The organism is Prolixibacteraceae bacterium (assembly GCA_019720755.1).
GTDB classification, from domain to species: domain Bacteria; phylum Bacteroidota; class Bacteroidia; order Bacteroidales; family Prolixibacteraceae; genus Halosquirtibacter; species Halosquirtibacter laminarini.
In genome coordinates, this window is sequence record CP081303.1 from 3,805,172 (window position 1) to 3,900,000 (window position 94,829).

Here is a 94,829-nt window from a genome sequence, read left to right on the forward strand (position 1 = left end):
TGAAGCGTTGAAAGCACTTGCTATCGACAATACAACTGTTGGTGAGTTTGTAGCAGAGCAAACTGGTATCGTTGGAGAGAAACTAGATCTTTCTTTCTACCAAAGTATCGAAGCGACTTATGTTGCTACATACATCCACGCAGGTAACAAACTTTCTACAATGATTTCTTTCGACGGTGCTGTTGAAGAGCAAGTAGGAAGAGATGTTGCAATGCAAGCAGCTGCAATGTCTCCTATCGCAATCAATAAAGAGGCTGTAGCAGCTGAAACTGTTGAGAACGAATTGCGTATCGCAATGGAGAAATTCCGCCAAGAAGGTAAGCCAGAGAATATGCTAGAGAAGATTGCTCAAGGAGCACTTAATAAGTGGTTCAAAGAGAACACTCTTATCGAGCAAACTTTCGTTAAAGATGGAAAAATGACTGTTTCACAATACCTAGCTCAAGAGGCTAAAGGTGTGAACGTAACAGGAATGGTTCGTAACTCTTTGAACGGATAATTCTCGTCACCTAATATATTAAAGAGGTTGTTTCCCATGGGAGACAACCTCTTTTTTTGTCTTATAATGCAACACTATCAAGTAGTCATTGACGACTCACTTGTTTGTGACACCTCACTGAAAGTATATTTATATTTCATTACTTGCACTAATTGTATCCTTGTTTTATTAATACAAAGGGCTAGTATGTTGGAGTTATAAAACTATTGCTAGACTCTTGACTTGAATTTAAAAAATCGATAAATACTGTTTATCAAAACGTAAATATTAGATCAATATAGATACTAATTCAGAATACATTTGATTCGTTCAAGTTAGAAATTAAAAAAGAGAGAAACTAAAAGCTCCTCCCCCCCTTGTAATTACATATCTATTATTATTTAAGAATCTCTTTTATTGTGTCACAGACATAGATTACCTCCTCCTCTGTCATTGATGGGAAGAGTGGTAGTGTTACAGTTCCATTCCAGATCTTTTCCGTATTAGAAAGGGCTGATTGAACTCCGTATTTTTCTTTGTAATATGTCATAAGGTGAACTGGTTTGTAATGTACAGATGTACCAATCCCTTTTTCAGACAATTTTTCAATAAATTTGTTCCTTCCTATCTTACTTTTTTCGTTTAGCACAATAGTAAATAAGTGCCATGCATGATCTTCGAACGGAACTGTGTTCTTAGAGAGATCCACCATATCCAAACCAGAGAGATGTTTATAGTATAGTTCAACAGCCTTCTGTCTTCCCAAACGAAGATCTTCTGCCCTTTCTAATTGGGCCAGTCCAATAGCAGCAGTAACATCGGGCATATTATATTTGAAGCCGGGAGCAACTACATCATATTCCCAAGAAGGTTTATCAGAAGTAAAACGGTCCCACACATCTCTATTAATTCCATGTAGTCTCATCGTTTTAACTCTCTTGTAGATATCCTCATTATTGGTTGTTAACATCCCTCCTTCACCTGAAGTAATCGTTTTATTGGCATAAAAACTAAAACATGTAACATCTCCAATATTGCCCACAAACTTGTCTCCAATCTTTGCAGGAAAAGCATGAGCTGCATCTTCTATGATTTTTATATTATTTGCTCGACAGATATCAAGTATTCCATCCCCCTTTTCTCGAATAAGATCTGCAGGGTGTCCACCATAATGAACCAATATTAAATGTTTAATATCAGGATTTTCTTCAACAGCTTGCTTTAGAATCTCAGGAGTAATAAGCTTTGTATCATAATCAACATCTAGAAATACAGGGTCTGCACCTAAATATCGGATTACTTCAGCTGAGGCTGTAAAAGTTAAGGAAGGAACAAATACCTTATCTCCCCTTTGTACACCGAGAGCTTCTAACCCTAAGTGTAAAGCAGCAGTACAAGAGTTTACCGCACAAGCATATTTAGATTCAACATACTTAGAAAATAATTTTTCAAACTCGGTAGTTTTAGAAGCGGTAGTTAACCAACCACTTTCGATAACTTCTGTAATGTATTTCAACTCATTACCATCACATACAACCTTACAAAACGGGACTTTCTTAATCATTTAGAAATATGTTTTTATGAAAAGTCAATACATTTTCTTAGTAAAACATTACCATGAATTGCTCTCTCATGTATTTTTATGAATGCACTAATAAATGAATTAATTAGCAAACGAACAATAGATATATTCAAATAGACATAACAATCACAACAGAAGAAAATATCTCATAAAACAGTTCACAGGAAGAAATACATATTTTTCATATAATAACACCATGACAATCTCTTATTAATCGATCATGAAAGTTTTATTATGCAAAAGAAAGAGTCATTCTTTAAAAGATGGAACTGATAGTGTGTAGTTTTATTCAGCACATTAATCTTGAATTATAAACTAGAGTTAATCATTACAATATATCTGTATAAGACATGTTTATAGAACCTTTTAAGTAATGTAAAGTTCTACTACATATAGAATCTTAATACAAATTTGTGGTTCGATAACATGTAGACTTAATGTATGTTATTAAATTTTTTTTTAATTTTAGACACAAGAGATCTTTTTCGCCATTTTCTTCTTAAAATCTTAATAATTCCATTTTTGAATAATACTTCAGCTAATAGCAAATAACTTGTAAGACTTAAAGCTTTGATACGATTGATTAATATCATAACAAGAGGAGCCTCAAATTCTAGAGGGTTATATATCTTTTTTTCTCTGTTATTTTTAATTATACGGCGAATAAGGTTTTCAAAAAGACCAATATCGTTCACATCATAAATAGATCCTTTCTGCCATATATAACGACTCAGTTCAATCTCTTTGGCTGACATAGAGTCGAGAATATTATTTAGCAAGATCAAATGCGACTTTGCAAAACAGTCTTGTTGCATTTTACTTTTAACTTGAGTTACCTGTTGTTTATGAACTCGATAATAAAGCAATACTTCAGGCAAGTTTACCATATTTACATAACGAAAAGCTCTACACCATAAATTATAATCTTCAGAAGCTCTATCCGTTGCATCATAAAAAAGATCGTATTCCTTAAATATACTAAGACGAATCATTACAGTTGGATGAGCTAAACAACACTTAAAAAATAATTTTGCATTAATCTCTTCGGGTTCAATCAAATTAATCCAAAACCTATTAGACTCGCCAAATTTCTTAAGTTGGGTTCCAAGAATATCAATCTGTTTATTTTGCTCCAAATAATGGTACTGTTTCTCCAATCGAGTAGGGAAAGAGATGTCGTCAGCATCCATTCTAGCAATATAACGTCCTCTTGCAATTTCTATTCCTACATTTAAACTTTGAGCAAGACCTAAATTTTTAGAGTTTTCGATAATGCGAACACGTGGATCATTAATTTCACATACGAATTCTTTTATTTCTAGATTTAAAGGATTATCATTTACAATAATAAATTCAAAAGAGGAAAAAGTTTGATTTAATATTGAATCAACAGCCTCTTGAATGTAACAAATCTCTTCATTATAAACAGCCATGAGCACAGATATTTCAATTTGCCCTTCTTTGTCTATTAAAGCATCTGTCGTTAAGCATGTTACACTATTATCTGTCATATTCATATAATTTGTATCTAAAATGGTAAATTCATATGATATATACAATAATAATCTTCATTCAAATCATATATAAAAAACAATTTGATGTATAGATATGGTATATTCATACGGATATCAGGTTAAACCCTGTAGCACAAAACTAATAAATTTATATTATGGGAATACTAAAAAATGAAGGCTCTTAATAAATGGTTCAAGTTGATGGCTGTCTATTTTGTAGAAAGATCAGATCTATAGCATTTGAAGATGACACAGATGCTCAAATGGTACGACGTTAAGATTGAAAAAATCACAAATGCGAAAACAACTCTATTCTAGATCGTGAATTTAAATTTTAAAAGAATAGCTTCATTTGTCAATTGAAATCAAGAAATGATATTGATTTTTGTTGACCTGAATGCAAGAACGAAAATATTAATTAATTTTATAGCCATAAATAATGCATATGTATCAGATATGATATTATTTGAAAGGGAAGGATGTCGATATTAATATTTACACTTCTATCAAATAATATTTGGTCTGGTGGAAGTTCATGATTTATATGGAGGAGATATCTGTATTAATAAACTTATATATATAAATGAGGCAGAATATTGCGGTGATACTAGCTGGTGGTATAGGGAATAGAATGAATTCTGGTTTACCAAAGCAATTAATGAAGCTTGCAGGAAAAACAGTATTAGAGCATACATTAGGAGTATTTGAGAAACATGAATCTATTGACTCAATCTTTATTGTATCCAACAAACAATTTGTTGATAATATTGAGAGCATACTATGTATGGGGGGCTTTAAAAAGGTTAATAAAATTTTAATTGGTGGAAAAGAAAGATCAGACTCTTCTCTTGCAGCGATTAATGCATGTGAAAATGAAGATTCAAACCTTATTTTTCATGATGCAGTAAGACCTTTACTAAATTCACAAATAATAAACGACGTTATTGCTGCCCTCGACAATTATAATGCAGTCGATGTTGTGATACCATGTAGCGATACGATTGTGGAAGTGGACAATGAAAAATTCATATCTAACATTCCTAATCGAAATAAACTAAGAAAAGGGCAAACACCTCAAGGATTCAAGTGCTCTACAATTAGAGAGGCATATGAAATAGGATTAAAAGACCCAAAATTTATTGCCACTGATGATTGTGGTATCGTTAATAAATATCTTCCGAATGAGAAGATCGCAGTGGTTTCCGGATCAATTTCAAACCATAAATTAACATACAAAGAAGATTTGTTTCTTTTGGATAAACTTTTTCAGTTAAAGTCCATTACTGGAATAGATGTATCTGATCTAAAAGATCTTAAAGGTAAAGTTATATGTGTTTTTGGTGGAAGTTATGGAATTGGTGCTGAAATAGTTAAAGAAGCTAAAGAACATGGAGCAATCACTTATCAATTTAGCAGAAAATCTAATGGAGTAAATATAAAGAACTTTGATGCTGTAGAAAGATCACTTGAAGAGGTATTTAATAAGGAGGGAAGAATTGATGCAGTGATTAATTGTGCTGCACTTTTAAGAAGAATTCCTATTAGTGAAATGGCTATAGAAGATATGAAAGAGATTGTAGATGTAAATTTGATAGGAGCATTAAATATCGCAAAATCATCATTCAAATTTTTAAAACAATCCAAAGGAGTACTACTTCTTTTTACTTCAAGCAGTTACACTCTTGGGCGAAAATTATATTCCGTTTATTCATCAACAAAATGTGCGAATGTCAATTTAATGCAAGCTTTAGCTGAAGAGTGGGCTGATCATAAAATAAGAGTTAATTCAATTAATCCAGAGAGAACTGCAACCCCAATGAGGAAACTTAATTTTGGCAATGAGGACCCTGATAGTTTGTTGTCTGCTAATAAAGTAGCAACTATCACATTAGGATGTATTATGTCAAAAATGTCAGGACAAGTCATTGATGTAAAACTAGATAGATAAATGGCATTATTTAAACTCTTTAAAAAAGCATCACGAATCTTATTATCTAAGGTTTATTCTTACATTCCAAAAAAAGAAAATATTTGGTTATTTGGTAGTGGAGGAACTTTTTGTGATAATTCAAAATACCTTTATTTATACATCATTAACAATCACAAATCAATTAATGCTATTTGGATTGCTAAAAATAGAGATGAATTAAAAATTTTAAAAGAAAAAGGTTACAAAGCATATCATAAATATAGTTGTCAAGGGATACTCTCTCAATTAATTGCAGATAAAGTATTCTACAGTAATTATATCAGAGATTTTTGGTGGATATTAATAATTGGCTCAACCAAGGTTAACTTATGGCATGGTATTGGTGTCAAAAGAATTGAATTTAATCTAAAAGATGGACCTATAGCTCATATATTTAATGGTTCATTAAAGAGTAAAATAATGTATTATCCTCACTATGTAAAGCCTGATTATATGTTATCTTCTTCTGAATATATCTCTACTAATGTTTTTAAAGATGCATTTCGTTTAGAAGATAATCAACTATTAAATTATGGATATCCTAGATGTGAATACCTACTTTCACCAGAGAAATTTAACAATAAACTATCAACTAAGATACTGTCGAATAGGGAAATAATTAAAAAGTATAGACATACTTATTTATACGTTCCAACATGGCGATCAACAAATAAAAACTTTTTCTCTGAAATTTTTTATGATCTAGATTTGTTAAATGAAGTATGCAAAAAGAACAATGACTTTTTCTGTATTAAATTGCATTTCAACACACCAGGAATTGAAGAACTAGCACAGAAAGACTTTTCTAATTTATTATTCTTAGATAGGAAAACAGATCTCTATGAATATTTAGATCTTTTTAGTTGTATTATCACAGACTATTCATCTATATATTATGATTTCATAATACAGAAAAATAAAAAGGCGATTCTTTTTCCTTTTGACTATTCAGAGTATTTACAGAATGAACAGTCTCCGATCATCCCTTATTATGAATCTATTTCAGGAAGTGTGGTACATTCATTTAAAGAGCTTACTGTCCTTCTAGAAGATTATGATAAAATAGAATTTGTTAGCCCAGATATAGCAAAGATTTTTTGGGGGGAAGTTGACAAAAAAAGTTGTTCTCGCATTGTTTCTAAGATGGTAAAAAAAGATTGACAATGGTAATTTAAACAACAAAGAGGTTATTTCACTTTTGTTAAATCTAAACAAGTTTATCCATACTGCTTTCTTAAATTGATGACATCAGTTTATGTAAAACCTAATCTAAAATCTATGACAATCTTTTTATTCCTTAGTATATTCTGTCCATAAAAATTGATTAGTGTGGCAATAAACATTCTGGTATCGTATATTATCAGTTGTTGTTTATTATCTAGGTTCTAAATTGTTAATTAAGAACCTAGATATAGTGTAATATTATACATAGAAGTTTGGATTCTCTGTCTTTGATATTTTTTTCTTATTGTGAAAGGTCTTAAATTATATGTATTTTTATCAAAAATAGAGTCCCTATACTTTAATTGAGGATATTAAATTTATGACATTGAGCAAAGAGTCTAAATTAAGAGAAGAGATACTTCAAAAAGTTGAAGAATATTACAATGAAGTCCACAAGAATCGCAATAATTTTGTTCCTGGGAAGACCCAAGTAAGTTTTGCGGGGCGTGTTTATGATGAAAAAGAGATGGTTCATTTGGTTGATTCATCTTTAGACTTTTGGTTGACAGCAGGAAGGTATGCTGATGAGTTCGAAAAACGTTTTGCATTATGGATGAAACAAAAGTACTGTGCACTAGTAAATTCTGGTTCGAGTGCAAACCTTGTAGCTTTTTCTGCTCTTACTTCTCCTAAACTAAAATCAAAGCGCTTGATGCCCGGAGATGAGGTGATTACCGTTGCAGCAGGATTTCCTACTACTGTAAATCCTATTGTTCAATATGGTCTTATTCCTGTCTTTGTTGATATTGATGTAGAAACTTGTAATATTGATACTACTTTGTTAGATCAAGCTTTATCCGATAAGACAAAGGCGGTTATGCTTGCTCACACATTAGGAAACCCTTTTGATTTAGATACTGTTAGTAAGTTCTGTAGAAAGAACAATCTATTCCTTATTGAAGACTGTTGTGATGCCGTCGGATCTACCTATAATGGCAAGATGGTTGGTACTTTTGGTGACTTGGCAACTGTTAGCTTCTATCCTGCGCACCATATTACGATGGGAGAAGGAGGTGCTGTTCTTACCAATAGTGGTATGTTACACCGTAACGTTCTCTCTTTTAGAGATTGGGGAAGAGACTGCTTCTGTGGACCTGGGACGGACAACACCTGTGGTCATCGATTTGATTTTCAGTTTGGAACCCTTCCCCAGGGCTATGATCATAAATATGTGTACAGCCATATTGGTTATAATCTAAAGGTGTCTGATATGCAGGCTTCTATTGGTGTTGCCCAACTTGATAAATTGCCTTCATTTATTGAATCACGCAAACAAAACTTTGAAATATTAAAAGAGGAGTTATCTAAATATACCGATTATCTTATTCTACCTGTAGCAACTCCAAAGTCTGATCCTAGTTGGTTTGGTTTTATGTTCTCAATAAAAGAGAATGATCATTTTAATCGCCTAGATCTAGTAGAGCATTTAGAGGATGATAAAATCCTTACAAGACAACTATTCGCTGGAAATTTAACGCGACAACCTGCTTATAAAGAGGTTAATTATAGAATAGTTGGGGAACTAAAGAATACAGATTACGTCATGCGTAATGGTATATTTATTGGGGTTTATCCTGGTATAGACTCGCAACGTATGAACCATATGAAAGACTCTTTTAAACGTTTCTTTCAAGATAGAGAGTTAATCTAACGATCAATATATATGAAAGCAGTTATTTTAGCTGGTGGGTTCGGTACTCGTCTTAGTGAGTCGACCCATCTCATCCCAAAACCAATGGTGGAGATTGGAGGAAAGCCGATCATTTGGCATATCATGAAATCATACTCTTTTCATGGTATCAATGAGTTTATTGTGTGCTGTGGTTATAAAGGGTATGTCATTAAAGAGTGGTTTGCCAACTATTACTTACACAATTCGGATGTAACTTTTGATTTGGCCAATAATAGCATGAAAGTGCATAACACCGAAGCCGAAGATTGGAAAGTGACTTTGATAGATACGGGGCTTCATGCGATGACTGGTGCACGAATTCGTAAAGTTAAAGAGTATATAGGGAATGAACCTTTCTGCTTAACTTATGGTGATGGAGTTTCAGACGTTAATATTGAAGAGGTAATACGTTTTCACAGACAACATCGTAAAATTCTTACTGTCACTTCCTATAAACCACAGGGCAAGTTTGGGGCATTGGATATAGATGAGGAAGGAAATGTCTGTAACTTCCAAGAGAAACCACAGGGAGATAGTAGCTGGATAAATGCAGGATACTTTGTTTGTGAGCCTGAAGTCTTTGATTATATAGGAGAAGGAGATGATGTGATTTTTGAACGTGCTCCCCTTGAAAATATCGCGAAAGATGGAAAAATGAGTGCATACAAACACGATGGTTTTTGGAAGCCAATGGATATTTTAAGAGATAATATCGAATTAAATGAGTTGTGGGACAAAGGAGTTGCTCCTTGGAAAAAATGGTAATCTATGATAAATTCATTTTGTGAAGATTTCTATAAGGGTAAAACCGTTTTGGTAACTGGCCATACGGGTTTCAAAGGTGCATGGTTATCCATTGTTCTAATAAATCTAGGTGCCAAAGTGGTTGGATATAGCTTAGATCCGGTAGATGAAAAATGTATTTTTAATTTATCCGGACTTAAGTCAAAAATGATCGATATTAGAGGAGATGTCCGAGATATTAATTTGCTAAATACGACTTTCGAAAAATACCAACCAGAGATTGTCTTTCATCTAGCAGCACAAGCCTTGGTTCGAGACTCTTATACTTCTCCTGTCGACACTTTTGATGTTAATGTAATGGGAACTATTCATGTAATGGAAGCAATCCGTTCATCTAATAGTGTGCGAGTTTCTGTGCTTGTTACAACGGACAAGTGTTATGAAAATAGAGAACATTTCTGGGGATATCGAGAAAATGATCCAATGGGAGGTCATGATCCATATTCTGCATCTAAAGGAGCTTGTGAAATTGCCATTCAGTCTTGGCGAAGGTCTTTCTTCGATAATCCCAACCAAAAGTCTATCTCTAGTGTAAGAGCTGGGAATGTTATCGGAGGAGGTGATTGGGCAAAAGATCGAATTATACCAGATTGTGTAAATGCGATAGAGAATGGCAAACCTATTGAGATTCGATCGCCTAAATCTATTCGTCCATGGGAACATGTTTTAGAGCCTTTATCTGGCTACCTTCTTTTAGCGTATAAGATGTGGGGCAATCCTCAAAAATATAGTGGTGCATGGAATTTTGGGCCAAACTTACAGTCTGTAGTTCCTGTTTGGGATATCGCATCAAAGGTTGTCCATTGTTTCGGGAAAGGGGAAGTAGTAGATATTTCAGACAGTCAACAGCCTCATGAAGCAAAATTACTAGCCTTAGATATATCAAAAACGTATTTTCTATTGGGTTGGAAACCATGTCTAGATATTGATCAAACCATACAAATGACCATTGATTGGTATAAAAGGTATCGTCATGAAGACCCATTTAGTCTTTGTACAGAACAGATAAACTATTATTTCAATGAAACTAAATAAAACGAGTATTGATGGTCTTCTCTTGATTGAAAACTTCCAAGCTGAAGACAATAGAGGCGCTTTCGTTAAGACTTTTAATAGGGATGATTTTTCTAACAATTCATTGAATGTGGAATGGAAAGAGTCATACTTTTCTATATCACATAAAGGTACAATAAGAGGAATGCACTTCCAAAATCCACCTCATGATCATGAGAAGCTTGTTTATGTTGCTAAAGGGGCGATCATAGATGTCGTTTTAGACTTAAGATCTGATTCTAACACTTTCAGTCAGTACGAAATATTCGAGTTAAACGACCGGAACCGATACTCTTTATATATACCCAAGGGACTTGCTCATGGTTTTATGTCGTTAGAAGATGGCACTATAACTGTTTATAACGTTTCGACTGTGTATGCTCCAGAATCTGATAATGGTATATTGTATAACTCTTTTGGCTATGATTGGAATGGTATTACGAAACCAATAATATCAGAAAGAGATTTGAAGTTCCAACCTTTCACTAAATTCAAATCCCCATTTCTATGAGAATCCTGATCACTGGAGCAACTGGTTTTGTAGGCTCAAACCTAGCACGTTATTTTAATAGCTTAGATCACCAAGTAACTATAACTATTCGAGAGAACTCCTCATTAAAGAATATTGAGGATATAAAAGAAGACATATCCTACATATACTACGATGGTACGATAAAAAGTCTTAAGGATGGTCTAAATGAGAATAAAGTTGATTATGTTGTTCACCTGGCGTCTCTTTTTATTGCTGAACATAAGGAAACAGATGTAGACAATCTGATACAAAGTAATATACTCTTTGGTACACACTTACTAGAAGCAATGCGACTATGCAATGTAAAAAAGATAATTAATACTGGTACCTCTTGGCAGTATTTTCATAAAGAGTCGTATAACCCTGTTTCTTTATATGCAGCAACCAAACAAAGCTTTAGTAATATTTTAAAATACTATGTCGAGGCAGAATATTTTTCTGCCATTGACCTTATATTATTCGATAGTTATGGAGAAAATGACACTAGAGGAAAACTTATTAACCTACTTAATCAATTCGCAGAAGAGAACAGAGAACTAGATATGTCTGAGGGAGAACAAAGATTATTCTTTGTTCATATCGAAGATATTTGTTCTGCGTATAAACAAGCTCTTATACATTTGGACACTATCAGATGCAATTACTCAGAATATGTCATTCGAGGTAATAAGGATTATTCATTAAAAGAATTAATTCAAATATATGAAGAATGTTCCAATAAAAAAGTTCTAATTAATTGGGGAAAACGATCCTATCGTAGAAGAGAGGTTATGGAACCATACTATGGTGGTACTATTTTGCCTAGTTGGACCTGCAAGATAGATCTTAAGCAAGGTTTAGAACGACTTTACAAAAAGTAAATACAAATCATATTTACTTAACTTGATTATATATAACACTGTATTCTATAATATTATATTTGTAAAGCAAAAATTAATTGCTAATATTTATGTTCATCAATAGAAAATACTCTTTACATTATATATTAATTAGGTATAATGTCTTATAAATTAAATTCACCAACAAAATTAAGTAATATTTATAGTGTAATATTAATAGTGTAATTTTTATGAAAACTCTGACCTTAACAAGCAACTTTTGTAGAGCACCAATATTATACATAACAATTAAAGTATAAATGGTGACTTACAACAATAAAGTGGATTACAATAGTATCGATAAAGAAAGTAATTGTAGTAGCATTGAGGTTTCAGTCTTAATGTCAATATATGATGAAAATTATAATCAAGTTTCAGAAGCAGTTAAATCTATCTTAAATCAAACATTCGACAAAATTGAATTTATTATAGTTCTTGATGACCCTCACAACTATGAAATAAAAAAGTATCTCTCAAGAATAAATGATAGTCGCATTATACTCATTGAAAATAAAGAAAATATTGGACTTGCTCATAGTATGAATATTGCAATTAAGGCATCAAACGGACGTTATATTGCAAGAATGGATGCTGATGATATCTCTTTTCCTACTAGGCTCGCACAACAATTCCAATATATGGAACAGAACAAGGATATCGGTATTCTAGGAACACAGATTAAAAAATTTGGAGACTCATCGCGTTATTGGCTTAATGTAACAGAACCTAAAGCTATTAAAGCCAAACTATTCTTTAAATGTTGTATTGCACACCCAACAGTAATGATACGTAAATCAATTTTGATAGATAGGAATCTACATTATAACACGAGATTTAAGTCGTCTCAAGACTATAATCTGTGGAGTAGAGCTTCTCTTGATGTAAGTATCGCGAACCTTCCAGAAGTACTTCTTTTCTATAGGGTCCATAAGCAACAGATAACTCAAAGAAACAAAAAAGAACAACAAAAGTTTTTTGGTGAATCACAATTAGAATTGGTAAAAAATATTTTAGGATCAATTACCGAAGAAGAAAAAAAGATCAGTGCATTGATATGGAAAGAAGAGAAAATAACAGACAAAAATGATATTGCTTCTTTTGAATCACTTATTCGAAATTTGATCAAGCAGAATAGACACAAAAATATATATAATCTCATTGAATTTGAAGTTCCAATAGCGAACTTATTAGTAAAAAGAATTACTCCATTTAGAATTAAGAATTATTTATTTCTCTTTAGAATAACAATGAAAAATGGTTTTTTCAATTTTATCCATAGAAAAAGCAAAAAAAAATTATTACGTTTCTCTATTAAACGAAAATTCCGAAAAAATAATTTTCAAAATACTATACTATAGAGGATCACTATTATAATAAAACTAGGGAGAAGTCTTTTAATAAAATGTGGAAATGGGAATCATTTGTTAAACAATCACTCTGTATAAAATAGGATTAGACCGACAACTAGTTTTGTCGTAAGAGTTCTCTTGAACACAGATTTTTAAACGAATAAATAGATACAAGACTAGCTCAATATGACCAACTTATTCATAAATAATATCAATCAAGAATAATTATACAACACAATATGCAAGTAGTCGAACAGATTCTACCATTCTGATTTTCAAACAAATATTAATCCAATAATTTCTTATATTTGCAATCAAAAGTTGATTCCTTTTGTTACTCTTTATAATACAAGAAAGTCTTCTTAAAAAAATCAAACTTTAATCGCAAATGAAAATACTACATATAAATTCGCAGCCTAAATGGGGGGGGGGAGAACAGCAGACGTGTGACATCATGGAGGCCATGACTCAGGTAGACACTGAAAACATTTTGTTGTGTACTGAAGGTTCTAAGCTTGAGGAATATTGTAAACAGCGTAACATTCAGAATATCACCTCAACTAAAATAAAAAAGGATAAATTTAAGGTCGCTAAAGAGATTGTGAATATCACAAATCAAGTGGAGCCAGACATTATTCATATTCATGAGAAAAGATTTTTGAATCCTCTTCTTATTGCAAAATATATATACGGGATGACTACGAAGGTGGTTTATTCTCAAAAAACACTGATCTCTAAGAAGAAACCACTTAGTTTTATCAAATACAATAACCCTAATATTAAAGGGTATATGTGTGTGTCTAATGCAGTCAAGAAGACATTGGATCCGTTTCTGTTTGAAAAGAACAAAGAGAAGTCAAAAGTCATTTATGATGGGAAAAAACCACCCAATGACTCCCCTATTAATGCTGTAGACCTAAGAAAGAAATTCAAGATACCTCAAGATAAATACCTTGTTGGTAATATTTCAAATCATAACAGAAGTAAGGATCTACATACATTCATAAAGACAATACACCATACTGTCAATGTATTAAAGAAGACTGATTTACACTTTATACAAATAGGTAGTCCCACTTCTTCCACACCAAAACTTCAAAAATTGATCAAGCAATATGGTATTGAAGACTATATAACAATGGCAGGGTTTATGAATGAGGCATATAACTTGACACCACAGTTCGATTGCTATTTAATGACTTCATGTAGAGAAGGACTTCCACACACAATCATGGAAGTATTCTATCTAGGAATACCTGTGGTTACAACGAATGCTGGTGGAATACCAGAAGTCGTAAAGCAGGACGAGACAGGTCTAATTTGTCAGATTGGGGATTTTAAATCTCTTGCGAATAATATTATTCGTTTAAGACAAGAACCACAATTAAGGGAGACAATAATTCAGAATGGGAAACAATCTTTTAATGATAATTTCCTTCCTTCAGTGATGGCAAATAAACTTCTAAAACTTTACAAGGAAGCAATGATGTAAATAAGATAACCTATCGATATATTTTGTTATAAAACGTATCGGTAGGTTATTTAAGAGTTTGACAATAAAAGAAATTCATCACTACTCCCCCCCTATTCCTATATCGATAAAGTAACAACTAAATCTTGTCCATCAGGAATTTTAAACAATTCTATTCATCTATTGATATAGAGAGTCATCCTGATTTTATCTCGGCTTAACTACATTTACATAAAACCGTAACAAAAGTTTTGTAGTATCTTGATTCTAAAAAATAACATTCAATGATTGATATATTTTCGTATATGCTTAATCTATCGTAATTTTGCCAAAACATTATTCAATAAATCATGGCAAAATTTAAAAGAGTACTACTTAAATTATCTGGAGAATCATTGATGGGAAGTCAGGAATACGGTATCGATTCCCAAAGACTAAATGACTATGCTACACAAATCAAAGAGATCGTAGAGAAAGGCGTTCAAGTAGCCATAGTAATTGGAGGGGGAAATATCTTTAGAGGTCTAAGTGGTTCAACTCAAGGCTTTGATAGAGTGAAAGGAGACCAAATGGGGATGTTAGCAACAGTTATCAATAGTCTTGCTCTTGGTTCTGCCTTAAAAAATCATGGTGTCTCCAATCGTGTATTGACTGCGATCCGCATGGAACCTATAGGAGAGTTCTACTCTAAAGATAAAGCAGTTGAGTCTCTTGAAAAAGGAGAAGTTGTAATTCTATCAGGAGGAACAGGAAACCCTTACTTCACAACAGACACAGGATCAAGTCTTCGTGGTATTGAAGTCGAAGCAGATGTGATGCTGAAGGGGACTCGTGTAGATGGTATTTATACTGCTGATCCTGAAAAAGATCCTACTGCAACGAAATACGAAAAGATCACATTTGACGAAGTATATAGCCAAGGACTGAAAGTAATGGATCTTACTGCAACAGCAATGTGTAAGGAAAATAATCTTCCTGTTATTGTATTTGATATGGACACGATTGGAAACTTAGTAAAAGTTATCGATGGTGAAAATATTGGAACCTATGTATATAATAACTAATCTGATTATATTTGACGAACAAATATATTAATGATTAGGTTATTCATGTAAAAAAATGATATAACCCAAAAACTCCAAAGCGATGAATGAAGAGTTACAAATGATTTTAGATATGGTTCAGGAAAAGATGGACAACTCTATTGAACATCTTAATAATGAACTTAATAGTATCCGCGCAGGAAAAGCATCACCTCGTATGTTAGATGGTCTTATGATCGACTATTATGGTTCACAAACACCACTATCTCAGGTTGCAAATGTGAATACTCCAGATGCTCGTACTATTGCTATTCAGCCATGGGAAAAGACATTAATCCCAGATATCGAAAGAGCAATTATCAACTCTAACTTAGGACTTAATCCTGAAAATAATGGTGAAATAATTCGTCTTAACGTACCACCATTGACTGAAGAACGTCGTAAATCACTTGTAAAGGATGCAAACAACGTTGGAGAGAATGCTAAGATTGCTATTCGTAGTGCTAGAAAAGATGCCAATGATACATTCAAGAAAATGTTAAAAGACAGTGAAATTTCTGAAGATCAAGAAAAGAACCTTCTTAACGATGTTCAGGATTTTACGAACTCCTTTATCAAGAAAATTGATGAGTTATTAAAAGAAAAAGAAGCAGATATTCTTACTGTTTAAATTCTCAACATAACAATCAAGCACCCATTAAAAGATGAGGAGTGAACCTCATCTTTTATTAGGTGTTTTTTTATTGCTTATTAATTAGCAACCACATGGTAGCGAAATCAGTATATTTTTTTCTTAATTCATGGACTCTAGATCTTGCATTGCTTTCGATGTTATGACTCTCAAAGCATACTCTGAACCACCCCTCTTCATTTACTAAAATAAAGGCTTCTGCATCATACTTTTTAACAAGATTGGCCTTGAACTTTATTGCATTCTGTTGATTTTGGAAACTTCCCCAGATAATATAATACTTAAAGTTACCTACAGATTGATCCTCACCAGAAGCAGCAACAACCTTTTCCTCTTTTACTTGAAGTACAGGTTCTTCTACATTCGGTTCTGTTATAGTTGTAGTCTGTACATTCTCCTTTGCTACATGTTTTGTTGTTTTACAAGAAATAGTAAACAACATCAATACGAGCCCTATCCAATAATACTGTTTCATAAAAGCTTTTTATTTTTAGTCTATTAAATATCTGCAAGATATAGCAAACAGTAAATTTATTGAAATTCTTGGATATTTATATGCTATTTTGTTAGCATATTTTACTTTTACTATTTGTACCTTTGATTATGTGAGATAAAATACTACATCTTCAACAAATAGCACCTCTAATTTACTATAGAGATGTAATTTAGCACGATGCCTTTAAAATGTTTAATGGCTATTATTGATAACAATATAAAATATTGAGATGGAAACAAAAGACTGGAAAAATCTCGGGTTCGGCTATTCAAAAACCGACTATAATGTACGCTGCTATTTTAAAGATGGCAAGTGGGGGAAACTTGAGACACACTCATCGGAAGCGATAACTATGCACATGGGAGCAACTTGCCTACACTATGGACAAGAGTGCTTTGAAGGAATGAAAGCATTCCGTGGAAAAGATGGGAAGATTCGTGTGTTTCGCATGAAAGATAATGCCAAACGTATGGCTGAATCAGCGGAAGGTATTAGAATGCAACCCATTCCAGAAGATGTCTTTTGTAATGCAGTAAGAGAAGCAGTAAAATTGAACGAACGTTTCGTTCCACCTTTTGATAGTGGAGCTTCTTTATATATCCGTCCTCTTCTAATTGGAACAGGACCTCAAGTCGGTGTTAAACCTGCTGATGAATATCTATTCATTGTTTTTGTAATGCCTGTAGGCCCTTATTTTAAAGAGGGATTTAAACCTACAGATCTTGCAATCTATCGTGAATATGATAGAGCTGCTCCTCATGGGACAGGTAAGTTTAAAGTAGGTGGAAACTATGCTGCAAGTATGGCTGCTGGAGAGAGAGCACACGAAGAAGGTTTCTCTGCTGTACTTTACTTAGATGCAAAAGAGAAGAAATATATTGATGAATGTGGACCAGCAAACTTCTTTGCAATCCAAGGAAATAAATATATTACTCCTAGATCTACATCTATTCTAGAGTCTATCACCAATAAGAGTCTTCGCCAGATAGCTACAGACCTTGGCATGGAGGTAGAGGTGAGACCAATCTTAGAAGATGAACTATCAAACTTTGATGAAGTGGGTGCATGTGGTACGGCTGCAGTAATCTCTCCTATCAAACGAGTGGTAGATGTTGAAGAGAACAAAGAGTATAACTATGGAGATGAACCAGGCAAAGTAAGTACAAAACTGTACGAGACTTTAAGAGGTATTCAATATGGTACAATGGAAGACAAGCACAATTGGGTTGAAGTAATTGAATAGTTTGAACTTCCTTCTAAATAAAAAGAGCCACTCTAGAAAGTGGCTCTTTTTATTCCTATTAATACTACTTGCAGATATCCTTTAAATCATCGAGTGTAGTAATGTCTACTTTATTTCCAAAGCACTGGAATACTCCTTTAAAAGTAGAAATGTTCTTCAAGGGGCAATATGACTCTAATGCCTTATTGTAGAATATATCCATTCCTCCATGAACCTCTCTAATGGCACCAAGACCCGTCGATGTAGTCTTATCACCTAAAGATACTAACATAGGATTAGAACGTAGATTTACCTTACCATTTATTCTTAACGGCAATTTAAACCCTGTAATAGTTGTAATTTCTTTTGCACCGATCAAGTCAAAATTTCCTTTTATCAAACGCAAACTAGTCATACCTTCGAAATTCTCCAACTTATAACAATACTCTGAAGACAGTCCTCCTTGAATAGAATCGAGTTCGGTAAAACCGGTGACAGTTGTAAGGTTTGGACAGTTTTGAAAATGTAGTCCTTTTCCAATCTGTTGTACTTTATCGAACCCATCAACACTCACAAGGTTCGCACAGTCAGAAACAACAACAGTACTTCTTAAAGTATCCACCTTAGTTAAGGTATTCAGGTGTACAATAGAGGGCATATTGGAGATCTCCACTTTACCTGACATATATCGAATTCCACTTAATCCATCCAATGAATTCAGTTTCTTACAATTGGTTAATTGCACACCTCCTGTAATAGAATCAATCTGACTAATTCCTGTAAATGAATCCATTAAATCACAAGCATTAATCTCAATAGATCCAGAAAGCAATTCTAAAGAAGACAACTGGGAAGTTTCAGTTAATACAGCCAAATGATCCAATTTTAGAGATCCATTCAAATAGACCAACTTATTTAACCCATCTAAACTCGTTAATTTAGGACAAGATTTCAGAACAAGGTTTCCTCCAATACTATCTAATAAAGAGAGTGATTGTAAAGAATTCAGAGCACTCATGTCTTGGATCTCCACCATACCACCAACTTGATCTAGCTTAGATAAGAAGTCTAGAGATTCTTTATCAATAGAAGATATTTTAAGGCTTCCAGTAATCTCACGTACATTGCCTAAACTCGATAAGTTTTCGTGATCGAAAGATATAGTCAAAGATCCCTGTATACGATCATAATTCTTGTCAGCAAACTCTTTTAAGATTTCATCCGATTCAGAGTTGCCAATAGTAATACTCTTTGCATAAGTCCCAGCAGGAACAGGTTTCTCTTCAGTGGTTGTCGTTTTATCATCATCCTTTTTACAAGATGACATAACCAATACAGATAACAGTAATAGCGAACCTAAAGATTTTAGTATTTTTCTCATATTGTATTTATTCGTGTCATTCTAAATATTGTCGATCTACAAAATCGAGCATTACATATCATGTTGTTAAAATACAAAATCCCTGCCACAATAGTAACAGAGATTCTTGTAATTTATATTATTTTGTTGAACATCACTTGGATAACTCAAGCATTCGCAATATCGGAGACTTCGATTGTTCTATAGTCTCCTCCGACAAAATGATCTCTGGTTGTTCAAATTTTAATGCATTATACAATTTAGGAAGCGTATTTAACTTCATAAAAGTACAATCATTACATCCACATGTTGAGTCAATAGAAGGAGCAGGAATCAATATCTTATCAGGACACTCTTTACTCATCTGATGAAGAATGCCACTCTCTGTTGCAATGATAAACTTTGATACTTCACTACTCTTTACATAGTTTAATAAAGCTGTTGTTGATCCAACAAAATCAGCCACAAGAAGCACTGGTTGCTCACATTCGGGGTGTGCAATAAACTTAGCATCTTTATGGTCATCCATCATTTTGATAATTTTCTCCAAAGAGTACTTTTCATGTACCATACAAGCTCCATCCCAAAGAACCATATCTCTACCAGTGACGGAGTTCATATAATTTCCTAGATTTTTATCCGGTGCAAAAATCAATTTTGTATCTTGAGGGAATGAGTCTACTATCTGACGGGCATTTGACGAAGTAACCACAACATCGGTTAACGTCTTAATATCCGCAGTACAGTTTATATAAGAGATCACCTGATGGTCTGGATATTTTGCTTTGAATGCAGCAAAAGCTTCTTTAGGAGCAGACTCCGCAAGAGAACATCCTGCATTTAAATCTGGTATAATCACTTTCTTATTAGGGTTTAAGATTTTAGCCGTCTCTCCCATAAAGTGCACCCCTAAGAATACAATAATATCCGCCTCAGTTTCCTGTGCTTTTCGAGCCAAAGCCAAGCTATCTCCTAAGAAATCTGAAATATCCTGTAGTTCCGGAGAGATATAGAAATGCCCTAGAATAATGGCATTTTTCTCCTTCTTTAATTTTTCTATTTGGTTTACGATGTCCGCTTCATTTGAGATAGGCATATCAATAAATCCTTTCTCATCTAACATCTCTTTAATCTGTATGGGTTCCATACTATTATTGAATGTGTTAATACTCCATTATTGCATATCCAAAGGATAATTATAGCTTCCAAAAATAAGAAACCTTTTTGTAACTATACAGAAATAAACGACAAACCTTTCCGCTATTATATGGAATTAATAGTAAAAAATAGCCAAACCTACATCGGGAATAAATTCCATTACAAGATGCAATTAAAACGTCTATTTCATTTTTTCAAGTCTTTTCTAGAAAAATACGATGAGACACCTATAAAAGTAAATGTAACAATAGGAGATATTGAAAGGGAAGTAAGTCCATTCGAATTAAAAGCAGAATATGTAGAATAAATTACACCTATGATTGAAAATAGGAAAAATGAATCTAAAACTAGCTTCTTTCGTAATATTTTATCAGGCTCAGATGCAAATGCATATATGAGCCCTCCCCATGCAATAATATCTAACATAAGCCCAATCGCAAACTCTTTAGATATCAGATTGAAGTAATCTATAAAAAGTATATTTGTAAAGCACAGAATGGAAAAAGTGATTGGCAAAATAATTTTTTTCATCATATAAAGGTTATTGTCATGAAATATTCAAATGAACCTTGTTTATGTAAAAAAATATTTTTTTAAAAGACTATATAAATGACTCTCTCACACAAGGTTACAAATAAAATTAATATTTTTTCACATATATCTCATATTACAATAGATATTTTGATATTCAAAAAGAAAACATATTGCATTTATTCTAATATAGCGAAACAAAAGAATATTCTTCTAAAGACTAGGATATCGTGCATACGACGCATTGCTTAAGTATTTTATCGGTTAGGTGGACTTAATATTCTGCATTTAACATCTTGATTTTGTAGAAACATGTATTTATAATGCAGAACCTCTACATTCATTTTAGTTAAAGAATCTTGACCATGCCTTCATGTTATATTTCATATTATCTTTACCGAAATCACATGAAAACATTTCCATAATGAATCCGCATTTACATAGTTTCAAACAATTCCTTCTTTCTCACTCTCCTGATGTTGAGAATTTTTGGACAGATATAGCTGAAATATGTGAAATAAAACACTTAAAACAAGGAGAAAGTTTACTCAGAAAAGGACAAAAATGCAACTATTTCTATTTTCGAGAAAGTGGCATTATGAGAGCGTTTGACATTGAAGATAACGGAAATGAAAGAACGCGTGTACTTTTTACGAAACAAAGGCTCTTTACCAACTATGAGAGTTATGAATTCGATGAAATCTCTAATTTAAACATCGTTTCCATCAATGAATCGGTAATCATTTGTATCAGAAAAGATCAGTATGTGAAGTTATTATACAAACATCCAGAATTTTCTATGTTGATGATTAGGTTGCTAATGATGACAATTACACGGATTCTTCAAAGAAGATATAAGTTAGACATCTTAAAACCATACGATAGATATTTGCTTCTCAAGAACTATATTCCTCAAGTTTTCAATGATGTACCACAAAAATATCTTGCTTCATATTTAAATATCACCACTGTTTCATTAAGTCGAATGAATAAAAGATATATTGAAGAGTTGAAAGAAAATAAATAAATAGCTAAAACACGAAATTAACACGTGTTAAGTGTAAAGTCTTCTCCCCTCTATAATTTTGTCCCCCATTATAAAATCAAACCAAAGTTATAATGGGGAACAAAAGAATTATTCTATTTTTCTTACCTATAGCACTATTGCTGTCAATACAATTTGCATGTGCAGAGAAGAATAATGCGAAGCATGTTTTATCTCTTCAAGAATGTATCTCAATCTTGCTCAAGAATAACCTGACATTAAAAGATCGTCATCTAACAAACGAACAAATAAAGCTCGAAGTAGATAGACAAAGATGCTTTAACAGACCACAAGTTCAAGGAGATATAAGTTTTAAAGACAATTACCAAGTTGGTAGTATGATTATCCCAGGTGAAACTACTCCTGTCTCTATTGGTTCGAACATTACGAGCATGGCTACAGTAAATGCAACACAATCGATATACGATAAGAGACAGCACTTACAAATAGAAGAACAGAAGCAGAAAGTAAGATTATCAGAGATAAAGACGTCTATCACGACAGAAGATCTTATTTATCAAACTGGACTTCTCTACTTTGCAATCAACTCTACTTGTGAGATGGAACAGGTTTTAAAGGAGCAATACCAGCTACAATCGAGTATTATGTCAGAAACATCTGCTCGTGTTCATAATGGATTTGCACTATCCACTGATCTTCAACAGATGCAAGTCGAACTGCTTGATGTAAAAAGCAAACAGGCTTCACTTGAAATGGAAAAAATACAATTAATCAACAAACTCAAAAAGAATCTAAACATAGATACAAGTGACACATTGGTTTTGTCTGACAATTATAAGATCGAATCTAAAAAAACACTCCAATATCCTGACTTCTACAAGCTATCAACAGTTCAATTATTACAACAACAGAAGTCTATTGATTCATTAAATATTCGTAAAACTAATGCTTTAAAAAGTCCAACAATATCCCTCTTTGCAAATTATGGTTTTCAGAATATCTCTTTAGAACTAAATGATCTTATCTCAGACAAGTCCTGTTCGGATGTTGGAAGTGTTGGAATAAAACTTTCTATTCCAATATTTACCTCCGGGAAGATAAACAAAGAGATAGCACAACATAAATTGGAATTTCAAAAACATGAAGTAGAAGCCAAGATTGCTGAAGAGAAAACGAATTACTTAAATGCCAAAGCTAAGTTTTATTCAAACAAGAAGAAATTAGCCCTCTCAGAAAAACAAAAGGAACTTTCGGAGGAGGTGCTAAAAGTTGTAGATCAACGATATAAAAATGGGAAAGTTGTCATTACAGACCTTTTGAAAGCACAAGAGGACCTTCTTGAGAATAGAGTTCGATATACACAGAAAAATTATGACCTACAATCCTCTATTTTGGAGCTACTATACTGTCAAGGTCGTATTAAAGAGATTACCCTATAACAAATCAGAAAATGAAGAAAAAGTCACTTATAGCCATCATTATTCTTGTAGTACTAGGTTCTGCCTATTTTGTATATGAAATGTTTCAAGTCGTAGAAACAGATGATGCACAAATTGAATCAAAGATTACTCCCATCACGAGTCGCCTAGACGCATTTGTGGATTCTGTATATATTGAAGACCATCAGATAGTTCATAAAGGGGATACTCTAATACAGTTGGACAGAGTCCCATTCCAATTAAAAATAGATCAAACGAAAGCACAAATAGACGTCCTAACCGAAGAACTTCAGACAGACTCGATAGACCTTAAAAACAGTTATAAAGAGTATCAGATCCAATGCTTAAAACAAGATGAAATAAAAACGGCATATTGGAAAGTCAATAGCAATTACACTCGTGTTGAAAAGATGTTTCAAAGTCATGCCTGTACTTTAGATGACTTCAATACTGCCAAAGCCGAAAACCAGATGTATCAAAGTCGATACGATGCACAAGTTCTTACAACTCAAAAAGCACTTTTAGCACATCAAAAGAGCAAGAACAATATAGAGAGAACCTTAGCAGATCGCAAAGAGAAAATTGCAGAATTAAAACTTACTAAACTGACCCTATCCTATACTACCATCACCGCACCATATGCTGGGAAACTATATAAGACCAATATTAAAAAGGGGCAATTTATCAAAAGAGCTCAACAAATAACAGAACTTACTGATATCGAGAATCTATGGATTATTGCAAACTTCAAAGAGACACAAATTGAACCTCTACATATTGGTACCAATGTCTCTATACATGTAGATGCATTTCCTAAAAATAAACTGAGAGGAAAGATTGTATCCATATCACCAGCAACGGGTGCTAAGTTTGCACTATTCCCTAAAGATAATGCAACAGGGAACTTTATCAAAGTAGTGCAAAGAGTACCTATCAAGATTAAGTTTAATAAAGGAGAAGATATTAACAGACTCGTACCAGGTCTTAATGTTCAAGTGAAAATAATCAAATAGCATGAATCAAAAACAAGTAGGTTCTTTCACTCAACCAATGAGCCTTCACAAAAAATTTCTTGTTCTTATTGTCACTTTTAGTGCATTACTAGAGATTATTGATTCCACAATAGTAAATGTAGCCACCCCAGATATCATGGGAAATCTAGGGACTACATTAGATCAAATCAGTTGGGCAACCAATGCTTATTCGATCTCGAACCTATTAACAGTAATCATTGCTCCATGGTTGGCAAATAAGTTAGGAAGACGAAACTATATCGTGGGGTCCATGCTGATTTTCACCTTATGCTCGTATTTCTGTGGTCAAGCAACCAATGTCTGGGAGTTGGTTTTCTTTCGATTCTTACAGGGTGCAGGAGGAGGTGCCTTTCTTGTCACAGGCCAAACTATTGTTATTGAATCATTTCCCAAGGAAAAATTACAGATGGCCAATGCTCTTTTTACCATGGGGCTAATTCTTGGTCCTGCGCTAGGACCGGTGTTAGGGGGATATCTTGTTGAATCTTTCTCATGGCCTTATATCTTCTATATCAATATTCCTTTAGGAATCATTGCAACCATTGGTCTTTACTCGCTAGTTGAAGATAGTCCATATCGAAATAAGAATGCCAAGATAGATAAAGTGCAGTATACATTCTTAGCACTCTTTGTGATGTCATTCATTACAGTATTAGAGAATGGTGAACGAGAGGATTGGTTCGCTGAGCCCTATATTGTTGTGTTAACAATTATCGCGTGTATTACACTCTTATGTTATATATTTAGCTCGCTAAAATCTAAGCATCCAGTGATCAATTTTCATCTCTTTAAAGATAAAAACTTCGCCATTTTCAATATTGTGAATATATTATCTTCTATAGGGATGTACTCTAGTACATTTTCAGCACCTATTTTCACACAGCAGATATTAGGATATTCGCCACTTCAAAATGCACTTCTTATCTTACCCGCTACAACATTAGGTTTACTTTTAACCCCATGGGTGGGAAAAATACCAAAGAAGATGTCATATTTGATCGCAGCCAATCTTCTGTCCTCAGTTGCAATTATAACTTTTGCATCGTTATTTTTTCATTCAACACCCGATATCTCTGGACATAGGATTACAACAATGTATATTATCAGAAGCCTCGGTTTTACACTTCTATTCTCTCCATTAAGTACTTTAATGTTTATGAATATTAAGCCAGAAAATCTATCAGATGCTTCTAGTACATATAGTACAATCCGAAAATTGAGTCAGACCATGGGAGTTGCATTTACTTCTACCTTTATTGCACAACGCCTTCCCGTAAAAGAACAACAAATCGGAACCATGGTGCAAGCTTCAAGTGTTGGTTATCAACACAGATTGCATGAGCTCATCGATAAATTACAAGGGATGGGCCACTCTCTAACCGAAGCTACAAGTAAAGCACAACAACTTCTACATAGTTCCTATGTAGAGCAATTCACATTCGCTGGCTATAGAGATGCGTATGCAATCACCTTGTTCTCCTTTTTAACATGCATAATAATCGTAACTCTTTATACTGCTTACTTGTTGAAAGAGAAAGGAGAGAAAAAATAGTGTAACATCTAAGATTTAAATTGCTGAATTGCTATGGTGTATCCCAATTCTATCTGTGATTCAGCTTTGTAAAATTCATGAAAAAGACAGCTATTCCATGGGATAGAAATCACCTGTTCTGGTTTTCTCAGTTCAATAGTTTGTTCACTAATTTTCATCAGCATTAGTTCAATAGAAGAGGTCAATATATCGACACTCACAATTTTTAAAGACGGAAGGTGTATTTTAGGGATGATTCTATTCTCAGAGCTCTCCTTAATAACTTCCGCTTTTGCTGTGGGTTTGCCACTTAGATTTACAGCAAAAACTGGAAGGTCTTTATTCTGAACAAACTCTATTGGTAAAGGAGAGAGCAATCCTCCATCTACTAATTTCATTCCATCTTGATGGACAGGAACAAAGAATTCCGGAATAGAAATAGATGCACGAATAGCTTGAAATAAAGAACCATTCCGAAAAGGGGCAATTTCATTACTATTCAGATCTGTTGCAATAGCTGTAAAAGGGATACTTAAATTCCCAACATTTTGATCAGAAATAATCTCCTTCTCCATAATTTCGAAGATACGATCTCCTTTTACCCATCCCTCTTTACCTAATGTAAAATCTACCAACTTTAAATAATCTGTTTTGGTCATAGACCTCATCTTCTTCTCCATCTCATCTAATCCTCCAGCACAATAAGCACCACCGACCAGCGCTCCAATAGAAGTTCCAACAACCTCTTTAATAGAGTAACCCAACTCCTCAAGGGCACGTATCGCACCAATATGTGCCAATCCCTTAGCTCCACCACCACCTAAAACAAGTGCAATCTCTTTCTTCATCGACATCGATTATTTACAAACATAGAGTTATAAATATAGCAACAAGAAATAAAATTTGATTGTTCATCTTAGAAGAGTTGAATAAAAAAACTCTGCCGACAGATTGTTATAGTATTGAATTGGTATTTTATAGTAACGATTGTTACAAATTAAAATAGGCCATCCCTTTCGAGATAGCCTATTTCAAATTTTATTTTTAAAGAATACTATAAAGTAACTCTTAGTTTAATTTTCGTTGGAACAGAACTAGTTTTCTTAGTGTATCGCTCATAAGTTACTTGAACCACAAATCCAGGATCTTTTGTAGCATATTGGATGCGAAGAACACTCCCAATCATATCTAAGAACACATCAGGATCTTGCTCTTTAGCCCAAGGATGAGTTGGTTCCATATCAAAGTTCTTATACTTACCGTTACCAACAAACTCATAATCTGCATCAGTGAAAGTATATTCATAATCTGGTTGAACCGCATCATCCGTAATTTCTTCAAATTTAAACGCAGGAACAGAAATCCACTTAAATTTATATTTCACCCCTTTCTCTGCAATATAAACAAAGTGTTTAAAACGAGCTTCAATATCTTCTAGTGCAACATAAGTACCCTCTTTAAATATCAAACGAACAAGGTAACTAAACGACTTATAGTTTCCGTCGATCTTCTTTCTTACAGTTGTAATTTTATTAAGTTCCTCACCTTCTTCTGCAAAAGTATTTTCACGATTATACAGTTTTATTAAATATGATTTCGCATCAGACTCATTAGAGAAATTTGGATATTTAAAGCCCATTTGGGTATATTCGTCCTTCTCAACATGAGATGCCGTGATAAATTTATCTCCATCATAAAGAACTGGTTTATCTGTATACGTGAAAAAGTGTCCTTTATCATAATATTTGTAAGAAAGGTTTACATAGTCACCTCTCTTAAAAGTCAACATATCATATTTGTTTTTAAGAAAAGTTGAGATACTAGTCGTATTACTAAAATTTGAATACTTCTCTCCGACACTTTTATAATCTTCATTGGTACAAGCATAAGAGTCTTTGAATTCTCCAACATTAAAAGGATTGTAGACATCATAAGTAATCTTAATAAGCTGACCATTTTTCGCATTATATCTTTTATCTAAGACCTTAAGGATAACCTTATTTACAGTTTCATCATTGTCCGTTGCAGAAAATGACTTATGCTTACCAATATTTTTCTCATTTTCAGTAAAGTCATCTCCTTCAAGAAACTTATAATCTGCATCTGATAAAGTCATCTCTTTCACATCTTCTGCAAACTTCGTTTGAGTAGATTGTTTCAGTTGAAGTTCCTTAATTGCCTCAACTTCTTTATCAACCTGGTCGTTGATATCCTCCATTGGATTACACGCAGTAAGAAGAGCTGCTCCAATAAGTAGGCTATATATATATATTTTCATTATTCTTATTTTTTAAATTACGTTATGTTCTTAATGCTTAGAATCGAACTCTGAATCCCATTGACCATGTAGTTCCTAGTCCGTAATAAACTTCAGTATCTTGCCAAGTGTGAGTTGCACCATCTCTTGCATCAGAAACATACTCTGTATTAAGAATATTATTCGCATTACCATAAAGTGTAGCACTCAATTTACCCAACTTAAAGTCCCACTTTATATTCGCGTCTAATAAACCATAATTAGGTAGCTTCCATGAATCTGGGTTGTCTTCTCCTTCAGCAGGTGCAGTACTTCTACTTGACACATAGAATTGTGAATAGTTATTTCCATAGAAACTATAGTCTAGACCAATTTTAAGATCATTCAATATTTCGTAATCTGTACCAACACTAAATGTAGTTTGTGCAGCATCTCCAACATGTACCCCTTCAATATATACGTTGATAGGTTTACCTAGAGGGTTCTGCTCATCATCATACATCTGAACATCAGTAACATTATTTTGCCATTTCCAATCTCCAATAGAAGCTTGAGCTGTCATAGTTAAACGGTCTGTTGGATTATATTTTGCATCCATCTCAAGACCCATATGAAGTGCATCTACACCAAGAAGAGTTGCTGAGTAACGAGTACCATTTTTATACTGTACACTGTTCATTGTTTTATCTGCCCAATATGTATAATATCCATTCACATTCACTTGGAATGTTCTAGTTTTAAATCCATATCCAACCTCAAAACTTGTCACTTTTTCATTCTCTGCACCCTCATTATAGATATTTTCATGATTAGGGTACACAGCATCGAAATCTGGTTGGCGCTGGAAATAACCAACATTTACGAACACATTGTGATTTTCGTTAATGTTATAGTTAGATCCTCCTTTAATACTATATCCGATGAAATTATGCCAATCTGTCTCTTGATTTCCTGGCTTATATCTGAACAGGTCAACACGTTTATACTGTTTTCCTGAAACAGATCCTGAAACAAATGCAGAAACAACGTCATTAGAGTACTCTAACTGAGCAAAAAGCCCTTCCCACCATATTTTACCTTCATTGTAATAATCGATAGTATCTTTTTCCCAAACAGTTCTTGTTCCAGCATTCACATCTTTGCTATCCAAAGCAAAATCACCTCCAAGAAGATCTTCTACCTCATTGTAGTGAATTCCTTTATACCAACGGAAGTCATAACCTCCTGTAAGTTTTAATTGGTCATTAAACTCATGAGTTAAGTTTGACAAGATACCTGCCCACTCATGGTTATTCACATTATTTGCAAAGAATGCTTTAGAACCTTCTGATTTTGCTGCAATGTTTTCATTCATGATCTTATCGTAGTCGATTTGTCCATCAACACGATAGTCTTCATTTTTGTAATCAAAAGCATTTTTATTAGAACCAGCTGTTCTACGTCCACCACCTCTACCAACAGATGCATATAGAGCAGTTGTGATACTAGTAGAAGGATTAACAGTCCAGAAGTGATTTAATATTGCTTGAGGCTTGTGATAGTAGTTTTGAGAAGAGTTATACATCTCACCTCTTTTATAACCCCAATCTGCATTGTAACGAAAATCATTTCTTGCAATAGTCTGATACTCCGAGATCTTCATTCTTTGGTATCTCTGACCATGAGTCTGTGGTGCACCAAAAATAGTGAAAGACAAACTGTGATAATCATTAATACGCTTTGAGATATTGGCAAAGTATGAAAAAGACTCATATGCTGTTGCATTAACCCAACCTCTACCTGTATTGTGAGCTACATTCACTGAGGCAGCCCAACCTTTATCGTTAATACCTGTAGAAAGAGTTATTGCCTCTTTTTGGCGGCCATCATTACCAGTTCCGTAATAAATATTACCACCACGTTTCGAATCAGTACTATTAGTCAAAATATTAATAGTTCCACCTACTGATGGTACGGCTACTTTCGCAGCACCCAAACCACGCTGTACCTGCATCGAACGAGTTACATCGTTTAGACCAGCCCAGTTACTCCAGTAAACTTTACCATTCTCCATACCATTAATAGGTACACCATTAATCAATACCGCGATATTACGTGAATCAAAACCTCTTAAATTAATACGAGAATCACCATATCCACCACCTTGACGTGTTACATACACAGATGGAGTAGAACGAAGAATTTCTGGAAATTCTTTTGAACCAAGTTTCTCTTGAATAATTTCTGGTTTAATGGTTGAGATTGCAACAGGAGTTTCTCGATTTGTTGCAACGGATGCCAATACATTCACTTCGGCAATACCGATTGCGTTATCTTCTAGACCTACTTCTCCTAGATCCAAAACTCCATTTTCTTTTACAGTTACTACTTTTTCTAGATTGGTATAACCAATATAAGAAAACACAAGTGTCTGTTTCCCTGCTGGGGCTTTCAGTTCGAAAGTTCCATCAAATTTCGTAGCAGCTCCTCTTGTTGTTCCTTTTAACAAGACAGTTGATCCGAGTAGCTCTTCTCCTGTTGCCTTATCGACAATTTTTCCTTTTATGATACCATCTGCCATTGCAGCAAAAGAGGTAAGACATAAACTGATTAGGAGATAAAAACAAATAGCAGTTCTTCTCATCATTTAGATTTAAAGGGTTTTAAATATAATATAGCTTTCATAGCTTGATTTCATTCATTTTAAATACCTATCATAGATAAATACAAATCATTCATAGATAAAATAGACCTGTTTATGCCTATTTTAGAACATCTTAATCTGACTGCAAAATAAAGTCTATTTTTGCGAACATGAATTAAATTAACATTAACTATTCATATATCGGCTGTAAAACACACCTGTTGTACATAATCAAATTGTAACTTACTGACCTTTTTAATAATCATAAAAAGAATTTTTTTAGATAAGGAAAAGCAAGTTAAACAAACGTTAAAAAGGTTTGAATGATTAAAATCATAAAAAAATGTGCTGTAAAATAGCTAAAGTGATAAAGAGAAATAGAACACATAGAAGAATCGATCAAAATAACACATACAGCATTCATTATCAGACAATAGCAATCAATTCAATCTAATCACTCTACTACTATAGCATTTTATCTTCTAGATAGAGTTATAGTGTCTCAAAATAACATTTCAGCTTCTAAAATTATAAGGACCTAGTATTTGGTTCATGAAATAGGCTAAAAAAATGCTTCAACTCTCCCTCTTTAAACATTACATTTTATACGCGAACATAAAACAGAAATACAGAAACATAGCGCTAAATACCTATAAAACAACATGCTCATGTTAACAAAAGGTTCATAAATTGGACTATTAAAGTAAATAGAACGTTAATAATCACAGATCTATTAATTTTAACATGGAAATTTACTCATTACGTGATATTTATATGTACTTTTGCGCACTAAATTTGAAATCATGCAAAATATTAGAAATATTGCAATCATCGCTCACGTTGACCACGGTAAAACTACTTTGGTAGATAAGATGATCTTGCAAGCGAATATTCTTCGAAAAAATCAGGAAACAAAAGATCTTATCCTTGACAACAATGATCTTGAGAGAGAGAGAGGAATTACTATTCTATCTAAAAACGTATCTGTTCAATACAATGAAACAAAGATCAACATTATCGATACTCCAGGTCACTCGGATTTCGGTGGTGAAGTAGAACGTGTTCTTAATATGGCAGATGGTGTTCTTCTTTTGGTAGATGCCTTTGAAGGAACAATGCCTCAAACTCGCTTTGTTTTGGAAAAAGCGATTGCATTAGGTCTTAAACCTATTGTGGTTGTGAATAAGGTAGACAAACCAAACTGTCGTCCTGAAGAAGTTCAAGAACAAGTATTCGATCTAATGTTTAGCCTTGGTGCTACTGAAGACCAACTAGAGTTTCCTACCATTTATGGTTCAGCTAAACAAGGTTGGATGAGTGAAGAATGGAATAACCCAACAGAAGATATTACACCTCTTCTAGATGCAATTATTGAACATATTCCTGCTCCAGTAGAGAACCCAGGTACCCCTCAGATGTTAATTACTTCTCTTGATTTCTCTAATTATGTTGGTCGTATCGCTATCGGTCGTATCAATAGAGGAGAATTGAAAGAAGGAATGAATGTATCTCTTGCAAAACGTGATGGTTCTATCTCTAGAACTAAAATTAAAGAGATCTACACTTTCTCTGGTCTTGGAAAAGAAAAGGTAGAGTCTGTGAAAAATGGAGATATCTGTTCTCTTGTTGGTATCAACGGTTTTGACATTGGGGATACTATTTGTGATTTCGAAAACCCTGAGCCATTAAAGCCTATTGCTGTTGACGAACCTACAATGAGCATGTTGTTTACTATTAACAACTCTCCATTCTTCGGAAAAGAGGGTAAATATGTTACAAGTAGACACCTAAGCGATCGTCTTAAAGCAGAGCTTGAGAAGAACCTTGCTCTTAGAGTGGAGCCTACATCTTCAGCGGATGCTTGGAATGTATATGGTCGTGGTGTACTTCACTTATCTGTACTTATCGAAACAATGCGTCGCGAAGGATATGAACTTCAAGTAGGACAGCCTCAAGTTTTAATAAAAGAGATTGATGGCGTGAAAAACGAGCCTATTGAGGAGTTGAGCATTGACCTTCCTGAAGAACTTTCATCCACTGCAGTAGACCTTGTCTCTCGTCGTAAAGGTGAAATGTTAAATATGGAGCGCAAGGACGATAGAATTCATTTAGAATTCCGTATCCCTTCTCGTGGTATCATTGGACTTCGTACAAATATGCTTACTGCTACTCAAGGCGAAGCTGTAATGTCTCACCGTTTTGTTGCTTATGAACCTTATAAAGGTGCAATCCCAACACGTACAAATGGTTCATTGATTGCAATGGAGACTGGTACAACTTTTGCATACGCACTAAACAAACTTCAAGATAGAGGAAACTATTTTGTAGATCCACAAGAGAATATCTATGTTGGACAGGTTGTTGGTGAAAGCAGTAGAGCTGACGATATTGTTTTGAACGTTACAAAAAGTAAAAAACAATCAAACGTACGTTCATCAGGTACGGATGACAAAGTAAAACTTGCTCCACCTATTCGTTTTAGTCTTGAAGAAGCTTTGGAATATATCCAAAAAGACGAATATGTAGAGGTAACTCCTGAATCTATCAGAATCCGTAAAATTCTTTTAGATGAAAACGAAAGAAAAAGAGCATCAAAACAGATAGGATAATGACTGTCTGAGTTTGTCTCAAACAATATTTGCACAGAGGGGAGATCTTATTTTTAGATCTCCCCTCTGTTATTTTATGAACTTTAGATTCCATAATTTAACGATACCATACGAACAAAAAACAATACTCCTCCAAATACTAAAAATCTGTTTATATCCTCTTCATAAACAAACTCCACTAAGGAGCCCCTCAATTATATATAAGCATTTACTATCCAAACACATAACACAAGATTAACTTGCAGGATGATAAATCTATCGTTCCGACTAGCCTCAAATATCTTCTTTTAACAAGATTTATACTCAATGGCTCCTAAAAATATTCTAATAACCATACTCTTATAAGAAAAAATCCATAATAGAACCTGTGCATTTTAGGTTAAACGACCTAGTATAAAATGGCACATAAAAATTATGTATCTTTTTTTTAACTTTAATTAACATGCATAACAATACACTCTACTAAATGGGGACATCCAAGCATAATACTATATAATGCAATAGTACTATGTATTGCATAGTACTATATTAATACTACTTTTGTAATAGGTCAATAAATTAAAACTATTAATTACCATGAAGTTAGACAATACCAAAGCACAGATGCGAAAAGGGATATTGGAATATTGTGTACTTCTACTTTTATCCAAAAGGCCTCTGTATGCCTCTGAATTGATTCAAGAGCTTAAGAATGCCAAGCTGATTATTGTGGAGGGAACCTTATATCCTTTGTTAACAAGATTAAAAAATGCCGGTCTTTTGGACTATCAATGGCAAGAATCTCAACAAGGTCCCCCACGTAAATATTATACTCTTACGGATTCTGGGAATATCTTCTTACAAGGACTAGAAGAGTCGTGGACAGAATTATCCAATACAGTCAATAATATCAAGAAACTATAATCTAAATATATCCTGAAATGAAAAAAACAGTCAATATAAATCTGGCAGGAACCACATTCCATATAGATGAGGATGCATATGCCCTACTTCATGAATATCTAAAGAAATTAAAAGCTTACTATCATGGTAATGAAGAAGGGGTGGATATAATTCAAGATATCGAGTCTAGAATTGCGGAGCTATTTATTGAATTCAGAATTAGAGAGAGTACTCCAATCAACCTAGTAATGACACAACGAGTAATTGATCAACTAGGCGATCCATCTATGTTTGAAGAGAACGAGGAGGAGACGGAGAAAAATCTCAATAAAACGAATAATAATCCTTCAAAAAAACTCTTCAGAGATCCTACGAACAAAATTTTAGGGGGAGTATTTTCAGGGGTGTGTGCCTATGCAAATATTAAACTTACTGCTGTTCGTATCATTGCTATTATTGCATTAATAATTTATTGGCCAATTTCAATTATTTATTTAGTTCTATGGATCATCATTCCGGGAGCTAAAACAAAGACCGATTTTATGCAGATGAGAGGAATCGACCCAACGGTAGAAAATATCGAAAGATTTACACAACAAGAGGACTATTCAAAAAACAGATCTTCTTTCGGCAATGGTTGTTTGACTGCTTTGTTGGTCCTAATATTAGGCATACTACTGCTACCATTACTATTAATTCTACTTATATTCATTATCATTATACCTATTGCTTTTGCAGTGCCTGGTCTAATGCACCAATCATTAGAACCATATATAGATCCAGAAAGAATCATTAATTTCTCGACATGGAGTGTCATTGCATCTTTAGGTCTAGTCATCATTCCTTTACTTATTATACTCATATTCCGTCTAAGACATATTCAATGGAAAAAAGAGGTCAAAAGATTGGTCACACTAATCCTACTAATTATTTGGATTATGTGTGGTGTACAGGTTGTAAATAATGGTGTTATCATATTTAAAGATTTTTCAGGATCTTCAATCCACTTTAATTACAAAGACAATAAAACGTTCAATAGCTTCGATAGATCCATAATTGATAGTAAAGCAGATACACTTTGGATAAAAACAAAACTACCTAAGGGGGCAGAAGAATCGCTATTCCCAACGAAACTGAACATTAAGAAGAGTAATGACTCTTTGTTTCATATTAAATTAAGTACTACTTCTAAGAATAGCACAAGTCTTGATAATAAAAGATCTTACTTCTTTACTTTGAAACAAGATACATTGTATATCTCTCCCAAACTTTTTAAAGCAGATAATGTAAAATTTGACGATATTAAATATACTTTATTTGTTCCTATTGAACATACTATTTTTATCGATGAACCATTAAAAAACATCTTAGATGATGTAAAGAATACATCAAATACATGGGACTATGAAATGGCTAATCATTTTTGGAAACAGTCTATAAAGGGACTAGAGAGAGTTGACGAGAAATAACAAACTCTGTCTCAAGATCAAATAAAAAGCGTTAATGCGAGCAAGAGAGATTATAATATAATAATATTGTTTTATATTTTTACATAAACTTTTTTCTTAAAAGATTAAATGAATCAAATATTTATAATAGCAATATGAAAAATACAATCCTTTCTCTCTTTCTCCTTCTGCTTTCGACAGCAGTTAATGCACAGTCGAAATCAGATGATATCTATGACTCTATTGAAGCAAGTGATGCAGCTACTTATATGGAAATGTCACGACCATTTATTAGTATGTCGTCAACAAATTTAGGAGCACAACAAGCAGAAATAGTCAACCACATAGACGAAGTGCGTTTTATTCACTACGATATCTCAAAAGGAGATTTAAAACCAACCTTTGAGAAATTTGTATGTAAGGCTTTCTCAAAAAGGCCTTTTAAAGACTACGATATTGTAAAAGAGATGAATATTGACAGATCAGATATTTCATTCAATTCATGGGTAATAAATGAAAAATCTAAAATTCATGAGTTCCATATCTTAATTACTCCAGATGAAGAAAAGCAGGGTGCATTTTTGATCTCTTATTATGGGGAGTTTGGCAATCTAGAGCTTGATTATCTGAAAGCGATGGCAATGAAAGATATTGGTCTATAAAAAATGATAACAAATGAATAAACTTAGAAGATCAAAGAATAAGGTTATTGCAGGTGTATGCGGAGGTCTAGCAAAATATATCAATCCAGATATTGATCCCGTTGCAGTAAGAGCAGCAACTGTTGTTTTATCAATTTGTATACCTATAATCCCAATAATCTACCTTGTCCTTGCATTGGTAATTCCAGATGAGAAAGACTATCGTTATTGATAATTTGAAGTTTATATTATAACAAATGCCACAAATATTACGTTTATATTTGTGGCATTTATCGTTATATAAAAAGAGTATTATTATGAAGATTATTTTTGCAACCCATAATCCCAATAAATTAAGGGAAATACAACAGATGGTTGGAGCCTCTTATGTAGTTCTCGGATTAGAAGATATCCAATGTCATGACGAGATCGAAGAGACAGAGACTACACTAGAAGGCAATGCTCTGATTAAATCGAACTATATACATGAAAACTTCCATGTTAACTGCTTCTCTGATGATACAGGATTAGAGGTAGAGGCTCTCGATGGGGCACCTGGAGTATACTCTGCAAGATATGCTGGACCTGATTGTAACGCAGAAGACAATATGGACAAACTTCTAAAAAATCTAGGTAGCATAGAAAACCGTAAGGCACAGTTTAGAACAGTAATCTCACTGATCCTTGAAGATCAAAAATATCTATTTGAGGGGGTCGTTAAAGGCACCATCACTAAAGAAAGATCTGGAAGTGATGGATTTGGTTATGATCCTATTTTTATGCCTGAGGGATACAACAAAACCTTCTCTGAAATGAGTTCTGATGAAAAAAACCTTATTAGTCATAGAGGAGTTGCGGTAAGAAAACTAATTGCATTCCTAAAAAACTATCATTCTAATAAATAGATCATTTGCTCCTATTTTTCAAAAATAATGTCTTTATACCATGATTCATCGATTTAAGATACATCTCATCTTAACCACTCTCTTCACATTCTATATTATCAATAATTCTAATGCTGAAAGATGGACAGTTTATGATAGCTTTAGCTCTCTACAACGAGTGATTTCAAGTAAAGATAAAGTGATAGGGTTATCCTCCACTGGACTTATCATCTACAATATGGAGGAGGAAGAGATACAAACACTTTCTAAAGTAGATGGACTATCCTTTACGTCTCCCTCAACGATGAATATCATGGGAGAAACTTTGGTAATTGGATACGAAAATGGAGGAATTAACCTTATCGAAGACAATGAGGTGTATGTCATCGATGATATACTATACGCAACAAGCCTAAAAAACAAAAAGATTTCAAATATTTATGTCAAAGGTAATGACATATACTTATGTTGTGAGTTTGGGATCATATGGATCAATGGGATAAAAAAAGAGATAAACGAAACCTGGATTGTTGGGGTCAATGGAGTTCAGACTTCTATTGTTGACATGGAGATATACAAAGATCATATATATGCATTAACATCTGAAGGTATCTTTATCTCTGCTCTCGACCCTCTTGTTAATAAGATGAATTACACCAATTGGAAATTTTATCCCGCACCATTAGGAAATAAGCTGACCTCTTTATGTTCGTTCAAAAATCAGATGTTTGTTGGTTGTGATGGAAACAAACCTCTATATCTTTTCAATTCTTTATCTGGTTTTAACGAAACGCCATACCATACCAAAAATTTAAAATCCATTGAATGTGACGATGAGTCTCTTTTAATTGTAAACAAGAACAAACTGACGATATATAAAGGAGATTGGGATAATACTAAAAACCTATCCTCTTTAGAGTTAAATGATTCAGAAGAAAAAATGTCTATAGAAGATGCTGCCATCGATAAAAATGGCAAATTATGGCTTGCCTCTACATCTAGTGGTCTTATTTCAACAGTCGACTTTAAAAGAGGAACATCTATTAAGACCACCGGTCCAACAAATACATTCTTTCATAGAATGAGAACCGTTCAAGGAAAACTGTTGGGGGTTCATGGCTATCTTAATGACGAATGGTTTAATACCTGGACAAGGTTCCAATTTACCACTTGGTATTCGAAAGAGGATCACTGGAGTTATTACAGGAATAAAGATATTGAGAATCTTAAAGATGAAAGATTCTCTGATATTACTGATATTGTGCAAGACCCTAGAGATGAAAATCACCTATTTATTAGCTCATTTGGTTCTGGACTAATGGAGATTAAAAACAACGAATGTGTCGAAATATATACCGATAAAAATAGTCCGCTATTTAATATCGTTCCCCGCAATGTTCGCTATGTACGTATCGGAGGAATGGATATAGATAGAGATGGAACACTCTGGCTAACAAATCTAGCAAACGATTATTTCCTAAGAAGCTTTAAAGATGGACAATGGAAACAATACAATTCTCCTGATGGAGACAAATTCTCACGTGTAAAGCGTCCATATATTATAGGCGACAACATTTGGGTACCCAAAGAAGGAAATCCTGAGATTTTTGTCATGGATAAAAGTGGGACAAACAGAAGAGTTATTCAGGTAAAATCTCATTTTCAAAACAATACAGAAAGTATATTTACAGAAGCTAAGTTTGTTACTGAAATAGCCATGGATAAAGAGGGGCAAGTATGGGTTGGTACAGATAAAGGGGTATTTGTATATCCATATCCTGAGATGGCTCTATCTAAAAACGATTTTTATGCTTACCGACCATCCATTGACCTTGGAGATAATATTTTTCACCCTATGCTAGGGTCCAACCACATTACCTCTATTGCTGTCGATGAAGGCAACCAAAAATGGATAGGAACTTTAGATAATGGGATTTTTCTATTCAACCCGAATGGAAACAAACAACTAAAGCATTTTGACAAAGACAACAGTCCTATCCCATCGAATAAAATAAGACAGATTGTTATTGAACCTAATAGTGGAGAAGTCTTTATTTCTACCAATGAAGGGCTAATATCCCTTACAGGAGATGCAATGAAACCGCAATTAGAAATGTCCAACATTTCTGTATACCCTAGCCCATATAAGCTTTCCTCCTCTGAAATTCTTACTATTGAAGGACTTGTTTTAAATAGTAATATTAGAATACTGAATACAGCAAATAAATTAGTCGCAGTGATTCAGTCTAAAGGGGGAAAGGCAATATGGAATGCCAGAGATACTTATGGTAACAAAGTAACATCTGGAGTCTATCACATTCTTGTATCTAACGCAGACGGTACACTTACAGGATCAAGCAAGGTATTAATCATAAATTAATCTCGATGGAACCTATCCGTACTTCAGCAATCGTATTGGGTTGTAATGACTATACCACAAGTAAAAAAATAGTCAAATTACTGACTCCTAATTTTGGAAAAATTGAGTGTATTGTTACGGGAGTATCGTCAAAAAAAGGTAAGATCAAAAGAGCTTACCTACAACCTTCATTCAACCTAGAATGTATCGTAGAGAAAAAGAATGAATCCAAAGCTCTGTACACTTTGAAAGAGTTTCATATAAAAGAGAACTATTATACAATACCATATGACGTCCTAAAATCTAGCCAAGTGTTCTTTCTATGTGAAGCCATACAGAAGTTAACAGTGGAAGATACCCAACAACAACTCCTATATGAATTTGTCTCTAATGCGTTTCAAATGCTAGATGTCTCAGATAAAGGGGCAGAAAACTTCCATATTATATTTCTTTTTGAACTACTAAAAATACAAGGATATCCATTATCAAATAATGAGATCCCTTTATATAAAACAAAGGATATCGATTATAAAGAGTTAAACATAGAGGATCTTAACTTCAATAAAATAACGACGCTCAATTGGAATAGAAACATAAGAAATCAATGGATAGAGCTTATACTAAGACATATTGAGATCACTCTTAATATTCGCTTTAGAATGAAATCGCTATCAATTCTCAAACAAATTTTTGATTAATCTGTTCTACTCAATAGCAATATATAAAAAAACGATCTATAGATATATAAAATAACAAACTAACATTCAAGCATTTAAATAAATACTATTATATTCTGTTGATAAGAAAATTTCTAGTAAATATAGTTTGGACCGTTTTTTGTTTACTTTTGTTTTGGATTTTATTCTAAATGAGAATATGGCAACAGCAAAGATTCCTCTTTCGCGAAATAATATTTTCGCTTATATAAAACAGATTTCTGAAGAGCACAACGCACTTAATGCAGCTCTTCCATCTTCTGACATCATATGTCCGGACAAGTTAATTGAACTAGTTCAGAAATATATGAAACAAGGAGTGAACAACAACACTCCATTGAATGGAGTATACCCTTTACGTAAGCAAATTACGCAAAGAGTCAACAAAGAGTATCAAGCAAATTACAATGAAGAAACTGAGATAACTATATCTACAGGCACTATTCAGAGTATTGCTACTGCCATTAACACATTTGTTAAAGAAGGAGATGAAGTGATCGTTTTTGAACCATCTATCGAGTCTTTCATCCCTCCCATTGAAATAAATGGTGGAAGGGCTCGTTTCATCAGTCTAAAAGCTCCGAATTTCAAGATTGAATGGGAAGAGGTAAAAAAGATGATCTCCACTAAAACAAGGATGATTATTTTAAACTCTCCTCAAAATCCTACAGGTAGAGTTATGTCTGATGAAGACGTTAAAAACCTCATCAAGATTACCAATGGAACCAATATTATTATCATTGGAAATGAATCCTTCGAGAAGATCGTTTTTGATACTGAAAAACATCATAGTTTTACCCAGTATGAACAACTTAAATCTAGAACATTGGTTGTCTCTGACTTTGGTCCTATATTCCGTATTAATGGTTGGGGTATCTCTTATGTATTAGGTTCTGAAAAACTGATGAAGTCCTATATGAGCACTCAAGCTTATAATGGACATAGCACGAATACTCCGGGACAATTGGCACTAGCAGAGTACTTAGAGGGTTATACTGAAAATGGCGAACTCTCTGAAATGTACCAAGGTAAAAGAAATTATTTCTTAAGACTAATCAAAGATAGTAGCTTTGAATTCGTCCCTTGTAAAGGAACATACTACCAAATACTTGATTATAGTAAAATCTCAAACGAACCAGATACTGAATTTGTAGAGAGACTTATTAAAGAGTATGGTATTGCAACCGTTCCCGTTTCAATCTTTCAACACGAAAAAAATAGAAAGAGTCACCTCATTCGTATTTGCTTTGCAAAACCAAACCATATATTGGATGAAATCGCCGAAAAGCTTAATAAAGTAAAGGCTGCTATTGAAACAACATAATTTTTAATTATACCGAACAATTCCTTTGTACAGCATAAAAAAATCTATATTTTTGCAACGCTTATAGTTGTTATGCCTGCATAGTTCAAGGGATAGAACAATAGTTTCCTAAACTGTAGATCCAGGTTCGAATCCTGGTGTGGGTACAAAATATCATAAAGAGGACATTCATTCATGAATGTCCTCTTTTTTTATTCCGACCCATGACATCTATCATATCCGATGGATACTTCTATCATTGTACTACTTTTTCCTACACTTTTGACATGCTTCAAACCTATCTTCATGCAACTTTTACCAAACAAAAAATTAAGCTGCATATTGATTATATAATTCCACAGGGCTTGTTCATGAAATTTAAGCAGCGAAGACATCGTGTATTTTATCAGTATTGTGCACAAGTTCTTCTCTTAAAATATTTAAGTTGTTGTAACTATTTATTTCCATTAACTTACTGCATATAAATAACATAATAGAGGATATCGATTTTTGCAATCCATGATCTAAAGACTTTAATTTGTCTTCTCCAAAATTAACATCACGAATACGATTCATTATTTCTATTTTCCAATGACCTCTAATAGCTCCAGCAATTTCATCGATTTTCCCATTATAATTTGTGATATAATATCGTGTTTCTGTACTCCTTTTATCTCTCTTTACATTATAACTCTCTCTTGTCACTTTAATCATATTACATATGCCACTATTACACCATCTAGGATCTAACATTTCTGTATTTATTGGGTATATTTCGTACTTCCTAGAGTCTATTCTTCCATGTGACTTGTCTATTTCTGTCATCACATCATCTACTTTTATATGATTGGATGTATGTACTAAGTCATCCTTTAATTTCTGCTGATTGGACTTTATTTGAGTTAAATAGAATCGACTATTTTGGTGAATATTAGACAACAGATTTTCTGAATTATGCATTGCATCTAGTGTTACCTTTGCCTTCTCTGGCAACTCAAGAATATGATCATAAACAATGTTCTTTTCACTCTCTTTTGTTCCATCATAAAAGCCTAATAACTGCTGTATATTTGTGTTATGACCAATAGAATAAACAATACTTAACCCTCTCTTTTTATTGCTTTTAGAATCTATACTTCCTCGAAGTTCCTTCCCATCAATAGATATCCATTCTGTAGAAGAGTATACTTCATCACAAATTGTCAAAAAGGAATCATAATCAAATTCAGATAGGATTCTTGTTAACTGAACTCGACTTATACAACTGTCGATATCTTTATGCAAACAGATACATAGTTTCTCGTAATGACGAACCATATTGCGATGAATTTTATTCATACTTAGATGACCATAACTTGTCAGAATTGAGATAATAAAAAGAGTGATAACAAAAGCCAATTCGTGCTTAAGTCCTATATGACTCCTATTATCTACCAATTTGACTTGTAATTTCTCATAAAATTTTCTAATTTCGGCACTTGAAAGGTCGTTATCCATAATTTATATCTGTTTTTACAAATCCAAATATAATATGAATAGTCGACCTTTTCTCATATAAATAATTCATGAACAAGCCCTGTATAATTCCATAAATTCCAATAACGATCTGTATCCTAGTTTTGAATATATTCTCTTCCTGTTATACCAAACTTCAATAAAATGATATATTTCTGTTTTTGCTTGAAAAGGTGTTTATATCATTCATACAAATGTTCTTATAAAAAAAGAGGAAACAACTTTACACTCATCATTGTTGATATTAAGAAGGAAATGCATTTTGTATTATTTAATCGATTTTATATATATCTTACACAAAAAAAGGTTACTTTGTAGATTAATCAAAAGATCAATACTATCATGAATTACACAGCACTTGACATAGCATCGTTCTTTATAAAGAAAGGAGTTACTCCATTGAAACTTCAAAAACTTCTTTATTATACTCAAGTATGGTATTTTGTTAAGACTAAGAAATATCTTATGCAAGAATCTTTTCAAGCATGGATATATGGCCCAGTTGTATATGATGTATGGAATAGCTTTAGATTTATAAGACGTAGTGATAATATCCCACAACACAAAGCAAAAGAAGTTGATTTAACTAGTATTCAAGATCACCTAACTGAGGTTTGGAATACATATGGTCACCTTAAAGGATCTACACTTGTTGACTTAACTCATAATGAACTTCCATGGAAGGTTAGTCGAAAAGGATTGTTAACTAATCAGCCAAGCAATAACTTTATCATAATTGATAAATCCACATTAAAAGACTTCTACCTTACACAAGATGGAAGAGTTCCTAAAGTACAATTAGGTGATTCCAGTTCTTTAGGTAATTTCTCTAATTAATAAATAAATGACTAAGTTTGGATTACATTTTATCCAAAATGTGAATCCTCGTAAAGAGGATCATTTTAAGGAAAAGAAGCTATACAGGTACAGATCAAAGAAGGCTAAGCAATATACAACAATTATTGAGTTAGAGATCTATGAAAAAAACAACTGTGTTATTTCCTTTTATCAAAAGAATCTAGGTAATGACAAAAACAAATACCGTCGCAGAGCACATTTATCCGCAGGTCATATTTTAGCAATTCTTACATCTTGTATCGAAGCATATGCAGAACTTGAATATGATCATTCGTTTATTTTTTCTGCAGCAAATGATTTAGGTGAGAATATAGAAGAAAACAAAAGGTTTTCTTTATATGATAAATTCTTAGAAAGAAGATTCCCTAAATATGAAGAATATGAACGAAATGGATCAATTGCAACAAATACGCTGATGTTATTTCATCGCAGTTTCCAGTACAAAAATGATGCACTAGAGTTTTTCCGAAAGTTTAAAGAAAAGACGATACAGAACATTATTAACTCGAATCAAGATTTCAACGAATAATAGAAAATGTTATACAACTTATAAATATTACAATTGTTGTACATATGTTGTACAAAATACAACAATAATAACACACAACGTTTTATATATCAACAATATAACACACAAAATATTACAGTTTCCTAAACTGTAGATCCAGGTTCGAATCCTGGTGTGGGTACATATTATTATAAAGAGGACATTCATTGTTGGATGTCCTCTTTTTTTTGTACCAATTCGTCATATCCCCCTTCCCCATGCCTTCTTCTATCATATCTTTCCTTTAACCTCCCCCCTTTAATAAACTTCTAACCTGTTTCCATATCTTTCATAGTGGTTTCATAGGCACTTTGTCCATGGTTTGTTCATGGTTTGTTCATGGTTTGTTCATGGTTTGTCCATCGATTCTCCATCGATTCGGTGGATGAACCATGAAGGAGATTCGCATGAAGGATGAACAAATATACCATCAAGTATTACTCAACTTATTCTTATTTTTTGTGTATTCATATGTATTATAGATAAAGTATAACACACCAAATCAACACAACACAAATAAAATATTATTCACATACTGTAACGTTTCAGGTAGTTCTACGTCATAATTTCAGAGGGATTTAAATAGTATGCATTGCAAAATAAACCAACATGAATCTATGATATTGCAAAAACGAATTCAAAGGTGCACTCTAAGTTCTCCACACCACAGGAATTATAATTATAGTGACAGCATATTTCGTATATGAAACGAAATAGAACGAAACATCTATCTAGAGCCTGTTCGTATTAAACAATATCTTTAGCATCGTTTTAATAGGATCCTTGAAGTAAACTATTTGAACAACAAACCTATCGTTACAATGAAATTGAAAGAAAAAATTTTCCTATTGATAGTCCTTAGTATGGGCTTTCAACAACCTCTTTATTCGCAACATTTGACCTCACATATCCTCATGGAAAATGGGGATCCCTTAGAGAATGCAAATGCTTATATACTATCTCAGAAAGACAGCTCCTTTGTTGAAGGAACGGTATCAGATAGGGATGGATTGGTAACAATAAACTTAGATAAAGGATCCTATTTAATGAGAATTAGCTATGTAGGCTACGAAACACAATGGGAAAAAGTTGATCTATCCCAAAACATGGATTTAGGAACAATCAAAATGATACCATTGGCAGGACTTGACGAGGTAAATGTGGTGGCTCAAAGAGCACGAATCATTTCAAAAAGCGACAAAGTAATATTTAAAGTCGAAGATACCTATGCTAGCAATACCAGTTCCGACAGCTATGAATTGCTATCTAAAGCTCCTGGATTAATTGTAGACACCAACAACAAAACAATTGGAATTATTGGAAAAGGTACAGTCATTGTATGTGTAAATGACAAAGAAGTTCATCTTGACGGAGATGCATTAACTGCCTACCTAAGTTCCATTAATCCCAAAGACGTGAAAGATATTGAGATCATCGACAACCCATCTTCGCGGTTCGATGCAAGTGGGAATGCTGGGGTTCTTAATATAGTCATGAAGAAAAAGGTAGAAGACTTTTTAGGAGGTAATATATCAACCAATGTTCGAAAAAGAGAACATGGATTGGATTATGGCGGCAATGGTTCTATCACTTTTAAAAAGAATCGATTTAGTATGAATACTTCGATCAGTCGAAAAAAAAGAGAGTACCAGACCAATACCATTCTAAAACAAGAGCATCAAAATAATCTCTTGGTCAATGAGGATGCAACAGAGTTTCGGGATAATAATATCAACGGTATTCGTACTCAAGCAAACTATGATTTCTCACCCAAACTTTCCCTTAGTGTTGGATACAATCTTTCAAATTACCGCTATGGAAATGTTCGAGAAGGAGACCAAAGAACCGATATCTTTAAAGAGAATAAATACCAAAGAGATCACCAAAATCAATACAATAACGACGAAAAGAATCGAAGTAGTGTGCACAATCTCTATACACAAGTAGATTTGACCACCAATGCAAAGGGAGATAAACTACAACTTCAATCGGGAACAGTTCGATCGAAGGATAAAACAGACAACAATCTTATCAACCATATTACTCCTAAAACAGTCACCGTAGCAGATCAACTAAGTAGGACAAAAAAGGATAGTGAGTTCTCAACCTTTGCACTAGACTACTATATAAAAAGAGACAATGGCTTCGAATTATCGTTTGGTGCAAAATATAGTGATAGCAAATCTAGTGGAGCGTTTCGTACCACCAATGAGGCTGATATTCTTTTATTAGATAAGCCACAAAGTCTATCATCAAACTTTGTCTACAACGAAACTATCTATGCATCGTATATTGAGGCAACAAAGAAATTTAAAAAATTATACCTAAGGGCTGGATTGCGAGGTGAAAAAACCAAGACAGAAGCGATAGAGACAGTTATTGATAGTGTGAACACGAATGACTATATGCGATATTTTCCCAATGTTATCATAGGTTATAATGCATCGAATGGAACCAGTATCACCTTTTCTTTTAATAAAAGATTTACAAGGCCATGGATTTGGGCACTGAATCCTGCAACCTATTATGTCGGGAGCAAGCTAATTGATCAAGGAAATCCTTTTCTGAAACCGATGAATAGCGACAACTTCTCCCTTCGTTTGGGACTGAAAGACTTTGTTGCATCGATAGGATATATTGAAAACAGAAGTATGTTCAATAACCAAGTCTCTCACTTCGATGAAAAGAGAGAAGTGTTTGTTTGGAATCGTTTCAATAACTATAAACAGAATAAAGCTTACTTCAACCTAAACTACAATTTTCATTTTAAATGGTGGACCTGTCGCCTAACCAGCTCTACTGCATGGCAAGTAACCTCGAATACAGACAATCGTTTTACGATTGAAGACAATGAGACTTGGAGTAGCTACTTTAGAATAGACAACGACTTTAAGCCATTTGTAAATACTGCATGGAAGGGACTTTCCTTTAACCTAAACTATTGGGGTAATACAGACAAAGAGGGTAAAAGTGAAAAAACGTATGGAAGTTCTAGCTTGAGTTTTGCAGCAAACTTAAGCCTAATGAAAGAGAAGCTACACATTACGCTTTCTGGTAACGATATCCTGAACAAACAGATATATAAAATGGATATGTATCAAAATAACACCATTACCAACTTCTCAAAATCAAATGATATACGCAGCATTACGTTATCATTAAGTTACTCGTTTGGAGGAAATATAGACTTCAAGACCAAACAGGTAAACAGGAAAGAGATGAACAGATTGTAATAAAGATCCCCTTTTAGTAGCGTCTTGATAGCCCCTAAAAGGGGGGATAATATCTTTTATGAAGAGATAGTTCTTCTATGTAGAAAACGATCACGAAATCGCTGTATTCTCTTGAGGTTATCCATCGTGAAAATAGAGTTAGAGATGATCAGACCTCCTAAAATGGCTGCAAACATAAAAAGTGCCGATTGTCCCATATTATCTGAAGGAGTAGTCGGTTGATTAAAATAGAAGTCCGTAATTCCAATATAAGATCGACTTCCTGGCACCATGATGATAATTCCCTGTACAATATAGACTAATGTTGGTACATCTCTCCAACCTCCAAGTAGGCAACTATAAATACCGACAAGCATCGAAGCGACAAATATAGCCGGGATTTCTCCGATATATTGCCCTAACATATAGGAGCATAGGTAGGCTATAGAACCAGAAATTACACCAAAGATCACCTCTCTTTTCTGAACATTAAAGAGAACAGCAATGCAAAATGAGAGTAACACAATAGCCAATCCTTTGGTTAATGGAGTAACGGGATCTATGGTATAAGTATGGGGTATCTCTAATAACTTCTCCATCAACTGAACTCCGACTAAAGCCCCTACAATAAGTTTAATCATTACCACAAAAGCATCCATCAGACGTGCTGTCCCAGCCAGAAGACCTCTACTCGAGAGCTCCTCTAAAGCCAATGAAATACTTAACCCAGGTACATAAACAATGACGGCAGATAGTATTGCTATAGGAATACTCAACTCTGGAAAGTAGAGGCTTAAAACACAAGCCAATACAGCAGATACAAAAGTCGAGAGTATTTCAAACATTCCAATCATGAAGTTGTGGTTCATCGCATACTTCCACAATAGGTAAACAACCCCACCAAGAAAAACAGAGATAAAACAGGTGACCCAATTCGAGTCATAGAGTAAAGAGAATCCCCCCGAACCTAAAGCAAAAGATAGGAACTCAACAAAATTACTGTAATAAGGTTTTTCCGACTCAATGGCATCCAGCCGTTCAGTTATTTCTGATAAATCATATTTATCTTCAAGGATACGATAAATTAACTTGGTCACTTTTGAAAGTGCGCCCAAATTAATTTCTCCTGGTTTTGAACGTATTAGCAAAGCCTTTCCATCATGGTTCCCATCAGAGAAAGAGAAAGACAGGGAGGTGGGAGAATCAAGGATATCACAATTTAATCCCCAATGTTGAACGACCTCTGTAACATATGCTTCAACACGAAAAGAGGATGTTCCATACTTATGCAACATCTTTGCCAAACGAACAATGATACGATACTTCTCTTCTATTTCTAATTCTTTTCTCATGGTAATCGTAATTCACACATTTTAATTTATGTGTGTTTTTGTTGAAATTTCACAATAAAGATAGATATAAATAAGCCATTATTTGATAGGATACCTTGCAATACTCTTTGTATCCAATAAAGAGTAATAAGTTATTAACACTATTGAAAACAAATTGTTACTTTTGTAAGTATAGTACTCGAGAAAAATAAAAACAATATATATATGAAACCTACTGTGGTAAGTGGAATTCGTTCCACAGGAAATCTCCATCTTGGTAACTACTTTGGAGCGATAAAGAATTTTGTAAAGATGCAAGAAGACTTTCACTGTAACTTCTTCATCGCTGATTGTCACTCTTTGACAACACACCCTACACCAGGTGACCTCCACAAAAATGTTCGACAAGTATTGGCTGAATATTTAGCTTGTGGGGTAGATCCGGAAAAGGCAACACTATATATACAAAGTGATGTCCCAGAAATCTCGGAACTATACATGTATATGAACATGAATGCATATCTTGGAGAGTTAGAGAGAACTACCTCTTTTAAGGATAAGGCAAGAAAGCAGCCAGATAATGTAAATGCAGGATTACTTACCTACCCTGTTCTTATGGCATCTGACATTATTATCCATAAAGCACATTTCGTTCCTGTTGGAAAAGATCAGGAACAAAACCTTGAGATGGCTCGTAAGTTTGCAAAGCGTTTCAACAGAATGTATAAGAATGAGATTTTCCCAATACCTCGTCCTTTTACCTTCGACGGGAAGAGTATGGTGAAGATCCCTGGATTAGATGGTTCGGGTAAAATGGGTAAATCTGAAGGAAATGCAATTGGATTGGTAGAAGATCCTAAAAGTATCCACAAAAAAGTGATGAGAGCTGTTACCGATGCAGGACCAACAGAGATGAATCAAGAAAAACCAGAGGTGATTCAGAATCTTTTTCAGTTGATGAATGTGGTTTCTACTCCAGATACAGTATTACATTTCGATGACCTTTACAACAAATGTGAGATTCGTTATGGGGATTTAAAGAAACAACTTGCAGAGGATATCATTCAATTTACTGCCCCAATACGTGAACGAATCATCGAAATCGAGAAAGACGATGCCTATTTAGCAAAAGTTGCTAAGATTGGAGCTGAGAAAGCTCGCGAGTCTGCATCAAAGACACTTCAAGAAGTAAGAGAAACGATTGGTATTAAACGTTTCTTCTAAAATTTATATATGGAACCCTTCTCTATTTAGAGCAATAAGAGGGGGGTTCTTATTCAATTCAAACTCCCCACTATGCAATACAAGGGTAATCTGAGAAAGATGAGTGTAAAAGAGAGCACTCCTATACAATATGCACTCAACCTATCTAACGAGACTATTGATTTAAACCAATGTATCGGTCAATCCATCAAACTAGAGTTTACAGGAGTGATAAATTGTATTGATTGTGGCAAGAAAACCTCTAAGTCTTTTAGTCAAGGGTTCTGCTATAACTGTTTTAGAAACTCACCAATGGCTGAACCTAGTATCATAAACCCGGAACTTTCGAGGGCACAATGGGGAGAAGCAAGAGATTTAAAATGGGCTATTGAACATGATTTAATCCCTCATTATGTCTATTTAGCACTATCTAGTGAGGTAAAAGTTGGTGTAACACGCCACCATCAAGTACCAACAAGATGGATAGATCAAGGAGCAACTGCTGCTGCTATTCTTTGTGAAACACCTAATCGACATATTGCTGGGGTGATAGAAATAGTTCTAAAAAATCACTATACGGACAAGACTTCCTGGATGAAAATGCTGAAGAATGATATTGGTAGTATATCTCAATTGGAAGCAGAACTAAAAAAAGCTGGAACATATCTTCCCAAAGAGCTCCAACGTTATTTGGTCTCAAAACATGAAATAAGGAGTCTTGAATATCCTGTTGACACGTATCCAGAAAAGGTAAAAAGTATCACATTTGACAAAACACCAAAAGTAGAAGGAACTCTTATGGGAATAAAGGGACAATACTTAATCTTTGAACATGGGGTATTTAATATCAGACGCCACAGTGGTTATCAAGTCACATTGACGCTTGCATAAATCTACCATAATATACGATTAATGTCAATGCTACTATGTTTGTGACAGTACATTTTTCCGGGGCGCCATCTTAATTTAGCGAAACACTTATAGATGAAATTTGTAATAAAAAAGGGTATAAAACGAAGACAATAAATAGTATAAAGTGGATACCTACAACGTTTTGTAATTTGAAAAATGGCTTTTATTCCCTCGTACCATTTCCCATCAATATAAACAATCACAGCATCTTGAGTTGGTTGAAAATCTCTTTTCTTAAATAACAAGATACTCTTTTCGTCATAAAGTCCTGCAAAATAAAAGATAGGAGATTTCTCATAAAAGAGAATTGAACGTACCCAGAATGAACAAACCATACAAGTATCGTCAAAAAAAACATAACAATTGTTTGGATGAAGAAGATCAGCATGATATGATTTTTCCATTCTATTTTGCTTTTCAATAAAACAAAATAATGTGCATACTGTTCACTTTATGCTATGAAACAGTTTAATTAAAAGAGATGAAAATCAGAGTAATATAAATAGCACCAGGACTATTCAATAATTTTGTTTTGAAAAAAGTAAAAAAAATAGCTTCTTAGAATTTGAAGTCTAAATGAAATACAATGGAAAGAGATACCACTATCTGTAACCACTCAGGCCAACCTTGTAATATTAACGATGAGATGAACCTACTTTTCGATATAAGTCAAACACTTATACGAAGTCAAGATGTTTCATCAACACTCTCTCCTATTCTAAAAATGGTGTGTACTCACCTCAATAGTGATAGTTCATTTCTTGCTATTCTGAATAGACAAAGATCACAAATTGTCGTTGGAGAATCTTATGGATTAAGCCCTGCTCAAGAATCCAAAGGAAAGTTTAAAGTAGGTGAAGGGGTTATTGGTCGTGTTGTAGAACTTGCTCGCCCCGTGGTTATTGAAAATCTTGGAGATTCAAAATTCTTCTCCAATAAGATGAATCAATTGACAAACAGAGGGGCAAACGACACTTTTATATGTGTACCGATATTTCAGGAAGAGCAAGTGGTAGGAACCTTGAGTACTACCATGAGTTTTAGCCCTAAAAACAATTATGAAAGCGAAAAGAGACTTCTTTCCATTATTGGTACGATGTTGGTTCAAGCGGTGAAAACCAAAAGAACCCAAATGGAAGAGATCGAAAAGTTAAGAGCCGAGAACCTTGGTCTAAAACAGACATCGAGTAAAGCAAAAAACTTCTCTAGTATCATTGGTAATAGCTCTAAAATGAAGGATGTCTTCAACCAAGTTTCTTTGGTTGCAAAAACACAATCTACTGTATTAATTAGGGGAGAAAGTGGTATTGGTAAAGAGATGATTGCAGACTCCATCCACTTCTCTAGTGACAGAGCCGAGAAGCCTTTTATTAAAGTAAACTGCTCTGCCATTCCTGAAGCTTTGATCGAATCAGAACTATTTGGACACGAAAGAGGTGCATTTACCGGTGCAGACAGTAGACGAAAAGGTCGTTTTGAACTAGCCGATGGAGGAACAATATTTTTAGATGAAATTGGAGACCTTCCGATGTCGACGCAGGTCAAATTACTACGAGTAATTCAAGAGAGAACATTTGAAAGACTCGGAGGTACAGAAACACTTAAAACAGATGTTCGTTTTGTTTGTGCAACAAACCGCAACTTAGAGGAGTTGATGAATACGGGGGAATTTAGAGAAGATCTTTTCTACCGTATTAATGTATTTCCTCTTTTTATTCCTGCATTAAGAGAGAGAAAAAATGATATCCCATTACTTGTAGATCACTTTATTCAGAAATACAACAAACAAAATAATGCTTCTATCCATAGGATTACACAAAGAGCAATGGATAGACTCATGATGTATTCTTGGCCTGGTAACGTTAGAGAGTTGGAGAATACGATTGAAAGGGCTTGTATCATGGCTCATGATAATGTAATTCATAGCTACTCACTTCCCACAACTCTTCAGATTGAGGAGAATATTGGGGAACACAAAAAAGATGGTTTAGAGGAGACAATCTCTTCTATCGAAAAACAGGTAATACAAAAAGCACTGACTGAAAATAAAGGAAGTATCAGAAGAACTTCTGAACAATTAAAAATTTCAGAAAGGAAGCTCGGTTTACGACTATCAAAATATAATATTAAAGCTTCGGATTACAAAAACAAAAAGAATACCCCGATTTAGATTACAAAAAGATTACAAAACAGACACAAAGGGTGCATTTTTATAAGAATGCACCCTTTCTTGTTGCATATTAGATTCTACATAAATGTAGATTTGTAGATATAAAACAAAACATGTTCTATAGCATGTTTTTGTTCACGTAACACATAAGTTATTCACAACCAACACTATAGAATAAAATCGATTAAATTATCTACACAAATGTACTATAAATTTTAAAATACAACATTTATGTAGATAATTACAAATCTAATATTAATCTAAAAAAATCATATTTTATTTAAGCCTGACTATCAGTATATTACAAAAACTCGGCAATTTTTGGCACAATAGTGGCAATACTAAAGTTGTAATTGATACAAAAACAAAATTAAAAACGTTATGAAAAAAGTTTTATCACTATTAGTAATTTTACTTTCTGTTACTTTCAACACATTTGCGAAAGATTCAAAATTGAATGCAGACAAAGACATTACATCTATTTCACTTACAAGTGCAAATAAAGAAGTTATTAGCAAAAACGTAGTAGGAGCACCAGTTCTGTTTATTAAAAATGACAAATTATTTGTTAGTTATTTAAATCCAGCTCAAGATAAAGTTTCTATCGTATTTACTGACGTAGATAACAACATACTACATTCTAATGGTTTCGGTACTAAAAATGCAATTTCTACAGCTTACTCTTTAGCTTCAATCGAAAAAGGAGATATGATTTCAGTTAAAATTAAGTCAGGAAATAAAAAGTACACTTATGACATTCAAAAGTAATCTTTCCAAAGTTGAAAGTACATTCATAACGCGATATTTAGGTCAGAACTAAATATCGCGTTTTTATTTTTTATGAATCATTGTTTGACTTCAATTGATCTAACTTAAGAAATCGTATTGGCACCCATGATGCCATAATTCCAAGAGAAATAACAGTACAACATATAATTACTACATCGGAAAAAATTAACCTTACAGGATAAGCATTAATAATAAATGTTCCTGCACCTTGAAGCTTGACTATTCCATACTCTTGTTGGATATAACAAGCGATTAGTGCTGTAATAAGTCCTACGGCTGTTCCAATCGTAGTAATCATCCAGCCTTCGTATAAGAAGATTCTTCTAATGGTTTCCTCATTTGCCCCCATACTCTTTACAATGTTTATATCCTCCTTCTTATCAATCATCAACATGGTAATAGAGCCAATAAGATTAAAAGAGGCAACAAAAAGAATGAAAGCTAAAATAAGAAAGATAGCCCACTTCTCCCCTTTCATGACTTTAAAGTAAGTGTCATGCTGTTCATACCTATTCTTAACATAGAAATCAGGACCGACAATAGCCTTAACTTCAGATTGGATACGATCAATATCGGCTCCTTTATTCACATATATCTCTAGATTACTAACTCGATTGTTTTTTCTACTTGTAAGTTTTTGAGACATCTCAAGAGGAACAAGAACATATTTAGAATCGATCTCCGACTGAATAGAGAAGCACCCCATAGGATATGCTAGTTGTTGCTTAAAACTTTGGGTAATATTAATAGAGAAATGGTTACTTTGCTTAGGAAAATAACATATCAATGGTTTCGCAAACTTAAAACCCACACGTAAATTACTAGCAACTTCTCCTCCTAGAATTACACCATATCTATTGGATTTATAAAGAGAAGCTACTCCATCTATCATTCGACCTGAGACACCAGACTTTTGTAAGAAAAGAGAATCTACCCCCTTTACAGTCGCAATGGTCTGGTGTTTGCCATAACGTAAGAGGGCATTGTCTTCTAAGGTACGAGCAATTCCATCCACACCACGAATGTTTTGTATCTGAGCAAAATCGATAGTATCCATCGAGAATACTTTCCCTTGTATGGGCGAGACTTTAAGCGGAGGATCAAAAGACGAGAAGCGTGACTGTATAAAAGTATCAAAACCATTAAACACAGAGATGGTCACAACCATAGCAAAAGTACCAATTGCCAATCCAATTATCGAGATAAAGGATATAATGTTGATAACTTTCGCTTTCTTCTTAGAAAACAAATAGCGTTTGGCTATATAGAAAGATAGATTCAAAGCTTATTTTTTTGCAACAACAATTAAACCAGATCCACTTTTATGTGTTTTTATCAAATCAATAAAATTGAACACCAAACAAAGTGGAAAAACTACAAGGTAATAAATTGGAAGGAAAACAAACAGTAGTTGAGAAAAACCTAGCATTAAAATCGGATATTTCATAGACAATTTCCAGCTAATTTTCCCAGCTTTACCATAACTAAAAGAGGCATCAATAGAGTGAAAACCAGCTTTTGTCAACTTCTCTGTAATATCTTGGATTCCATAACCATCTCTTACATGTTCATCAATAAAGCCATGTGCATCCTCTTCATGATCATGCTCATGGGCATCGCTACCTCCTTGATCACTCGGAGTAGAGATAAGAATTGTTCCCCCATCTTTTAGGCTATGGTAGAAGTGATGAAATACTTGTTGATCCTCTTCAATATGCTCCATTACATCAACGGATAATATTAAAGAGAAGCGGTCTTTATCTTCAAATTTTGTAAGGTCAGCATACTGAAATTGTACTCTTTCTTCTTCTCTTATCTGTTGAAAAAAACGATTACAATCTTCGATCTGCTCACTCTTAACATCTACTCCAAGAATAGTGCTATTTTTGAAAAATCTTGACATCCAATATACATATTGCCCAAAACCAGAACCAGCATCTAAGATAGATTGATTTGAATTTAGTGGACCAACTTTACGCAATGCTTTACGTATATGCCATGATCGAAGAAGAAGAAGATCTAATAGTTTGTAGAATATAATACGCAAAAAAGGTGTTCTATTAAACACCTTTCCTAACGAACGCTTTATTGGATCGTATTTCATTATCTATTAACTCTTTAAAAGATTATCAATATTTTCTGCATAGTCTAAGCTATCATCTACATGGAAAGAAAGCTCTGGAATTATACGAACTTGCTTCTTTATCTTTTGTCCTAAGCTATAACGAATATTCTTTGAAATATTATTTATCTCTTCGACATACTCTTTTACATTATCTGAAGGGAAAATACTTAGATAACACCTTCCTATTGCCAAGTCCTTACTCATACGAACGACTGTGACAGAGATCATACGTCCACCAAATACAGAGGTCGCATTTAGGCGAAAATGTTCGCCTAACTCTTTCTGAATTAATCTACCAACCTTTTGTTGTCGAGTTGAATACTCTTCCATATCATTATATTTTTTCTAGTGTGCAAAGTTAAGCAAATTCTTTCTAAATAAGATACTTCCATACAATAATAGCTTGTAGTACAGACAACGAATATTTCAATTGATAGAACATTCTATTAACCTCTACATAAACCAAATATTAATTACAATACTTGAATTATCCCTTATAGTACAAACATGAGTAAATATAATATCTTTGCGAAATATATGGATTTAACTACATTAGGTCTTCTAGGACTCTTTATTTCAGCCTTCCTCGCAGGAACAATTGTTCCATTCAGTTCAGAGGTCGTTCTCTCAGCGCTAATTCTTAATGGCTATGATATGTATACTGCTATTATTGTTGCCACTATTGGAAACTTTATTGGAGGTCAAACAACATACTATACAGGTTATATAGGTAAGTGGTCATGGGTCGAAAAATATTTCCGTATTCGCAAAGAAAAGATCATAAATGCTCAAAAACGATTTGAGAAATGGGGACCCATAAGTGCCTCATTATCTTTTATACCAGGACTTGGGAATGCAATAGTTTTAGGTCTCGGATTTCTTAAAATAAAACCTAAAACATGTGCTTTGTATATGCTTCTTGGTAAAGTTGCAAGATATATTATCTGGGCTTACATAACTCTTCTTGTTTAAAGATTAAAATAGTAGGAAGCAGACATCGACCACATAATCATTCCTGGAGAGTTCAGAAGACTACTCATAAAAACATTATCATCAAGCTTTAAGCTTTGATAGTCATAGAAAAGATCTACACTATTTTGTTCCACAGTGAGATTTGTTCTAAACTTTTTGTAACGATAGTATAGTCCACCAACAAAGCCAATGCCTAAAGCCCCTGTTCCTTCTGAGCTATATGTTAGCATTTTATCTACCTGTACGGTTGCATCAGATTGATTCTCATCATTAAGTACAAATCCTTCTTGGTGAATATAAACATCTCTATTCACCGATGGTACAAGATAGGCAACCACTTTCCCAGTAAAACCCAATGAGTGAATTTTATTCTCTAAAAAAGGAAGAGAACCTTCTACTCCAAAAGAGGGTATCCATGTAGAGAAACCTTTCTGTTGGATGGTGTAATTTAGATAAAGATCTTTTTTCTCTGTTAACCACTCTCCACTAAGCTTATAATCCCATTTTGAGTATCCCACCACAGCAGATAAATAGGATGAGAACCCGTACTTTAAATTCAATCCTTTTGAATAAGTTTTATTAGCATCACCAACATTAAACCCTCCAATCAATTCTATACCTATTTCTTGACTAAATAGATTCTGTCCCACAAATAAGACAACAAAAAGAAGTAAAACTCTTCGCATAAGTTTAGGAAATTTTTTTCAATGAGCGAATATCCAAGCAAATATAACATAATGATATAGGTTTGCTCGGAAGATTCTTAATTATTTTTCAATAGCAATTAAATAAAAGGGATAGAATGTCTTAAAAAGAAAGAGTATAAGTCAACATATTACTCGAGAAGATATAGATACAATCAATAGAGGAATAATGATAAACTTCAATAATCACCAAAGATATAATAAAATATTATGAGTATAAATTTAAAAGCAGCAGGAAGTTCGTTACAATAAGAAGTATAACGCATAAAAAAAGGTTGGAATTCATCCAACCTCTATCTTAGATAATACATATATTATTAAAAGCAACTATTCAATATTTGACGAGAAGATATCCCAATTTTCTCACCTAATTTAATAAGTTCTGAAAGTTTGAGGTCGACCAGCCTATTTGTCTTAGAAATCGATTGAGATAAAGAATCAGATTCATTTAACCCCTCTTCAATTCGAGCTAATACAACTGAAATATTCTGCAATTGATCAGAACCAAATCCTCTCGATTGAATAACATGAAGTAACGTTTCATTCTTCGAAATAGAATGCATGACCTCTTTTACATGCTGTACAAAACCGCTATGATTGGATGGTATGGACTCCGCTAATTTAAAATCCTGGAAAAGAGAGTCACTTGGCTCTACAACTAATTTTAACAAACTCTTTAGTCGTAAAATTTCTATCTCTACCAATCTTCGATCATGACGAATAAGATGACGAGCTTCTTGGTGATCTCTAGATACAAAGTCGTTTTGAGAAGTAAGGTCTTGAATTTCATTGGCTAGTTCAACACCATCCGTGAGAAACTTCTCTTGGAAACCAAGAGCTTCCAAAACATCTTTCATCTTTATATAAGGAATCCCTCTTGCGAGAAGTTCCCGTCCCTCTTTAATCCTTAATCCTGTAATTCTTTGATCCATCACCATAGCATAAATCATTTAGAGGTTTGTATGCACTTTTGTTTTAATCACTATTGCGTTTCTTGCAGATATCTATTAATAGCACAACAAATATTGTACCACAATCAAATATCGATATTTCTTTTTATTTGATTCTTAAGTATCTATTACCAAAATATCATCTTTTTAATACAAGCCTATTTCAACAAAAAAAAGGCAAATAAAGTCATTTGGCATAAGATTCTTTATTAATGTGAACACCTCAAATCAATACATTGTTTAGCAATTATAGCAGAATTTTTATCATGATAAGGAGATAAAAAACAGAAACAAATAGAATAAAATATCTACAAAATAGCTTACCTCCCTTATTTACAACAAGATAAAAGATCTATTTTTCTAACATGTTCGTTTTCAGAGGCGACAGATGTGTAAAAAATCATATGAATCAGTTGATATTGAGTTATTTTGATTACCCATTTATGGAGGGTAAGATACATCCGTATTTAAAAAAGATGAAAATAAAATCGTATCTTGCATTACTTAGGAAAATAGATTAAATAAGATAGCATATTCACAGTTTCTCTCTTTTAGAAATTGTGTTTCAGTATATGATTTTTGAAAATTAGACTCAAACTGAGTTCACTATATATCAATATATTAGAATAATAAATTTTCGGAACAATGAAAAAAATATGGCTATCAACGTTATCTCTATTATTAATCTGGAGTTGCGTTTCTGAAAAGCAAACAGATTACGCATCTAAAGTAAATGTCTTTATTGGAACAGGAGGACATGGGCACACTTTCCCTGGTGCTGCATTTCCATATGGACAGATCCAACTAAGTCCAGACAACGTTACCCAAGGTTGGGATTGGTGTTCGGGCTATCACAACTCTGATTCGACAATCGTCGGCTTCAGTCACCTTCATCTTAGTGGTACTGGTATTGGAGACCTTTATGATATTTCAGTTCTTCCTACAACAAAAACTGTTGAATACAAAGACGGCGAGAACAATGGAGAGTTTATTTCTAACTATATTGGGAAATACACAAAAAATCAAGAACATGCATCTCCTGGTTATTATAAAGTAAAGATGAATAGTGGAATCACTGCAGAGTTAACCACGACAAGAAGAGTTGGAATGCATCGTTATTCTTTTCCAAAAAACAACAGTATAAACTCTATCATTTTTAATCTTGGATATTCTAAGAATTGGGATGCAACAGCCAAAACAGAGATCATGGTAGATTCTCCTACGCAAATTTCAGGATATAGATGGTCAACTGGCTGGGCAAAAGACCAGAGGGTTTATTTTGTTGCCCAATTCTCTGAGCCAATTCATAAACAAAAGATTATTAAAACTACTGCAAATAATAATATAGGTGTTTTCTCTTTCGCAAAAGATCAAGTAACCCTAAAGGTTTCTATATCTTCTGTAAGTACTGCAAATGCACTAGAAAACATGATGGACGACACCCATGCTTCTTGGAATTTTGATCAAACAAAAGAGTATACCCATGAAGCATGGAACAAAGCATTATCAAAAATTGATATTACAACACCATCTAATACCGTTGACACAATATTCTATACTGCATTGTATCATACAATGATTGCTCCTGCCCTATTCTCGGATATCAATGAACAGTATAAAGCACCCAACGGAGAGACTAAAACGGCAAAAGGATATGACCAATATACTGTATTCTCTTTATGGGATACCTATCGTGCTTTACATCCTCTTCTAACAATTACTGATGATGAGAAGGTTAATGATATGGTAAAATCACTACTCGCACATTATGATGTGACAGGAATACTACCTATTTGGGAACTTGAGGGGAATGATAATGGTTGTATGGTTGGAAACCATGCAATTTCAGTGATTGCTGAGGCTATAATGAAAAATATTGGCAACTTTGACAGAGAGAAAGCTTATAAAGCAATAAAGAAAAGTTCTCTTATCGACAAGAGAGGAATGGGATATCATAACAAACTAGGATATATTCCGTCGAATAAAGAGAATGAAGCGGTAGCAAAATCCTTAGAATATAGTATTGATGATTGGGCTGTTGCAGCAGTTGCGAGAAAGTTGGGATATGAAGAAGACTATCAATATTTTTCAAAAAGAGCTAATAATTTTGTGAATTACTTCGATGCTTCAACTGGGTTCTTAAGAGGTAAAAATGATGATAATACTTGGGTAGCCCCATTTTCACCAACAGAATCTAGACATCGTGGAAACGATTATACAGAAGGAACAGCATGGCAATACCTATGGCTCGTTCCCCAGAATCCTAAAAAACTAGTCTCACTTCTTGGGGGTGATAAAAAGTTTGTTCAGAAATTAGATACCTTCTTTAGTTTAGAAAATGGGATTACAGGCGAAGATGCATCTCCTGATATTTCAGGTCTTATCGGTGGGTATGCTCATGGGAATGAACCAGGTCATCATACAATATATCTTTATAATATTGCCAATAGACCAGACAAAGCGCAAGAGATGCTGCACAAAACATTAACTACAATGTATCGAAATTCACCAGATGGTATTGCAGGAAATGAGGATTGTGGACAGATGTCTGCATGGTATATTCTTAGTTCTATAGGTATCTATCCGATGAATCCGGCAAGCGCAACCTATCAGTTGGGAGCACCAAATGTAGAAAAAGCCCAAATTGAAGTACCAAATGAGAAGTATTTTACTATCAATACTATTAACTTTGGTGGAGATAGAATATATGTTGATCATGTAGCCTTAAACGGGAAACGCCTTGAACGCTCATTCATTACCCATAAAGAGATTATGAAAGGTTCTGAACTTACATTCTATATGACGAATAAGCCATGCAACACATTTAGGAAACTGAAGACAACAACTAAATAATCAATGATGAAACACATTATCAAAACATCCAGGATACTACTCCTGGTATTGTTCACTTTTGCATATACCAATTCACAAGGTCAAGATTATGCATCATTTATAAATCCTTTTATTGGAACATCCAACTATGGAGCCTGTTACCCCGGAGCAGTATCTCCCAATGGAATGGTTTCTGTGGTTCCTTATAATGTGACCAACAATGATAAAAACAAACTGAGTACAGATACAGGCTGGTTATCGAATCCTTTTGTTTCAGATAATCATTTCATGACTGGTTTTACACATGTAAATTTAAGTGGTGTTGGGTGTCCAGATTTAGGCTCAATTATATTGATGCCTACAACTGGTAAGCTTGAAGTAGATAAAAACAAATATGGATCTACTTATAGTGATCAAGTTGCGAAACCTGGTTACTACAGTACAATCATTGACAAATATCGTGTTAAAGCAGAGGTTTCTGCCACTACTAGGACTGGAATCAGTCGATATACTTTTCCTAAGGGACAATCAAATATTCTTCTAAATTTAGGGCTAGGTCTTACTAATGAAAGTGGAGCATACGCTAAAATTGTATCTCCTACAGAGATCGAAGGATCAAAGCTTCTTGGTACCTTCTGCTACCATAAAGATGCTGTTTTTCCAGTATATTTTGTTGTGAAATTTAGCAAACCTGCGAAAGAAAAAGGGTACTTTAAATTTCAGCAACCACTTGTTGGTCCGAGAGCAAAATGGTCTTCTACTAGTGGTAAATACAAAATTTATCGAAAATACTATAAAGAGCTTGCAGGAGATAATATCGGGACTTTCTTTACTTTCGACACAGATGAAGATGAACAGATCGAGGTAAAAATAGGGGTCTCATATGTTTCGATTGAAAATGCAAGACAAAACCTAGAAGTAGAACAAGATGGTTTTAACTTCGACAAAATTGCAAAGGAAACGTACAGCAATTGGAATACAGAGCTATCTAGAATTAAAGTAGAGGGTGGTACTAAAGAGGATAAAACGGTTTTCTATACTGCACTATATCATATTCTTCTTCACCCAAATATTTTACAAGATATTAATGGGCAATACCCTGCGATGGAATCCGATCAGATTAAAACAATCACTGATGGGAATAGATATACTGTATTCTCCCTTTGGGACACATACAGAAATGTTCACCCATTCTTGTCTTTGGTATATCCAGAGAAACAAAGAGATATGGTAAAAACGATGATCCAAATGTATGACGAAAGTGGTTGGCTGCCGAAGTGGGAACTTTTTGGAAGAGAGACTTATGTAATGGAAGGCGACCCTTCTATTCCTGTTATCACAGACACCTATCTTCGTGGTATTCGTGGTTTCGATATAGAGAAAGCTTACAAAGCAATGCTTAAGTCTGCTACGACAGAACAAAAATACAATCCTCTTCGTCCTGACAATGACTTCTACCTATCTCATGGTTACGTTCCTTTTACATCAAACTATGACAATTCCGTATCACACGCATTAGAATACTATATTGCCGATTGGAATTTAAGTAAGTTAGCTTCTGTGTTGGGAGATAAAAAGAATGAAAAAAGATTTGCAAAGCAGGCAAAAGGATATAAAAATTACTTTAATAAAGAGTTCAATTTATTGGTACCCAAAAAGGAGGATGGCTCATTTATTGAAGACTTTGACCCAAAGATGGGGGAAAACTTTGCTCCTTCTCATGGTTTCCATGAAGGGACAAGCTGGAATTACAGTTTCTATGTTCCTCATGACATAAAGGGGCTTATCAAACTATATGGAGGTAATAAACCATTTGTAAAGCGACTTGAAACATGTTTCAGTGAAGATAATTTTGACCCAGCGAACGAACCTGATATTGCATACCCATACCTATTTAATTATATCAAGGGGCAAGAGTGGAGAACTCAGAAGCACATCCATAACTTACGCAAACTATATACAACAAAAGCAGGAGGTATACCAGGAAATGATGATACAGGAACTCTTTCTGCATGGATTGTTTATAGCATGATGGGAATTTATCCTGTTTGTCCTGGGGATATGGACTATGCTATTACAACGCCGACTTTCGATAAAGTAACTATTTCATTGAACTCTTCAGTTTATTCTGGAAAAACATTTACCATTGAGAAAAGCGATAGCAATCCTGAGAACCCATACATTCAGAGTATCTCATGGAACAAAAAGAGATGGAAAAGATTCTTTATTAGTCACCAACAGATTACCAAAGGGGGTGTATTGAAAATTGAAACTAGTAAAACACACAAATAAAAAAACGAACGAATGAATATGAGTCAGAACAAAAAGCATCCACTTAGCTGGGTTCCGTCAACCTATTTTGCAATGGGGCTTCCGTTTATTGTTATCAACCAAACAGCGGCCTTGATGTATAAAGACCTTGGTATGGGCGATGCTGAGATTACCAAATGGACCTCACTGATCATCTTGCCATGGTCTCTAAAATTTCTTATCAGCCCTCTTCTTGAGATGGCAAAGAGTAAAAGAATTTTTGTAGTCCTAACTCAGCTGCTCACAGCAGTCATGTTTTATATGGTAGCTTCAACCCTAGGTTTAGATAGCTTTTTTGCTGTTACTCTGTCTCTGCTTGCCGTGGTTGGTCTAAGTGGAGCAACTCATGATATTGCAGCAGATGGACTATATATCGAGAGTCTTACCTCTTCTCAACAAGCAGAATATATTGGATGGCAAGGTGCATTCTATAATATTGCAAAAATAGTATCTAGTGGAGGGTTTGTATATTTAGCAGGAGAGCTAGGTAAATCGATGGGCGTAGTCAAAGGCTGGGCTGTTGTCATGGCAATTTTAGGAGTACTAATGATGCTTCTTGCCCTATACCACATTAAAGCACTACCGAGTGGCGTAAATACTCAAAAAAGGAATGCGAAAGAGGGGTTCATTATTCTTTGGGATGTTATTAAAACATTCTTCAGTAAAAAGAATATTCTATACTATATCGTTTTTATTATTCTATACCGATTCGCAGAAGGATTCGCCATAAAAATGGCTCCACTGTTTTTAAAAGCATCAAGAGAAGTCGGTGGTCTCGGTTTATCCACATCACAAATTGGTACAATATATGGAACTTTAGGCGCTGCGGCTTTTGTTGTTGGATCACTCTTAGCAGGGAAGTATATATCTAAAAAAGGCTTAAAAAAGACCTTATTTCAACTAGTTCTTATTTTTAATATTCCTTTTGCGGTTTACTTTCTACTAGCTTATTATCAACCAGAAAACTTAGCAGTAATTTCATTAGCAGTGATTTTTGAATATTTTGGTTACGGTTTTGGGTTTGTTGGTCTAACCCTATTTATGATGCAACAAATTGCTCCCGGTAAATATAAGATGGCTCATTATGCTTTTGCTACAAGTATTATGAACTTAGGAGTAATGATTCCGTCCTATTTAAGTGGAGAATTAAGTGATCTATTAGGATATAAATTATTCTTTGGCTGGGTCGTTCTTGCAACAATCCCTTCTATTTTAATTACAAAATTTGTCCCATTTACTTATAACGAAGAAGAGATTTAAAAGATAATAATACACAATTATAAAGTTTACAGATTATGACAAACAAAGTACAAATCCCTTGGCAAGATCGTCCTGAAGGATGTAATGACGTAATGTGGCGATACGAAGAGAATCCTGTAATTGGACGATACCATATCCCCACCTCTAACAGTATTTTTAATAGTGCTGTAGTTCCTTTTGAAGGAGGGTATGCGGGAGTCTTTCGTTGTGATAACAAAGCTGTACAGATGAATATCTTTACTGGTTTTAGTAAAGATGGTATCAATTGGGACATCAATCATGAGCCAATTGAATTTGTTGCTGGAAACACAGAAATGATCGAATCAGAATATAAGTATGATCCTCGCGTTACTTGGATTGAAGATCGTTACTGGATAACATGGTGTAATGGATACCATGGACCAACAATTGGAATTGCATATACATTCGATTTTAAAACATTCCACCAATGTGAAAATGCATTCCTTCCATTTAATAGAAATGGAGTTTTATTCCCAGAAAAAATTGATGGTAAATATGCAATGCTAAGCCGTCCTTCTGATAATGGTCATACTCCTTTTGGTGATATCTATATTAGCTATAGCCCAGATATGAAATATTGGGGAGAACACCGTTGTGTAATGAAAGTTACTCCTTTTGAAAAAAGTGCATGGCAATGTACTAAAATCGGTGCTGGATCTGTGCCAATTCTAATAGACGAGGGTTGGTTGATGTTCTACCACGGTGTCATCACAACATGTTCGGGTTTTAGATACTCTATGGGTACAGCAATTCTTGATAAGGAAGATCCAACAAAAGTTCTTTATCGCTCACAACCTTACATCCTTGCTCCATCAACACAATATGAATTGACAGGAGATGTACCAAATGTTGTATTCCCATGTGCAGCATTAGTTGACAAAGAAGAGGATAAAGTTTCAGTCTACTATGGTGCAGCAGATACTGTAGTGGGATTGGCATTTGGAAAACTTAGCGAAGTAATTCAATGGACTAAAGAGAACTCTTTATAAAACACTAAAGAGATGGGAGACACTATTTATCTCCCTCTCTTTTCTTCCAATGTATATATCCTTTCAATGCTTTATCGTCCACAAATGCATCAAAAATAATGGTATTGTTTTTAAAAGTCGTTATTGTTCCTTTCTGTACTATCATCTCATTTCCATGAAAAAAGAACTCTAGTATTAGATCTCCTTTCTCTTTACTTGGCTTCTTCTTACTTCCATAGGTTTTTAGTAATCTTAACCCATGTTTTTCTGGTAGGTTGTAAATCTTTACAGTATAATTAGGAGTGACTACTTCTAATTCATTTTTTATTCCTTTGGCAGATACATCGTCTCCATTTCTGATCGCAACCACCCCATGTTTTGTTTCAAAACGAAGGCCATTGTAACAAATAGTATAATCGTCTTTCCCTTTAGAAGAGTTGCATTCTTTAGAGGGCGTATTATTATCGACCTCTATTTTCTCTTTTCCGCATGAAATAAGTAGAAACAACAATAAAAACTTCAATAAATATCGGCTCATAGTTCAAATGAATTAATATATTTCGAAAGCAGTAATTATGTAAAGTTATGTAAATTAAAATAAATTTTCATTATCACATTGCTACTTTTGTTGTTTCAAGTATTAATAAAATGAGGCCTTCAATGATCTTTTCACTCTATATATCTCTATACCTTACTTTACCATTCATAATTGAATATATTACGGCAAAAATTAAGTTTTTTCAAAAAATTGGTCCCATAGCACTTGCATATATAATCGGCATCATGTTACACTTGTTAATACCTATAAATTATGATGAATTTTATCACACACAAGAGACCATGTCTTCAATTTTAATCTTAATAGCCATGCCACTACTCCTTTTCTCGATAGATTTAAAAAAGGAGATACAGAGAAACAAAAGTGTTTTACTAAGTTTTATGATTGGAATATCCTGCCTGTTTGTCGCAGTAATTTCAGGAGTCATACTATTTAAAGATCGCATAATCAACATACATGATCTTTCAGGGATGGTCACAGGACTGTACTCTGGAGGCACTCCGAACTTAGCCTCAATGAAAGAAGCGCTCCAAATAGAACCAGACAGCTTTTTGATTGTACACAGTCTTGATTTTCTAATAGGATCCCCTTTGCTTTTTTTCTTTATGACAATAGCAGCCCGATTATTTCGCAACTTTCTTCCTGTTAAAGAGGTTCAAGAAACAGATCCATCAATAGAGAACAGAGAGAGCTTATTTGTTATTAAAAAAGATGTATATAAGGGGATTGGTATTTCTGTAGCAATTGTATTAATTAGTATTGTAATTGGACAACAGTTTCAAGAGAGACTCCAACCAATTTTAATTATCCTATTGAATACCACCTTAGCAATCGTAGCATCATCAATAAAGAGAGTTAACTCTCTTAGAGGTAACTACCGCATGGGTAATATTTTTATCATTGGCTTTTCACTAGTTTTAGCAAACATGGCTGATTTTTCAAAATTCTCATGGGGAAATAACTTTTTTACTTTTCTTTTCATGCTTTGGGTAATAATATTATCCTTCATATTACATCTTTTAGTTGCTAAGATATTTAAGCGAGATGCGGACCAAACATTGATTGCGATGGTTGCTTTATACTACTCTCCAGCTTTTGTTCCAGTTGTATCTTCCTCTATAAAGAATAGATCTATCTTGGTTTTTGGTATTATTATCGGAATGCTCGGTTTTACATTCGGCAATTATATTGGCATCATTATGTACTACCTAACACAAATAATAATCGAGTAGGTAGGGGGATTACTCCCCCTACCTCTCACACCACCGTACATACTCTCGTATACGGCGGTTTCAATTAACTCTGAACTTTTCGTAGTTTATCGACATATTGTATAGCCCTAATTTATCGAACCATTGCAAACTCATTGCTTGATGTGATTGTGGACTGCTTGACTTACGCCACCAACCCTTACCTGACAGTGCTAGAATCCAACTCTGCCATGTCCGAACTCCTAGATTATTCAGAAATCGTTTTACTGCGATCGTTTTCTTGCATTGCTTCAATCGATAACATCTTAACTTTCTTCGAATCCATGCGTCGATATCATTCAATATACGTTTGCAACTTGCCCATTTAAAATAATTAAACCATCCTCGTAAGATAGGATTAAGTTCTTCTACAACTTGTTTCAGACTTCGTCCTCGGTTACGTTTGGTTACCATTCTTACCTTAGATTTAAGACGTGCGGTTCGAGATCTTCCAATGATAAGTGTTCCGTTGTTTAAGATAGTGTAGCCTAGTAGTTCGGTTTTACTACTCTCACAACTGATACTCTTTTCTTCATTGACTTTTAATTGTAACTACTCAGGTTCATTTATAGTTTAGCCTCCATTCGCTAAAGAATGGAGGTTCAGAAAATATATAATGTGTAAATTATTTTATTGCCAACTGACCTTAAGATGGTTTTGAGATAACCAATGAGCAATCATTCTCACTACACTCTTTCCTTGTTTTTTAAGTGTATCAACAATAGCGCGTAACATGGCATACCTTTGGGCTCCTTCTTCTGTTCGATAACCTGCAGATACTTTTTGTTTTATTTTAATATTACGTATTGACCTTTCGGATGCATTGTTGTCAAAAGGAACTTCGTAATACTCTAAGAAAGTAAACACACTATCAATCCTTTTAATTAATCGACTCCGTAATGTCTTGATCTCATCTAGCTGATCGTCATACACGTCATTTTTCAACAGTAATAAAAGCTGTTCTTTAAATATTGATTTTTCTTTTAAAGGATATTGGTTCTCGGCTGATTCTCTCTTTAATTTCATGGCTTTATAGAATATATTCAAAATATCCTCTGCCCAACTGTTATTCGTTTGTTGTTTAATGTAGATTAATTCTCGTTGTAAATGTGCTAAACATAGTTGATAATGTTTGGCTGGAGTTTTTAATTGCGAAGCATAACAGTCACTGACTAAGGTCGCATTAATAAATCCTTTTTTAAAATTTTCTACTACAACTTTATACCCTCTAGACTTATTGGCTGTAATGAATGTTACCTCATGATTTTGCCATACCCACATCCATCCTTTGCCTCCATTGATCTTGCAACCTGTTTCGTCTGAGCCAACTACACTGGATTTGGATATCGATTCACGAGTGATTCATATAAAGGAGTCATCACCTCTTGGGCTTTATTTAAAATATTAGTAATAGTCCCATCTCCAATTTTAAATGATGTTATCTCTTCCACTAGTGAACCAATACGGTTTAAAGGGATATAATGTTCAACATACAAGCTTACAATTAGTGAACGTAAATGAGAACCGTATTGGACAGGTGCTTTTATATTTGAGGGCATAGAACCTTTGTGTAGTTGACCACAACTGCATCTATTTTCATAAAGACGATGCTCAGTACAGATTTGTTCAAGAACAGGTGGTATGTCAAAAACCTGACGTTTGCATAACAAGCTAGCGTCTTCTTGATTTAATGTATTACCACACTGACATGTCGATGGAGGATAATATGACTCTATGCTTGTTGGGAAATCACTCTGTTGTAATGTCGATCCTTTATGTTTGGGTTGACCTCCGGGTTTCCTAGTGGATTTATTTCGAAGTGATTGATTTTTCTTTACTGTATGTAAATCTCTTGAAGGTGGAAAACTACTATTACTACTGTTTTTATGATTACGCGATAGTTTATCTTCTAGATCCTTTACTTTTTCATGAAGCATAGTATTCTCTTGTGACAAAGCTTGAACTCGTGACATCACTCTGTCTAGCTCTTTCAGTAATGTCTCAACCTGCTTCTTTAAAGCTTGATTCTCTCGTTCTAAACGATCTATTGTTCTCATGATTACAAAGATTCATCGATCTTGACAAATTAGAAAATATTATAACAGAAAGTAATCAACAATACGGCCTATTATTATTAACAATCATCACTAAAACAACGTGTTTGGAACTTTTGTGTGATTATTATACTCAAAAAGAACCTGAGTAGTTACAAAATAAAAGCTTTTAGGTCTACACAAAGAAGAGTAACAAATATATAGATCCTTATCGTTTGACTAAAATATATACATAATCCATCTAATATTTGGAATGATACATTAAAAGAGAGGTGTCCTTCTCTGTTCCCAAAGGGCATTAAATTCGGGAAGAGGTCCCTCTTTCCAATATTAGAAGATACATCTCTTTATTTCTAAAACGATAGCATAGTTATATTTCAGAAAAGTATAGACACAAAAAAAGCTGACTCTTTAGAAGAATCAGCTTTTATTAAAAGGGCGGCGACCTACTCTCCCACATCTCTGCAGTACCATCGGCGCGATAGGGCTTAACTTCTCTGTTCGGAATGGGAAGAGGTGGAACCCCTATGCAATAACCACCTTAAATTGTTAATACGGTGATTTATACGTGACTAATAATTTTAATAATATTAATCAATATACATAGTTCAATATGATTTTGACATTTCTCCTGGAAGAAGGAATCCTCGAATACAACATACTTTATTCTAATGAAAGTTTCGGGTAATTAGTACTGCTCGGCTTTGGTCTCGCAACCTTTACACCTGCAGCCTATCAACGTCGTAGTCTCCAACGACCCTCTAAGGAAACCTCATCTTGAGTGGAGCTTCGTGCTTAGATGCTTTCAGCACTTATCTCTTCCAAACGTAGCTACTCAGCAATGCACCTGGCGGCACAACTGATACACCAGAGGTTTGTCCACCGCGGTCCTCTCGTACTAGCAGCAGCTTCTCTCAAGTTTCCTGCGCCCACAACAGATAGGGACCGAACTGTCTCACGACGTTCTGAACCCAGCTCGCGTGCCACTTTAATGGGCGAACAGCCCAACCCTTGGGACCTTCTCCAGCCCCAGGATGTGACGAGCCGACATCGAGGTGCCAAACCGCTCCGTCGATATGAGCTCTTGGGAGCGATCAGCCTGTTATCCCCGGAGTACCTTTTATCCTTTGAGCGATGGCCCTTCCATACGGAACCACCGGATCACTATGCTCTACTTTCGTACCTGATCGACTTGTTGGTCTCACAGTCAAGCACCCTTGTGCCATTACACTCTACAGACGGTTACCAATCGTCTTGAGGGTACCTTTAGAAGCCTCCGTTACTCTTTTGGAGGCGACCACCCCAGTCAAACTACCCACCACACAATGTCCTCATCGCTGAGTTAGGTTCCAAACAGGCAAAGGGTCGTATTTCAAGGACGACTCCACAACACCTTGCGATGCCGCTTCATTGTCTCCGACCTATCCTACACATTACATGCCCAGAATCAATGTGAAGTTGCAGTAAAGGTTCACGGGGTCTTTCCGTCCCGTTGCGGGTAATCGGCATCTTCACCGATACTTCAATTTCACCGAGCTCATGGCTGAGACAGTGCCCAGATCGTTGCACCATTCGTGCAGGTCGGAACTTACCCGACAAGGAATTTCGCTACCTTAGGACCGTTATAGTTACGGCCGCCGTTTACCGGGGCTTCATTTCAGCGCTTCTCCGAAGATAACGCCCCCACTTAACCTTCCGGCACCGGGCAGGTGTCAGGCCTTATACATCATCTTTCGATTTAGCAAAGCCCTGTGTTTTTGATAAACAGTCGCCTGGGCCTTTTCACTGCGGCTCCCCTTACGAGGAGCGATCCTTCTCCCGAAGTTACGGATCGATTTTGCCTAGTTCCTTAGCCATGAATCACTCGAGCGCCTCAGGATTCTCTCCTTGACTACCTGTGTCGGTTTGCGGTACGGGTCTGTATAATCTACGTTTAGAGGTTTTTCTTGGAAGCCCTTAGGCACACTATCCAATTGTCCGAAGACGCTTGGTACTATCAGGTTTCAGCTCAATGTGCGGATTTGCCTACACATATCATAACCTAAGCCCTTCAACGTACTATTCCGTCAGTACGCGGTGCTTTCATCACTCCGTCGCCCCATCACAATTATACAAAGTACAGGAATATTAACCTGTTGTCCATCGAGTTCGCCGTTCGGCTTTCCCTTAGGTCCCGACTAACCCTGATCCGATTAGCGTTGATCAGGAAACCTTAGTCTATCGGCGGGGGGGTTTCTCGCCCCCCTTATCGTTACTTATGCCTACATTTGCTTTTCTAACCGCTCCAGCACACCTCACAGTATGCATTCAACGCTGGTTAGAATGCTCCCCTACCACTTAATGGTAGTCCATTAAATCCATAGCTTCGGTGATATGTTTAATGCCCGATTATTATCCATGCCCGATCGCTCGACTAGTGAGCTGTTACGCACTCTTTAAATGAATGGCTGCTTCCAAGCCAACATCCTAGCTGTCTATGCAATCAGACCTCGTTTGTTCAACTTAACATATACTTGGGGACCTTAGCTGATGGTCCGGGTTCTTTCCCTTTCGGACATGGACCTTAGCACCCATGCCCTCACTCCTGGTAATCATATTACAGCATTCGGAGTTTGTCTGGAGTTGATAGGCGGTGAAGCCCTCGCATCCAATCAGTAGCTCTACCTCTGCAATACTATATCCAAGGCTGCACCTAAATGCATTTCGGGGAGTACGAGCTATTTCCGAGTTTGATTGGCCTTTCACCCCTACCCACAGGTCATCCAAGAGCTTTTCAACGCTCCCTGGTTCGGTCCTCCATCTTGTGTTACCAAGACTTCAACCTGCCCATGGGTAGATCACACGGTTTCGCGTCTACCCCCACTGACTTTAGCGCCCTATTCAGACTCGCTTTCGCTTCGGCTCCTAGCCTTAAACTATTAACCTTGCCAGTGAGGAGTAACTCGTAGGCTCATTATGCAAAAGGCACGCCGTCACATATAAATATGCTCCGACCGCTTGTAAGTGTATGGTTTCAGGTACTTTTTCACTCCCCTGTTCGGGGTACTTTTCACCTTTCCCTCACGGTACTGGTTCACTATCGGTCTCTTAGGAGTATTTAGCCTTACCAGATGGTCCTGGCAGATTCAGACAGGGTTTCACGTGCCCCGCCCTACTCAGGATACTGCTAGATCATATTTGCTTACGTGTACAGGACTTTCACCATCTTTGGTGTAACTTTCCAGTTACTTCCACTTCACGCATAATCTCATATTGCAGTCCTACAACCCCAATCACGCCGAAACGTAATTGGTTTGGGCTAATCCGCGTTCGATCGCCACTACTAACGGAATCACTTTTGTTTTCTCTTCCTCCGGGTACTTAGATGTTTCAGTTCTCCGGGTTTGCCTCTGATATAATCAGATAACCAATAAATTGGCTGGGTTGCCCCATTCAGAAATCTTCGGATCATAGGTTGTTTGCACCTCCCCAAAGCTTATCGCAGCTTATCACGTCTTTCATCGCCTCTAAGAGCCAAGGCATCCACCATACACCCTTACTTACTTTCTATTACATTAACCTTTTCGTTAATCTAAAATATTACTGTTGTATTCTTTTTACAGATTACTTCTTCCAGAATGTCAAAGAACTTATATACACTAATTAGTTAATCAGTATAAATGTGTGGAGAATATCGGAGTCGAACCGATGACCTCCTGCGTGCAAGGCAGGCGCTCTAGCCAACTGAGCTAATCCCCCCAATAACCTGCGTTATCTTAAATGTAGTCCCGCCCAGACTTGAACTGGGGACCTCTACATTATCAGTGTAGCGCTCTAACCAGCTGAGCTACGGGACTATGCTATAAAAACATAACCACCTTAGTTTTTCAGCTTACGCTATCACCACGTTGGTCATGTGGGTATATAAGGTTTTTTTGATATGACAAGAAAAAACAACCTAATCTGTCGATTTTCTTAAACCGTTCTTGTCGGCTCCAGAAAGGAGGTGTTCCAGCCACACCTTCCGGTACGGCTACCTTGTTACGACTTAACCCCAGTCACTAGTTTTACCCTAGGCCGCTCCTCTCGGTAACAGACTTCAGGCACCCCCAGCTTCCATGGTTTGACGGGCGGTGTGTACAAGGCCCGGGAACGTATTCACCGCGCCATGGCTGATGCGCGATTACTAGCGAATCCAGCTTCACGGAGTCGAGTTGCAGACTCCGATCCGAACTGAGACCAGTTTTAGAGATTAGCATCCTGTCGCCAGGTAGCTGCCCTTTGTACTGACCATTGTAACACGTGTGTAGCCCTGGACATAAGGGCCGTGCTGATTTGACGTCATCCCCACCTTCCTCTCACCTTACGGTGGCAGTCTCTCTAGAGTCCTCAGCTTAACCTGTTAGCAACTAAAGATAAGGGTTGCGCTCGTTATGGGACTTAACCCGACACCTCACGGCACGAGCTGACGACAACCATGCAGCACCTTGTACGTCGTCCGAAGAAAGGTCTATCTCTAGACCGGTCGCCGTACATTTAAGCCCAGGTAAGGTTCCTCGCGTATCATCGAATTAAACCACATGTTCCTCCGCTTGTGCGGGCCCCCGTCAATTCCTTTGAGTTTCAATCTTGCGATCGTACTCCCCAGGTGGATTACTTAAAACTTTCGCTTAGCCACTGACTGTGTATCGCCAACAGCGAGTAATCATCGTTTACGGCGTGGACTACCAGGGTATCTAATCCTGTTCGCTCCCCACGCTTTCGTACATCAGCGTCAGTTATACCTTAGTAAGCTGCCTTCGCAATCGGTGTTCTGAGTAATATCTAAGCATTTCACCGCTACACTACTCATTCCGCCTACCTCAAGTATACTCAAGTAATACAGTTTCAATGGCAGTTCTACAGTTGAGCTGCAGGATTTCACCACTGACTTATATTACCGCCTACGTACCCTTTAAACCCAATAAATCCGGATAACGCTTACACCCTCCGTATTACCGCGGCTGCTGGCACGGAGTTAGCCGGTGTTTATTCATATGCTACCTTCAGCTACTTTCACGAAAGTAGGTTTATTTGCATATAAAAGAAGTTTACAACCCATAGGGCAGTCATCCTTCACGCGGGATGGCTGGTTCAGACTTGCGTCCATTGACCAATATTCCTCACTGCTGCCTCCCGTAGGAGTCTGGTCCGTGTCTCAGTACCAGTGTGGGGGATCATCCTCTCAGAACCCCTAGACATCGTTGCCTTGGTAAGCCGTTACCTTACCAACTAGCTAATGTCACGCATGTTCATCTTGTACCGCCGGAGCTTTAATTATCGAGCCAGGCGACTCAATAATACTATGAGGTATTAATCCAAATTTCTCTGGGCTATCCCTCTGTACAAGGCAGATTACATACGCGTTACTCACCCGTGCGCCGGTCGTCGTCTGGTAGCAAGCTACCTCCGTTACCCCTCGACTTGCATGTGTTAGGCCTCCCGCTAGCGTTCATCCTGAGCCAGGATCAAACTCTTCGTTGTATAAAAAGTTAATTAATTTAGCTCAACAAAAACTCAAAAATCTATTGATTGACGGTTGCTTTTTGTACTTGTCATTATCAAAAAAATATCTTCAAAGAACTTATTTCTTATTTCATCCATCGTCGCCGTTGCGCCGATGTTTTTGCGGTTGCAAAGATAAATCATTTTATCTTTAAACTCCAAATGTTTTTTCATTTATTTTTCGTCTCCGAAAAACTAAAAAACATTGAATCAAAACCATTAAGAACTCGCTATCGTTTTTCTCGAAAGCGTTGCAAAGAAAGGGCTTTTTTTGCTTTACTTCCAAATAAAAAAACAGTTATTACTCGAATAAATTCTATTCACCTTAAAATCAAACACATTAAATTTAAAGCAAAAAAAACAGCCCATAATTAACTTTTATAAACAACTACCCTAAAGAAGTCATATATACAAGTATAGTAGTATGATCTACAGCAACAGATGTAATAGACCTTTATATTTATAATACTTTTTTGGATTAGTCATAGTTATTTTATAACTTCACTAACATATAAATAACCAAAAGGCCTCTAAAAATCTCCACTTTAAATGAAATGAGATAATGTTTAAATGCAAAAACTGAACACTTTTCTACAAACATAGAGGATTTTCAACTACAAAGGACACAACTAATGTAATGTTTAGATGTGTCCTTTGTAATATATATTCTACCTTATCTTCAACCAAATATCATGAATAATTAAATACGACTCAACAACAAAGCCCCTAAGTTTAGACATCGTTTTAACCAGCAATTCAAATCATTAAACCTTTTCCATCAAAGATTCTACGCTTTGTCCAATTAAAATAACAGTAGGAGTAGGCAATGGATTGTCTTTTACAATTTGTGCAAAATTTGATAAATCACCAGAAATCATACTTTGGTCGACATATGAGACTTTGGAGATTGCAGCTATCTTAGTAGAAGGACTTACATCATACAACAACAACTGCTCTATTATATTATCGATATTTTTAAGCCCCATGTACAAGACAAGTGGTGTTCCTTCTTTAATCATCAATGCAATAGATTCAAACTGCTTAAACTCATTAGTTGCAGTAGTTCCTGTACAAAAGAGTAAAGTTGTATTTACACACCTCTCCGTAATAGGTATTTGAAAATTATTAGCTGCAGCAATCCCTGCTGTCACACCTGGAACAAGTTCGTAAGAGACATTATGTTCCTTTAAAAAACGAATCTCTTCACCTCCACGCCCAAAAATAAGCGGGTCACCTGTTTTTAGGCGAACAACTCTCCTATTCTTCAAATAGCCATCCAACATCAAGTTATTAATACGTTCTTGACGTACACTCTGACTTTGCTTATCACAATGAGTTTTCCCAACATAAATTTTATCTGCATTATCAGGAATTACCTTAAGGATCTCTTCCCCCATTAGACTATCATACAAGACTACATCTGCATTTTTAAGCAACCTGTAAGCTTTGACCGTCAACAAGTCTGGATCACCAGGACCAGCACCAACAATCGAAACAGTATGTTTCATATTAATGATTAATAAAATAAAGATTTACTAAAAAAGACTGGATGAAGGAAAATGAATACAGTAGAGAGAAAGAGTGTCGAAATACTCTTAAAAAGAATACTCAATACCAAATTACTATTTACCACCAACTGTCCGAATGGTGTATGTAAACGACTATGATCAAACAGGTCTTCTGACTCGTCCTTCTATATACCGCCTTCCCATCTAAAATTACAACAGTGGCATTTTTAGGCATATAGATAAAGAAATAGGACTTACAGCAGCGAACAACTGTTCCGAAGTTTCATCGGATTCCCTCAAACTTAATATAAATAAGATTCGATCATATTTATTTATAATACTTTGCGAAGGTAATAAAATTGATTTAAATGGAAGGATTAATAGTAATATTGAGAATCCTTCTAATTAGTTTTTTATTTTAAAAGATAGATATAAAACTATAAGATAATCATTTATACATCAAATAGGTTTCTAAAAAATTCAATTAAAGTGCCTCAAGAGGAGAATTATATTTAAAACAATAAGCTGTCCTTTCAACTAAATAAGTAGACAACACAATCTTAAATTCATTCAGATCATTAGTTTCACAAAAGACAGGTAAAGACATTCCTTCTACTTCAGCAGCCTTTATATAGAAAGAACTTCTACTTGGATGAAATGGCATCACCCCATTAAACACTTCTCCCCAATGGTTATTTTCGATAATATTTTGGATAATCCCTATACAATCATCCCTATGAATAAGATTAACAGGAGCAGATCCATTTTTAATATCTGATTTACCAGATAGAAAACGTCCAGGAAGACGATCATAACCGATCAAACCACCAAAACGCAAAACTGTTGTTTCAAAACCTTTTTGCTCTTTTAATAGATTCTCAACCTGCAAAAGGGCAACACCACTATTCTTTTCAGGGACTCCAATAAATTTTTCATCAATCTCACCATTATTATTAGGGTATACAGAGGTACTACTTACAAGAATAACCTTTTTTATTTCCCCTTTTAAAATACAATCTAAAATAGATTTAAACTGTTTTAGATGATAGGAAACGATATCTTCTCTTCTTTTGGGTGGTATATTTATGATCAGAATATCAGAATTAAAGAAAGAATTATTAAAATCATTATTAACACTAGGGTTAAATTTAATTAAGTATGGTTCAATATTCAGACTACTAATTTCTCCTAATTTTTCATGATCAGTTGTAGACCCACAAACATTATAACCAGAATTAGCTAATGTCTTGCCAAGCGACAATCCAAGCCAACCACATCCCAATATTGATATTTTCTTATAAATCATACTTAAAATTAATCAAAAACTCACATATATCATAGGTGACTAAATAATAAAAAAGCTTAAACCAATAAAAGAACGAATTTAAAAAGAGGTTAATATCTGAATAAAGAGCTCAAAGAGTACGAATAATGAGTTGAAAATTTTAATTTTGCAGGTACAATTATTGTGATACATTTTAATTGCGACAATCTTATTATTGCCTGCATTTCAATCAAGAGTCTAATATTACTATGTCATTTAGAATAAGAGAGAAACTCCAAAAATTTTTTGTTATAGGAATCAGTTACAAAAAAACTGCAATCGATATACGTGAAAAATTCGCACTTCAACCAGAGGATCAAAAAACTATATTAAACCAAGCAAGGTCTCAAGGTATTGAGTCGCTTATTGTGTTATCTACTTGTAATAGAACAGAACTTTATGGTTTTTCATCAGATCCTGATTCTGTAATTCATCTATTCCTTTCAAACTGTAATGCAAAGTATGAAGATTTTATTAGTCATGGATATATACAAAAAGGGCATGATGCAATCTCTCATATTTACCAAGTCACAACAGGTTTAGATTCACAGATTACTGGAGATTTTCAGATTGTTGGACAGGTTAAAAACTCATATAGAGAATCTGATGAAATGGGATTAATAAACCCATTTGTAAATAGACTATTTTCCTATGTTTTCCAGGCGAGTAAGAAGATTAAAAACACTACTGATATAAGCAAGGGAGCATCTTCAGTTTCACATGCAGCAGTGCAATATATTAAAGACAATACAGAAAAGTTAGATGAAGCAAATATCCTTCTTTTTGGATTAGGTGAAATAGGCAAAGATACCTGTGTAAACCTTTTAAAACATATGCAAAACAGATCTCTTACAGTTGTTAATAGAACCCTCAATAAAGCAGAGAATCTTGCAAAAAAATTTGATTTACACTTTGCCCCAATAGAAAATCTTACCCAAGAACTACGCAAAGCAGATGTAATTGTTGTAGCAACAGGAGCTTCCAGTCCTACTGTAAGAGCAGAACATCTTGATAATAAAACTAAAAAAACTCTTATCCTTGATCTTTCAGTTCCTAGAAATGTATCTAAAGATATAGAAGAAAATCCATACATCGAAGTTGCAACTGTAGACATCTTATCCCAGTCGATTTCAAAAGCGATGAAACATAGACATGAGGCTGTTCCTCAGGCAAAGATAATTATTGAGGAATCCATAAAAGAATTCTACGGTTGGTTAGAAATTAAAAATTTATCCCCTGTTATTGTTGCATTAAAGGATAATCTCGAGAAAATAAAAGTAAAGGAGATTGAATATCATAAACCTAAGCTTAGCGCGATAGAGCTTGAGAAAATTGAGCACATTAGCTCTAATATAGTAAACAAAATTGCTCGAGCTTGCATCAATCATTTAAAGGATAATCATAAAAAACACTCTACTCCAATAGAAACCTTAGAAATGATCTTTAGAGAAAACGAAAACTAATTCTTATTTTTGTAACTCTAGGATAGAGTGATGTACTTTATTCACTAGTTCGAAAAAATAAGAAAAATGATGTCGAAAAGAAGGGTTATACGTGTTGCTACTAGACCTAGTTTGCTTGCAAAAAGACAAACGGAGCAGACAGTAGCATTATTAAAATCTAAAAATCCAGAAGTAGATTTTGAGATTAAAACATTTAGTACAAAAGGGGATCTTGTATTAGATCGTTCACTGACACAATTTGGAACAACCGGACTCTTTGTAAAAGAGCTCGAAATGGCTATGCTAAATGGTGAAGCTGATATAGCTGTCCATAGTCTAAAAGATGTTCCAAGTATGACACCTACTCAATTCTGCCTTCATGCATATCCTAAAAGAGAGAAAGCCCAAGATGTTCTTTTAACTCGTCATGGTGAGAAACTTGAAGATCTAAAAGAAGGTTTTGTTTTAGGTACAGGCAGTCCACGAAGAAGAGTTCAAATAGCACAACTTCGACCTGACGTTATTTTCAAAGACATTCGTGGTAATATTGATACACGAATCAAAAAACTCCATAACGGTGAATATGACGCAATCATACTTGCAGCAGCTGGAATGAATCGCTTAGATATTGCTTTTGACATTAATTCAGTAATTTCTTTAGACGATATGGTACCTGCAATAGGACAAGGAGCAATAGCCATTGAATGTCTTAAAAATGATGATTTTTCTAAAGATATCGTATCCTCAATTAATGATTACGATACAGAAAAGGCCGTTCTCGCAGAACGTGCCTTTATGCGAGAGATTGAAGGGGGCTGTAAGTTTCCACTTGCCGCTCACGCTATTTATGAAGGAGACAAACTTAAAATGACTGCACTTGTTGGAGATGGAAAGAGTATGAAACAGATCAAACACACTGTTTTTTTAGACATCTTAAATACTGAAAAAGAAAGTATTGAACTTGCCAAAGTAATGAAACAAGAATGTAAAGATAAAGATATAAATTACCACCTTTTCTAATTAAAAGATTTAAAGATATGTCAACACGTCCACTTTTTCCGACCACTAGAATGCGTCGCCTTAGATATAATTCAAATCTACGTGATATGATAGCCGAAACAACACTCTCTACAAACGACCTAGTAATGCCACTATTCGTTTGTCCCGGAGAGAATGTAACGAATCCAATATCATCTATGCCAGGAAACGCTCAAATGTCCGTTGATGTTTTAGTCGAAAAATGTAAAGAATTATATTTCATGGGAGTGAAATCTGTTCTTTTATTTGGTATTCCTGAACATAAAGACCTAGATGGAACTTGTGCTACACAAGATCATAGTATTGTTCAACGAGCTGTAAGAGCAATAAAAGAGGTACTTCCAAACATCTATATCATTGCAGATATTTGCAATTGTGAATATACTTCTCATGGACATTGCGGAACCATTATAGATGGCGACGTAGATAATGATCTAACAATTGAGACACTATGTAAGCAAGCCGTTTCATTAGCTAAAGCGGGTGTTGACATGGTTGCTCCTTCTGATATGATGGATGGACGTATTGGAGAGATGAGAAAATCTCTTGATCGCAATGGGTACTATAAGACCCCAATCATGTCTTACTCTGCAAAATATGCATCGGGATTCTATGGCCCATTTAGAGAGGCTGCTGAAAGTGCACCTAAATTTGGAAACAGAGCAACTTACCAAATGGACCCAAGAAACAGTGATGAAGCTGTTAGAGAGATTGAGATGGATATTGCAGAGGGAGCAGATATTGTAATGGTAAAACCTGCTCTTAGCTATCTTGATGTTATATATAGAGCAAAACACGAATTTAATATGCCTGTTGCGGCTTATAATGTAAGTGGTGAATTCTCTATGGTTCATGCTGCTGCAGAAAAAGATTGGATTGATGGAGAAAGAGTAATGCTTGAGATATTAACATCTATCAAAAGAGCGGGTGCGGATATAATCATCACCTATCATGCTCCAGAAGTTGCAAAATTACTTAAAAACTAAATTGATTCTTAATCAATTAATAGTATAAATTGTTATAAGGATAGATTCGATCTCAAACAGACTTATCTATCCTTTTTTTTATAACCAAAAGCGTTTTATATATGCCTCAATCACTTTTTTTAGACACACTTCAGGGTAAAACAACCCACCGACCTCCTGTTTGGTTCATGAGACAAGCTGGAAGAGTATTACCTAGCTATATGAGAATGAGAGAAGAGTATGGATTTAAAGAGATGATGGACAATCCAGAACTTGCAGCAAAAGTTACTCTACTTCCTATCAGTGATTTAGGCGTTGATGCAGCAATACTTTTTTCTGATATTTTAGTCATTCCGGAGGCACTCGGAATGGAATTAAGTTTTGAGGGAAAAGGTCCATCTTTTAAAACAGCTTTAAAAGATGTTCAAGATATAAACAACTTTTTGGTCGAAAGTCCGGAGAAACTACATCATATATATAAAGCTATTGACCTTATAAAAGAACAAAAACCCAACAATATTCCTCTTATTGGTTTTTGTGGAGGACCACTTACAACTCTTTGTTATATGTACCAAGGGTTTAGTCAGAACCTTAATTTTCCAGATGTATTACCTGCTCTTTACAGGGACAAAAAAAACGTCATGAAGGTAATTGACAGAATTACCGAAATATCTATAGAGTATGCTAAAAACCAAGTGGCACATGGTATTGATGCATTCCAACTATTTGAAACACATGCAGGCTTAGTACCGACTGAAATGTATAAAGAGATGTTTCTTCCAAGTGTAAAGAAGATTCTTCAGACTGTAAGATCTCTTGGTACTAAAACCATATTTTTACCTAAAGGGATTGGTACAGGTATAGATATGGTAAACTATGACCTTTGTGATTGTATCAGTATTGATTGGCAAACCTCCATTTCAGAGGTACGTAAATATGTCGGAGATGAAATAACACTACAAGGTAATTTTGATCCCCGAATTCTACAAACCACACCTGAGGTAATTGATCAACATTTTAAGACATATCTTGATTTTGGAAAGAAAGAGAAGAATTGGATCTTCAATTTAGGACATGGATTACTTCCATCTATTCCAGAATCAAATGTAAAACATCTAGTTAATTTGGTTAAAAATTCAGATTGGAATCGATAGATTTTGTTTTATGATATAATTACATTAAATTTGTCTCTTTATTCCTTGTAAAAAAACAGGTAATAAAGAGATGAATTTAAAATGTTACATGAAATTCATCGTAATTTTTCAAAGAAGATTCGACCCAATTTTATTGGATCGTTTTTTTTTTGATTAAAAATTACGTTACTATGAAAACTGCAATTACACTTCAGAACAACTTTATTTCACCTCTATTTCAATCAAGACAGAACAATTCAAATCCTCAAAATAGGCTTTCTAAATGGTCTAAAGTATCATTATATTTAGATAGCTGTGCAAATACAACAAGAGCAATTAGACTAATGACAGTAGGTATCTTGTTAACTTTCACAATACTTACATTTACGTCTCTAATGACTACCGAATTAAATAACGATCTTATTTTGGGAGGGCTTTCAATATTGATCTTTTCAATGTCTCTATTAGAAAAGAAATATATCGATCGTTCAGAAAGATTAAAGAAATATATCTATTCAAGATAGTTCCAGGCGAACTCATTGGAGGCACAAAACCAGTAGAATATATTTTATTGAGATACATAAATATATCCTTTATATGTTTTAAACTACTGTTATGACTAGATATATATAGTATGAGGTGCTTTTATTCAATAAAGAGAGAATAAAAACACCTCATATTAAAAACACTACTTTATTTCAGCTAAACTCTCTTTGCATGCCTGAATAGTCTTATCCAATTGTTCATACGAAAGGCTATTCGATAAAAAGTACGACTCAAAAGATGAAGGAGGAAGGTAGATTCCTCTTTTTAACATCTGATGAAAAAAGATTGGGAATTTTTCATTATTTGCAGTTGCTGACGTCTCAAAATCTATAACATCTACATCTGTAAAGAAGATACTAATCATAGATCCCATTGAGTTAATCTTATAATTAACACCACTCTCGTCAAACACCTGAATAAGCCCTTTTCTTAAATATTCAGTCTTATCAGATAGCTCTTGATATATAGAAGGGTTTTCATTCAACTCTTTTAAAAGAGTATATCCTGCAGTCATTGCAATAGGGTTACCAGAAAGAGTTCCTGCCTGATAAACAGGACCAACTGGAGAAACCACATCCATTATCTCTTTTCTACCACCATAAGCACCTACTGGCATTCCTCCTCCAATGACTTTACCATAGGTAACAAGATCTGCATCGATCCCTAAGAATTCTTGAGCACCTCCACGTGCTAAGCGAAACCCAGTCATTACTTCATCAAATATCAACAAAATATTATGCTCTGTACATAAAGAACGGACTCCTTTTATAAAATCCATATCAGGAGGAACACATCCCATATTTCCTGCCACAGGCTCAATTATAATAGCAGCAATCTCACCTAGATTTTCAGAAATAAGTTTCTTTACACTCTCAAGATTGTTATATTCAGCTGTTAATGTATCTTTTGCAGTCCCAGCAGTAACACCAGGAGAATTAGGCTCTCCGAAAGTAGAAGCTCCACTACCGGCCTTTATTAAGAAAGAGTCAGAGTGACCATGATAGCAACCGACAAACTTTATAAACTTGTCTTTGCCTGTATATCCCCTAGCAACACGAATAGCACTCATACATGCTTCGGTTCCTGAGTTTACCATACGAACCATGTCCACATTGGGTGCCATCTTACAAATAAGTTCAGCAATGGTATATTCTAACTCTGTTGGAGCACCAAAAGAAGTCGAATTATCTACTGCTTTTTTTACAGCATCAATAATTGGTTGATGTGCATGACCAAGAATCATTGGTCCCCAAGAACCGATATAGTCGATATACTCATTTCCATCCACATCGATCATTACACTTCCTTTTGCTTTCTCAAAAAATATCGGAGTGCCTCCAACTGAATTGAAAGCTCTAACAGGTGAATTCACACCACCTGGTATATACTTCTTAGAAACATCAAATAGTTCTGAACTTCTTTTATATTGGTACATAATTATGTATATTTAATTTCTAACACAAGACTTAATAATTCTCTATTATTAGATCAATCATCGATTCTATTGAAGGCTCATTCGCAACTTTCACTCTATCTGTAAATTTATAGAGAGCTGCAGCTGTAGTTGGACCAATAGCATAACAATCACAATCTATATTGTCGTATTGACTAAAAAAAGAATCAACAGCAGAAGGAGAAGCAAAAAGAACAATATCATAGTTTATCACATCTATTTCAACTTCACAATCAATAGTATCATAAACTTCAATAGCCTCATAACGAATATGCTTACTTTTAAGGTAAGATTCTAACAAGGGGTGTCTTCTTTTCCCACAAAAATAAGTTATTCCTCGAATATCTGTATGTTGATTGATTAATTCTATTATCCCTTCACTATTTTGTTTTGAAGGTGCTATAACATTTACATGACTCTTCTTTAGTAGCTGAAGAGTTTTATCTCCAACAGCAATACAACCTCTACTCTTCAATATCCCTAAGCAATCTTCATTACTTAGTAAATATTTAAATGCATTTTGGCTTGTAAATACTACATATGGATACCATAATGGCTCAGAAAAAGGAACACCTATCGTTTTAATAAAAGGAACAATATCAATTTTTATATTAGGATGTTTCTGTTCTATCAATCCTTTATGAATATTGTCAATGGATTTAGTCAAGAGAATACTTTTCATTTTTACAATAAACCTAATAATTGAACCACAATGATAACAAATACCATAGATGCGGGATAAACAGTAGCGTAAGCAATCGATGGTGCTTCACTATCTGTCATCGAATCAATAGCAGCAAGGCCTGGAGTACTAGTCATTGAACCAGTCAATCCTCCTAGCATTGTTAAAATGTCGATCTTAAGTATTCTCTTACCTACAAAGACTCCCAGAATCATAGGAAATAGCGTTATTGCTCCTCCAACCAAAAATAGCTCAAAGCCATATTGTTCAAATGTGGATACAATCTGACCACCAGCACTAGTACCTACGGAAGATAAAAAAAGGAGTAGTCCAAGCTGACGAAGAAGATTGTTCGCAGCTCCAGTCATTGTCCAAACAATAGGACCACTCTTACCTACTCTACCTAGAATAAGTGATGTTAGAAGGACACCTCCTGACAAGCCTAAGCTAAACGATAAACTAACAGCAACAAGACTTAACTTACCGACAAGAACTCCTAGTACAATCCCTAAGGAGATAGGGAAAAAATCGGTATCAGATAATCTTTTAGAATCGTCGCCAAAAGCTTCAGAAACTTGTTTTATATTATCTACCGATGCTGCAATAACCACTTTGTCGCCTAAGAGTAATTTAGTATTTGGTGTAGGGGCAAGATCAATACCAGATCTTCGTATTCTAGTAATATTTGCCGAATAAGTGTGTAATATATTAAGTTCAGCGATCGTCTTATTTACAACATCACTCTTTGTTACTAAAACAGGGCGAACATCATATCTTGGATTTAGTGGAATCTTTTTATCTATTTCAGGACCTAAAAGAAGTTCAATTTTCGACATTGCACTCTCTGGGCCAACAGCCTTAACAATATCTCCTTTCAAAAGAATGGTCTCCTTAGTCGGAGTCGTAGCCAAGCCGTCCTTGTGAAGAACTCTAGAAATAACACCCTTAGTCATTGTTCTTATCTTCAACTCAGAAAGACTTTTGCCCACCACCTTATCGTTCTCAATGACAAAAGTTTTCTTAATAAACTCAGGATTAGATACTTGTTGGGACTTTTGAAACTGTTTCTCTGCCTCTTTTATATTCAGATTCATAATCTTTGGAAGAAATCGAACAAAAAGAATTACTCCAATCACACCAAAAGGGTATGCTATTCCGTAACCTATTGACGCAAGAGGACTTCCTGTTATATCGATAGCTGCTGCAAGACCGGGAGTACTAGTTAATGCTCCAGTAAATAATCCAGACACAATATTGATATCAATATCTAATAATACAGCCAAAAGTGCAGCGATGATCCCTGCAGAAAACACAAGAACAAAAGCCAATATAATTAATGACTTTCCCTTCTCTTTGAAGGAAGAGAAAAAACCAGGGCCAGCTTGTATTCCAATAGTAAACAAAAACAACACCAACCCCATTCTTTGGAAATCTTTAGGGATAATAATACCATAATGACCAAACACTAAAGCGACAAAAATAACTGCTGAAATATCTAAAGAGATATTCTTTATCTTTATTTTACCTAAAGCAAAACCAATACTAATGATGAGAAACAGGGCAAAATAACTAGATGTCAATAGTTCCATTGAATTTTCTTTTCTTAAACAAGTTTTTTATTCCATAATAAAATTATAAAAAAACCGAACAATTAGTTGTTCGGTTTATTATATTATTTCATTAAGAAAGTCAAATCATCTTTTTCAGTTAACTCAACTGGGACCTCCCCGTGTTTAAAAATTCGACAACTTCGACTCCCTATCAAAGATAGTTTTCCATCAGCAAGTTTAAACATTGTACCTTCTCTTAAACCAGCAACAAAAATTTCCTTGTTAGCTTCTAAAAACTCTTCAATCCTCTGTTCACGAGTTTCTCCTCCATGTCCTTCTGGATTTGCATCTAAATAATGTGGATTAATCTGGAAAGGAATCATCCCACAGCAATCAAATCCAAGAGGATCCACAATAGGCATATCATTAGTCGTTTTTAGATAAGGACAAGCAACATTAGATCCAGCACTCCATCCAATATAAGGAACTCCTTCTTCTACACGTTTCTTTATCTCAGGCATCAAGTTCTGTTCATGCATCATTCGAACAAGCTGCCAAGTATTCCCTCCACCGACAACAATTGCTTCAGCCTCACGTACAGCTTTTACAGGATCATCATATCGATGTATACCTTTTATTTCGAACCCCAATTCAGAAAATCTTTCACCTACCTTTTGTTCATATTCATCAAAAGAAAATGTTACAGCAGCATATGGAATAAAAAGTGCACGCTTCACACTATCTCCTAAAAACTTCTTTATTTCATGTTTAGGATAATCAAGATATGCCTCACCTGGCATCGTCGAGTTACTAATAAGAAGTAATTGCATCATATCTTATTGTTTTAGATTAATTACGATGAAAAATTGTACAAAACAAAGATAGCGAATATTAGACACTTAAATATGTAAAAAACTCCTTATAAGCTTCAAAATAAACCAATACCAAATGTCATTGGAGTTGTCGTCGGTCCATTACCTGACTGAAATAATCCAGGTTCATAATACTTGAAATAGAACGATATAAATCCATACTTAGCTCTTGCAGAGTAAGAATAACGAAATGGGACTAACTGAAAGTCATCATGATCTTTTCTTTTTGCTGTATCTGTCTTCACTTTAGTATGTGAACCAAGTTTAATTTCGCCTGTTATCCCAACAGAAATACATAGAGGAACTCTACTTCCAGGAATCGCAAATTGGTATTGAAACATCAATGGAAATGATAGATATGTAGTAACTAATTTAGATTTAATAATGTTTTCATCGCTTAGGGATACAGGCTGCACCATACCTCCTTTATCCTCTATTGTGTATGATTGATTAAAACGATAATTATTCCAAGTAACCCCCAATCCGGTGAATAAACCGATACGATTATTTGTACGAGAAAGCCCAATCGGTAATCTAAATAAATTTAGAGCAAACTCGGTAGACTTATTGTTGTCAATATCCATAAAATCATTTGATACGGGATACATTTCATAAGATGTATTCATTAATGAATTCACTCCAATATCAATCAAAGACCAACGAGCTCTAAACTTCTTCGAATAGTTTTTTCGAGTATCATGACCAAAAATATTTATAATATCGTCGAAACCCGAATCGGATAAGAAAATCTCTTCTTTTGTAAAACCGACCTCACGATCTTCATTTTTCTGATTGCTAGAACTATTATTTTTAAACCACTCTTCTGACATCTCTTCAATATGTTTCTGAGATATAGAAGTCGAATCCTTCTTAACAATTGTATCCTGAACACTAGGATTACTTGATACTTTTTGAGGAGAAACGACAACAGTATCCATATTTTCAGAAAGATCATGATAGCATGGATTGAATGCATACAAATAAGTATTGCACAAGAATACTAATATTATTAATAAATAATATCTCATAAGTATTTTTTTAAGGTGTTATTATTGTGATATTCGGCCTATAGAGGCAATAGTAATGCCTATTTTCTTAATAAATAAACGCCTTTTAAAAGAACGATTATCAATGATTTTTTCTTCCAATGGTTTCTGAAGTTCGTGCTCTACATTATATACTGGTAGACCATCTATAAAGATAGTAGAGTTCCTAGAAGCATAATTTTTACAATCACTATGAGATATTCCAACGAGTTCATCGTCTGGTTCTAGATTCTCTATTCTAATTCCTACCGGCTTTATATACTCCATTGATATATCTGCAATACGCATAGGTACAATCTCGTTTTCATTACTTTTAGGAATGATTTGAGTTGCTACTGTAGAAGGTTTATTAATATCTGAGCTTTTCTTTATAGTAATGGACGGGACTTTATTTGAAGAAAGTCCTCTTCCCTCCATCTTAGTTTCAATCGGATATTCTATAGAGATAATTTTATTTGTATCAATTTTACTTATTGCCACATTAGAAGTATCCATGAAATTAGGTACGACAACAAGCTGATGGATACATAAGAGTAATATGAACAAAGCAGCAACAGACAATAATTTCTGAAATGGAAAACTATTTCTATATAAAGCGTTCTTAAAATCACACAATATATTCCTGTTCGGTTTTAAAATACATCTAGAAAATAGCTTAAATTCTTTCTTAGCTTCTTCATTGGATTCAATAAAATCTTCGAAATCATCTCTTTCTTGTTTATCCGCACAATTCTCTATAACTGAAATGCAGATATTATCAAAGGATTCACTTTTATATAATTTTTCTTTGGTATCAAAATATACCAATTCATCAGAAATAAGCTTAAAGCCTTCAATGTCTTCAATCTCCTTCTTTAATTCTGGGTTCAAGGCAATAAACGTCTCAAACTCTTTTTTTAATGAACTCTCCAAATTACCTTCCAGATAATCCATAACAAATTGTTCATAGTTTTCAACAGATATTTTCATACTAAACCAAATTTTCAATCTTACCGATATAACTTCTTAAAGCCTTCCTTGCCCTAAATATATATACTTTAACCTGAGAAGCACTTAAACCTGTTATCTCAGATATTTCATCATAAGAATATCCTTCATAATCTCTTAATAGAACAACAGAACACTGAATATCTTGTAAAGTATCAAGAGCACTATTTAGTTGCTCTTGAAGATCTGAATAATCATTAGAAACAGACCTAAAGTCAGTAGAACTGACGTCTACGTCACTATCTATAAATTTCGAATGACGAAATAGATCCATTGCACCATTATGGATCGACATAAAAAGATAACTCTTACATTTAGATGCATCAATGGTCTTACAACGAATCCATACTTTTTCGTAGCAATCTTGAACTAAATCATGAGCTTGATCATGATCCTTTACAAGACGTAATGCATACCTAAATGCAGCATCCGAATGATTTGAAACTAGTTCATTGTAATCTAATGTTGTCATATATCTTTAAAGGAAAAAAGTAATCTTTTTATAAAGACGTACCTTAATAAGTAAAAGTTACACTTAATACATGTCTTTTTAAAGAATATTTAATCTTTTACAGAAAAAAAATGGCAAAACATGAGAATAAAAAAAACAAAAGTATAAGAACAAAAAATCAGGTTCATTATGAGAATTAATGTTTATTAAAAGTTCAGCAAATCACACACACCCTTCTCTCAAGAATACTCTATAGTCATCCCTATATAGAGTTTAGATAGCAGATCCATGAAAAGGATCAGGGAAACTTTTGGCTGTAATAGTGGTGATTTACTTTTACGAAAAATTGATGACTATTAATTTGCTATTTACACCTCAGCGCAATAGGGCTTAACTTCTCTGTTCCCAAAGGGCATTAAATTCGGGAAGAGGTCCCTCTTCCCAAGATTAGAAGATACATCTCTTTATTTCTAAACGATAGCATAGTTATATTTCAGAAAAGTATAGACACAAAAAAAGCTGACTCTTTAGAAGAAGCCCCTTTTATTAAAAGGGCGGCGATCTACTCTCGCCCATCTCTGCAGTAACCTCAGCGCGATAGGGCTTAACTTCTCTGTTCCCAAAGGGCATTAAATTCGGGAAGAGGTCCCTCTTCCCAAGATTAGAAGATACATCTCTTTATTTCTAAACGATAGCATAGTTATATTTCAGAAAAGTATAGACACAAAAAAAGCTGACTCTTTAGAAGAAGCCCCTTTTATTAAAAGGGCGGCGACCTACTCTCGCCCATCTCTGCAGTAACCTCAGCGCGATAGGGCTTAACTTCTCTGTTCCCAAAGGGCATTAAATTCGGGAAGAGGTCCCTCTTCCCAAGATTAGAAGATACATCTCTTTATTTCTAAACGATAGCATAGTTATATTTCAGAAAAGTATAGACACAAAAAAAGCTGACTCTTTAGAAGAAGCCCCTTTTATTAAAAGGGCGGCGACCTACTCTCGCCCATCTCTGCAGTAACCTCAGCGCGATAGGGCTTAACTTCTCTGTTCCCAAAGGGCATTAAATTCGGGAAGAGGTCCCTCTTCCCAAGATTAGAAGATACATCTCTTTATTTCTAAACGATAGCATAGTTATATTTCAGAAAAGTATAGACACATGTAAGAGGTAACTTTACTTCATCAAATTTTCGTAAAAGCTATTCACCAGTTGTATATAAATAAAAAAGCCTCGATCTTTTAGGTGTCCAAACCAAAAATCGAGGCAATGAATAGAAAACAAAAATTCTCTATGTGGTACAAAGTTAAAGAAATGCATGAATCTGGCTTTAACAAAAGTCAAATAAGTGCGAAATTAGGTATTGATCGCGCTACTGTTCGCAAATATATCAATACAAAAGAGGACGAATTCATTCGAAGCTTAACGAGCATCTGTCAGATGCCTAAAAAGTTAGCACCGTATCAAATGTTCACCAAAAATTTATTGGTTGAGTATCCATTTCTCTCTGCCGCACAAATTGAAGATCGACTTAAAGAAAATTTTAAAGACTTGCCTCAAGTTTGTAGTAAGACGGTGTATAATTTTGTGATGTCAACTCGCAAACGATATGACATTCCTAAGGTCTCTGCCTATTCGATACGGCAGTATGAGAAAATCGTCGAAGTGAAATATGGTTCTGAGGCGCAGGTTGATTTTGGTGAATGCTATCTTTATAAAGAAGATGGATGCAGAGTTAAGGTCTATTTTTTTGCCATGGTTCTTTCTCGATCTCGATATAAATATGTCTATTGTCAAAGTCGTCCCTTTACTAGCGAAACTGCTAACTATGCTCATGAACTTGCATTTTCATATTTCGAGGGAATACCAAAACGTATTGTATATGATCAAGATAGTGTTTTTATTCATGATGAAAATCTAGGAGATTTTAAACTAACACAGGGGTTTAGACAACTTTGTGATAAGTATAAATTTGAGACTCACTTTTGTCGAAAGGCTGATCCTGAATCTAAGGGTAAAATAGAAAATGTAGTTAAGTATGTGAAATACAATTTTCTAAAAGGTCGAAAATTTATTGATAATGAATCTTTACAGACAGCATGTTTGGCTTGGTTGCGTCGTACTGGAAACCAAAAGAGACACAGTACGACTCACAAAATACCTTCAGAAGAGTGGATGATAGAAAAAGATCATTTACTTCCTTTTAATGGGGATATTGAAACACCTAAAGATAAATTACCTACACTTAATGTGTTAAAAGACAATACAATCAGATATAAAGGGAATACATATAGCGTACCTTTCGAAACGTATCAAGGAGTTGATACGAAAGTGATTGTATCACAACAAGACAATGAATTGCTTATTCTGAATAGCGATCAAACGCTATTAGCAAAACACTTAGTTCCATCTAGTAGAGGGAATTATGTGAAAAATAACGATCACTCGAGGCCAAAATCTAAAACAAAAGAAAAACTGCATAATACTATCTTGGATAAACTGGGACATACTGACTCTGTGAAACTTTATTTAGAAACTTTAGAGAATGATAAGTCAAGATATTATTATGATAGTCTAAGACTTTTAGACAGGAAAATCACAGATGATAATATTCGTTTTGCAGAGCAAACCATAAATTGGTGTTCAGAAAACAACATCCTGAATGCAAATGACTTCATACAGATACTTAACTATTATAAGAGTCGGGATGAAGCAATGAAGATCAGTCAAAAAGTTGTTCTTCCTAAAGTTGAAATGAGTGGTGGTAAAAAGATCAATAATCGTGATGTACAACCTTCAAGAAGTAGTATTGAAACATATGAAAGATTAATAAACCTATGAACCAGATTGAAAAAATAAAGCTACATGCTGATGCTCTAAGACTCACCCAGACCCGTAATAACCCAGAAGGGATTATACATGAAGCACAAATAAATAAGCCAACCTATATGGAGTTCTTATTATCTGTTTTTGAATGTGAAATTAAGCATCGAGAGAAGAAAAATATTGAACGACGAATAGCCTTAGCTAACCTTCCCAAAGATCATGATCTTGATAAATATGATTTTAATGCTTCAAATGGTATAACACCATCTCATCTTAAGCAACTGAGGGAGCTGATGTGGATGGAACAGAATTATAACCTAATTTTAATGGGACCATCAGGAACTGGAAAAACTTTTATCGCAGCAGGATTGATCTACGATGCCGTAAATACAGGATACAAAGCTTATTTTATCACCATGGAGGAGTTAATAAAGACATTGAAAATGAAAGAAATGATCTCTTCTGCTCTTGCAAAATACAACCGACTATTAAAGGCAAATATTATTGCCATTGATGATATTATGCTTTTTCCAATCAAGAAAGAAGATGCAGTTTCATTTTTTAATTTAATAAACCATCTTCATGAACAAACATCGGTTATTATAACTACCAATAAATCTCCTAAAGAATGGGCTGAAACACTCGAGGATGAAGTGTTGGCTACAGCATTACTTGACCGTTTACTATATCGTTGTGAAGTAGTAAAAATGAAAGGGCAAAGCTTTAGAATGGAAAATAGAAGGACCATTTTTGAACCTGTTCGATAATCATCCCTATACTGTATTTATATGGCAGATCCTCATTATGGATCAGGGAAACTTTTGGTTGTAATAGTGGTGATTTACTTTTACGAAAAAATGATGATTATTAATTTGCTATTTACAACACAAAAAAAGCTGACTCTTTAGAAGAAGCCCCTTTTATTAAAAGGGCGGCGACCTACTCTCGCCCATCTCTGCAGTAACCTCAGCGCGATAGGGCTTAACTTCTCTGTTCCCAAAGGGCATTAAATTCGGGAAGAGGTCCCTCTTCCCAAGATTAGAAGATACATCTCTTTATTTCTAAACGATAGCATAGTTATATTTCAGAAAAGTATAGACACAAAAAAAGCTGACTCTTTAGAAGAAGCCCCTTTTATTAAAAGGGCGGCGACCTACTCTCGCCCATCTCTGCAGTAACCTCAGCGCGAT

The 94,829-nt window shown here is 34.7% G+C and carries 75 protein-coding genes, 3 tRNA genes, 3 rRNA genes and 1 riboswitch (1 of these 82 cut by a window edge); of the genes, 47 read left to right on the forward strand and 34 right to left on the reverse strand.

All coding sequences use genetic code 11. The features are described from left to right. A protein-coding gene (tsf, locus tag K4L44_15085; protein QZE13853.1) for a translation elongation factor Ts crosses the window boundary here: on the forward strand, positions 1 to 499 show its 3' portion. The gene continues 326 nt to the left of window position 1, outside the view; 499 of the gene's 825 nt are visible here — the last part of the coding sequence; the start codon falls outside the window, past its left edge; it ends in the stop codon at positions 497 to 499. Positions 500 to 875: 376 nt separating this feature from the next. Here tsf and K4L44_15090 read toward each other — a convergent pair whose 3' ends face one another. Both K4L44_15090 and K4L44_15095 read right to left on the reverse strand, forming a co-directional pair. Continuing rightward, positions 876 to 2,042, reverse strand: a complete 1,167-nt coding sequence (locus tag K4L44_15090; GenBank protein QZE13854.1) for a DegT/DnrJ/EryC1/StrS family aminotransferase — start codon at positions 2,040 to 2,042, stop codon at positions 876 to 878. 452 nt (positions 2,043 to 2,494) lie between these two features. Next, a complete protein-coding gene (locus tag K4L44_15095; protein QZE13855.1) occupies positions 2,495 to 3,571 on the reverse strand; it encodes a glycosyltransferase in 1,077 nt (358 codons plus the stop codon). Between the two features lie 586 nt (positions 3,572 to 4,157). On the opposite strand from K4L44_15095, the gene K4L44_15100 reads away from it, so the two are divergent. From K4L44_15100 to frr, 11 genes are all read left to right on the forward strand, one after another. Then, a complete protein-coding gene (locus K4L44_15100) occupies positions 4,158 to 5,522 on the forward strand; it encodes a bifunctional cytidylyltransferase/SDR family oxidoreductase (protein ID QZE13856.1) in 1,365 nt (454 codons plus the stop codon). Further along, the gene (locus K4L44_15105; GenBank protein ID QZE13857.1) at positions 5,523 to 6,704 is read left to right on the forward strand and encodes a CDP-glycerol glycerophosphotransferase family protein; all 1,182 of its coding nucleotides are present in this window, start codon (positions 5,523 to 5,525) and stop codon (positions 6,702 to 6,704) included. Positions 6,705 to 7,068: 364 nt separating this feature from the next. Next, complete coding sequence (gene rfbH / locus K4L44_15110) at positions 7,069 to 8,418, forward strand: lipopolysaccharide biosynthesis protein RfbH (protein ID QZE16019.1); 1,350 nt, start codon at positions 7,069 to 7,071, stop codon at positions 8,416 to 8,418. A gap of 12 nt (positions 8,419 to 8,430) precedes the next feature. Beyond that, positions 8,431 to 9,204 carry a glucose-1-phosphate cytidylyltransferase gene (rfbF, locus tag K4L44_15115; protein QZE13858.1) on the forward strand — a complete coding sequence of 258 codons (774 nt, stop codon included), beginning with the start codon at positions 8,431 to 8,433 and terminating at the stop codon, positions 9,202 to 9,204. Positions 9,205 to 9,207: 3 nt separating this feature from the next. After that, on the forward strand, positions 9,208 to 10,278 hold the full coding sequence (rfbG, locus tag K4L44_15120; protein ID QZE13859.1) for a CDP-glucose 4,6-dehydratase: 1,071 nt from the start codon (positions 9,208 to 9,210) through the stop codon (positions 10,276 to 10,278). Continuing rightward, complete coding sequence (locus K4L44_15125; protein ID QZE13860.1) at positions 10,265 to 10,807, forward strand: dTDP-4-dehydrorhamnose 3,5-epimerase family protein; 543 nt, start codon at positions 10,265 to 10,267, stop codon at positions 10,805 to 10,807. The genes rfbG and K4L44_15125 overlap by 14 nt, the downstream gene beginning before the upstream one ends. Then, positions 10,804 to 11,688 carry an NAD-dependent epimerase/dehydratase family protein gene (locus tag K4L44_15130; GenBank protein ID QZE13861.1) on the forward strand — a complete coding sequence of 295 codons (885 nt, stop codon included), beginning with the start codon at positions 10,804 to 10,806 and terminating at the stop codon, positions 11,686 to 11,688. The genes K4L44_15125 and K4L44_15130 overlap by 4 nt, the downstream gene beginning before the upstream one ends. A gap of 278 nt (positions 11,689 to 11,966) precedes the next feature. After that, positions 11,967 to 13,064 carry a glycosyltransferase gene (locus tag K4L44_15135; protein QZE13862.1) on the forward strand — a complete coding sequence of 366 codons (1,098 nt, stop codon included), beginning with the start codon at positions 11,967 to 11,969 and terminating at the stop codon, positions 13,062 to 13,064. A gap of 379 nt (positions 13,065 to 13,443) precedes the next feature. Continuing rightward, a complete protein-coding gene (locus K4L44_15140; GenBank protein QZE13863.1) occupies positions 13,444 to 14,547 on the forward strand; it encodes a glycosyltransferase family 4 protein in 1,104 nt (367 codons plus the stop codon). 329 nt (positions 14,548 to 14,876) lie between these two features. Then, complete coding sequence (pyrH, locus tag K4L44_15145) at positions 14,877 to 15,590, forward strand: UMP kinase (protein QZE13864.1); 714 nt, start codon at positions 14,877 to 14,879, stop codon at positions 15,588 to 15,590. Positions 15,591 to 15,672: 82 nt separating this feature from the next. Beyond that, on the forward strand, positions 15,673 to 16,239 hold the full coding sequence (gene frr, locus K4L44_15150; protein ID QZE13865.1) for a ribosome recycling factor: 567 nt from the start codon (positions 15,673 to 15,675) through the stop codon (positions 16,237 to 16,239). Positions 16,240 to 16,309: 70 nt separating this feature from the next. Here the strand turns inward: frr and K4L44_15155 are convergent, their stop codons facing one another. Next, entirely contained in the window at positions 16,310 to 16,735 is a 426-nt protein-coding gene (locus K4L44_15155) for a hypothetical protein (protein ID QZE13866.1), read from the reverse strand. Positions 16,736 to 16,985: 250 nt separating this feature from the next. Here K4L44_15155 and K4L44_15160 point away from each other — a divergent pair, with 250 nt between their 5' ends. Further along, on the forward strand, positions 16,986 to 17,999 hold the full coding sequence (locus tag K4L44_15160) for a branched-chain amino acid aminotransferase (protein ID QZE13867.1): 1,014 nt from the start codon (positions 16,986 to 16,988) through the stop codon (positions 17,997 to 17,999). Positions 18,000 to 18,063: 64 nt separating this feature from the next. On the opposite strand, the gene K4L44_15165 is transcribed toward K4L44_15160, so the two are convergent. Both K4L44_15165 and nadA read right to left on the reverse strand, forming a co-directional pair. After that, a complete protein-coding gene (locus tag K4L44_15165) occupies positions 18,064 to 19,359 on the reverse strand; it encodes a hypothetical protein (protein QZE13868.1) in 1,296 nt (431 codons plus the stop codon). 133 nt (positions 19,360 to 19,492) lie between these two features. Beyond that, positions 19,493 to 20,485 carry a quinolinate synthase NadA gene (nadA, locus tag K4L44_15170; GenBank protein QZE13869.1) on the reverse strand — a complete coding sequence of 331 codons (993 nt, stop codon included), beginning with the start codon at positions 20,483 to 20,485 and terminating at the stop codon, positions 19,493 to 19,495. 966 nt (positions 20,486 to 21,451) lie between these two features. On the opposite strand from nadA, the gene K4L44_15175 reads away from it, so the two are divergent. From K4L44_15175 to K4L44_15190, 4 genes are all read left to right on the forward strand, one after another. Beyond that, complete coding sequence (locus K4L44_15175) at positions 21,452 to 22,054, forward strand: Crp/Fnr family transcriptional regulator (GenBank protein ID QZE13870.1); 603 nt, start codon at positions 21,452 to 21,454, stop codon at positions 22,052 to 22,054. Positions 22,055 to 22,146: 92 nt separating this feature from the next. After that, positions 22,147 to 23,472 (forward strand): TolC family protein, encoded by a 1,326-nt coding sequence (locus K4L44_15180; GenBank protein QZE13871.1) that lies wholly within the window; start codon positions 22,147 to 22,149, stop codon positions 23,470 to 23,472. Between the two features lie 11 nt (positions 23,473 to 23,483). Continuing rightward, positions 23,484 to 24,485: an HlyD family secretion protein gene (locus tag K4L44_15185; GenBank protein QZE13872.1), complete on the forward strand. Its 1,002-nt coding sequence runs from the start codon at positions 23,484 to 23,486 to the stop codon at positions 24,483 to 24,485. Between the two features lies 1 nt (position 24,486). Beyond that, entirely contained in the window at positions 24,487 to 26,058 is a 1,572-nt protein-coding gene (locus K4L44_15190; protein ID QZE13873.1) for a DHA2 family efflux MFS transporter permease subunit, read from the forward strand. A gap of 8 nt (positions 26,059 to 26,066) precedes the next feature. Here K4L44_15190 and K4L44_15195 read toward each other — a convergent pair whose 3' ends face one another. The 3 genes from K4L44_15195 to K4L44_15205 form a co-directional block, all read right to left on the reverse strand. Then, the gene (locus K4L44_15195) at positions 26,067 to 26,885 is read right to left on the reverse strand and encodes a patatin-like phospholipase family protein (protein QZE13874.1); all 819 of its coding nucleotides are present in this window, start codon (positions 26,883 to 26,885) and stop codon (positions 26,067 to 26,069) included. A gap of 206 nt (positions 26,886 to 27,091) precedes the next feature. After that, on the reverse strand, positions 27,092 to 28,315 hold the full coding sequence (locus K4L44_15200) for a hypothetical protein (GenBank protein QZE13875.1): 1,224 nt from the start codon (positions 28,313 to 28,315) through the stop codon (positions 27,092 to 27,094). Between the two features lie 37 nt (positions 28,316 to 28,352). After that, a complete protein-coding gene (locus tag K4L44_15205; protein QZE13876.1) occupies positions 28,353 to 30,920 on the reverse strand; it encodes a TonB-dependent receptor in 2,568 nt (855 codons plus the stop codon). Between the two features lie 800 nt (positions 30,921 to 31,720). Here K4L44_15205 and typA point away from each other — a divergent pair. The 10 genes from typA to K4L44_15255 all read left to right on the forward strand — a co-directional run bounded on the left by typA (position 31,721) and on the right by K4L44_15255 (position 41,926). Beyond that, positions 31,721 to 33,526, forward strand: a complete 1,806-nt coding sequence (typA, locus tag K4L44_15210; GenBank protein ID QZE13877.1) for a translational GTPase TypA — start codon at positions 31,721 to 31,723, stop codon at positions 33,524 to 33,526. A gap of 576 nt (positions 33,527 to 34,102) precedes the next feature. Next, on the forward strand, positions 34,103 to 34,429 hold the full coding sequence (locus tag K4L44_15215) for a PadR family transcriptional regulator (protein ID QZE13878.1): 327 nt from the start codon (positions 34,103 to 34,105) through the stop codon (positions 34,427 to 34,429). Between the two features lie 17 nt (positions 34,430 to 34,446). Then, complete coding sequence (locus tag K4L44_15220; GenBank protein QZE13879.1) at positions 34,447 to 35,877, forward strand: PspC domain-containing protein; 1,431 nt, start codon at positions 34,447 to 34,449, stop codon at positions 35,875 to 35,877. A 134-nt stretch (positions 35,878 to 36,011) separates the two neighbouring features. Further along, positions 36,012 to 36,518, forward strand: a complete 507-nt coding sequence (locus tag K4L44_15225) for a hypothetical protein (protein QZE13880.1) — start codon at positions 36,012 to 36,014, stop codon at positions 36,516 to 36,518. Between the two features lie 13 nt (positions 36,519 to 36,531). Continuing rightward, positions 36,532 to 36,729 (forward strand): PspC domain-containing protein, encoded by a 198-nt coding sequence (locus tag K4L44_15230; protein ID QZE13881.1) that lies wholly within the window; start codon positions 36,532 to 36,534, stop codon positions 36,727 to 36,729. 85 nt (positions 36,730 to 36,814) lie between these two features. Continuing rightward, positions 36,815 to 37,402, forward strand: coding sequence for a non-canonical purine NTP diphosphatase (locus K4L44_15235; protein ID QZE13882.1), 588 nt, complete (start codon positions 36,815 to 36,817; stop codon positions 37,400 to 37,402). A 40-nt stretch (positions 37,403 to 37,442) separates the two neighbouring features. Beyond that, positions 37,443 to 39,761, forward strand: coding sequence for a hypothetical protein (locus K4L44_15240; protein QZE13883.1), 2,319 nt, complete (start codon positions 37,443 to 37,445; stop codon positions 39,759 to 39,761). 5 nt (positions 39,762 to 39,766) lie between these two features. Further along, positions 39,767 to 40,438: a DNA repair protein RecO gene (gene recO, locus K4L44_15245; GenBank protein ID QZE13884.1), complete on the forward strand. Its 672-nt coding sequence runs from the start codon at positions 39,767 to 39,769 to the stop codon at positions 40,436 to 40,438. Between the two features lie 178 nt (positions 40,439 to 40,616). Next, positions 40,617 to 41,780, forward strand: a complete 1,164-nt coding sequence (locus tag K4L44_15250; GenBank protein QZE13885.1) for an aminotransferase class I/II-fold pyridoxal phosphate-dependent enzyme — start codon at positions 40,617 to 40,619, stop codon at positions 41,778 to 41,780. Positions 41,781 to 41,854: 74 nt separating this feature from the next. Next, positions 41,855 to 41,926: transfer RNA gene (locus K4L44_15255), tRNA-Arg, on the forward strand. 211 nt (positions 41,927 to 42,137) lie between these two features. Here the strand turns inward: K4L44_15255 and K4L44_15260 are convergent. Next, positions 42,138 to 43,256 (reverse strand): ISAs1 family transposase, encoded by a 1,119-nt coding sequence (locus tag K4L44_15260; protein QZE13886.1) that lies wholly within the window; start codon positions 43,254 to 43,256, stop codon positions 42,138 to 42,140. A 360-nt stretch (positions 43,257 to 43,616) separates the two neighbouring features. Between K4L44_15260 and K4L44_15265 the strand changes: the two genes are divergently transcribed. The 3 genes from K4L44_15265 to K4L44_15275 all read left to right on the forward strand — a co-directional run bounded on the left by K4L44_15265 (position 43,617) and on the right by K4L44_15275 (position 47,912). Continuing rightward, a complete protein-coding gene (locus K4L44_15265) occupies positions 43,617 to 44,111 on the forward strand; it encodes a DUF4065 domain-containing protein (protein ID QZE13887.1) in 495 nt (164 codons plus the stop codon). A 7-nt stretch (positions 44,112 to 44,118) separates the two neighbouring features. Beyond that, on the forward strand, positions 44,119 to 44,661 hold the full coding sequence (locus K4L44_15270; protein QZE13888.1) for a hypothetical protein: 543 nt from the start codon (positions 44,119 to 44,121) through the stop codon (positions 44,659 to 44,661). A gap of 839 nt (positions 44,662 to 45,500) precedes the next feature. Next, positions 45,501 to 47,912, forward strand: coding sequence for a TonB-dependent receptor (locus K4L44_15275; protein QZE13889.1), 2,412 nt, complete (start codon positions 45,501 to 45,503; stop codon positions 47,910 to 47,912). 56 nt (positions 47,913 to 47,968) lie between these two features. Here K4L44_15275 and K4L44_15280 read toward each other — a convergent pair whose 3' ends face one another. Further along, the gene (locus K4L44_15280) at positions 47,969 to 49,243 is read right to left on the reverse strand and encodes a threonine/serine exporter family protein (protein QZE13890.1); all 1,275 of its coding nucleotides are present in this window, start codon (positions 49,241 to 49,243) and stop codon (positions 47,969 to 47,971) included. 204 nt (positions 49,244 to 49,447) lie between these two features. Between K4L44_15280 and trpS the strand changes: the two genes are divergently transcribed. Both trpS and K4L44_15290 read left to right on the forward strand, forming a co-directional pair. Then, positions 49,448 to 50,446 carry a tryptophan--tRNA ligase gene (gene trpS, locus K4L44_15285; protein ID QZE13891.1) on the forward strand — a complete coding sequence of 333 codons (999 nt, stop codon included), beginning with the start codon at positions 49,448 to 49,450 and terminating at the stop codon, positions 50,444 to 50,446. Positions 50,447 to 50,518: 72 nt separating this feature from the next. Beyond that, positions 50,519 to 51,316 carry a DUF2797 domain-containing protein gene (locus K4L44_15290; protein QZE13892.1) on the forward strand — a complete coding sequence of 266 codons (798 nt, stop codon included), beginning with the start codon at positions 50,519 to 50,521 and terminating at the stop codon, positions 51,314 to 51,316. A gap of 2 nt (positions 51,317 to 51,318) precedes the next feature. Here the strand turns inward: K4L44_15290 and K4L44_15295 are convergent, their stop codons facing one another. Further along, complete coding sequence (locus K4L44_15295) at positions 51,319 to 51,741, reverse strand: DCC1-like thiol-disulfide oxidoreductase family protein (GenBank protein ID QZE13893.1); 423 nt, start codon at positions 51,739 to 51,741, stop codon at positions 51,319 to 51,321. A gap of 182 nt (positions 51,742 to 51,923) precedes the next feature. On the opposite strand from K4L44_15295, the gene K4L44_15300 reads away from it, so the two are divergent. Continuing rightward, positions 51,924 to 53,507, forward strand: a complete 1,584-nt coding sequence (locus tag K4L44_15300) for a sigma 54-interacting transcriptional regulator (GenBank protein QZE13894.1) — start codon at positions 51,924 to 51,926, stop codon at positions 53,505 to 53,507. Positions 53,508 to 53,888: 381 nt separating this feature from the next. Next, positions 53,889 to 54,275 carry a hypothetical protein gene (locus tag K4L44_15305; GenBank protein QZE13895.1) on the forward strand — a complete coding sequence of 129 codons (387 nt, stop codon included), beginning with the start codon at positions 53,889 to 53,891 and terminating at the stop codon, positions 54,273 to 54,275. A 70-nt stretch (positions 54,276 to 54,345) separates the two neighbouring features. Here K4L44_15305 and K4L44_15310 read toward each other — a convergent pair whose 3' ends face one another. Genes K4L44_15310 through rbfA form a run of 3 tightly spaced genes read right to left on the reverse strand, consistent with a single transcriptional unit; the run spans position 54,346 to position 56,751 of the window. Then, complete coding sequence (locus tag K4L44_15310; protein QZE13896.1) at positions 54,346 to 55,578, reverse strand: ABC transporter permease; 1,233 nt, start codon at positions 55,576 to 55,578, stop codon at positions 54,346 to 54,348. Positions 55,579 to 55,581: 3 nt separating this feature from the next. Continuing rightward, positions 55,582 to 56,400: a class I SAM-dependent methyltransferase gene (locus K4L44_15315; protein ID QZE13897.1), complete on the reverse strand. Its 819-nt coding sequence runs from the start codon at positions 56,398 to 56,400 to the stop codon at positions 55,582 to 55,584. A 6-nt stretch (positions 56,401 to 56,406) separates the two neighbouring features. Continuing rightward, positions 56,407 to 56,751 carry a 30S ribosome-binding factor RbfA gene (rbfA, locus tag K4L44_15320; protein QZE13898.1) on the reverse strand — a complete coding sequence of 115 codons (345 nt, stop codon included), beginning with the start codon at positions 56,749 to 56,751 and terminating at the stop codon, positions 56,407 to 56,409. A gap of 177 nt (positions 56,752 to 56,928) precedes the next feature. Between rbfA and K4L44_15325 the strand changes: the two genes are divergently transcribed. Beyond that, positions 56,929 to 57,393, forward strand: coding sequence for a VTT domain-containing protein (locus K4L44_15325; GenBank protein QZE13899.1), 465 nt, complete (start codon positions 56,929 to 56,931; stop codon positions 57,391 to 57,393). Here K4L44_15325 and K4L44_15330 read toward each other — a convergent pair. Together K4L44_15330 and K4L44_15335 are read right to left on the reverse strand one after the other, a co-directional pair. Beyond that, positions 57,390 to 58,079 carry a hypothetical protein gene (locus K4L44_15330; protein ID QZE13900.1) on the reverse strand — a complete coding sequence of 230 codons (690 nt, stop codon included), beginning with the start codon at positions 58,077 to 58,079 and terminating at the stop codon, positions 57,390 to 57,392. The two genes, K4L44_15325 and K4L44_15330, sit on opposite strands and share 4 nt — an antisense overlap. A 335-nt stretch (positions 58,080 to 58,414) precedes the next feature. Beyond that, positions 58,415 to 59,029 carry a hypothetical protein gene (locus K4L44_15335; GenBank protein QZE13901.1) on the reverse strand — a complete coding sequence of 205 codons (615 nt, stop codon included), beginning with the start codon at positions 59,027 to 59,029 and terminating at the stop codon, positions 58,415 to 58,417. A 663-nt stretch (positions 59,030 to 59,692) separates the two neighbouring features. On the opposite strand from K4L44_15335, the gene K4L44_15340 reads away from it, so the two are divergent. From K4L44_15340 to K4L44_15355, 4 genes are read left to right on the forward strand one after another with little or no spacing between them, the layout of a single operon-like run. Next, complete coding sequence (locus K4L44_15340) at positions 59,693 to 61,900, forward strand: GH92 family glycosyl hydrolase (protein ID QZE13902.1); 2,208 nt, start codon at positions 59,693 to 59,695, stop codon at positions 61,898 to 61,900. A 3-nt stretch (positions 61,901 to 61,903) separates the two neighbouring features. Next, positions 61,904 to 64,171, forward strand: a complete 2,268-nt coding sequence (locus K4L44_15345; GenBank protein QZE13903.1) for a GH92 family glycosyl hydrolase — start codon at positions 61,904 to 61,906, stop codon at positions 64,169 to 64,171. A gap of 12 nt (positions 64,172 to 64,183) precedes the next feature. Further along, positions 64,184 to 65,449 carry an MFS transporter gene (locus tag K4L44_15350; GenBank protein QZE13904.1) on the forward strand — a complete coding sequence of 422 codons (1,266 nt, stop codon included), beginning with the start codon at positions 64,184 to 64,186 and terminating at the stop codon, positions 65,447 to 65,449. A 35-nt stretch (positions 65,450 to 65,484) separates the two neighbouring features. Next, positions 65,485 to 66,459, forward strand: coding sequence for a glycoside hydrolase family 130 protein (locus K4L44_15355; GenBank protein QZE13905.1), 975 nt, complete (start codon positions 65,485 to 65,487; stop codon positions 66,457 to 66,459). 22 nt (positions 66,460 to 66,481) lie between these two features. On the opposite strand, the gene K4L44_15360 is transcribed toward K4L44_15355, so the two are convergent. Further along, positions 66,482 to 66,976 carry a hypothetical protein gene (locus K4L44_15360; GenBank protein ID QZE13906.1) on the reverse strand — a complete coding sequence of 165 codons (495 nt, stop codon included), beginning with the start codon at positions 66,974 to 66,976 and terminating at the stop codon, positions 66,482 to 66,484. Positions 66,977 to 67,098: 122 nt separating this feature from the next. On the opposite strand from K4L44_15360, the gene K4L44_15365 reads away from it, so the two are divergent. Beyond that, complete coding sequence (locus K4L44_15365) at positions 67,099 to 68,229, forward strand: DUF819 family protein (protein QZE13907.1); 1,131 nt, start codon at positions 67,099 to 67,101, stop codon at positions 68,227 to 68,229. 60 nt (positions 68,230 to 68,289) lie between these two features. Here the strand turns inward: K4L44_15365 and K4L44_15370 are convergent, their stop codons facing one another. The 10 genes from K4L44_15370 to K4L44_15415 form a co-directional block, all read right to left on the reverse strand. Next, on the reverse strand, positions 68,290 to 68,661 hold the full coding sequence (locus K4L44_15370) for a hypothetical protein (protein QZE13908.1): 372 nt from the start codon (positions 68,659 to 68,661) through the stop codon (positions 68,290 to 68,292). A gap of 216 nt (positions 68,662 to 68,877) precedes the next feature. Further along, positions 68,878 to 69,609 (reverse strand): transposase, encoded by a 732-nt coding sequence (locus tag K4L44_15375; GenBank protein ID QZE16020.1) that lies wholly within the window; start codon positions 69,607 to 69,609, stop codon positions 68,878 to 68,880. Continuing rightward, entirely contained in the window at positions 69,576 to 70,304 is a 729-nt protein-coding gene (locus tag K4L44_15380) for a hypothetical protein (protein QZE13909.1), read from the reverse strand. The genes K4L44_15375 and K4L44_15380 overlap by 34 nt, the downstream gene beginning before the upstream one ends. A gap of 430 nt (positions 70,305 to 70,734) precedes the next feature. After that, positions 70,735 to 70,845, reverse strand: a 5S ribosomal RNA gene (gene rrf, locus K4L44_15385). Between the two features lie 125 nt (positions 70,846 to 70,970). Continuing rightward, positions 70,971 to 73,850 (reverse strand): 23S ribosomal RNA (locus K4L44_15390). Positions 73,851 to 73,965: 115 nt separating this feature from the next. Beyond that, positions 73,966 to 74,039, reverse strand: a tRNA-Ala gene (locus K4L44_15395). 24 nt (positions 74,040 to 74,063) lie between these two features. Further along, positions 74,064 to 74,137: transfer RNA gene (locus tag K4L44_15400), tRNA-Ile, on the reverse strand. A gap of 142 nt (positions 74,138 to 74,279) precedes the next feature. After that, positions 74,280 to 75,803, reverse strand: a 16S ribosomal RNA gene (locus K4L44_15405). Together the 16S, 23S and 5S rRNA genes with 2 tRNA genes alongside form the textbook arrangement of a ribosomal RNA operon. A gap of 785 nt (positions 75,804 to 76,588) precedes the next feature. Next, entirely contained in the window at positions 76,589 to 77,332 is a 744-nt protein-coding gene (gene cobA, locus K4L44_15410) for a uroporphyrinogen-III C-methyltransferase (protein QZE13910.1), read from the reverse strand. 144 nt (positions 77,333 to 77,476) lie between these two features. Beyond that, a riboswitch (cobalamin riboswitch) is annotated at positions 77,477 to 77,669 on the reverse strand. Positions 77,670 to 77,816: 147 nt separating this feature from the next. Then, complete coding sequence (locus K4L44_15415) at positions 77,817 to 78,638, reverse strand: hypothetical protein (GenBank protein QZE13911.1); 822 nt, start codon at positions 78,636 to 78,638, stop codon at positions 77,817 to 77,819. Between the two features lie 227 nt (positions 78,639 to 78,865). Here K4L44_15415 and hemA point away from each other — a divergent pair, with 227 nt between their 5' ends. The 5 genes from hemA to K4L44_15440 all read left to right on the forward strand — a co-directional run bounded on the left by hemA (position 78,866) and on the right by K4L44_15440 (position 83,758). Then, positions 78,866 to 80,119 carry a glutamyl-tRNA reductase gene (hemA, locus tag K4L44_15420; GenBank protein QZE13912.1) on the forward strand — a complete coding sequence of 418 codons (1,254 nt, stop codon included), beginning with the start codon at positions 78,866 to 78,868 and terminating at the stop codon, positions 80,117 to 80,119. 66 nt (positions 80,120 to 80,185) lie between these two features. After that, the gene (gene hemC / locus K4L44_15425) at positions 80,186 to 81,118 is read left to right on the forward strand and encodes a hydroxymethylbilane synthase (GenBank protein QZE13913.1); all 933 of its coding nucleotides are present in this window, start codon (positions 80,186 to 80,188) and stop codon (positions 81,116 to 81,118) included. A gap of 17 nt (positions 81,119 to 81,135) precedes the next feature. Next, on the forward strand, positions 81,136 to 82,122 hold the full coding sequence (hemB, locus tag K4L44_15430) for a porphobilinogen synthase (protein QZE13914.1): 987 nt from the start codon (positions 81,136 to 81,138) through the stop codon (positions 82,120 to 82,122). Positions 82,123 to 82,223: 101 nt separating this feature from the next. Then, complete coding sequence (gene hemE / locus K4L44_15435; protein QZE13915.1) at positions 82,224 to 83,255, forward strand: uroporphyrinogen decarboxylase; 1,032 nt, start codon at positions 82,224 to 82,226, stop codon at positions 83,253 to 83,255. A gap of 170 nt (positions 83,256 to 83,425) precedes the next feature. Then, the gene (locus K4L44_15440) at positions 83,426 to 83,758 is read left to right on the forward strand and encodes a hypothetical protein (protein ID QZE13916.1); all 333 of its coding nucleotides are present in this window, start codon (positions 83,426 to 83,428) and stop codon (positions 83,756 to 83,758) included. 164 nt (positions 83,759 to 83,922) lie between these two features. Here the strand turns inward: K4L44_15440 and hemL are convergent, their stop codons facing one another. The 7 genes from hemL to K4L44_15475 all read right to left on the reverse strand — a co-directional run bounded on the left by hemL (position 83,923) and on the right by K4L44_15475 (position 90,842). Further along, positions 83,923 to 85,215 (reverse strand): glutamate-1-semialdehyde 2,1-aminomutase, encoded by a 1,293-nt coding sequence (gene hemL, locus K4L44_15445; GenBank protein QZE13917.1) that lies wholly within the window; start codon positions 85,213 to 85,215, stop codon positions 83,923 to 83,925. Between the two features lie 31 nt (positions 85,216 to 85,246). Further along, positions 85,247 to 85,915, reverse strand: coding sequence for a uroporphyrinogen-III synthase (locus tag K4L44_15450; GenBank protein ID QZE13918.1), 669 nt, complete (start codon positions 85,913 to 85,915; stop codon positions 85,247 to 85,249). A gap of 2 nt (positions 85,916 to 85,917) precedes the next feature. Beyond that, positions 85,918 to 87,504: a transporter gene (locus K4L44_15455; GenBank protein QZE13919.1), complete on the reverse strand. Its 1,587-nt coding sequence runs from the start codon at positions 87,502 to 87,504 to the stop codon at positions 85,918 to 85,920. A gap of 83 nt (positions 87,505 to 87,587) precedes the next feature. Beyond that, a complete protein-coding gene (pepE, locus tag K4L44_15460) occupies positions 87,588 to 88,298 on the reverse strand; it encodes a dipeptidase PepE (protein ID QZE13920.1) in 711 nt (236 codons plus the stop codon). Between the two features lie 95 nt (positions 88,299 to 88,393). Beyond that, complete coding sequence (locus K4L44_15465; protein ID QZE13921.1) at positions 88,394 to 89,365, reverse strand: PorT family protein; 972 nt, start codon at positions 89,363 to 89,365, stop codon at positions 88,394 to 88,396. Positions 89,366 to 89,386: 21 nt separating this feature from the next. Beyond that, positions 89,387 to 90,352, reverse strand: a complete 966-nt coding sequence (locus K4L44_15470) for a hypothetical protein (GenBank protein QZE13922.1) — start codon at positions 90,350 to 90,352, stop codon at positions 89,387 to 89,389. Between the two features lies 1 nt (position 90,353). Beyond that, positions 90,354 to 90,842: an RNA polymerase sigma factor gene (locus K4L44_15475; GenBank protein ID QZE13923.1), complete on the reverse strand. Its 489-nt coding sequence runs from the start codon at positions 90,840 to 90,842 to the stop codon at positions 90,354 to 90,356. A gap of 1,240 nt (positions 90,843 to 92,082) precedes the next feature. On the opposite strand from K4L44_15475, the gene istA reads away from it, so the two are divergent. Together istA and istB are read left to right on the forward strand one after the other, a co-directional pair. After that, positions 92,083 to 93,654: an IS21 family transposase gene (gene istA / locus K4L44_15480; GenBank protein ID QZE13924.1), complete on the forward strand. Its 1,572-nt coding sequence runs from the start codon at positions 92,083 to 92,085 to the stop codon at positions 93,652 to 93,654. Continuing rightward, positions 93,651 to 94,406: an IS21-like element helper ATPase IstB gene (gene istB / locus K4L44_15485; GenBank protein ID QZE13925.1), complete on the forward strand. Its 756-nt coding sequence runs from the start codon at positions 93,651 to 93,653 to the stop codon at positions 94,404 to 94,406. Before istA ends, istB begins: the two co-directional genes overlap by 4 nt. Positions 94,407 to 94,829: the final 423 nt, after the last annotated feature.

Coding starts and splice junctions, on each gene's coding strand:
- K4L44_15090 (QZE13854.1), bottom strand. CDS start 2,042: ATGATTAAGAAAGTCCCGTTTTGTAAGGTTGTATGTGATGGTAATGAG.
- K4L44_15095 (QZE13855.1), bottom strand. CDS start 3,571: ATGACAGATAATAGTGTAACATGCTTAACGACAGATGCTTTAATAGAC.
- K4L44_15100 (QZE13856.1), top strand. CDS start 4,158: ATGAGGCAGAATATTGCGGTGATACTAGCTGGTGGTATAGGGAATAGA.
- K4L44_15105 (QZE13857.1), top strand. CDS start 5,523: ATGGCATTATTTAAACTCTTTAAAAAAGCATCACGAATCTTATTATCT.
- rfbF (QZE13858.1), top strand. CDS start 8,431: ATGAAAGCAGTTATTTTAGCTGGTGGGTTCGGTACTCGTCTTAGTGAG.
- rfbG (QZE13859.1), top strand. CDS start 9,208: ATGATAAATTCATTTTGTGAAGATTTCTATAAGGGTAAAACCGTTTTG.
- K4L44_15125 (QZE13860.1), top strand. CDS start 10,265: ATGAAACTAAATAAAACGAGTATTGATGGTCTTCTCTTGATTGAAAAC.
- K4L44_15130 (QZE13861.1), top strand. CDS start 10,804: ATGAGAATCCTGATCACTGGAGCAACTGGTTTTGTAGGCTCAAACCTA.
- K4L44_15135 (QZE13862.1), top strand. CDS start 11,967: ATGGTGACTTACAACAATAAAGTGGATTACAATAGTATCGATAAAGAA.
- K4L44_15140 (QZE13863.1), top strand. CDS start 13,444: ATGAAAATACTACATATAAATTCGCAGCCTAAATGGGGGGGGGGAGAA.
- pyrH (QZE13864.1), top strand. CDS start 14,877: ATGGCAAAATTTAAAAGAGTACTACTTAAATTATCTGGAGAATCATTG.
- frr (QZE13865.1), top strand. CDS start 15,673: ATGAATGAAGAGTTACAAATGATTTTAGATATGGTTCAGGAAAAGATG.
- K4L44_15155 (QZE13866.1), bottom strand. CDS start 16,735: ATGAAACAGTATTATTGGATAGGGCTCGTATTGATGTTGTTTACTATT.
- K4L44_15160 (QZE13867.1), top strand. CDS start 16,986: ATGGAAACAAAAGACTGGAAAAATCTCGGGTTCGGCTATTCAAAAACC.
- K4L44_15165 (QZE13868.1), bottom strand. CDS start 19,359: ATGAGAAAAATACTAAAATCTTTAGGTTCGCTATTACTGTTATCTGTA.
- nadA (QZE13869.1), bottom strand. CDS start 20,485: ATGGAACCCATACAGATTAAAGAGATGTTAGATGAGAAAGGATTTATT.
- K4L44_15175 (QZE13870.1), top strand. CDS start 21,452: ATGAATCCGCATTTACATAGTTTCAAACAATTCCTTCTTTCTCACTCT.
- K4L44_15180 (QZE13871.1), top strand. CDS start 22,147: ATGGGGAACAAAAGAATTATTCTATTTTTCTTACCTATAGCACTATTG.
- K4L44_15185 (QZE13872.1), top strand. CDS start 23,484: ATGAAGAAAAAGTCACTTATAGCCATCATTATTCTTGTAGTACTAGGT.
- K4L44_15190 (QZE13873.1), top strand. CDS start 24,487: ATGAATCAAAAACAAGTAGGTTCTTTCACTCAACCAATGAGCCTTCAC.
- K4L44_15195 (QZE13874.1), bottom strand. CDS start 26,885: ATGAAGAAAGAGATTGCACTTGTTTTAGGTGGTGGTGGAGCTAAGGGA.
- K4L44_15200 (QZE13875.1), bottom strand. CDS start 28,315: ATGAAAATATATATATATAGCCTACTTATTGGAGCAGCTCTTCTTACT.
- K4L44_15205 (QZE13876.1), bottom strand. CDS start 30,920: ATGATGAGAAGAACTGCTATTTGTTTTTATCTCCTAATCAGTTTATGT.
- typA (QZE13877.1), top strand. CDS start 31,721: ATGCAAAATATTAGAAATATTGCAATCATCGCTCACGTTGACCACGGT.
- K4L44_15215 (QZE13878.1), top strand. CDS start 34,103: ATGAAGTTAGACAATACCAAAGCACAGATGCGAAAAGGGATATTGGAA.
- K4L44_15220 (QZE13879.1), top strand. CDS start 34,447: ATGAAAAAAACAGTCAATATAAATCTGGCAGGAACCACATTCCATATA.
- K4L44_15225 (QZE13880.1), top strand. CDS start 36,012: ATGAAAAATACAATCCTTTCTCTCTTTCTCCTTCTGCTTTCGACAGCA.
- K4L44_15230 (QZE13881.1), top strand. CDS start 36,532: ATGAATAAACTTAGAAGATCAAAGAATAAGGTTATTGCAGGTGTATGC.
- K4L44_15235 (QZE13882.1), top strand. CDS start 36,815: ATGAAGATTATTTTTGCAACCCATAATCCCAATAAATTAAGGGAAATA.
- K4L44_15240 (QZE13883.1), top strand. CDS start 37,443: ATGATTCATCGATTTAAGATACATCTCATCTTAACCACTCTCTTCACA.
- recO (QZE13884.1), top strand. CDS start 39,767: ATGGAACCTATCCGTACTTCAGCAATCGTATTGGGTTGTAATGACTAT.
- K4L44_15250 (QZE13885.1), top strand. CDS start 40,617: ATGGCAACAGCAAAGATTCCTCTTTCGCGAAATAATATTTTCGCTTAT.
- K4L44_15260 (QZE13886.1), bottom strand. CDS start 43,256: ATGGATAACGACCTTTCAAGTGCCGAAATTAGAAAATTTTATGAGAAA.
- K4L44_15265 (QZE13887.1), top strand. CDS start 43,617: ATGAATTACACAGCACTTGACATAGCATCGTTCTTTATAAAGAAAGGA.
- K4L44_15270 (QZE13888.1), top strand. CDS start 44,119: ATGACTAAGTTTGGATTACATTTTATCCAAAATGTGAATCCTCGTAAA.
- K4L44_15275 (QZE13889.1), top strand. CDS start 45,501: ATGAAATTGAAAGAAAAAATTTTCCTATTGATAGTCCTTAGTATGGGC.
- K4L44_15280 (QZE13890.1), bottom strand. CDS start 49,243: ATGAGAAAAGAATTAGAAATAGAAGAGAAGTATCGTATCATTGTTCGT.
- trpS (QZE13891.1), top strand. CDS start 49,448: ATGAAACCTACTGTGGTAAGTGGAATTCGTTCCACAGGAAATCTCCAT.
- K4L44_15290 (QZE13892.1), top strand. CDS start 50,519: ATGCAATACAAGGGTAATCTGAGAAAGATGAGTGTAAAAGAGAGCACT.
- K4L44_15295 (QZE13893.1), bottom strand. CDS start 51,741: ATGGAAAAATCATATCATGCTGATCTTCTTCATCCAAACAATTGTTAT.
- K4L44_15300 (QZE13894.1), top strand. CDS start 51,924: ATGGAAAGAGATACCACTATCTGTAACCACTCAGGCCAACCTTGTAAT.
- K4L44_15305 (QZE13895.1), top strand. CDS start 53,889: ATGAAAAAAGTTTTATCACTATTAGTAATTTTACTTTCTGTTACTTTC.
- K4L44_15315 (QZE13897.1), bottom strand. CDS start 56,400: ATGAAATACGATCCAATAAAGCGTTCGTTAGGAAAGGTGTTTAATAGA.
- rbfA (QZE13898.1), bottom strand. CDS start 56,751: ATGGAAGAGTATTCAACTCGACAACAAAAGGTTGGTAGATTAATTCAG.
- K4L44_15325 (QZE13899.1), top strand. CDS start 56,929: ATGAGTAAATATAATATCTTTGCGAAATATATGGATTTAACTACATTA.
- K4L44_15330 (QZE13900.1), bottom strand. CDS start 58,079: ATGCGAAGAGTTTTACTTCTTTTTGTTGTCTTATTTGTGGGACAGAAT.
- K4L44_15335 (QZE13901.1), bottom strand. CDS start 59,029: ATGGATCAAAGAATTACAGGATTAAGGATTAAAGAGGGACGGGAACTT.
- K4L44_15340 (QZE13902.1), top strand. CDS start 59,693: ATGAAAAAAATATGGCTATCAACGTTATCTCTATTATTAATCTGGAGT.
- K4L44_15345 (QZE13903.1), top strand. CDS start 61,904: ATGATGAAACACATTATCAAAACATCCAGGATACTACTCCTGGTATTG.
- K4L44_15350 (QZE13904.1), top strand. CDS start 64,184: ATGAATATGAGTCAGAACAAAAAGCATCCACTTAGCTGGGTTCCGTCA.
- K4L44_15355 (QZE13905.1), top strand. CDS start 65,485: ATGACAAACAAAGTACAAATCCCTTGGCAAGATCGTCCTGAAGGATGT.
- K4L44_15360 (QZE13906.1), bottom strand. CDS start 66,976: ATGAGCCGATATTTATTGAAGTTTTTATTGTTGTTTCTACTTATTTCA.
- K4L44_15365 (QZE13907.1), top strand. CDS start 67,099: ATGATCTTTTCACTCTATATATCTCTATACCTTACTTTACCATTCATA.
- K4L44_15370 (QZE13908.1), bottom strand. CDS start 68,661: ATGGTAACCAAACGTAACCGAGGACGAAGTCTGAAACAAGTTGTAGAA.
- K4L44_15380 (QZE13909.1), bottom strand. CDS start 70,304: ATGAGAACAATAGATCGTTTAGAACGAGAGAATCAAGCTTTAAAGAAG.
- cobA (QZE13910.1), bottom strand. CDS start 77,332: ATGAAACATACTGTTTCGATTGTTGGTGCTGGTCCTGGTGATCCAGAC.
- K4L44_15415 (QZE13911.1), bottom strand. CDS start 78,638: ATGATTTATAAGAAAATATCAATATTGGGATGTGGTTGGCTTGGATTG.
- hemA (QZE13912.1), top strand. CDS start 78,866: ATGTCATTTAGAATAAGAGAGAAACTCCAAAAATTTTTTGTTATAGGA.
- hemC (QZE13913.1), top strand. CDS start 80,186: ATGATGTCGAAAAGAAGGGTTATACGTGTTGCTACTAGACCTAGTTTG.
- hemB (QZE13914.1), top strand. CDS start 81,136: ATGTCAACACGTCCACTTTTTCCGACCACTAGAATGCGTCGCCTTAGA.
- hemE (QZE13915.1), top strand. CDS start 82,224: ATGCCTCAATCACTTTTTTTAGACACACTTCAGGGTAAAACAACCCAC.
- K4L44_15440 (QZE13916.1), top strand. CDS start 83,426: ATGAAAACTGCAATTACACTTCAGAACAACTTTATTTCACCTCTATTT.
- hemL (QZE13917.1), bottom strand. CDS start 85,215: ATGTACCAATATAAAAGAAGTTCAGAACTATTTGATGTTTCTAAGAAG.
- K4L44_15450 (QZE13918.1), bottom strand. CDS start 85,915: ATGAAAAGTATTCTCTTGACTAAATCCATTGACAATATTCATAAAGGA.
- K4L44_15455 (QZE13919.1), bottom strand. CDS start 87,504: ATGGAACTATTGACATCTAGTTATTTTGCCCTGTTTCTCATCATTAGT.
- pepE (QZE13920.1), bottom strand. CDS start 88,298: ATGATGCAATTACTTCTTATTAGTAACTCGACGATGCCAGGTGAGGCA.
- K4L44_15465 (QZE13921.1), bottom strand. CDS start 89,365: ATGAGATATTATTTATTAATAATATTAGTATTCTTGTGCAATACTTAT.
- K4L44_15470 (QZE13922.1), bottom strand. CDS start 90,352: ATGAAAATATCTGTTGAAAACTATGAACAATTTGTTATGGATTATCTG.
- K4L44_15475 (QZE13923.1), bottom strand. CDS start 90,842: ATGACAACATTAGATTACAATGAACTAGTTTCAAATCATTCGGATGCT.
- istA (QZE13924.1), top strand. CDS start 92,083: ATGAATAGAAAACAAAAATTCTCTATGTGGTACAAAGTTAAAGAAATG.
- istB (QZE13925.1), top strand. CDS start 93,651: ATGAACCAGATTGAAAAAATAAAGCTACATGCTGATGCTCTAAGACTC.